This window comes from Microbacterium sp. NPDC091676 (genome assembly GCF_044756645.1).
GTDB classification, from domain to species: Bacteria; Actinomycetota; Actinomycetes; order Actinomycetales; family Microbacteriaceae; genus Microbacterium; species Microbacterium paraoxydans_D.
This window is the reverse complement of record NZ_JBIVTI010000002.1, coordinates 165350-276877: the sequence shown is the minus strand read 5'-3', so window position 1 is coordinate 276877 and position 111528 is coordinate 165350. Positions and strand designations below refer to the sequence as shown.

The following is a 111528-nucleotide window of genomic DNA, read 5'->3' as shown; positions in this document are numbered from 1 at the left end:
CCGAGGCCATCGACAAGGTGGGCAAGGAGGGCGTCGTCACCGTCGAGGAGTCGCAGACCTTCGGCACCGAGCTCGAGCTCACCGAGGGCATGCGCTTCGACAAGGGCTACCTGAACCCGTACTTCGTCACGGACCCGGAGCGCCAGGAAGCCGTCTTCGAGGACCCGTACATCCTCATCGCGAACCAGAAGGTCTCCAACATCAAGGACCTGCTGCCGATCGTCGACAAGGTGATCCAGGACGGCAAGGAGCTCGTCATCATCGCCGAGGACGTCGAGGGTGAGGCCCTTGCGACCCTCGTGCTGAACAAGCTCAAGGGCATCTTCAAGTCGGTCGCCGTCAAGGCTCCCGGCTTCGGCGACCGCCGCAAGGCGCAGCTGCAGGACATCGCGATCCTCACGGGTGGCCAGGTCATCACCGAAGAGGTGGGCCTGAAGCTCGAGAACGCCACGCTCGACCTGCTGGGTCGTGCGCGCAAGGTCATCGTCACCAAGGACGAGACCACGATCGTCGAGGGTGCCGGTGAGGCCGACCAGATCGAGGGTCGCGTCACGCAGATCCGTCGCGAGATCGAGAACACCGACAGCGACTACGACCGCGAGAAGCTCCAGGAGCGCCTGGCGAAGCTCGCCGGCGGCGTGGCGGTCATCAAGGCCGGTGCGGCGACCGAGGTCGAGCTCAAGGAGCGCAAGCACCGCATCGAGGACGCCGTCCGCAACGCGAAGGCAGCGGTCGAGGAGGGCATCGTCCCCGGTGGTGGCGTCGCGCTCATCCAGTCGGGCACGAAGGCGCTCGACGCCCTGTCGCTCGAGGGCGACGAGGCGACCGGTGCGAACATCGTGCGCGTCGCGATCGAGGCTCCGCTGAAGCAGATCGCGCTGAACGCCGGTCTGGAGCCGGGCGTCGTGGCCAACAAGGTGTCCGAGCTCCCCGCGGGCCAGGGCCTGAACGCGGCCAGCGGCGAGTACGGCGACATGTTCGCACAGGGCATCATCGACCCGGCGAAGGTCACGCGCTCCGCGCTGCAGAACGCCGCGTCGATCGCCGGGCTGTTCCTCACGACGGAGGCCGTCGTCGCGGACAAGCCCGAGAAGGCCGCTGCTCCCGCCGGTGACCCCACGGGTGGCATGGACTTCTGACCCTTCGACAGGTTCAGGGACCCAGGTCTCACACAGAAAGCCCCCGGCTTCGGCCGGGGGCTTTCTGCGTGCGATCAGCGGAACAGGCTCGCGGAGTACTGGTCCGCCTCGGCATGCTGCGTGGCCACGGTGCCGAGCGAGGTGCCGATCCCGTCCAGGACGAGCTCGACGTGCTGCTGGGCGCCCTGCCATTCCTCGGCGCAGCCCTGGAAGGCGGCGGAGGCCGTACCCACCCAGACGGTCTGCAGCTGCCGGAGCTGGGACATGAGGGTGGCGGATTCGGCGCGCAGGCGCTCGATGGTGGCGCGGGTCGCGGCTTCCGCCGCGTGGACGGCGTCGGTGTCGACGGTGAAGACGGTCATGGGATCTCCCTTCGAGGATGCTCCGACGCTACGGGGGCTGCGGTGCCCCCGAAAAGGCGAGCCCGCGTCCGGTCCGGAACCCGGGAGAAGAACGCTCCGCGAGAGGTCTGTGCAGGAGAGAGAACCTAGGGGAGGTCGTCGAGCCGATCCAGCGGCTGCGTGTCCTCGAGGAGATGCTCCGGCGTCGACCGTGCGGGTGCGAGCGGGAGCGTGACCGTGAACGTGGCGCCGCCTCCCGGGCTCTCGGACACCGCGATGTCGCCGTTGAGCGCCTTGAGGATGGAGGCGACGATCGCCAGTCCCAGGCCGGATCCGCCGGTCTCCCGCGCCCGGGACGTGTCCGCGCGCCAGAACCGCTCGAAGATCTGCTCCCGGATCTGCGGTGGCACACCCTCGCCGTGGTCGACGATCGAGATGCTCGCGGTGCCCGCCACCCGGTCGGAGTCCACGACGATCTCGATCGGGCTGTCCGCGGGGGAGAAGCGGCGGGCGTTGCCCAGGAGGTTCGTGACGACCTGACGGACCTTGTTCTCCTCGCCGAGCACGATCGGCGGGGTCCGCACCGGGATGTCGGCCACCTCGGTGAAGTCGATGGCGGGCGGCTGCTCCTGCGGTCGCGCACGGCGACGCAGGCGCGAGAGGGTGGCGCGGGGGCGCGTCTTCGGAGCGGGCTCCGGGGCGATGGGCACGACCGGTGTGCGGATGGGAGCGGTGGGGACGTTCTCGAGCGTGCGGTCGATCACGGAGATGACCCGGCCCGGGGCTGCGGCCCGGACGTCGAGGGCGGCATCGCGAGCGATGGGGCGCAGGTCGAGCGGGACGATCTGCGGCTCGCGCTCCTCGTCGAGCCGTGCGAGCGCGAGCAGGTCCTCCACGAGGACGCCCATGCGGATCGCCTCCTTCTCGATGCGCTCCATCGCGCGGGCGGTGTCCTCCTCGCCCTTGATCGCACCCATGCGATACAGCTCGGCATAGCCGCGGACGCTGACGAGCGGCGTGCGCAACTCGTGGCTGGCGTCGCCGATGAACCGTCGCATGTGCTGCACGGTGCGGTCACGCTGGGCCAGCGAACGGTCCACCCGGTCGAGCATCGTGTTGATGGCCGCATTCAGGCGCCCGACCTCGGTGGTCGGCTCGAGATCCGTGAGCCGCTGCCGGAAGTCGCCGGCGGCGATCGACATGGCGGTCTGCTCGACCTGCCCGAGGCGGCGGAACGTCAGCGTCACCAGGCCCCGGGTGAGTAGAGCCGCGACGAGGATCGTGATGAGGGCGATGGTGATGTAGATGCCGAAGTACTGGCTGATGATGCGGTCGGCCTCGGCGAGGGGGAGAGCCACCATCTGGATGCTCAGGGGGTCGCCCTCCTGCTGCACCACGGCGGCGGCGGCGTGGTAGACGCGGCCGTCCGCGTCCTCCAGCGCGAGCACCTGATCCTCGTTCGCCTGGGCGTCCGACAGGGAGTACTCCGCGGGGAACACCGGTGCGCGACCGGAGGCGCTGGGGGCCGTCGCGCGCAGGGCGCCCTCCGCGTCGTAGACCGCGAAGGAGAAGTCCCGGGGCTTTTCATCCCGCGGCGTGTAGGTGGTGACGCCGTCGATGGTCGTCGTGTCGAAGTAGCGGTCGACGAGGTCGCTGGTCACCAGCGCGGGAAGCTGCGCGTTGATGTTCTCCACGAGGGCGTTCCGCAGCAGCGGCACGGTGCCGATTCCGGCGACGAGGAGACCCAGCGCCAGCACGGCGACCGTGACGCCGGTGACCTTCGCGCGGAGGCTGATGCGCCGCCACCATGCGGTGACCGCATCGGGCTTGTGCGCCATGCGGTCCTCCCTGGTGCGGCGGCGGTGCCGTCGGCCGACGGCGGATGGTGGGGTGGCGTCAGACCGTCTTGCCCACCTTGAGCATGTATCCGAAGCCCCGCTTGGTCTGGATGAGCGACTCCTCGGTGTGCGGGTCGATCTTGCGCCGCAGGTACGAGATGTAGCTCTCGACGATGCCGGCATCGCCGTTGAAGTCGTACTCCCAGACGTGGTCGAGGATCTGCGCCTTCGACAGCACGCGGTTGGGGTTGAGCATGAGGTAGCGGAGGAGCTTGAACTCCGTCGGGCTCAGGTCGATCGGCTCCTTGCCGACGTGCACGTCGTGCGTGTCCTGGTCCATCGAGAGCTCGCCGGCGCGGATGATCGACTCCTCGTCGGCCTGCATCGTGCGGCGGAGGATGGCCTGGGCCCTGGCGACGATCTCGTCCAGGCTGAACGGCTTGGTGACGTAGTCGTCGCCGCCGGCGTTGAGCCCTTCGATCTTGTCCTCCGTGCCGTCCTTCGCCGTGAGGAAGAGGATTGGAGCCGTGAAACCGGCGCCGCGGAGACGCTTGGTCACGCTGAACCCGTTCATGTCGGGGAGCATGACGTCGAGGATGATGAGGTCCGGCTCCTCCTCGAGGACGGCGGAGATCGTGGCGGCGCCGTTGGCCACCGTCTTCACCTGGAACCCGGCGAAGCTGAGACCCGTGGAGAGCAGGTCGCGGATGTTGGGCTCGTCGTCGACGACCAGGATGCGCGCAGCAGTCATGACCCCATTATGGTGACTTCGGCCATGCGCGGGCTGATTATCCTGCGGAACGGCGTGGATGCGGTCGATCCGCCGGCCGATGGATGCGCCGCACAGGCGGCCGGGGGAGGATCGAGGCATGAGCTCGATCGAGGACGCCTCCGCCGCCCCCGTCTCCCCGTCCGCCCCCTCGTCCGAGGTGTCCGAAGACGGGGTCGAGTACCACCGTCTGGCACTCCTCCGCCCGCGTCCTCGCTGGTGGAAGCCGCTGCTCACCGGCCTCCTCGGCATCGCCTTCTACCTCGCGATCCTCGTGCTCGTGATCGTGCCGCTCGTGATCGTCGCGTCTTTGGTGCCCGGGTGGGGCGCCGAGCTGCAGATGCTGTTCCGGACCACCGCGTACTTCCAGCTCGATCGTCCGTGGCTCCTGGTCGCACTCGTGCTCCCGCTCATCCTCATGATCCCGGCTCTGCTCCTCGCCTCGCGGGTCGTCCAGGGGCGGGGCGTCGGCCTGCTGTCCTCGGTCACCGGACGGCTGCGGATGGGCTGGCTCGGCCGGACCCTCGTGCTGGCGCTCGCGGTGTTCGTCGTCTACTTCGCCGTGGTGCTCGGCTGGTCGGCGGCCGCGGGCGACGCCGTGACGCCGGACTTCTCCCACCCGGGGCTCCTGCTCATGGTGGTGCTCCTGCTCGTGCTCATCCCGTTCCAGGCGGCGGCCGAGGAGTACGTCTTCCGCGGCTATCTGATGCAGCTCGTCGGAAGCTGGCTGCGCCACCCCGCCTTCGCGATCCTGCTGCCGGTACCGCTCTTCGTGCTGGGGCACGGCTACGACGTCTGGGGCGCGGCGAGCGTGGGGTTGTTCGCCGTCGTCGCCGCGTGGCTGACGTGGCGCACCGGTGGGCTGGAAGCGGCCATCGCACTGCACATCGTCAACAATCTGCTGATCTTCCTGCTCGGCTCCGTCGCCGTCGTCGACGCGAACGCCACCTCGGGGACGCCGGTGGATCTGCTGGGCTCCGCGCTGGCGATGCTCGTCTTCGCCGTCGTCGCGGACCGCTGGGCGCGCCGACGAGGGATCACTCGGACCGCGGGGATGACCGACGGCTCCGCGGGGACGCACCAGCTCCCGCGGATGCTGCGCGGCTGAGCGGCCGCACGCCGGTCAGGCGGCGATCGCCTCGGCGTCCATGATCGTGTAGCTGTAGCCCTGCTCGGCGAGGAACCGCTGTCGATTCTGCGCGTAGTCCTGATCGATCGTGTCGCGGGCCACGAGCGTGTAGAAGCTCGCGGTGTGGCCGGACTGCTTGGGGCGGAGGAGCCGTCCGAGACGCTGGGCCTCCTCCTGCCGCGAACCGAACGAGCCGGAAACCTGGATGGCCACCGATGCCTCAGGGAGGTCGATGGAGAAGTTCGCGACCTTCGACACCACGAGCAGCGATATGTCGCCCTCGCGGAACGCCCGGTAGAGCTCCTCGCGCTCCTCGACCGGGGTGGACCCGGTGATCTGCGGAGCGTCGAGCGCCTGCGAGAGCGCATCGAGCTGGTCGAGGTACTGCCCGATGACGAGGATCTGCTCGCCCTGGTGCGCCGCGATCAGCTCGCGCACCGCGTCGATCTTCGCCGGAGCGGAGGCGGCGAGCCGGTAGCGCTCGTCGTCGGTCGCCGCGGCGTACTCCAGGCGGTCCGCCGGCGGCAGGTCGACCCGCACCTCGAAGCAGGCGGCGGGGGAGATGAACCCCTGCGCCTCGATCTGCTTCCACGGGGCGTCGAAGCGCTTCGGGCCGATGAGGCTGAAGACGTCGCCCTCGCGGCCGTCCTCGCGGACCAGGGTCGCCGTGAGGCCGATCCGGCGCCGCGCCTGCAGGTCGGCGGTGAGCTTGAACACCGGCGCCGGGAGCAGGTGCACCTCGTCGTACACGATGAGGCCCCAGTCCAGTGCGTCGAGGAGGGCGAGGTGCGCGTACTCGCCCTTCCGCTTCGCCGTGAGGATCTGGTAGGTCGCGATCGTGACGGGCTTGACCTCCTTGGCCTGCCCGGAGTACTCGCCGATCTCCTCGGGGGTGAGGCTCGTGCGCTTGAGCAGCTCGTCGCGCCACTGCCGCGCGGAGACCGTGTTCGTCACGAGGATGAGCGTCGTGGTCTTGGTGGCCGCCATGGCCCCCGCGCCGACGATGGTCTTCCCTGCACCGCAGGGGAGCACGACCACACCGGAGCCGTCCTTCGAGAAGGCGTCGACGGCGTCCTGCTGGTACGGGCGGATGGCCCAGCCGTCCTCCGCGAGCTCGATCTCGTGCGGGGTCCCCGGCGTGTAGCCGGCGAGGTCCTCGGCCGGCCAGCCGATCTTCAGCAGCTCCTGCTTGATCTGACCGCGCGCCCAGGCGTCGACGACGAAGGTCTCCGGCGTCGGATGCCCGATGAGCAGCGGCTGGATGCGCTTGTTGTTCGCGACCTGCGCCAGCACGGCGGGATCGGACGAGCGGAGGATCAGCACGCCCTCGTCGTCGCGTTCGATGACCAGGCGCCCGTACCGGTTGACCGTCTCGCGCAGGTCGACCGCGACGGAGGGCGGCACCGGGAAGCGCGACCAGCGGTCGAGCGTCTCCAGCATGTCCTCGGCGGTGTGCCCCGCCGCGCGGGCGTTCCACAGGCCGAGCCGTGTGATCCGATAGGTGTGGATGTGCTCGGGCGCGCGCTCCAGCTCGGCGAAGATCGCGAGCTCGTGGCGGGCGCTCTCGGCGTCGGCGTGGGCGACCTCGAGGAGCACGGTGCGGTCGCTCTGGACGATCAGGGGGCCATCAGACATAGCTGCCCAGTCTACCGGCCTCTGGCTGCACGAGGCCTAGGTCGGGACGACGGTCGCGGCGCGGATGCTCGACACCGGCAGGGTGCGCTCGACGTCGGCCGCCCTGTCCCTGCCGCGCAGCCGTCCGCCGCCGATCCCGGTGGCTTCGAGCAGGAGATCCCTGGTGGATCCGTCCGGCATGCCGACCGTCACCTGCAGCACGGCCTTCGCACGCACCGCCGCCTCGAGCTCGCGGTCCAGCCAGGCGGCATCCGCGTCGGGACCCTGACGTTCGCGCAGCCGGGCGATCAGCGGTCCGTAGTCGGGGGCGGGATCCGGATCCGTCACGGCGGCCGGGTGGCGGGTGCGCACGGTGACGGTCCCGTCGCGATCGACGAGGGTCGCCGGATACCGGGCGTCGGTCAGCGCCCAGTAGACCGTGTCCTGCCCGACCTTGGTCGTCAGCGATCCTTCGTGCACGGCGAGCCCGAGGGGGCGGAGCGTCTGGTCGACCGCCATGGCCTCGAGGAGATGGGCGTCCGCGCTCTCCACGCGCGTGCGCCCGGTCTCGTCATCCACGGCGACCCGCACGAGCCCATGGCGCTGGCCGGTCTGCGCGACGAGGTAGCCCAGGGGCTGCGGGATGCCCGTGAGCGAGAGGCCGCCCAGGAACTCCAGGATCGAGGACTCGTCTTCTCCGGCCGCGAAGGCGTGCGCCACCGACTCCGCGGTGAAGCGGTACGACGAGGCCTGGGAGGCCGACTCCCGGCGGGCCATGGTGCGCAGGCGCACGTCGAGCGCGGGCTGCAACGGGCCGGGGGCTATCGCGGTGAGATCGTTCTGGAGGAAGATGCGGTCCACCTCCGTCGGCAGGAGCGTCGAGAGGGCCGCCGCGTCGGCCGCCTCGCCGCGACGCAGCGCCTCGGACCACGGGGGTGCCGAGCCGTCCTCCGCGACCAGGCCGAGGAGTCGGGCGGCTTCCCGCTGGCGCTCGGCTTCCTCCGGCCAGGACGGATCCCACGGGTGGGCGAGGGGCCACTGCGCGGGCGGGAGCCAGCCGCCCGCTCCCGAGCGCACGCCGCGGGGCAGGGCGTCGCGGAAGGCTGTGGCCAGCACGCTCCAGCGCGTGGTCGCGGGGGAGCGCAGCCACTCCTCCGCCGCGGGCGTCGTCCGGAGCAGCCGGTCGATCGGTGCCGCCAGTCCGGCCCGGACGGCGAGGGCCACCAGCGGATCGATGCTCTCGACGGCGAGGCCGGCTTCGGCGAGCTGGCGTTTCTGCCCCGCGCTCACAGCACCGCCCATGAGCAGCGCGAAGGGCTGCTCCCTGGCGAGGAGGAGGATGTCGGCCAGCGCGCCGACGGTGGTGAAGGCGCGTTCGGCGGCGTGCGCCGCCACCGACGCGGTCGACGCCGGCGCGGGCGTGTCGTCCAACACGGCGGGGCGTGCCTTCCCTGCGACGGCGTCCGCCACCGGCGGGTGCGGGGTGCCGTCGGGGCGGAGGAGGGCGAGGGCGGTCAGGCGCTCCCGCTCGGCGCCGACGGCGCCTCCGGCGGCGGCGTCGATGAGCGCTGCGGCCTCGGCCGCGGTCAGGGTGGGCAGCGCGCGGGCGATCGAGGACGGCTCCAGGAGGGCCTCCGCCCCGTCGAAGAAGTCCTGCCATCCGGCATCCGGACGGATGCCTCGCGCGCTCAGCAGCGCAGCCAGCTCGTCATCGCTCGCCGCGGCCAGGTGATCGGCCAGCGGGCGTGCGTGCGTGCTCATCGGTGCGACCTCAGCGACGCGACTCTGCGCGGCCCTTCCGCACGAAGCTCATCACCAGCAGCACGATGATCATGACGAACGCGAGCGGCAGCCCCCAGTAGGGGATCGCGGCGATCACGGGCCACAGCCCCTCACCGAAGGCGGCCCGATCCATGCCCAGCGCCGTGCCGATGATGATGATGAAGAAGCAGATCACCGCCGCCGCGGCGATGCCGAGCGCGGTGAACGCCAGGACGCGGTCGATCCGACGGATGGGGACCTCCGGTCCCCCGCTCTGCGTACTCATCCGCCCCAGCCTACTCGCACGCGAGGAAGCCGATCCGATCTGCCCGTGACCGGTAGGCTGGGGGCACGCGCACGAGCGCGTCCCGTTCTGCATTCGATCCCAGCGAGGTTCTCCCATGCCCACCGGCAAGGTCAGGTTCTACGACGAAGACAAGGGTTTCGGCTTCATCGCCAGCGATGACGGCCAGGACGTCTTCCTGCACGCCTCCGCGCTGCCCGCCGGCACCGCGATGAAGGCGGGTACGCGCGTGGAGTTCGGCGTGGCCGACGGCAAGCGCGGACTCCAGGCGCTGTCGGTCCGGGTGCTCGAAGCGCCGCCCAGCCTCGCGAAGGCGAAGCGCAAGCCCGCCGACGACATGGCGATCATCATCGAGGACCTCGTGAAGCTCCTCGACGGCATCGGCGGCGATCTGCGCCGCGGCCGCTACCCCTCTTCGAGCCACGGTCGCAAGATCGCGGCCGTCCTGCGCAAGGTCGCCGATGACCTCGAAGCCTGACGCCGACGCGCGTCTCGTCGAGGCGCACGACCTCGCGCTCTCCGCGCTGCGCGAGATCACCCCCGCGGCCACGATCGGACCGGCCGCCGGGTTCACGCCGGAAGAGGACGGATCCGTCTCCCTCCGCTTCGAGAACCGCCTCCCCGGCTACCCCGGCTGGTACTGGACGGTGACGGTCGCCCGTGTCGACGACGAGGAGCCCACCGTCCTCGAGGTCGAGCTGCTCCCCGGCGACGGCGCGCTGCTCGCCCCGGAATGGGTGCCGTGGGCCGAGCGCCTTGCCGAGTACCGCGCGCACCAGGCCGAGCTCGCCGAGGCCGCTGCGGCCGGCGGCGAGGACGGCGAGGTCGACGAGGAGGCCGACGGCGAGCTCGATGACGACGGCATCGACGATGACGAGCTCGACGAGGACGGTTCCGACATCCTGCACGCCGGCGACCTCGACGGCGTGGACATCGACGAGCTCGACGACTCCGACGACGTCGATGCGTCCGAGGCGGAAGACATCGACGACGACGCCGATGAAGACGACGCCGACGCCCACGACGAGGCAGAAGACGACGCCGAGGACGACGAGGCAGAGGGCTCCGAGGACGACGACGCCGACGCCCGCGATGCGGACGCCGGCGACGAAGAGGAGTGAGGGGGGGCGGTCAGCCGCCCAGGTTCTCCTGCACGAAGTCGATGGCCCGGATGAGCTGACGCACGTCGTCCGGCTCGATCGAGACGAAGGTCGCCACCCGCAGCTGGTTGCGGCCGAGCTTGCGGTACGGCTCGGTGTCGACGATGCCGTTGGCGCGCAGCGCCTTCGCGATCGCCGCGGCGTCGACGCTCTCGTCGAAGTCGATGGTCGCGACCACGGGCGAGCGGTGCGACGGGTCGCTGACGAAGGGCGTCGCCACGGCGGACGCCTCCGCCCAGTCGTACAGCGCCGAGGAGGACTCGGCCGTGCGCGCCGCGGCCCAGGCGAGCCCGCCGTTGTCGAGGATCCAGCGCAGCTGGTCGTCCAGGAGGAGCAGCGTCGTCAGGGCGGGGGTGTTCAGCGTCTGGTTGAGCCGCGAGTTGTCCACCGCGTGCTTCAGGCTCAGGAATTCCGGGATGTACCGGCCGGAGGCGGCGATCCGCTCGATGCGATCGATTGCGGCGGGGGAGACCGCGGCGAACCAGAGCCCCCCGTCCGACCCGAGGTTCTTCTGCGGGGCGAAGTAGTAGACGTCGGCCTGCGCCATGTCGACGTCGATGCCGCCGGCGGCGCTCGTCGCGTCGATCACCGTGAGGGCGCCCTCCGCGCGGACGCGCTCGATCGGCGCCGACACTCCGGTCGAGGTCTCGTTGTGGGGCCAGGCGTACACGTCGACGCCCTCGACGATCTCCGCGGCGGTCCGCGACCCGGGCTCGGCGGAGCGGACGTCGGGAGCCTCCAGCCACGGGGCCGCAGCGGCCTTGGCGAACTTGCCCCCGAACTCGCCGAACACGAGGTTCTGGCTGCGACGCTCGATGAGGCCGAAGGCCGCGGCGTCCCAGAAGGCGGTCGACCCGCCGTTGCCCAGGATGATCTCGTACCCCTCGGGCAGGCGGAAGAGGGCGGCGAGCTGCTCGCGGACGCTGCCGACGAGGTTCTTCACGGGCGCCTGGCGATGCGAGGTCCCGAGGATCGAGGCGCCCGTCGTGACGAGCGACTCGAGCTGCGCGCCGCGCACCTTCGAGGGGCCGCAGCCGAAGCGGCCGTCAGTGGGCAGGAGGTCACGGGGAATCTCGATCGCCATGGCTAGATTCTAGGGGGATCGCGCCGCCGTTCCTCCCGCCTGCGCCCCGTCCGATGTCGCCGGGGGAATGTAGGCTTGCCTAAGAACTTTCGGAGGGCCCACATGACGGATCTGATCGACACCACGGAGATGTATCTCCGCACCATCCTCGAACTCGAGGAGGAGAACATCGTGCCGCTGCGGGCGCGCATCTCGGAGCGCCTCGGCCACTCCGGTCCCACCGTCTCGCAGACCGTGGGGCGCATGGAGCGCGACGGTCTCGTCGTGGTGTCCGAGGACCGCACGCTCGAACTCACCGACGCCGGGCGCCGCAAGGCCGTCGACGTGATGCGCAAGCACCGGCTCGCCGAGCGCCTGCTGTCCGATGTCATCGGGCTGGACTGGGCGTTCGTGCACGAGGAGGCCTGTCGCTGGGAGCACGTCATGAGCGAGCAGGTCGAGCGTCGTCTCGTCGAGCTGCTCGGGCACCCCACCGAATCGCCGTACGGCAACCCGATCCCCGGTCTCGACCAGCTCGGCGACCTTCCCGCCCGTACCTTCGACGAGGGCGTGATCGGTCTCGTGCAGAGGCTGAACGCCGCCGGTGAGCCCGTCGAGGGGACCGTCCGCCGCCTCGCGGAGCCGGCGCAGGTCGACCCCGAGCTCCTGGAGCAGCTGCGCGATGCGGGCGTCGTCCCCGGTGCGCGCGGAGACTTCCGTTTCAACGAGGGCTACGTGCTCATCCAGATGGACGGCAAGGAGGAGGGCTTGGAGCTCCCCGTCGAGCTCGCCTCGCACATCTTCCTCGTCGGCGAGCCCGCCTGATCGGCTCACCGAGGATTGTCAGTTTCCCAGGGTGACATGATCGTTATCTTCCGGTAACCTCGGTCAGGTCCTCAGCGAAGAAGCCCGCTGGGGGCGAACCGCGAAGATCCGCCTTCCGGCTCGTCGTCTTCCCGAGAGGGATGCGCTCGAACCCGAGCAGTGCATCCCTGCCCTGGGGCAGAGAGTGTCGACGAGCCAGCGCCACCCGAGGTGCGAGGGCTCAGGAGGACCACGTTTTGGCCGCAGACATCGAACCGACCGCGAAGACATCTGAAGACCGAGTACCCGCCCGACGCTCCGGCGCCCGGGTCGGTGTTCGGAAGATCGCAGCCCCTCTCCGGTCGGTGGCGATCTTCGGTGCCGTCGGCGCCCTCGTCGCCGCCGTCGCGCTCCCCGCCTACGCCGCGTCGAAGCCGACGGATGCCACTGCGCAGACCGTCCAGCAGCTCGCCGCCGTGGATGCGCAGTCGCTCGTCGTCGCCTCGGAGGCCACCGCCGCCCCGCTCGTGCGCGGTGCCTTCAGCGCCACCACGCCCGAGGAGATCGAGAAGAAGAAGGCCGAAGAGGCTGCTGCCGCCGCCGCTCGTGCCGCGGCCGCCGCCGCATCCGCCTCCACGCCCTCGTCCGGAACCTTCAACACCGCCGGTTACGCTCTCGTCGCCCCCGGCTCGGGCGAGGTCCGCTATCCGCTGCCCATCGGCTCCTGGAACGTCAGCCGCACGGTCGGTGGCGGGCACAACGGTGCGGACATGCTCGCTCCCGCCGGCACGCCGATCTACGCCGCCGCCTCCGGCGTCGTGCGCGCCTCCGCCGAGAGCATCGGCGGCTACGGCGTCGCGGTCATGCTCGACAGCGTCGTGGGTGGCCAGCGCGTGCAGACCACGTACGGGCACATGCTCTACGGCTCCCGCCAGGTGCAGGCCGGGCAGACGGTCGCAGCCGGCCAGCTCATCGGCTACGTGGGCAGCACCGGACGGTCGACGGCGAACCACCTCCACTTCGAGGTCTGGATCAACGGCGGTCTCGTCGAGCCGATGTCCTGGCTCTCCGTCAACGCCGGCTGACCGGGACACGTTCCCGGTCATTCATCTCCCGTTCCGCCGCGGCTCGCGCGGGATGGGTTAGCCTGAACCCGTCGTCATACAGGCGGGAGAGGCTGATGGAGCGAACACCGAGCATCCGAACCATGGACGCTCTCGGTCGTCACGTCCTTCGGCATTGCCCGCAGGGATGCCGCGGTGCTGCCGCGCGCGAAAGGCGCCGTCTCTAGACGGCGCCTTTTCTCGTCCCTGCGAACACTCTTCCTCCTGCACGACGTCGTGTGAGTCGAGAGTGCCGGGAAGCCGTCCCGGCGGATCGAGAGGATGACGAATGCGCACACTGGTCCTGAATGCCGGATACGAGCCGCTGGCGATCGTGTCCTTCAAGAGAGCCCTCGTCCTGGTCATGAACGACAAGGCGACGGTCATCGAACGCGTCGAGGACGACCCCGTCTGGGGGACCCACGGCGTCTACGACCGCCCGGCGGTGATCATCCTCTCCCGCTACGTGCGCGTCCCCACGAGTCGGCGCGTCCCCGTGACGCGGCGCGGCGTGCTGCGACGCGATGGTCATCGCTGCGGGTACTGCGGCAAGGCCGCCGCGACGATCGACCACGTCCTCCCTCGCTCGCGCGGCGGCGCGGACTCCTGGGAGAACCTCGTCGCGTGCTGCCTGCGCTGCAACAACCTCAAGAGCAACCGCACCCCGCAGGAGATGCGGTGGCAGCTGCGGTTCACGCCGCGCCCCCCGCACGGGACGGCGTGGACGGTGCGCGGGGTGGAGCGCAGCGATCCCCGCTGGGAGCCCTACCTCGCCCTCGCCGCATGACGGACAGCGCGAGGGCGCGCAACCCTGGTCCCGTAGACTGGGTTGCGCGCCCTCGTAGCTCAGCAGGATAGAGCAGCCCTCTCCTAAAGGGCAGGTCGCAGGTTCGAATCCTGTCGAGGGCACTCCCGCTTCCGCACGCGTCAGGGCTGTCCGCGCCGCCACAGCTTCGACGGCCACCAGATGGCCTTGCCGATGTCGTAGGCGAGCGCCGGGACGAGCAGCGAGCGCACCACGAAGGTGTCCAGCAGCACTCCGAACGCGACGATGAACGCGAGCTGCACGAGGAAGAGGATCGGGATCACCGACAGCGCCGCGAAGGTCGCCGCCAGCACCAGGCCGGCGGAGGTGATGACGCCGCCGGTGATCGAGAGCCCGCGGAGGATGCCCTCCCTCGTCCCGTGCTGCTTCGACTCCTCGCGCACCCGCGTCATGAGGAAGATGTTGTAGTCGATGCCCAGGGCGACGAGGAAGACGAAGCCGTACAGCGGGACGGCGGGGTCTGCTCCGGGGAAGTCGAAGATGCCGTTGAACACGAGCGCCGAGACGCCCATGGCCGTGCCGAAGGACAGCACCGTCGTGAGGATCAGCAGTACCGGTGCGAGGATCGAGCGCAGCAGCAGCATGAGGATGATCATGATCACGACGAGGATGACCGGGATGATGAGGTTGCGGTCGTGGATGGACGCGTCGTTCGTATCGATCGAGGTCGCCGTCACCCCGCCCACCACGGCTCCGAGGTCGTCGAGCTCTCCGCGCAGCTCGCGCACGGTGGAGGCAGCCGCAGCGGAGTCGGCGGCGTCCGTCAGGGTCCCCTGCAGGAGCACCTGACCGTCGACCGTCGTGGGCTCCGGAGCGGGGGTCCCGGGAGGGCCGACGGCCGTGATCCCGTCGGCCGTCACCGGGGCGGACCCGCTCGGGGAATCGGCCGCGGTGACGGTCACCCCGTCGATCCCGTCGTTCGCGAGGAGCACGTCGGCGGCATCCTGCAGGCGGTCCTCGTCCACGATCACCGAGACCGGGCTCCCGGAGCCGCCGGGGAAGTGCTCGCCGAGCGCGACCTGGCCATCCCGCGCCTCCGAGGCCCCGAGCACGAGGTCGGACTGCGGCACCCCCTGAGCGTCCAGCTGGGTGACCCCGGCCGCGCCCGCGAGGAGGACGAGGGTGGTCGCGATCCAGATCACGCGGGGACGCTTCTTGATGAGGCCGGACAGCCGCGCCCACAGACCGGTGGTGCGCATGCCGTGCTCCTCGGCCACGACCTCGGGCTCGAACCGCGGGCGACGGGGCCAGAAGACCGCGCGCCCGAACAGCAGCAGCAGTGCGGGCAGGAGCGTGAGGGCCGAGAGCATCGCGAACACGATGCCGATCGCCGCGACCGGGCCGAGCGTGCTGTTCGACTTCAGGTCGCTGAGCAGCAGACACAGGAGTCCCGCGATCACGGTGCCCCCGGAGGCGACGATCGGCTCGACGGACCCCTTCCACGCGGCGAGGAGCGCGACGCCCTTGTCCTGCGAGACCCGCAGCTCCTCCCGGAACCGCGCGACGAAGAGCAACGCGTAGTCGGTGGCGGCGCCGATCACGAGGATGAAGAGGATGCCCTGGGTCTGCCCGCTGAGCAGCAGGATCTCCCACTTGGCCAGCCACCAGACGACGAGGAGCGCGACGCACAGGGCGAACAGGCTCGTGGAGAGCACCACGAGCGGCAGCAGGAACGAGCGGTAGACGAGGACGAGGATCACGAGCACGGCGAGCAGGGCGACGCCGAGGAGGAGGCCGTCGATGCCCGCGAAGCCGGCGGCGAGGTCGGCCGTGAAGCCCGCAGGTCCGGTGATGTAGACCGTGATGCCGTCCGGCACCGCGGCGCGCAGCTCGTCACCGAGAGCGGTGGTGGCGTCGCTGAGCTCGGCGTCGCCGTCGATCGGGATGAAGGCTTGCACGGCTCGGCCGTCCTCGGACGGAAGCGCCGGGGAGACGTCGTCCGCGACGCCCTCCACGTCCGGCGCGTCGGCCACCGCGTCGGAGATCGCCTCGAGCTCGGACGGCGTCAGCTCCTCTTCCGAGGTGAACACCGCGATCGCCGGGATCGCGTCGCTGTCGGTGAACTCGCCGAGGAGCTGCTGGACCGTCGTGGCGTCCGCGGACTCCGGGAGGTAGGTCGTCTGGTCGTTCGACGACACCTCGTCGACCTTCCCGAAGAGCGGACCGCCGAGGGATGCTCCCACCAGCCACACGAGGATGAGGGCGACGGGCAGGAACACCCGCAGCCAGGAGTGGCGTCGGGTGCGCGCGCGGGTCGGCGGCGTCGGTGCGGGGGCGGGGCGGGACATCGGGGTCCTTTCGGGAGCGGTGGCGGGGCGAGGCGGCGCGGGGGTCAGGAGACCCAGGCGAGGATGAGGATCATCGTGGCGAGGAAGCCGGCGATGTAGTTCAGTGCGATGAACCGGCGCCAGGCGCGGTTCGTGCCGGCCGAGGTCTCGTCGGTGACGTTCCACCACGGCGCGGCGTTGACGATGTAGGGCAGGGCGAGAACGGCGGCGAGCGGGCCGGGCCAGGGGGTCAGCAGCATCGCACCACCGGCGATCGCCCACAGCACGAGGGCGAGCCGGACGGTGGCCCTGGCGCCGATCACCGTCGCGATGGACGAGATCCCGCCCTCGCGGTCGGGCCCGATGTCCTGCACGGCGCCGAAGGCGTGGGCGGCCATGCCCCAGAGGAAGAAGGCGACGAGGACGAGGACGGCGGTCGTGGTGACGGGGGCTCCGGCGAGCGAGAGTCCGACGAGGGCGGGGCTGACGAAGTGGGTGCTCGAGGTCACGGAGTCCAGGAAGGGACGCTCCTTGAACCGCAGCACCGGCGCGGAGTAGGCGAGGACGGCGAACACGCTGACCGCGAGCCACAGCCACGACGCCGGGGTGCCGACCGCGAACAGATAGACGAGGAACGGCACGTTCGTCGCCGCCGCCGCCCACAGCGTCGCACGATGGATGCGCGGGGACAGCAGCGCGCCCTCGATCCCGCCCTTGCGCGGATTGGCCAGATCGGAGGCGTAGTCGAAGACGTCGTTGATGCCGTACATGGCGAGGTTGTACGGCACGAGGAAGTACAGGGTGCCGATCACGAACGTCGCGTCGATCTCCCTGGTGCTCAGCAGGTAGGCGGCGGCGAAGGGGAAAGCCGTGTTGATCCAGCTGATCGGTCGGGAGGAGAGCACGATCTGGGCGATATCGCGTCCGATGCCGCCCGCGCGGGACGCCTGATCGGTCATGCCCGGTCCTCCTGTCGGGCGGCGGCGCGCGTCCGGGATCGGCGCGCGCGGAGGACGGTCCACAGGGCGGGGAGCAGCAGCACCCCGGCCAGCGGGTACGCGAAGTCCTCGATCGGGGCGAGTCCGATGTGCACGCCGGCGAGCGGGCCGGGGGCGTAGTGGAAGAGCCCGGTGGCGATCATGACGGTGTCGAACACGGCGGTCAGCACGAGGAGGGCGAGGGCCGTGAGCGTGAGGGCGCCGAGGTGCGGGGTGCGCCGCGCGCCGACGCAGAGCGCGACCGCGGCCACGGCGGCGACGGCGAGGAAGACCGCCGACAGCTGGAGGTAGCTCATGCCGACGCTCCTTCCGCGTCAGCACGGCCACGGCGGCTGTCCAGGAGGCGCACGGCACCGCCGTAGAGCACCATGGTGCAGACGACGAGGAAGACCAGGAAGATCGGCTCTTCGAGGGGGAGCTCGGGGGCCAGGACGATGCCCGTGGCGATCGCCGCCTCGCCGCGGAAGAAGATCCCCGCCGCGATGCCGGCCACATCCCAGACGAGGAAGAAGGCGAGGCCGACGACGGTGACGACGGCGGCCGCCACGGCGTCGCGCCAGAAGAAGAGGCGGAACCTCCAGTCCAGCAGCAGCATGCAGCCGAGGGACACGAGGAGCGCGGTCAGGTAGATCGCGCCCATCATGCCCGCTCCGCGCTCGCCGGTCGTGGGGCCGGCTCCGGCAGCGGACCGGGGGAGTGGTCGCCCCGGATGCGCTTGAGCACGATCTCGGCGCTGATGAGGCACATCGGCACCCCGACGCCCGGTGCGGTGGTCGCCCCGGCGTAGTACAGCCCCTGCACACGGCGGGAGGCGTTCTGCGCGCGGAACATGGCGCTCTGCGAGAGGATGTGCGCGGGTCCGAGCATGCCGCCCCGCCAGGAGTGGTAGTCGTCGCGGAAGTCGGCCGGCCCCACGGTCTCACGGACGACGATCCGCTCCCGCAGATCGGGGATCCCCGCCCACGTCGCGATCATCTCGATCGCGGCGTCCGCGGCCTCCTCGACGGCCGGGGAGCCGGCGCCGTCGCTTCCCCCGTGTCCGAGATCGACATCCGCCGGCACCGGGACGAGCACGAAGAGGTTCTCGTGCCCGTCCGGCGCGACCTCGGCGTCGGTGGCGCTGGGCCGGCAGACATAGGTGGACGCCGGGGTCGGGACGGCAGGGGTGCGACCGAAGATCGCGTCGAAGTTCGCATCCCAGTCGTCGGTGAAGAAGAGCGAGTGGTGCGGGAGCTGGGGCAGCGTGCCGCGGACGCCGAGCATCACGAGCACGCCGCCGGGGCCGCTCGTGCGCCGCGCCCACCAGGACTCGGGGTAGGACTGCAGGGTGGGCGGCAGGAGCGCCGTCTCGGTGTGGTGCAGATCGGCGCCGGAGACGACGATGTCCGCGTCCTCCACGTGCTGGTGGCCGTCGCGGTCCGTCCAGCCGACGCCGGTCGCGTACGTCGCGCCGTCCGCGTCCTGGGTGCGGATCCCGGTGACCTCCGCCCCGGTGACGATCCGCGCGCCGGCATCCTGGGCCAGCGCCGCCAACCGCTCGACGACACGCCAGAAGCCGCCCTGCGGATACAGAACGCCCTGGTCGAGGTCGAGCGCGCTCATCAGGTGGTACATCGCCGGCGCCGTCCGCGGGTCGGTGCCCAGGAAGACGGCGGGGTAGCCGAGGATCTGCCGCAGCACCGGGTGCCGGAAGCGCCGGGCGGCGAAGGCCTGGAGGCGCGTGCCGAGCAGCGAGAACAGTCGCGGCAGCGCGCGCACCACCTCGGGCGCGGCGAGCGTCCTGGTCCGGGTGAACGGGTTGTAGAGGAAGTAGCTCCTCGCCATGGCGCCGGCGTCGTGGGCGGAGGTGAGGTAGGTGTCGAGGGCGGCGGCGGACCCCGGTTCCATCGACTCGAACAGCTCCGCGACGGCGTCCCGTCCGGCGGGGACCGTCACCGGATCGTCGCCGGACTCGGGGGAGCGGAAGACGCGATAGCCCGGATCGAGCAGCGTCAGGTCGAGCTGCTCCGCGGTGCTGGTCCCCATCATCGCGAAGTAGTGGTCGAAGACCTCGGGCATGAGGTACCACGACGGGCCGGAGTCGAACCGGAAGCCGTCGCGCTCGATGGTGCCCGCCCGTCCGCCGACGCGGTCGTTCTTCTCCAGCACCACGACGTCGTGCCCGTCGCGCGCGAGCAGCCCGGCCGTGGCCAGGCCGGCCACACCGGCGCCGATGATGACGATGCGGCTCATCGATCCCGCTCCAGGCTCGTGACGACGACGGCGCGCGCGGCGAGCAGCGCCTTGATCGGATCCGGCACGCGGACCCGGCGGTGGTACAGCTCGGCTGCAGGGGTCCGCGCGACGCGGTGCGTCAGGGCGGCGAAGAGGGCGAGGGCGCTCCGGACGGCGGCACGGGCGTCCTTCGGGAGCAGCGGGATCGCGGCTCTCGCGTCGGCGAGCTGACGGTGGACGGTGTCGACCCAGGCGTCGCGATCGGCGTCGGTGAGCCGTTCCGTGCCGCCGAGGTAGCCGCGCTGCAGGCGGTCGGTGTCGTCGGCGAGGTCGCGGAGGAAGTTCACGTTCTGGAACGCGGCTCCCAGCCGTCGCGCCCCGCGGTCGAGGATCTCGAGTTCGGCCGGCGTGCGCGTGGCGTCGCGGAGGAAGACCCGCAGGCACATGAGGCCGACGACCTCCGCCGACCCGTAGACGTAGGCGGCGTGCGCGTCGGCGTCGTAGGCCGTGAACCCGGACGGGCCGGCGATGTCGGCACGCATCGAGTCGAAGAACGGCTGCGTGAGCTCTTCGCCGATCCCGCACTCGCGCGCTGTCCGCGCGAACGCGTGCAGGATGAGGTCGCTGCTGTAGCCGGTCCGCATCGACCGATGGGTCTCCGCGATGTACGAGTCCAGGGCGGCGGCCTGGGCGCTCGCGTCGAGTCCCGCCTCGGCGGCGACGCCGTCGACGATCTCGTCCGCGATGCGCACCATGGCGTAGATGTTGCGGACGTGCTGACGGTGGCGTCGCCCGAGGAGGCGAGTGGCCAGGCCGAACGACGTCGAGTAGGTGCGGATCACGTCGGAGGTCGCGATCTCGGCGGTGCGGCTGAAGCGGCGCAGCGCCGCGTCGTCGCGGTGCTCGGCGGGGGTCGCGGTCATCGGGCGCGGCCCTCGATCCGGTCGGCGAGCGCGAGGATCACGCGTCCGGCGTCGGCGGAGAGCGTGCCCGCCTCCTCGGCTTCCGCGAGGACGGTCGAGACGGCGGCGAGCTGCTCCTCCACGAGCCCGCGGACGAAGCCCTCGGCGCCGCACTCGCGGAGGCGGTCGCGCATCTCCGCCGCGTCGTCGATGCTGAGGTCGACCTCGCCGAACCGCAGTTCGATGGCGGGCCAGTGGCTGGTCATCCGCGCGTAGGCGATGATCGCGGTCTCCTTGCCCTCGCGGAGGTCGGAGTAGGGGTCCTTGCCGTGGATGTCCGGGTCTCCGAACACGGACAGCAGGTCGTCCTGGAGCTGGTAGGCGAGGCCGAGGTGACCGCCGATCTCGGTCAGCTGCTCCTCGGCCGCCGTCGGCGCCCCGGACAGGATCGCCGCCGCGCGGAGCGGGAGGACGAAGGAATAGGCGGCGGTCTTGGACGCGCTCGTGGCGAGGATGGTGCGCAGATCGGCGGCGATGACGCCGTCGCTCAGTGCGACGTCGGAGTGCTCTCCGGCGACGGTCTCGAACACGGTCGTCTCGAGGAGCGCGAGGAGCCGCTCCCGTCGCGGCGCGGGGAGGTCGGCACGCGCGAAGCCGAGCACGGCGCTGGACAGCAGGAGGTCTCCGAGGAGGATGGCGCTCGAGCGGCCCCAGTGCAGGGCCGCGTCGCCGGACTCGTCAGGGCGACGGGAGACGAGGGAGCCGATGAGATTGGGACGACGGCGGCGCGTGAGGTCGCCGTCGATGACGTCGTCGTGCAGGAGGAACGCGAAGTGCAGGAGCTCGACATGAGCGGCCACATCGATCGCCCGTGCGGTGTCCTTCTCCGTGAGGGGAGCCGCGGTGAGGGCGGAGAGCAGGTCCATGAGCATGCGCGGACGCAGGAGCTTCCCCCCGAGGGCGTGCCCTGCGGCGGTGTGCCACAGCGCGGCGAACTCCGACCCGTAGTGCTCGGCGGCGGCGGTGCGCTCGGTGAACCGCTGCCGCAGCACCGCCTCGATGCGGGTGCCGAGGTCTTCCTCTGTCACCGTGACGACCATGGCTCAGACCACTCCGTGACGTCGGAGGAGCGGGAGCTGCTCCGCGAGCCAGGGGCTGAAGGCGAAGGGGGCGCGGGTCACCGCGGCGAGCATGTCGTCCACATCGACCCACTCCCACTCCGCCACCTCGTCGGGGTTCGCGGCGGGCTGCCCGTCGACCACCGCGATGTGCACCGGGCAGATCTCGTTCTCGACGATGCCGCTCGCGTCGACGGCGCGGTAGCGATAGTCGGGGAGCGCGAGCCGGACGTCGGCGACCTGGATCCCCAGTTCCTCGGAGCCGCGTCGGCGCACCGCCTCGATCATGTCCTCGCCGGGCTGCGGGTGACCGCAGAAGCTGTTGGTCCAGACGCCCGGCCACGTGCGCTTGCCGAGGGCACGACGCGTGACGAGAAGGCGTCCCTCTCGGTCCTGCACGTAGCAGGAGAAGGCGAGGTGGAGGGGGGTGTCGGTCGTGTGGACCTCGCTCTTGGGCAGGATGCCGACGGCGGTCCCGTCTTCGGCGAGGAGTGTGACGTTGTCCATGGCTCCCTCTCGTCGTTTAGCTAACCTGGCGAAATATCAACTTAGCATGAAGCTGTTGGTGTGTAACATGATCGCATGCCCTCCGAGCCCCGCACCACCCCGGTCGCCGAGGCCTCGGCGACCGCGGGGGCCGACGAGCTCGCCCAGGGCTCCATCTACGACGTCGACGCCAGCGACCCCCGCAGCACGCTCGTCGATCGCTCCGGTGTCGCTCCGGAGGACCTGCGTCAGATCGGGCGCCTCATGGAGGCGCTGGGCGGGTTGCGCGAGGCCGAGCAGCGTCTCTCGCAGGCGTCGCGGAGATACATGCAGCTGAACGAGACCGACATGCGGGCGCTGCACTATCTGATCGTGTGCGACAACCGCTCGGTCGTGGCGACCCCCAGCGGGATCGCCCACCACCTCGGCGTCTCGACCGCGGCGACCACGAAGCTCCTCGACCGGCTGGAGAAGGGCGGGCACATCCGTCGCGCACCGCATCCCACCGATCGACGCGCCCTCGCGATCACCATCACCCCGGAGACGAGGCACGCCGCGATGGAGACGGTCGGGCGTCAGCAGGCCAAGCGCTTCTACGCGGCCGCGCGGCTGTCGGCGGCGGAGCGCGACGTGGTCATCCGCTTCCTGCAGGACATGACGGAGGAGATCACCCTCCGGGACGAGGCCTGGGCGCTCGAGGGTGCGAAAGAAGATCCCGCCCGACCGTGAGGTGGGGCGGGACCGGATCAATGAGCGGCGCGGTACGCGTCGAGGATGGGGGCCGGAACGCGGCCCCGCTCCGAGAGCGTGTACCCGTTCTCCTTCGCCCAGGCGCGGATCGCCGCGACCTCGGGATTGCGCGAAGGCCGCTTCCGCGATGACGACGAGGACGAGGAGCGCCCTCCGCCGGTGGACGCTCCGGACCCCGCCCGGCGCCCGGCCGTGATGTACGGCTCGAGGGCCTGCCGCAATTCCTCGGCGTGCTCAGGATTCAGATCGATCTCGTAGGAGGTGCCGTTCAGCGAGAAATGCACGGTCTCGCCTTCTCCGACCTCCAGGACGGTGCCGTCGATGTCGTCGACCAGCTGATGCACAATTCGTCTCGCCATATCGGCGACTTTATCCCGGGGGCGGGAATGCGCACAACAAAGGCGCCTCATTCATGGCGCCGTGTGACGTGGTCGCGGAGAATGCCGATTCAGGGGAGAAGGCCCGCGCGACGCGCTTTGGTCACAGCGGCATGCCGTGTCGATGCATCCAGTTTGGACATCGCGGTGCCGAGATAGGCCTTGACGGTGCCTTCGCGGAGACCGAGGTGGGCGGCGATCTCGGCATTCGTCGATCCGAGGGCGGCGCACGCGAGCACATCCGTCTCGCGCGGGGAGAGGTGGATGACGGGGACCGGCCCGGTCGTGGTCGGGAGGTCGTCTCCGGCGAGGGTCAGCAGTCGGCGCTCGACCTGCGCCAGTCGTGCGCGGATGTCGGCGTCGTCGACGGTGGCGGCGATGCTGCGGAGCTCGGCGAAGCTCTCCCGCAGCTCCTCGCGCTGTGCCGGCGCGACCGCGGCGGGCGACGGCGACGCGGAGCGCAGGCGGCGCTGCACCTCGTCCCGGATGCGCAGCTCATCGGCGACGGACTGCGCGACCTGCATGGCCGGGGCCGTCGTCACGCCGCCGATCCTCTCCTCTGCCCAGGCCCCGGCATAGAGCACGCCGCGGGGGCGGCCCTGGACGACGATCGGCAGGGCGAGCAGCGTCCGCAGGCCCTCGCCGAGCACGAAGACGTCGTAGTCGTGGGTGATCTGGCGGGACGACCCGTAGTCGCTCGTCATCCGCGGACGCAGCTCCATCATCGCCCGCCCGCCGAGGCCGCGCTCGGGGCGCACGCGGAGCCCGTCGAGCGCACGCGTGCGGGCCCCGACGATGCTCGTGACGCTCACGACGCCCTCGTCGATCAGCCCGCCGAACGCGACCGGGAAGCGGGTGCGCCGCGCCAGCTCGCGCACCGCGTTGGCGACGAGCTCCGCCTCGGATTCGACGGTGATCGGAGAGCTCACGAATACCTACTTTCGGGGGTGACGGCACCGTTCCCCGTTTCGTAGCGTCGACCCTACCACTCGGGCGGCGACGGCCGCGCGTGCAGCGGACATGTGGCAAGGAGGCCCCATGAGCGAACCAATTCCGACCCCTCAGAACGGCGCGATCGATTACGTCGCCGTCGAACGATCCCCTCGATTCCTGCGGTTGAAACGGACGCAGCGGTCCTTCATCTTCCCCCTCGCCGCGTTCTTCCTCGTGTGGTATTTCGTCTACGTGCTGCTGGCGGCATTCGCCCGCGATTTCATGGCGCAGCGCGTCTGGGGGGATATCACCGTCGGGCTGCTCTTCGGGCTCGGCCAGTTCGTGACGACATTCGCCATCACGATGGCGTATGTCGCATTCGCGAATAGGAAGCTCGATCCGCTGGCGTCGGAGATCCGCGAAGAACTCGAGAAGGCGCAGGCGGACGCATGACCATCATCCGCACGGCCGCCGAGGATGTCGCACTCGACATCAACCCGGTGTTCAACATCTCGATCTTCCTGGCCTTCGTCGCGGTGACGCTGTTCATCGTCATCCGCGCCAGCCGGAACAACAAGACGGCTGCCGACTACTACGCGGCCGGACGCTCCTTCACGGGACCCCAGAACGGTTTCGCGATCGCGGGCGACTACCTGTCCGCGGCATCGTTCCTCGGCATCTGCGGTGCCATCGCGATCAACGGGTACGACGGATTCCTCTACTCCATCGGATTCCTCGTCGCCTGGCTGGTCGCGCTGCTGCTCGTGGCAGAGCTCATGCGCAACACGGGCAAGTTCACGATGGCGGACGTGCTCTCGTTCCGCTTGAAGCAGCGCCCGGTGCGGATGGCGGCGGCGATCACCACGCTCGCGGTCTGCTTCTTCTACCTCCTCGCGCAGATGGCGGGCGCGGGCGGCCTCGTGTCCCTGCTGCTCGGGATCGACGGGCGCGTCGGGCAGTCGGTCGTCATCGCCGTCGTCGGCATCCTCATGATCGTCTACGTGCTGATCGGCGGGATGAAGGGCACCACCTGGGTGCAGATCGTCAAGGCGGTGCTGCTCATCGGCGGCGCGCTGGCGATGACGATCTGGGTCCTCGCGATCAACGGCTTCAGCCTGAACGCGCTCCTGGAGGCCGCGGTGGCCAACTCCGACAAGGGCGAGGCGGTGCTGGCGCCGGGCCTGCAGTACGGCGCCAACCCGTGGGACTTCCTGTCCTTGGGCCTGGCCCTGGTGCTCGGCACCGCGGGGCTGCCGCACGTGCTCATGCGCTTCTACACCGTGCCGACCGCCAAGGAGGCGCGTCGTTCGGTGGTCTGGGCGATCTGGCTGATCGGCGGGTTCTACCTGCTGACCCTCGTGCTCGGATACGGCGCGGGCGCCCTCGTCGGCGCCGACGTGATCGCCGCGGCACCCGGGGGAGTGAACTCCGCCGCGCCGCTGCTGGCGTTGAAGCTCGGCGGTCCCGTGCTTCTCGGGTTCATCTCCGCGGTGGCGTTCGCCACGATCCTGGCGGTCGTCGCCGGACTCACCATCACCGCGGCGGCGTCGTTCGCGCACGACATCTACGCCAACGTCATCCAGAAGGGGCGCAAGGACGCCTCGGGGAAGCCGGTCGAGCCCGATCCCAACGGCGAGGTCCGGGTGGCCCGACGCACCGTGATCGTCATCGGCATCCTGGCGATCGTCGGCGGCATCGGGGCGCAGGGGCAGAACATCGCCTTCCTCGTGGCCCTCGCCTTCGCGGTGGCGGCCTCCGCCAACCTCCCGACGATCCTCTACTCGCTGTTCTGGCGCCGGTTCACGACGCGGGGCGCGGTGTGGAGCATGTACGGCGGGCTCGGCTCGGCGATCATCCTCATCGTCCTGTCGCCGGTGTTCTCCGGTACGCCGACGTCGATGATCCCCGGGATCGACATCGCCATCTGGCCGTTGAACAACCCGGGCATCGTGTCCATACCGCTCGGGTTCGCACTCGGCTGGCTCGGAACCGTCACCAGCACCCGGCGCGAGTCTCCCGAGCTGGCGGCCGAGATGGAGGTGCGGTCGCTCACCGGCTTCGGCGCGGAGAAGGCCGTGGACCACTGACGCGACCTCCTCGGGTGCGGGCCCGGCGGCCTACTCGCCGGGCCCGCACCCCAGGAGCGGGCTCACCGCGACTCGAGGTCCAGCAGGAAGCGCTTCCGCTCCGGGTGGCCGCCGTAGTGCCCCGCCGAACCGTCGGATCGCACGACACGGTGCACGGGCACGATGATCGAGAACGGCGTGAGGCGGCACGCCGTCCCGACGGCGCGGGCCGCTCCCGGATGCCCGGCGAGCACGGCGACCTCTCCGTAGCTCAGGGTCTGACCCCAGGGGATGTCGCTCACGGTGTGCAGCGCCGTCCGGTGGAAACCGTCCACGAGGCGCCAGTCGAGGCGGACGTGCTCGTCGAAGCGCACGGGCTCGCCGTCGAAGTACGCGTCGAGGAGCGGGACGAGCTCGTCGGCGGCGCCGGGGTCGGGCTCCGGGATCGCACCGAGCTGCCGCGACACGCTCTCGAGCAGCCACGGCACCTGCGGGTCTGCGGACTCGGAGAGATCGAAGCGCACGATGCCGTCGTCGGAGAAGACCGCGAGGGCGTCGCCGAAGGGCGTCGGAGCGAAGTCGTAGCGGAAAGTCATGTCCCCATCCTGACCGGCCCGCTCGACACGAGAGAACCGATCACGGGCCCGGTCACGCGTTCCGTGGACAACGTGAGCGCACGACCGTGCGGGGAGGAGCAGTCCGAGCGGGCGTGGTGCCGGCTGTTTTTCACCGGAAACCCGCCGTGGATACCGATCTCCGGCGGTGTCGCGCCTAGGGTGTGAGTGTGTGGCGACGGGAAAGCAGGTCTGCGAACAACACAGCGGTGGACAGCGCTGTGTCCCTCGGTGACCTGCACGACTCGTCCACCGGAGTCGGCATCGCGCACGCCGCCGAGGCCGAGCGCACGCGCCTGCGGGCCGAAGCCGCCGATCTGGGCGGTCCGTCCCCGCTGAGCAGCTTCCGCGACGGGCCGGAATCCGGGATCGACATCTCCAAGGCGCACCCGGGCAGCCTTCCGCAGTTCATCACCGGCAAGTCGACGCTCCTGTCCAACCTCTTCCGCGACGAGGTGGGCCTGCGCACCGCGCGACTGGCCGCCGAGCGGATCACGGCCAAGAACACCGAGTTGCGCACGGTTCGCGGCATCGAGGCGGTCCACCTCGCCGTCGGCGTCGCCCGGTGGCGCATCGGCGGGGCGACGTTCGCCGCGCCGGTCCTGCTGCGCCCGCTCGCGATCCGCCGCCACCACACCGACTTCGAGCTCAAGCTGCAGGGGGCGTTCGAGGTGAATCCGGAGCTCGTCCGGGTCGCCCGCGAGCACTTCGGGCTGTCCCTCGACGCCGCGGCCCTGGCTGCTCTCGCCTACGACGGCGGCATCTTCAAGCCGCAGCCGGTGATCGACAGCCTGCGCGGCCTGACCCGATCGATCGAGACGTTCTCCGTCGAGCCGCGACTCGTCGTCTCCACCTTCGCCGACGTCGCGGGCGCCATGGCCCAGGACGGCGGCACCCTCGACCACCCGGTCCTCAACGCCCTCGGCGGCCACGTCGGCGATCGCGAGCAGGTCACGGCACCGCGCGCCGTCCCGCACCACGTCGGCCCGGACGACCGCGCGCCCGCCTCGGACACGCTGCTCCTCGACGCGGATGCCGAGCAGGAGGCAGTGTTGGCCCGCATCACCGCCGGTCACTCTCTCACCGTGGCGACGCTGCCGGGCACCGGCGGCACGCAGACCGTCATCAACGCGCTGGGCGAGCTCGTCCGCGCCGGCAAGAAGGTGCTCGTCGTCTCGGCCCGCCGGTCGACGCTCGACGGCGTGCGCCACCGCCTCGCCGGCATCGGCCTCGACAGCCTCGCGGTGTCCCCGGCGAGCCTGCGCCGCGACCTCGTCCGTGCGATCGGCCGGAACGAGAAGGCCACCGCGCCCAAGGTGAGCGACGTCGACGACGCGCTCGTGCGGCTGCGCACGGTGCTCCGCGACTACCGCGACGCCCTGACCGTCCCGATCCCCGGCCTCGATGCCTCCGTCCTGGACGCGACCCGGCACCTCACCCGCCTCGCGTCGCTGCCGGTCCCGCCGTCGACCACGGCCCGACTGAGCGTGGACGCCCTGCGCAGGCTCGCGAAGGACCGCAGCGACGCGGCCGCCGCACTGGCGCACGCTGCGCGGCTCGGCGAGTTCCGCGTCGGCCCGAACGACTCGCCCTGGTACGGCGTGACCTTCGGCAGCACCGAGGCCGCCCGCGCCGCCCATGAACTCGCCGGGCGCCTGCACGCCGTCAGCGTGCCGGCCCTGCTGGAGCGCGGCTACGAACTGATCGCGCAGACCCACATGCGGCCGTTCTCCACGATCGACGAGCTCGGCGATTACCTCGAGCTGCTGCAGGGGATCCGCGACACCCTGGATCGGTTCAGCCCGACGGTGTTCGAGCGGCCGCTCGGCGAGCTCATCCAGGCGCACGGCTCTCGACGGGACGCGCCCGGCATGTCCGGGGCCAACCGCCGTCGGCTCCGCCGGCTCGCCAAGGAGTATGTCCGCCCCGGCGTGCACGTGACGGAGATGCACGAGGCGCTGCTGCGCATCCAGACCCAGCGCACCCAGTGGCAGCGCTACGTCGACGCGGGCGTCGCCCCGGAGATCCCGCTCGGTCTCGCCGACGTGTTCGCCGCCTGGCAGCGGGTGGAGGCCGAGCTGGCCGAGCTGGACGCGGCACTCGGCCGCCGCGAACCGCTGTCCTCGCTGCCGGTCGCGCGACTCGTGCGCATGCTCGCGGGTCTCGCCGCGAAGTCCGACGTCTTCGAGAACCTCGTCGAGCGCGCGCAGCTGCGCGACAAGCTCGCCCTCCTCGGCCTGGAGCCCCTGCTGACCGAGCTCTCGGTGCGCCACGTCTCCGAAGCCCGGGTGGGGGACGAGCTCGAGTTCGCCTGGTGGCAGTCCCTCCTCGAGCGGGCCCTGCAGGACAACCGCGCGCTGCTCGGAGCGAACACGGCCGTGGTCGACCGCCTCGAGCGCGACTTCCGGCTGGTCGACGAGGCCCACGCGGCCATGGCCGGACCGCTGCTCGCCTGGCAGCTCGCGAACCAGTGGCGCATCGCCATCGTCGACGAGCCCGAGCAGTCGCAGAACCTGCGCCGCGCCCTGACCCAGTCCGCGACCACGGCGGCCGAGGTCGTCAGCGCCGCACCGACCCTCGTCGACGTCCTCGCTCCGGTCTGGATCTCGTCGCCCTACCTCGTCCCGGAGATCCCGGACGCGGTGGAGTTCGACACCGTGCTCCTCGTCGACGCGGCGGCCATCAACCTCGCCGAGGCGGCACCGGCGATCCGCCGTGCCCGGCAGGTCGTCGCCTTCGGAGACCCCGTCACGCAGCGGCCCTCTCCGTTCCGCATCGCGGTCGACCCCGCGGAGGACTGGGAGGAGGAGCTCCCGTTCGACGAGGTCTCCGTCTTCGAGCGCCTGTCCGAGCTGTTCCCCGTGATGACGCTGACCCGCAGCTACCGAGCCGGTGGCGAGGACCTCGCGGAGCTCATCAACGATGCGTTCTACGGCGGCGAGATCGTCTCCCTTCCGTGGGCCGGTTCGTACCTGGGCCGCGGCAGCCTCACGGTCGACTACGTCGAAGGGGGCACCGGGACGCCCGACCCCGTCTCCGGCGCCGTCGAGAGCCCGGACGCCGAGGTCGCCCGCGTCGTCACACTGGTCGTCGAGCACGCGGTGCATCGCCCGACGGAGTCGCTCATGGTGGTGACCGCCAGCACCCGTCATGCAGAGCGTGTGCGCGCCGCCGTGACCGCCGCCTTCGCCGGCCGCTCCGACGTCGCCGACTTCGTCGCCCGCGACACCGCGGAGCCGTTCGCCGTGCTCACGCTCGAGGAGTCCGTCGCGGAGAGCCGCGACCGCGTCATCTTCTCCCTCGGCTTCGGGCTCACCAAGCACGGCCGGGTCCTCAGCGACTTCGGCGACCTGTCGACGCCGGACGGCGAGCGGCTGCTGACGGTCGGGATGACCCGGGCGCGGCGCTCGATGGTGATCGTGTCGTCGATCCGCCCGTCGGCGTTCGACGACGGGCGTCTCGAGCACGGCGCCGCCACGCTCATGTCGATCCTCGGGGGCCTCGCCGGGCGCGCGCGGGACGCGCGACTGGAGGATCTCGCCGACCCGCTCACGCTCGCGCTGGCCCGGGAGTTGCGGCGTCTCGGCGCCTCGGTCGACGTCGACTACCGGGGGCTCCTGCCGCTCGTGGCGCAGCACAACGGCAAGGCCGTCGTGATCGAGTCCGACCCGGAGTCCCGGGGGGAGTCCCTGCGCGAGACGCTCCGGCTGCGCCCTCACGTGCTCCGCCGCCTCGGCTGGCACTACGTCCGCGTGCACGCGTTCGACCTCTACAGCGACCCGCGCACCGTGGCGTCCCGGATCGCGACGGTGCTCGGCATCTCGGAGACGGCCCCGCGCGCGGAGAACGACACGCAGCCCCTCGATCTCGGCGACCACCGGAATGACTGACGACCGGGACGAGCCGCGTCAGCGGGTCGTCCGGGTGCCGGGTTCCCGACGGGCGCGGCTGACGCCGGTCGAAGGCAGCGACCCGGCACCGGAGGTCCCGGAGGGCCAAGCGCCGCGCCGGTCCGCCCCGGGCGACCGGAAGGGGCCCAACGACGACCAGCTCCTCCGCGACGTGCCCCCGCACTACTGACGCGGCCGCCCCCGGAAAGAGGAAGACCCACGGCCCTCCGAGGAGAGCCGTGGGTCGTGAGGGCGGTGCGGTCAGACGCCGCGCGGGCCCTGCTGGGTCTTGAGCAGATCGCGGATCTCGACGAGCAGCTCCGCCTCGGTCGCGGCGGCCGGCTCCTCCTCCGGCTCCTCGGCCGGCGTGCCCTTGCGCGCCTCGACGTGGGCCTTGAACGTGTTCATCGGCAGGACGAAGACGAAGTAGACCACGACCGCGACGGCGAGGAAGCTGATGATCGCCGAGATGAGGTCGCCGATCGGGAAGGTGACCTTCTCGCCGTAGATGTTCGTGATCTGGATGCCGAACTTGCCGGCTGCATCGGCCTTGAGGAAGAGCGCGATGAGCGGGTTGATGACGCTGTTCACCACGGCCGTCACGACGGCCGTGAAGGCGGTGCCGATGACGACCGCGACGGCCAGATCGATGACGTTCCCGCGGAGCAGGAAGTCCTTGAATCCTTTGAGCATGGATACCCCCAAGTCGACTGGGCCTCAGTTCGAGGCGGGAGTCGACGCAGCAGCCGGTTTGGCGCTCGTCGTCGAATCCGACTTCGATGATGCCGAAGCATCCTTCGAACCCCCGGATTTGGCGCGCGAGTCCGTGCGATAGAAGCCGGAGCCGTTGAAGGTCACGCCGATCGAGCCGTACTGCTTGCGCAGTGCGCCGCCGCACTCGGGGCAGACCGTGAGCGCATCGTCGGAGAAGCTCTGGACGGCGTCGAACTGGTGCCCGCACGCGGTGCAGGCATAGGCGTAGGTGGGCATGGCGGTCCTTGCGGGTCAGCGTCGCCGAGGCGACAGATGCAGCGTCTGCGACGGGGTCACGATGCCGTCGACCGGCTGATCGTGCACCTCGCGCGGCAGTTCGTCGAGTACCTCGGAATCATAGATCACCGCGTACACCGGAGGGCATTTCTCCATGGAGCCGATGGTCTTGTCGAAGTAGCCGCGGCCCCACCCCATGCGCATCCCCGAGCGGTCGACGGCGGCGGCGGGCACGATCATGAGGTCGACGTCGTTCACCGCGATCGGCCCCAGCACTTCACCGGTGGGCTCCGGCAGCCCGTACAGGCCTTCCGCGATCTCGTCGGTGTCGTCGGCGACGGCCCAGTCGAGCAATCCGTCGGAGCGGGTGACCGGAAGGAGCACCCTGATCCCGCGGCGGACCGCGCGCGTGACGAACTCCCTGGTGCCCGGTTCCGTGGTGGTGGAGAGGAAGCAGGAGACGGAGCGGGCGCCGAGCTCGTCGACGAGGGCGTCGAGCCGTTCGCCGATCGCTGCCGCGGCGGCTTCGCGCTGGGGATCGGACAGCAGCTGACGCCGCTCCCGCAGCTCTGCGCGGAGGGCTCGCTTGGCGTGCTCGACGTCGTTAGCCATGGTCCGAGTCTAGGGCGGCCCCCACCGGTAGGCTGTGGGAATGGCTCACGAGAAGATCAAGGCTGTCATTCCCGCCGCCGGACTGGGGACACGATTCCTGCCCGCGACGAAGGCGATGCCGAAGGAGATGCTGCCCGTCGTCGACAAGCCGGCGATCCAGTACGTCGTCGAGGAGGCGGCGAACGCCGGGATCGAGGACATCCTCGTGATCATCGGACGCAACAAGAACGCCATCTCCAACCACTTCGACTCCGTGCCGGAGCTCGAGGTGAAGCTCATGGAGAAGGGCGACACCGGTCGCCTGGAGCGCGTGATGAAGTCGAGCGACCTCGCCGACATCCACTTCGTCCGCCAGGGTGAGCCCAAGGGCCTCGGCCATGCCGTGCTCCGCGCCAGGACGCACGTCGGCGACAGCTCGTTCGCGGTGCTGCTCGGCGACGACCTCATCGACGAGCGCGACCCGCTGCTCACGGAGATGATCGCGGAGCACGAGCGCACGGGCGCCGCCGTCATCGCCCTCATGGAGGTCGACCCGGACAGCATCCACATGTACGGTGCCGCCGCCGTCGAGGCGATCGAGGGATCCGACGCCGTGCGCGTCACGGGCCTGGTCGAGAAGCCCGCGAAGGAGGACGCCCCGTCCAACCTCGCGATCATCGGACGCTACGTGCTCCCCGCGTCGGTCTTCGAGATCCTCGAGCGCACCGAGCCCGGCAAGGGCGGAGAGATTCAGCTCACCGATGCGCTGCAGGAGCTCGCGACGGCGGACGGCGGACCCGGCGTGGTCGGCGTCGTCTTCGGAGGCCGCCGCTACGACACCGGCGACCGTGTGGACTACATCAAGGCGATCGTGCAGCTCGCGGCCGACCGCGACGACCTGGGCTCGGAGCTGCGCCCCTGGCTCAAGGACTTCGCGGAGCGCCTCTAGGCGCCTCGCGGTCGTCGGAGGTGCGGCGTGGAGCTGTCGACGGGGATGCGGCACGGACCGGTCGAGCTGCGTCTGATCCGGACGAAGGACGCGCGGCCTCTGCAGCAGGAGCTGCTCGCGAACCGCGCGTGGCTGCAGCCGTGGGAGGCGACGATCCCGCACGGGGCGGTGTCCTTCGACATGCGGGTCAGCATCCGCCGGCTGCTCCAGCAGTACCGGGACGGCGGCGGCTACCCGTTCGTCATGGAGTACGACGGTGAGGTCGCCGGACAGTTGAACGTCTGGGGCGTCGCCCGGGGCTCGCTGTGCTCGGCGACGATCGGCTACTGGGTGAGCGAGCGCTTCGCGGGGCGGGGGATCACCCCGACCGCGGTCGCGCTCGCGACCGACGCCTGCTTCACGGAGTACGGGCTGCATCGGATGGAGATCTGCATCCGGCCCGAGAACGCCGCGAGCCTGCGGGTCGTGCAGAAGCTCGGCTTCCGGTACGAGGGGCTGCGCCGCCGGTACATCCACATCGACGGCGACTGGCGGGACCACTACGCCTTCGCCCTCACGCAGGAGGAGGTCCCTCAGGGCGTGCTCGCCCGATGGATCCACGGACAGGTGCCGCCGCACGCGGCGACGATCCCGCCGGCGGACCGCATCAGCCTCTGATCTCCCCCTCCGGGGAGGACTCGCCGCGACACGCGCCCCGACTGCACGGCGCGGCCGGTCCGCCGCCGTTACCGTTGACCTATGGACGGGCCGGTGCTGAGCGGGGGAGTGATCGTGCTCGTCGCCGTGCTCCTGTGGATGCTGTACCTGCTGCCCTCGTGGCGCGGACGCTTCCAGTACAACGCGGCCGAGCGGAACGCCGTGCGGCTCAATCAGGCGCTGCGGATCCTCGCCGAGACGAGCGAGACGCCCAGCGAGGTGCACATGGAGCTCAACGCGCGTACTGTCGTCGCCCAGCAGAAGCTCGCGAAGCGGTTGCAGGCCCAGCGCGAAGCCGCCGAACTCGAGGCGCTCCGCCAGGAACTCGCCGCCACCCGCGCCGATCCCGTGATCCGTCGGGCCCGCGCCCGCCGACGGGTGCGGCTGTCGGCGACCGTCGCGCTCGTTCTCGGCCTCGCGGCCGTCGGGTTCGGCATCTGGCAGCTCGTCGCCACCGGGGGAGCGGTGCTCCTCTGGAGCGGCGGGGCGGCGGCGCTCGTCGCGACGATCGTCCTGCAGCGGATGGCCGCGGTCGCTGTGCGCGCCGCCCGTCGTCCGCAGCCCGCGGTCGTCGAGACCGTCGAGGAGAGAGTGGCCCCCGCCCTGCACGACCAGGGCCCCGCCACCTGGACCCCGCGTCCGCTCCCGGAGCCGATGGTGTCGGTCACGGGATCGCGTGCGCAGGCGGCTCGCGCCGAGATCGACGCGCAGGAGGAGCGGCGCAAGGCCGCTCGGGTCGCCGCGCTCCGTGCCCGCGCCGAGGAGATGGCGCCGGCAGCGCCCGTCAGCCTCCCCGCAGCGCCGGCGGCAGCGGCGGAATCCCCGTACGCCCGCATGGGCTTCGTCGACGACGCCGAGATCGAGGCGCACGTGCGCCAGCTTCTCCAGCGTCGGGCCGCCGGATGACCGTCGCGGTGAGCGCGGGTCTGCAACGCTGACGCCTCGGTGCTGCTCCCCGAGAGCGGTGCCGGCCCCCTCGTCCGCACCGGCACACCGGAGACGCGCGAGAGTGTCGCTGCTCGCGTCGGCGCCGTTCCCACCCGTAGAGTCGGGGGATGGGAACCATGCAGTACGGCTCCGGCAGCGAGATCCAGATCGAGGACCGCGCCCTGGCCCATCTGAAGGTCGCGATCGCGACCAAGCTCCGCCGGAACGAGAGCTTCACGCTGTCCTGGAGGCACCCCGACGGCGACGTCCCCGGGCGCTCGACGATCTGGCTGCATCCGTCGATCCCGCTGCGCTTCACCTTCGCGGAGCCGGAGACGCCGGAGCTGAACGTGAAATGGATCCAGGCCCTCATGGTCGAGGCGAGCTCGTCGGGAGGCATCAGCCTCGTGGACGAGGTCGTCGACGGTCCCGCCGACTGAGCGCCTCCGCTACTCGGCGGGGTACGCCTGCGCGGCGAGCTGCCGGGCGAGGTGCGCGGCGTTGCGGGACGCCGTCGTGATCGCGGAGCTCACGGCCTCCGGGGTCTCGTCGAGGTCTTTGTAGTCCACGGTCTGCATGGCCTCGCCGTTCCAGTACACCGATGTCTGCGCCGGGATCGTGTAGCCGATGTCGTTCAGCGCCTGGAAGAGGATCGCGGAGATGTGGTGCGCGCCGTCCTCGTTCCCGAGCACGCCGGCGATGGCGACCTTGTCGAACAGGATCGGGCGGCCCTGCTCGTCGGTCTCGCCGAGCTCGGCGTCGAGGCGCTCCAGCACGCGCTGGGCGACGCTGGAGTGCTGTCCCATCCACGTCGGCGTGACGAAGACGAGGATGTCGGCGTCGAGCACGCGCTGACGCAGGGTCGGCCACTGGTCGCCGTCGCCCATGTCCTTCTCGACGCCGGGGCGGACGTCGAGGTCGACGGCACGGACGAGGTCACCCGTCACCCCGTGCTCGGCGAGGGCATCGAGCAGCTGACGCGCGAGCAGATCGGAACTCGACGCTGCGGGGGACGGCTTGAGGGTGCAGGAGATCGCGAGGGCGGTGAGCGGTGTGTCCATGCTCCGACCCCACCAGACATCCGGGCGGCGGCACAGGGCCTTTCCGGGTCCGGGCTATCCTGGTAGAGCACCGACGACAGGAGATCCCGTGATCCTCAGCTTCCTCTTCTTCATGATCATGTTCCTCGGAGGCTTCTGGCTGCTGGGGATCGCCCACGAGATGCCCGACACGCTCGCCGCGCTCACCTTCGTCGGCGGCATCCTGCTCGTCTCGCTGGCCCTCGGGTTCGCGATGCGTCAGCGCGGTTCCGCCACGCGTCGCTCCAAGAACTGGACCGGCAGCCCGACCGAGTGACCGGCGCGGGGCAGCGCCCCGCGCTCACCGTCGCCGGGCGAGCCTCGCTTCGAGGTTCGCCCGCACGGCCGGCCACTCCGGCTCGATGATGGAGTACTCCACGCTGTCCCGGAGTGCGCCGTTGCGGTAGCGGCTCATGGCCCGCATCACGCCGTCCTGCTTCGCGCCCAGTCGCTCGATCGCGGCGCGCGACTGGAAGTTCACCCACTGGGTCGTCAGCCCGACCCGGAACACCCCCAGCGTCTCGAAGGCGTGGCGGAGGAGCAGCAGCTTCGATTCCGCGTTGGTACCCGTGCCATGGGCGGACGGGCGGTTCCAGGTGTACCCGATGTGCAGCCGGGGGACGTCGGCGACGATGTCGTAGTACGACGTGAGGCCCAGCACGCGGCCGGCGCTGTCGAAGGCCGTGAAGGGCACCATCTCGCCGGTGTCGACGAGGGCCAGGCGGCGGTCGACCTCGGCCGCGACGCCGTCGGGTGCCGGCACCGAGGTGTACCAGGCCGTCCGCCACAGGTCTCCCTCGGTGACCGCTTCGACGAGACCGTCGACGTGCGACCGGTCGAGAGGCCGGAGCTCGACGAGCTCACCGGAGAGGGTGACGGGGGCGGGGGCGACGAGGAAGGCCATGGAGCCATTCAACCAGCGTCGCCCGCCGTGCCCGGTGGTCAGGCGGCGGGGACGGGCAGGTGCTCCCGGTGCAGCACGCGCTGGAACGCGAGGACGATCTCGATCGTCACATCGAGCTCGAACGCCAGGCTGGCCAGGTGGGCGCCGCGGAGGTGCTCCGCGGCGGCGTAGGCCGCCGGGGTGATCAGCCGTCGCGCGGCCCACTCGTCGGCCTGTCGCTCCTGTCGCGCGCGAAGGGCGGGTTGCCGCGTGGGCAGGTGACCGAGGTGGGCGTGGCCGAGCTCGTGGGCGAGGACACTGCGTGCCGTGCGCCGGCTCATCCCGGGAGCGAGCCGGATCGTCCGGGTGACGGGTTGGAAACCGCCAGGGGTGGGACCCGGGCGTTCGACCACGCGGAGCCCGAGGTCGTCGGCCAGGCGGAGGAGCTGCTGCATGGGCCTCCGTCCGGTCGCTGTCGGCTACTCGTAGAGGTCGTCGGTGTCCGTCGCGCGGGTGGATCCGGATTCGAAGGCGACCTCGCGGGTATTGTCGCGCGGGGTGGCGACATCGGTGCGGCGCCGGAAGGGGGTGATGATCGCCGACATGCCGTCGGCGGCCAGGCGCTCCTCGGCGCGGGCGACGAGGACGTGCGGCTCGACCCCGAGCGTGGCGCACACCGCGTAGACCACGGGCACGGGGATGGCGCGCTTGCCGGTCACGTAGTTGTCGAGGGCGCTCCGGGCGATGCCCACGTCGCGCGCCATGGCGGCGATGCTGCTGCGCGCTGCCGCGATCTCCGCCCGCATCTGACGACCGATCGCCTCGTTGAACTGCTCGGCTGGTGTCTTCATCCGGCTCACCTTAGCAGCGCACCGAGAGCAGGATGCCGTCATATTGGCCCCGTGTGAGGCGGCGGGTGTCCGTGCGTGGCGGTACCGTAGGCGCATGGGGACAGAATTGCGTCATCTGATGGCATCGGCCGTGGAGGCTGCACGCCTGCACGCCGGAGTGTCGTTCATCGAGCTCTCGGCGCAGACCGGGATCGAGCCCGCGGGGCTGGCCGACCTCCTGGAGGAGCGCGCGGACTTCACGATGGAGGATGTGGCGGGGATCGCGGCGGCCCTCGGTGTCCCCGTCACCCGACTGCTTCCGTGCGCACCCTGAGGCGGTGCCCGCTCGGGCCGCGGACGGGGGTGACGTCATGAAGTAGCGTGGGCGCATGAAGACCGTTTCCTTCGGATCGACGACCGCTCCGGCCCTGATCGCCGGGATGATGCGCATCGACAGCCTCGACGACGAGCAGATCCGCGAGCTGTACACGACCGCACGCGACGCCGGGATCGACTTCTTCGACCACGCGGACATCTACGGCGGGCAGATGCACCACTGCGAGGCGCGCTTCGCGGACGCTCTCCGGCTCAGCGCCACGGAGCGGGACGGGATCGTGCTGCAGACCAAGTGCGGCATCGTCCCGGCGCAGGGCATGTTCGACTTCTCCTACGACCACATCGTCGGACAGGTGGAAGGCTCACTCGCGGCCCTCCGCACCGACCGCATCGACGTCCTCCTGCTGCACCGGCCGGACGCCCTCGTCGAGCCGGACGAGGTGGCTCGCGCCTTCGACCACCTCGAGTCGTCGGGCAAGGTCCGGGCGTTCGGGGTGTCCAACCACACGCCCTCGCAGATCGAGCTGCTGAAGACCGCGGTGCGGCAGCCGCTGGTCGCGAACCAGTTGCAGCTCTCCCTCACGCATGCGCCGATCATCGCGCAGCCGGTGGCCGCGAACATGGCCGGGCACGATCAGAGCATCGGGCGCGACGGCGGTGGCATCGTGGACTACTGCCGGATCCACGGCATCACCGTGCAGGCCTGGTCGCCCTACCAGAGCGGCTTCGGCGGCGGCGTCTTCCTCGGACACCCGGACTACCCCGAGCTCAACGCGGTGATCGAGCGCCTGGCGGGAGTCCATGGAGTGACACCGACCGCGATCGCCACCGCCTGGATCACCCGCCACCCCGCCGGGATGCAGGTCGTGCTCGGCACCACGACGCCGCACCGCGTGCAGGAGGCGGCGGCCGGGGTGGACGTCGTCCTCACCCGCCCGGAGTGGTACGAGCTCTTCCGCGCCGCCGGACACCTGCTGCCGTGAACCTTCGGCTCCGGCCCGTGCGTCGTCTACCCTGAACCCATGCCGTTCCTGTTCTCGCTCCTGGTCATCGCGCTGATGATCGGTGCGCTGATCGACATCATCACGCGCGACGACTCGCAGGTGAAGTACCTGCCGAAGATGGTCTGGATCATCATCGTGATCCTCCTGCCGTTGATCGGCAGTGCGCTGTGGTTCGCGATCGGCCGCGAGTACGGGGAGGCCGGGGTCCCGCTCCCGCGGATGCGACGCGCGGAGCGGCCGACCGCCCCGACGACCACGGTCGCACGCCCCGCGCCGCCGGTCGACGTCCGCTCCACCGAGCAGCAGATCGCGGACCTCGACCGCGAGATCGAGGAGTGGCGGCTCCGCGAGGAGATCGAGAAGCGGCGCCGGGAACGGGGAGACGACGCTCTTCCTTCGTCCTAGCCGCCGAGCGGTCCGGCCTGCCAGGATGCCGTCATGAGCATCCTCGTGAACGTCGACAACTTCGCCCTCGCCGAGACCCACCGCATGATGCGCGACCTCCAGAAGGAGGCCGGGGGTGTGGATCGGTTCCTGCACAACAGGGCTCCGGCCGCGATCGACCGGCAGACCGTGATCCGGTTGAACCGGGACACCCTGTACAGCTTCGCGGTCCTCGACATCAGCGAGGGCGCGACGTTCACCATCCCGGAGCACGGCGACCGCTACCTCTCGGCGATGGTCGTCAACGAGCACCACTATGTCGATGCGATCATCCACGAGGCGGGCGAGCACACGCTGACGGTGGCGCAGTTCGGGACCCCGTACGTCGTGCTGGCCGTGCGCATCCTCGTGGATCCCGTGGACCCGGCGGACGTGGCGGAGGTGGGGGCCCTGCAGGACCGCATCGCGCTGCGCAGCGGGTCGGCCACGCCGTTCGCGATGCCGGACTACGACACCGTCAGCCTCGACGAGACCCGCCAGGCGCTGCTCGCGCTGGCGCGGAACCTGCGCGGCTTCGACCGCATGTTCGGCAGCGAGGACGAGGTCGATCCGGTGCGGCACCTCATCGGCACGGCGGCGGGCTGGGGCGGGCTCCCGTCATCCGAGGCGAGCTACATCGGCGTCGATCCGCGTCTGCCGGTGGGCCGGTACGAGCTCACGGTCGGCGAGGTGCCGGTCGACGGCTTCTGGTCGATCTCGGTGTACAACGCGGACGGCTTCTTCGAGCCGAACGATCGCGACGCCTACACGATCAACGACATCACCGGCGTCCGCAACGACGACGGCACGATCACCGTCCGCTTCGGCGACCATCCGGAGGGCGTGCCGAACGTGCTGCCGATCACGGAGGGCTGGAACTACCTCGTCCGGCTCTACCGCCCCCGCCCCGAGGTCTTCGACGGGACCTGGACGTTCCCGGCGCTCCCGGAATCGGCTTGACCCTGACGCGGCGTGAGGTCTCATCGTGGAGTCATGACTGATCACTATGACGCTTTCGAGATGAGCCCGGTGCCGACGCCCGGGCCCGACACGGTCGCACCGGAGCTGTTCCGGGGCATCTACGGGATGCCCGCTTTCATCACCGTCCCCACGACGGATCTCGCCGCCTCGGTCGAGTTCTGGACGCGGGGTCTGGGGTTCTTCGAGCTCTTCGGGGTGCCGGGGCGGATCGTCCACCTCCGGCGGTGGGCCTTCCAGGATGTGCTGCTCGTGCCCGGAGGGACAGCACAGGAGAGCCTGCCGAGCCTGCGTGTGAGCTTCGCGTGCGTGCTCGGCCAGATCGACGCCCTCGTCGAGGCATGCCGGGCGTGGGATCCCGGCGCCGTCGGGGAGCCGATCGACACGCCCTGGAACACCAGGGACGTGGAGATCGTGACCCCCGAGAAGGTGCGCGTCGTCTTCACGGCGGCGAAGCCCTACGAGCCGGGGAGTGTCGAGGCGGCCACCCTCGCGGAGATGGGCATCCGTCCGCCCGCGGACCCGGCGGAGGCCGGAGCGGAGATCGGAGGAGGAGTGGATGCCGGATGACAGCGGCGCCGCGGACCTGACCGTCGGTCGGGCCGCGGCGCTCGCCGGGGTGACGGTGCGGACCCTGCATCACTGGGACGACATCGGACTGGCCCGTCCGTCCGCGCGTTCGGCGGCGGGATACCGGGTGTACACGGAGGGCGATCAGGAGCGTCTCCGGCGCATCGTCGTCTACCGCGAACTCGGTCTCGGCCTCGAGGCGGTCCGCCGGCTCCTGGACGATCCGGACACCGACATCCTCACCGCGCTGCGCAGGCAGCAGGAGCAGCTCGCGACCCGGATCGCACGCCTGACCGAATTGCAGGCCGAACTGGAGCGGATGGTCACCGCTCACGAGCGCGGCCTGATGCTGAGTGCGGGCGAGCAGCGCGCGGTGTTCGGGCCCGACTGGGACCCGTCCTGGCCTCTCGACGCGCGCCGCCGCTGGGGCGACACGGTGCAGTGGCAGCAGTACGCGGAGCGATCCGCCGCTCGCGATGCGGGAGCATGGCAGGTGGTCGCGGACGCGATGCGGGAGTTCGAGTCCGCCCTCGCGACGGCCATGGATGCCGGTGTGGCTCCCGGCACGGCGGATGCCGATGCGCTCGTCGAGCGACACCGTGCGGTGTTCTCGGCCTACTTCCCGCTGACCAGGGAGATGCAGGTCGTCCTCGGCCGGCTCTTCACCACGGACCCCGGCTACGCGGCGCACTACGACGGCATCCGCCCGGGGCTGGCGGAGTGGTTCCGGCGCAGCATCGAGGCCGAGGCCCGGCGTCACGGCGTCGATCCGGAGTCCGCGACCTGGCGATGATCCCCTCGCGCGACCCGGTCAGACCGCGTGCGTCCGGGCGCTCGCGTCCGTGACGCCGAAGGAGGCGCGGACGGCCTCCTCGAGGTCCGGGTGGCGGAAGGTGAAGCCGGCGGCGGTGAGCTTCTCGGGGAGGACCCAACGGCTCTTGAGGACGAGCTCGGTCTCGGTGCGGATGCCGATGGCGCCGAGCTCGAGCATCCAGCGCGGCATCGGCGGGCCGATCTTCGTCCCCAGCACGCGGCGCACGGTGGCCATGAAGGTGACGTTGTCGACGGGGTGCGGTGAGGCGGCGTTGACCGGCCCGTCCAGGGCCGGGGTCTGCTCGAGGAACTCGATGATGCGCGCCACATCCTCGATGTGGATCCAGCTGAAGCGCTGTCGCCCACGACGGGCGCCGGGAAGGTGCGCGGTGCCGGCGGCGCGGCGCGCGGGACCGACCGGCCAGAACCCGTCGTACTGCGGGCCGCCGAGCCCCCGCCGCGCGAGCGTGCGCAGCGGTTCCAGCACACCGCCGTCGCCGAGGACGATGGCGGTGCGGAGGGCCACGCGGCGGGTGCCGGGGAGCGCGTCGGCGAAGAGGGCACGCTCCCACGCCTTGGCGACCTCGACCGAGAAGCCCGTACCGATCTCGCCGGAGGACTCCGTCATCGGCCGGTCTTCGGCGTGCCGGTAGATCGTGGCCGTCGAGGAGTTGATCCACAGCGGCGGCGGGGTGGCCGCCCGGGAGATGGCGCGGCTCAGGGCAGCGGTCGTGTCCAGGCGGGAGCGGACGATCTCGGCACGGTTGCGCGGCGTGTAGCGGCAGTTCACGCTCTTGCCCGCGAGGCCGATCACGAGCGAGGCCCCGTCGACGGCGGCGTCGATGCCGTCCTGATCGCTCCAGGTGAGGTCGCTTCCCGAGCGGGAGATCGTGACGACCTCGCGCCCGGCATCCCGGAGTCGTGCCGTGAGGAATCGCCCCATGAACCCCGTGGCCCCGCCGATGACCGCCCGGTCCGTGCTCATGCGCTGTCGTCCTTCCGATCGGGTTCGAGGGCGTAGTCGAAGTCGCCCCGGTACTCGTAGAGGCGGCCGAGGAGCGGTGCGTCGACCGTCAGGCGCACCCGCTGACGACCGGCCTCGTCGTCCCACCGCTCGACGAGCCGGACCACGGGAGCCACGATCCGCGGGATGCGGAGCCGGAAGCGCCCGAGGCGGATGCCCACCGCGCGACTGGTCAGGTGCAGGGCGCCCGCGCGGGGCTCCACGGCGAAGCAGGCCACGACCAGCCCGGGCTCGCCGAGCTCGTCGACGATGCGGCCGTGCCGCGTCGGTGCCACGGCGTCGCGCATCACCCACGGCCCGCTCGCGAACCGGAACGTGCGCTCGGCGATCGCGCGGGAGGCGATGGTGCGGTTCTCGATGCGGAAGGGCACGTCGCGTTCCCAGCGGGCGGCGATCACCCCGCGCCGCTCGAGGCGGCGGAGGAGCGGCCAGAGCGCGCGGCGGGGCGTGCCGACGCGCTGGAACGTGCCTTCGCCGACGCCGACCATCCCCTCCGGGACCGCCTGGAAGTAGGTCCGCAGCCGGGGGTGCAGCTCGGTCAGGCGCTCGCCGAGCGCCCTCGCATACGGGGACTGCGGCACGGGCGTCACGGTTCGAGCCTAGCCCGCGGAAGTGCCGTCCCGGCCCGGGGCGTCCGTCGGTCGGAGCAGGCGGTCGAGGAGGGCGAGGGCCTCGTGCTGCGGGGCCGCGTCGTCCAGCAGCCACTGCGTCTGCAGGCCGTCGGAGGCCGCGACGACGAGTGCGGCGACCGCGGAGGGATCGGCGTCGGAGCGGAGGTGCCCCTCGCGCTGCTGCTCCCGGACGGTCTCGGCGATGTCGGCCCGGAGGCGGGCGAAGCGCTCGGTCGCGAAGGTGCGGGCGGCGGGATGCCCCTCCTCGAGAGCGCTGGCCACGAGGGTGGAGTACAGCTGCACGAGGCCCGGCACCTCGCGGTTGGCTCTGGCCGACCGGATCATCCCCTCGACGGGGTTGACCGGTTCCGGGTCGGTCTTCCGTCCCGGGGCGTTGCTCTCCACGTAGACCGCGACGAGCAGCTCCTCGAGCGACCCGAAGTAATGGGAGAGGGCGGCGTGCGTCACGCCCACCTCGCGCGCGATCGCCCGCAGGCTCGTGCGGTCGGCGCCGCGGGCGGCGAAGACCTCGATCGCGCGATCCAGGATCTCCTGCCGTCGTGCGATCCCCTTCGCATAGGCGCCACGGGGGCGCGGGCGCTCGGAGTCCTCGGCGGCTGCGGGTGCGGTGGGCATGCTCGGAGTCTATCGAGAAGAAACTTCCACCTGGAGGTATTCGGTGCTAGCGTGCCGGCAGGGCGCGCGACGCCCTCCTGTCACCGACGACCGAGGAGCACGACCGATGACGATCCAGACCTCTCTGCAACTGTTCACGATCCGCGAGCAGCTGGAGGCCGACCTCGAGGGCACGCTCGCCGCGGTGGCGGCGCGCGGATTCACCGCGGTCGAGCCCTACGACTTCGTGCGCCGGGCGGAGGCCATGGCCGCCGCGGTGTCGGCTGCCGGGCTGACCGCCCCCTCCGGGCACGCTTTCCTGGCCACTCCGACCTTCGTGCGCCCTGACGGTTCCGGCACCACGGCTCCCGTCCCGCCGCCCGCCGAGGTCTTCGCCGCCGCGCGCACGCTCGGCATGGACACGGTGATCGATCCCTACACCGAGCCGGCGCGCTGGGAATCGATCGACCAGATCGTCGAGACCGCCCGGCTGCTCAACGAGGCGGCGGAGATCGGCACCGAGGCGGGTGTGCGGGTCGGCTATCACAACCACGCGCACGAGCTGGAGGCCGTGTTCGACGGGGTGACCGGGCTGGAGATCCTCGCGGAGCACCTCGACGAGCGTGTCGTGCTGGAGGTCGACCTGTACTGGGTCGCCCGCGGCGGCGTCGACCCGGTGGCGCTCGTGGAGCGCCTGGGCGCGCGCGTGATCGCCGTGCACGCGAAGGACGGCACGCTCGACCCCGCGCTGCTGGACGCCTACCCGCCGGCGGATCAGGTGCCCGCGGGCGATGGGACGGTGCCGCTGCGGGAGGCCATCGCCGCCGCGCCCGCGCTCGAGCTCGCCATCGTGGAGTTCGACCACTACGACGGCGATCTGTTCGACGCCATCGAGCGCAGCCGGGTCTTCCTCGACGCCGGGACGGCGCGCTGATGGTGCGGGGCGGCGGAGCCGTCGGCGTCGGCCTCATCGGCGCGGGCAACATCAGCGACCAGTACCTGCAGAACCTCACGCGCTTCCCGGACGTGGAGGTGCGCGCGATCGGCGACCTCGTCGAGGAGCGGGCACGCGCGCAGGCCGCGGCCTACGGCGTACCGCGGGCCGGGGGTGTCGAGGTCGTGCTCGACGATCCCGACATCGACATCGTCGTGAACCTCACGATCCCGGCCGCCCACGTCGCCGTCTCGGAGGCGATCGTCGCCGCCGGGAAGCACGTGTGGACGGAGAAGCCGCTCGGCGTGGACCGCGAGGAGGCGCGACGCCTGCTGGAGGCGGCCGCGTCGGCCGGGCTCCGCGTCGGCGTCGCTCCCGACACCGTCCTCGGTCCCGGCGTGCAGACCGCGAAGCGCGCCATCGCCCGCGGCGACATCGGCCGTCCGCTGTTCGGCCAGACGACGTTCCAGTGGCAGGGGCCGGAGATCTTCCACCCGAACCCCGCGTTCCTCTACGCGAAGGGGGCGGGGCCGCTCCTCGACATGGGGCCGTACTACGTCTCGACCCTGGTCCACGTCTTCGGGCCGGTGGCCGCCGTGGCCGCCCTCGGGCTGCAGGGGTCGCCGACCCGCCGCGTGCAGGTCGGCGACCGTGCCGGGGAGGAGTTCCCGGTCGAGATCCCGTCCACGCTCAGCGTCCTGATGGACTTCGAAGGCGGAGGGCAGGCGCAGAGCCTTTACAGCACGGACTCGCCGCTGGTGCGGCAGGGCATCGTGGAGATCACGGGAACCGAAGGCACCCTCGTCATCCCCGACCCGAACACGTTCGGGGGACCCATCACGATCACCCGGCCGCTGTCCCGGCACTTCGTGCCCCCGGAGCCGGTGGTGCAGGAGGTCGTCGATGTCGTGCCGGAGGGGGTGCTCGCGGGGCGCGGGCTCGGGCTGCTCGACATGGTGCGCGCGATCGCGGAGGACCGACCCCACGTCGCCACCGGCGACTTCGGGTACCACGTGCTCGACACGCTCCTCTCGATCGAGGAGGCCGCAGTGCGGCGCACGTTCGTGGAGGTCGCGAGCACGCTGGATCAGGTGGGCGCGCTGCCCGCCGACTTCGATCCCTTCGCGGCGACGTAGCGGTCCACGTTCGCGGGGGAGAGCACCTCGCGGGCTACCATGATCGCCGCCCCCAGCACCGCCGCGCGGTCGCCCGCCTGCGACTGCACGATCGCGAGGTGCTGGGTGGCGAGCGGGATCGAACGCCGGTAGACGACCTCGCGGACGCCGGCGAGCAGGTGCTCGCCCGCGCGGGCGATGCTGCCGCCGAGCACGATGATCGACGGGTTGAGCAGGTTCACGACCGTCGCGAGCACCTCGCCGACATCGCGTCCGGCCTGACGGGTGGCCTCGATGGCCGCGGTGTTGCCGGCGCGGACGAGGTCGACGACGTCGGAGGCGCTGTGCACGTCGTGCCCTTCGGCGCGCAGGGCGTCGGCGAGAGCCGATCCGCTCGCGAGGGCCTCGAGATCCCGTTCGTCGCCCGGCTCCCGTGCGGATCCCGCACTCATCGGCACCTGGACGTGCCCCATGTCGCCCGCCGATCCCTGGGCGCCCCGCTGGAGCTGACCGCCGGCGATGATGCCGGCGCCGATGCCCGTCGACACCTTCACGAACACGAGGTCGTCCACCCGGGGCCAGCTCGTGGCCTGCTCGCCGAGGGCGAGGATGTTCACGTCGTTGTCGACGAGGACCGGGACGTCGAAGGTGCGCTGCACGTAGCCGGGCACGTCGAAGCGGTCCCAGCCCGGCATGATCGGCGGGTTCGTCGGGCGCCCCGTGGAGTGCTCGACCGGGCCGGGCACGCCGATGCCCACGCCCACGAGGGGAAGGCCCTCGGCGGCCGCGGCGAGCAGGGCGGTCCCCTCCGCGAGGATCGCATCGAGCAGGGCCTCGGGGCCGTCGCCGATGTCGATGGTGCGGGTGCGCGCGTCCAGGATCACGCCCGCGAGGTCGGCCACGGCCACGGTCGCGTGCGTGGCTCCGAGGTCGACGGCGAGGACGAGTCCGGCGCGGGGATTGAAGGCGACGCGGGCCGGAGGGCGGCCGCCCGTCGACACCGCTTCCCCCGCGGGTCGGAGGAGGTCGGCGGCCAGCAGTGCGTCGACCCGGGAGGCGACGGTGGAGCGGGCGAGGCCGGTGAGGGCGGCGAGCTCCGCCTTGGTGCGCGCGTGTCCGTCGCGGAGGATCTGGAAGATCTCGCCGGTCCCGGGGGAGGGCGCTGCGAGCGGTCTCAGCACGTCAACCATGGCGTCAGTAAAGCACAGCACTTCTCGCAGTCGGCTGTGCGACTTCGGATTCGTTACAAACAACTTTTGACGAGGGGCTAGCAAAAGTAGTCGCGGCTGTGTCAGACTCACCGGCATGACAACGGATGTCACTGACACCGGTCTCGGGACGATCCGAACCGGGATCCTCGGCGGGGGCTTCATGGCCCGCGTGCACCGCACGGCCGCCCGAGACGCGGGCGGCGCACTGCGCGCCGTCGCCACCCGGTCCGCCGAGGGCGCCAGGGACGCCGCGCAGCTGCTCGGCGCCGCGCGCGCCGAGCACGATGCCGAGGCGCTGCTCGACGCCGACGACATCGACGTCGTCCACATCTGTACCCCGAACGCGACGCATGCCGACCTCGCCCTGCGTGCGCTGCGGGCCGGCAAGCACGTCGTGTGCGAGAAGCCGCTCGCTACGACCGCCGCCGATGCGGCCGCCCTCGCCGAGGCCGCCGCCGAGGCGGGGCTCGTCGCCGCCGTCCCCTTCGTGTACCGCTACCACCCCATGGTGCGCGAGGCCAGGGCGCGCATCGCCCGCGGCGAGGCCGGGGAGCTGCTCACGCTGGACTGCTCGTACCTGCAGGACTGGATGCTGCGGTCCACCGACGACGATTGGCGGGTGCACTCCTCGTCCGGCGGGGCCTCCCGCGCCTTCGCCGACATCGGGTCGCATCTGTGCGACCTCCTCGAGTTCGTCACGGGCGATCGGATCCGGGCCCTGAGCGCCCGCACCCGTCGGGTGTTCACCGAGCGGGCGGGGCGGGCCGTCGACACGGAGGACATCGTCGCCGTGCTCGTCGAGACCTCGGCGGGGGCGCTCGGCACGCTGCTCATCTCGCAGATGGCGGCGGGCCGCAAGAACGCCCTCACCCTGGAGCTGCACGGGACGCGGCAGAGTCTGCGGTTCGAGCAGGAACGGCCGGAGGAGCTCTGGGTCGGCATGCGCGAGGAGTCGCGGCTGCTGCTGCGCGACCCCGCCACGGCCGACCCGGAGTCCGCCCGGCTGCAGCGCGTCCCGGCCGGGCACGCCATGGGATACCAGGACGCCTTCAACGGCTTCGTCGCCGACGTCTACGCGGCGATCGCCGGCGATGTCCGCGACGGACTGCCGACGTTCGCCGACGGCCACCGCGCGGCCGTGCTGACCGAGGCCGTGCTCGATTCCGCCGCCCACGAGGGACGCTGGACGGAGGTGCCGGCATGACCGCGACGACGACGCAGCCCGTGCTGCAGGTGGCCGGGATCCGCAAGGCGTTCTTCGGCGTGGAGGTGCTGAAGGGCATCGACTTCGATGTGCGGCCAGGAGAGGTGCACGGCCTCGTCGGCGAGAACGGCGCGGGCAAGTCCACCCTCATGAAGATCATCGCCGGTGTGCAGCCGGCCGACGAGGGGACGATCACGTACCGGGGCGCGGAGGTCCGCCACGCCCACCCGCGGCAGGCCATGGACGCCGGCATCGTCACGGTGTTCCAGGAGTTCACCCTGCTGCCCGAGCGCACGGTCGCGCAGAACGTCTACCTCGGCCGGGAACCGCGGCGCGCGGGGCTCATCGACGTCCGGGCGATGAACGTGCGGACCGGGGAGCTGCTGAGCGATCTCGGCGTGTCCTTCATCGACCCGCAGTCCCGCGTGGGCTCGCTGACGGTGGCGGAGCAGCAGATCGTCGAGATCGTGAAGGCGCTGTCGTTCGACGCGCAGGTGATCTCGATGGACGAGCCGACCGCGGCGCTCAGCGACCGCGAGGTGGAGCTGCTGTACGCGATCATCCGCCGGCTCACCTCGCGCGGGGTCGCCGTCATCTACATCTCGCACCGGCTGAAGGAGATCTTCGACCTCTGCGACCGCATCACGATCCTCAAGGACGGCGCCCTCGTCTCCACGGACGAGACGGCGGCGCTGACCACCGACGAGCTCGTGCGCCGGATGGTGGGGCGGTCGATCCAGTCCTACTTCCCTGACCCGGTGGCCGGGACCGCGGTCGGCGCGCCCCGGCTCGAACTCGACGGCTGCGGGAACGCCTATGTGGACTCGGTGTCGCTGACGCTCCGTGCCGGGGAGATCGTCGGGGTGGCCGGGCTCCAGGGCTCCGGACGCACCGAGCTCGTGGAGGGTGTGTTCGGCATCCAGGCCTTCACCCGCGGGGCCGTGCGGATCGACGGGAAGCCGGTGCGGATCGGCGGACCGCGCGCAGCCGTGCGCGCCGGACTCGCGCTCGTCTCGGAGGACCGCAAGGCCCAGGGACTCGCGCTGGGGCAGTCGATCCTCGACAACGCCCTGCTCGTGGTGCGGAACGTGTTCGCCGGACGCACCGCGGCATCGCGCCGGGAGGTGCCGGGAGTGCTCCGCACGCTGGAGGTGTCCTCGCGCGGTCTCGACCAGGAGGTGCGCTTCCTGTCCGGCGGCAACCAGCAGAAGGTGGTGCTGGCGAAGTGGCTGCTCACCCAGCCGCAGATCGTGCTCTTCGACGAGCCGACCCGGGGCATCGACGTGGGGGCCAAGTACGCCGTCTACCAGCTCATGCGCGAGCTGGCGGCACAGGGGAAGGCGGTGCTCATGGTCTCGAGCGAGCTGCCGGAGGTCATCGGCATGAGCGACCGCATCCTCGTCATGCACGACGGCGAACTCGTCGCCGAGCTGCCGGCCGGTGCGGCCGAGCACGAGATCCTCGCGGCGGCCACCGGCGCCGACCGCGGTCCTTCGACGAACGGGGGTGCGCGATGAGCCGCCGCACCGGAGCCCGTCTCCGCATCGACGCGACCGTCATCGTGCTCGGCATCCTGCTGCTCGCCCTCGTCGTCGGCGCGATCCTCGTCGCCACCGTCGGTCGCAACTTCCTCAGCCCGGGGAACATCCGCGACATCCTGACCGGGATGAGCGTGCTCGGCCTCGTGGCCATCGGGCAGACGCTCGTGGTGCTCGGCGCCTCGCTCGACCTGTCGGTCACCTACGTCATCAGCCTGTCGAGCCTGCTCGCGGCGACGATGATGGCCGGGAACGCCGGCAACATCCCGCTCGCGGTGATCGTGACGCTCCTCGTGTGCGCGGGGATCGGGCTCGTGAACGGGCTCATCGTGACGGTGCTCAAGGTCAACGGCTTCATCGCGACGCTCGGCGTCGGGCTGATCCTCCAGGGCATCCTCAACACGAACTTCGAAGGCTCGGCGGGCGAGGTCCCGTGGGCGTTCCAGCTGATCGGCGCGACCGGGGTCGGACCGATCCCGGTGTCCACGCTCATCATGATCGCGCTCGCCGTGCTGGTCTGGGTGCTGCTGAACCGCACCCGCACCGGCGCCCATCTCTACGCCGTCGGCGGGGACCCCGAGATCGCCCGGCTCAGCGGTGTGCGCACCCGCCTGCCGCTGATCTGGGCGCACGTGCTGTGCTCCGTGTTTGCGGGCCTCGCCGGACTCCTGCTCGCCAGCCGCCTCGGCGTCGGCAGCCCGACGGTCGGGCAGCAGGGCGGCTACGCGCTGCTCTCCATCGCCGCTGTCGTGCTCGGCGGCACGCTGCTCCTCGGCGGGCGCGGCTCGATCTGGGGCACCATCGGCGGCGTCGCCATCCTCGCCGTCGTCGACAACGTCATGAGCGTGCTGCAGGTGAACCCGTTCCTCAAGGACGTGGTGCGCGGCATCGTCATCGTCGCCGCCGTGGCCGTCTACAGCCGCCGGGCCATCGTGCGCCGCCGTCCCCGCTTCGGCGCGGGCGGCACGCGCACCGGGGGAGACGACGCGGCGAAGGCGGCCGAGGGCGACATGGCGGTCGCGGCTGCCGAGCTCGCCGACCCGACCGCCGAGGTCGCCGCCGTCGACAGCGCCGGGGATACCGCCTCCGTGCGGGAAGGAGGGCGCTCATGAACGCGCTGCGCACACTCGTCAGCCCCCGCGGGGCGGTCTTCCTGCTGCTGGTGATCCTGCTCGTCGCGGTCGCCGTGCTCAACCCGAGCTTCGCGGAGCCCGGCCAGTTCATGCGGTACCTGCAGCGCGTCGCCCCCATCGCGATCGTCGCGATCGGGCAGTACTTCGTGATCATCGCGGGGGAGTTCGACCTCTCCCAGGGATCGCTCATCACGGCGCAGGTCATCATCGCCGGCAACCTCGTCGGCCAGGACGACGCGCGCACGCTCCCGGTGCTGCTGCTCATGGTGGTGTTCGGCGTGCTCGTCGGGCTCGTGAACGGCGTCCTCACGACGCTGCTCAAGGTGCCGTCGTTCATCGTGACGCTGGGCATGATGCTCGCCCTGCTCGGCGGCGTCATGTGGTGGACGGGCGGCGCCGCCACCGGCAACCCCGCCGACAGCTTCCGGGAGATCGGACGCGGCGGGATCCGCGACCTCCCCGTGCTGGAGTTCCTGCCCTGGGCCGTCCTGCTGCTCGCCGCCTGGCTCGCCCTCGGCATCGTCATCACCAAGCGCCCGCTGGGCAAGACCCTCATCGCGATCGGCGACAACGCCCGCGCGGTGGACTACGCCGGTGCCCGTCGGGCCGGGGTCACGACCCGTGCCTTCGTGCTGTCCTCCCTCTCCGCCACGCTCTCCGCCGTCCTGCTGGTCGGGTACGCGGGAGTGCACCCGTCCGTCGGCCGCGGCTACGAGTTCACCGCGATCACCGCGGTGGTGCTCGGCGGCGTCGTGCTCGGCGGAGGTCGGGGGTGGATCGTCGGCGCCGTGGCCGGAGCGTTCGCGCTGGAGGCGCTGTTCCTGCTCCTCAACATCGCGGGCGTGCCCTCCACCCTCCGCGACGCCGTGCAGGGCGTCATCATCATCGCGGCCGTCGCCTACGCGGGGGTCGCCTTCCGAGCCCGCCGCCGGCGCGGTCCCCAGCCGACGGACGTCCATACCGCGGGGACCGAGAACGCCGAGAACCGCAGCACCGCATCAAGCCCTACAACCAGAGGAGATTAGCAATGCGACGATCGATGAAGATCGCCACCGCAGGGGTGGCCCTCTTCGGCCTCATCGCGCTCGCCGGGTGCACGACCGACCCGTCCGTGGCGCCGGCGGAGTCGGAGAATCCCGAGGAGGCGGCCGAGACCACCGAGTGGTTCGACCAGGAGCTCTTCGACAAGCAGGACGAGGAGCGCGGCGTCGACCCCCAGGGCCCCGCCGACCAGCCCTACCTGCAGCACATCAACGCCGAGATGGTCGACACCGCGGAGTTCGCCAGCACCGGGGCCAAGAAGGCCTGCTTCGCGAACGCCTCGATCTCCAACCCGTGGCGCCAGACGGGCTGGATCACGATGAACGAGCAGCTGAAGGTGCTGCAGGAGTCGGGCGCGATCAGCGAGATGGAGACCCGCGACGCGCAGGACTCCGACGACACCCAGATCGCCGACATCGACTACTTCATCTCCGAGGGCGAGTGCGACGTCTTCCTCATCTCGCCGAACAGCACGGCCGCGATGACCCCCGCGGTCGAGCGGGCGTGCGAGACGGGCAAGCCGGTGGTCGTGTTCGACCGCGGCGTGAACACCGACTGCCCCGTCACGTTCATCCACCCGATCGGCGGCTTCGCCTGGGGCATCGACACCGCGGAGTTCCTCATCGACAACCTGGAGGAGGGCGACAAGGTCGTGGCTCTCCGGATCCTCCCCGGCGTCGACGTGCTGGAGCACCGCTGGGCCGGCGCCGAGAAGCTGTTCGAGGAGGCCGGGATCGAGGCCGTCGACCACTTCACCGGTGCCGACCCCGCCGAGATCAAGAGCATCATCAGCGACGAGCTCGCCAAGGGCGACGTGCAGGGCATCTGGATGGACGCCGGTGACGGTGCCGTCGCCGCCATCGAGGCCTTCGAGGATGCCGGAGCCGACTACCCGGTGATGACCGGCGAGGACGAGATGAGCTTCCTGCGCAAGTGGAAGGACACGGGTCTCACCGGCCTCGCTCCGGTGTACTCGAACTTCCAGTGGCGCACCCCGCTGCTCGCGGCGCAGATGATCTTCGCGGGCGAGGAGGTGCCGAAGGAGTGGGTGCTCCCGCAGAAGCCGATCACCGAGGCCGAGCTGGACGACTACCTCGCAGCGAACGACGGCATGCCCGACGGCCACTACGCCAAGTTCGGCGGAGAGGACCTTCCCGGCTACCCGACGGTCTGGCAGGAGCGCCAGATCCCGTAACCCCGTGTGCTCCCGCCCTTCCGCTCGGCCCGCGCCGAATGGGAGGGTGGGAGCACCCGTACGATCACAAGGACAACGATGCCCCGCACGATCGCCGTCAACACCTGGGTCTGGACGTCTCCGCTGACGGACGACACCCTGGAGCCGCTCGCCCGCACGGCGGCGCGGATGGGCTACGACGCCCTGGAGCTGCCGCTGGAGAGCATCGGCGACTGGGACCCGCTCCGGGCCCGCGCCGTGCTGGACGGCCTCGGCATCGGCGCGATCGTGGTCGGCGCGATGGGGCCCGGCCGCTCGCTGCTCGCGCGCGCCGGAGACGTCGCCGCCACGCAGGACTACCTCCGCGCGTGCCTGGACGCCGCGGCCGTGCTCGGGGCCTCGGTCGTCGCCGGACCCTTCTACGCCCCGACCGGCGTCACCTGGCGCATGGACGAGGCGGAGCGGGCGGAGGCCGTCGGCGAGCTCAGGGACAACCTCGCGCCGCTCGCCCGCGAGGCCGCCGCGATCGGCGTCACGCTGGCTGTGGAGCCGCTCAACCGCTACGAGACCAGCGTGCTGAACACCGTCGCGCAGAGTCTCGACGCGCTGGCGCCGCTGCTCGGCGCCGGGGTGGGACTGGCCCTCGACACCTACCACCTCAACATCGAGGAGAAGCGTCCGGCCGACGCGGTCCGGGCGGCCGGCGCCGCCATCGCGCACGTGCAGGTGTGCGGCAGCGACCGCGGTGCCGTGGGCGACGACCACACCGACTGGCCGGAGATGCTCCGCGCGCTCGACGACGCCGGCTACCGCGGCGCGCTGGGACTGGAGAGCTTCACGGGGGAGAACGCGACGATCGCCGTCGCGGCCTCCGTGTGGAGACCGCTCGCCGCGAGCCAGGACGACCTCGCCGCCCGCAGCATCGCCCACCTGCGCGCCCTCGGCGCCTGAACCCCCGCCCGCGATACGAAGCCCCGCGATACGAAGGAGTATCCATGAGCAGTCACCCGGTCACCCTGTTCACCGGCCAGTGGGCCGACCTCCCGTTCGAGGAGGTGGCCCGCCTCGCCGCGCAGTGGGGCTACGACGGACTGGAGATCGCCGCGTCCGGCGACCATCTCGACCTCCGCCGGGCGGACGAGGACGACGCCTACGTCGCCTCCCGTCGCGAGGTCCTCGACCGGCACGGACTGCGGGTGTTCGCGATCTCCAACCACCTGGCCGGGCAGGCGGTGTGCGACGACCCGATCGACTTCCGGCACCAGGGCATCCTGCGCCCCTACGTCTGGGGCGACGGCGAGGCCGAGGGCGTGCGGCAGCGGGCGGCGGAGGACATGAAGCGGGCGGCCAGGGTGGCCGGGAAGCTCGGCGTCGACACCGTCGTCGGCTTCACCGGTTCGTCGATCTGGCCCTATGTCGCGATGTTCCCGCCGGTGCCGGAGGCGGTGATCGCCCAGGGCTTCCAGGACTTCGCGGACCGGTGGAATCCGATCCTCGACGTGTTCGATGGGGAGGGCGTGCGCTTCGCCCACGAGGTGCATCCGGGGGAGATCGCGTACGACTACTGGTCGAGCGTCCGCACCCTCGACGCGATCGAGCACCGCGACGCGTTCGGCTTCAACTGGGACCCCTCGCACATGATGTGGCAGAACATCGACCCGGTCGGCTTCATCGTCGACTTCGCCGACCGGATCTACCACGTCGACTGCAAGGACACCCGCCTGCGGCCGCGGAACGGCCGTGCGGGAGTGCTCGGCTCGCACCTGCCGTGGGGCGACCCCCGGCGCGGCTGGGACTTCGTCTCCACCGGCCACGGCGACGTGCCGTGGGAGGACGCCTTCCGTGCGCTGGACGCGGTCGGCTACGACGGGCCGATCTCGATCGAGTGGGAGGACGCCGGCATGGACCGCCTGCACGGCGCCCCCGAGGCTCTGGCCTTCGTGCGCTCCCTGCTGTGGCCGCAGCCCGAAGCCGCCTTCGACGCCGCGTTCCGCCACCAGTGACGGCAGGGCGGACGACCGGCCGTGCTCAGGGCTCCCGCAGGCGGACCAGGCGCTCGTGCCCGGTCTCCTCGAGCTCGGCGATGTCGTCGCGCGACTTGAGGAAGTCGGAGAACGACCGGTAGCCGAGGGCCTTCTCGCTGAAGGACGGGTCCATGCGGCGCATATGCGTCTTGACCGCGGAGCTGTGCAGCCATTCGTCGGCGTCCGCCTTGTCGTGGCCGAGGCGCAGCGCCCGCTCCAGGAGCCGTGTGGCTTCGCCCTGATCGTCGATCTTCTCCTCGACCTTGGGCTCCTCGGCGGTGGGCTTGCTCTTGGCCTTCGCACGCGACTTCGACGCGGTCTTGGGCTTCGGGGCTCCCGTGTCCGCGGTGGCCGGGGCGGACGGCTCCGCCGGAACCTCGACCGCGGGGGCGGCGGCCGGTGCCGCCTTGGTCGGACGCGCCACGCCGGGGAGCGAGTCGTAGGACTCGAACTCGTCGCACGCCGCGGCGAGGGACTTCGCCGTGGACCCGGCGACGCCCACCCCGATCACGTAGCGGCCGAGGCGCTTGCAGCGCTGCGCGAGCGGGACGTAGTCGCTGTCGCCCGCGACGATGACGACATGGGTCAGGTCGGGCAGGCGGAACATGTCCTCGACCGCGTCGACCGCCAGCCGGATGTCCGCGCCGTTCTTCGCGTACGCCGCGGCCGGGAAGAGCTGCACGAGATCGACCGCGCGCGCCACGAGCTGCGAGCGGTACTCGGCGTTGACCGGCGATGACCAGTCCGCGTAGGCCCTCGTGAGCACGAGCGTGCCGAAAGAGGCCGCGTAGTCGATGATGGCGCCGACCTCGATCATGGCCCGGTTCAGCCGCTCGGCGACCTCGGGGTCGTTCGGGTGCTCCGTGATGCGCTGCCGGTCCTTGCCGTAGGAGTTGCGGCCGTGGACGCGGTCGTACCAGGAGATGACGATGTTGTCGAAGTCCAGGTACACCGCCACGCGGGCGTCGGTCGTCTCAGCCACGGTCGGCCTCCTCACCGGGGTAGCGCACGCCGATCTGCGCGCGGATCTCGTCGAGGGCCCCCATGATGGCGACGCTCTCCGCGACGGGGAGGACGTCGCCCTGGAGGAGGCCGTCGCGGACGAGGCGCTCGGCCGCGAACGCCTGGTACTGCATGCCGCGGCCCTCGACGGCGGAGACGTACTCCTCCTGGACGGTGCCGTCCGGCCGCACGACACGGAAGGTGGTGGGGGTGTACCAGACCCGGTCGATGTCGATGCGGGCCTCGGTGCCGACGATGCTCGCGGCGTTGGGGCCGGCGCCGCGCGAGGAGGAGAGGGTCGTGGAGATCGCCCCGCTCTCGTGGATCATGACGGTGGCGACCTCGGAATCGGCTCCCGTCTCGACCAGACGCCCCACCGCGCGGATGGTGGTCGGCGCCCCGAGGACGTCCCAGACGAACGAGATCGGGTAGATCCCGAGGTCGAGCAGCGCCCCGCCGCCCAGCTCGAGCGCGTTCAGACGGTGTGCGGGGTCGGTGGGAAGCTGCTGCGTGTGGTCGGCGGTCACCGTGCGGATCTCCCCCAGGGCGCCGTCGGCGAGGAGCTCGCGGATGCGGACCATGTGCGGCAGGTAGCGGGTCCACATCGCCTCCATCACGAGCAGCCCGCGCTCGGCCCCGAGCCGCTGGAGGTCTTCGGCCTGCGTGCGGTTCAGGGTGAACGCCTTCTCCACGAGCACGTGCTTGCCGTGCTCCAGGGCGAGCCGGGCGTTCTCGTGGTGCATCGGGTGCGGCGTGGAGACGTAGACGATGTCGACGTCGGGATCGGAGACCAGCGCCTCGTACGACGGATGCGCATGCGCGATGTCGAAGCGCGCGGCGAAGGCGTCGGCCGACTCCTGCGAGCGCGAGCCCACCGCGACGAGGTCGAGGCCGGCGGTGCGCAGATCGGATGCGAAGGCGCCGGCGATGCCGCCGGTCGCGAGGATTCCCCAACGAAGTCCAGTCATCCTCTCAGCGTAGAGGGTGGCGCGTATGACCGTCTGTGACTTCCGGTGACCCCCGGCTTCCTCCCCGTGGCCCGGGTGGCGGCCGCGCTCCTACCGTGTCGGCATGACGGAACCCCTCGTGATCGGCGCCATGGTGCGCACCCTCGGCGCCTACCCCTCCGGGTGGCGGTACCCCGGAGCCCACCGCGACCCCGCGGGAGACGCCGACATCCTCCGCCGCATCGCGCGGGAGGGGGAGGACGCGGGCCTGGACTACCTCTTCTTCGGCGACTGGCTCGCCACCGGGCCCGACCTGGAGTTCCGCGACCCCTACCTGCTCGCCCGCATCGATCCGCTGAGCGCGGTGCTGTACCTCGCCGGGGTGACCTCGCGGATCGGGCTCATCGCGACGGTCAACACCACCTATGCCGACCCCTACGCCACGGCGCGCGCGCTGGCCTCCCTCGATGTCCTCACCCAGGGCCGGGCGGGGATCAACCTCGTCACCGGCGCCGAGCCGCGCGCCGCCGGGAACCACGGCCGTGAGGCCCACGCCGACACCGAGACCCGCTACGACCGGGCGGAGGAGTTCGTCGTCGCCCTGCGCCGGCTCTGGGACTCCTGGGACGAGGACGCCTGGATCGCCGACGCCGAGCGCGGTGTGCTCATCGACCCCCGTGGTCTGCGCGCCGCCGACGTCGCGGGCGCGCACGTGCGGGTCGCCGGCCCGCTCAACGTCGCCCGTCCGCCGCAGGGGCGCATCCCGATCGTGCACGCCGGCACCTCGCCGCGGTCGCGGGCGCTCGCCGGCGCCGCCGCCGACCTGGCCCTCATCGCCGCCCCCACCCTCGCCGACGCCGTGGCCACGCGGCGCCTGCTACGGGAGATCGCGGCGGAGGCGGGCCGCCCGGCAGACGAGCTCAAGGTCATCGCCCCGGTGCTCCCGGTCGTCGCGGAGTCCGACGCCGCCGCCCACCGGATCGTCCGGCGGCTGCTGGAGCTCGTGCCGCTCGCGGAGGGGCCGCAGCGTGAGCGTGTCGGCTTCCCCGCGAACCGCACGGTGGAGGCGCTGGCCGACGCGCTGGAGGTGGCCGCTGACGACCCGCTGCGGGCCGCGGCCTTCGACGCCGCGGTGACGACCGCGGACGCCGCACGTCTGGGGGAGCGGGGCGCTGCCCTCGTCGAACGGCTCGCGCAGATCGCCGGACTCCGGGTCGGGACGCCGGACGCCCCCACCTGGCGGCACCTCGTCGCCGCGCACGCGGTCCCTGCGGCCTTCGTCGTCGGCGACGCCGGCACGATCGCCGACCACTTCGCGCACTGGCGGGACGAGGGCGCCGCCGACGGCTTCAACGTCCTCTCGGCGTTCCAGCCCGGGCAGTTCGAGGCCTTCACCCGTCTCGCGGTCCCCGAACTCCGTCGTCGCGGCCTCCTCCGGACACCGGAGGAGAACGGCGAGGGGGCCCGCGCGGAGACGCTACGCGACCGCCTCCGTGTGACGTCGCGTGTCGGAGCGTGACTCCGGGTGTCGTCTCGCGACACCCGGAGTCCGCCGCCACGCCCCTGCGCCCCGCCGCTTCCTACCGTGAACACCACCTGCACCCCCGCCGCACCCGACACCCTGCCTTCCGAATCCGAGGAGTCCTCCGCATGAACCGCCGCCTCATCCGCACCGCCGCCGTCGCGGTCCCGCTCGTCCTGGCCGGCAGCCTCGCCGCCTGCGCCACCTCGCCCGCCCCGGGGAACACCCCGGCCGCGGCGGGCGACCCCGTCACCGGCGGCACCCTGACGTATCTCGAGCACCAGGCCTACACGAACCTGTACCCGCCGCAGGCCGGCTTCTATCCGAACGGCGGCATCGTCAACAACATCGCCGCCCGGCTCACCTGGCAGAACCCGGAGACGCTCGAGATCGAGCCGTGGATCGCCGCGGAGTGGACCGTGAACGACGACGCCACGGAGTACACCTTCGACCTCAACCCGGATGTGACGTTCTCGGACGGCACGCCCGTGGACGCCGCCGCCGTCGCGAAGAACTTCGACACCTACGGACTGGGCGACGCCGAGCGCGGGCTCACCGTCTCCGAGGCCATCAACAACTACGCCGGCAGCGAGGTGGTGGACGAGGAGACCGTGACGTTCCGCTTCAGCGCGCCGTCGCCCGGCTTCCTGCAGGCGACGTCGACCATCAACTCGGGACTGCTGTCCCCGGAGACCCTGGACGGCACGATCGAGGACTTCGGCGCGGGCAACGCGGAGGAGATCATCGGCTCCGGTCCCTTCACCGTCACCGACGAGAAGCTCGGCACCGAGTACACCCTCACCGCCCGCGACGACTACGCCTGGGGCCCGGACAGCGCCGAGAACGGCGGTCGGCCCTACCTCGACGCCGTGCACGTGCTGGTCACGCCCGAGGACTCCGTCCGCATCGGCTCGCTGCTCGCGGGTCAGGCCGACTACGTCCGCTACGTCCAGGCGTTCGACGAGGACCGCGTCGAGAGCGCCGGATTCACGCTGTACGCCCCGCAGACCCGCGGCGTGAACAACTCGATCGCCCTCCGCCCGGAGAACCCGCTGCTGTCCGACATCCGCGTGCGCCAGGCGATCATCGCCGCGGTCGACGCGCAGGAGGTCGTCGACACCCTGTTCACCGAGAACTATCCGGTGGCCACGTCGGTGCTGTCCTCCCAGGCGGCGGGCTACAAGGACGAGTCCGCGCACTACGCCCACGACCCGGAGAGGGCGGAGGCGCTGCTCGACGAGGCCGGCTGGGAGCCCGGCGCCGACGGCATCAGGGAGAAGGACGGCGAGCGGCTGTCGATCACGGTCTACGAGGCCAAGCCGCAGCCGCTGTCGAAGCAGACCCTGGAGCTCGTGGCGCAGCAGCTCGCGGCGGTCGGCGTGGAGCTCACCGTCAAGCCCGGCGATGCGGGCAGCTACGCGGAGGACACGCGTGATCCGCTGAAGACGGGGTTCTACCACTCGATGGTCGGGCGCGCCGACCTCGACGTGATCAAGAGCCAGTACTTCACGAAGAACCGCGACGTGCTGATCTCGCAGGACGCGACGCTCGACGAGCTGCTGCTGGCCGTCGCCTCCGAGCCGGACGCCGAGAAGCGGGTGGCCGCCTCACAGGCCGTGCAGGACTACATCGCGGAGCAGGCGTACGTGATCCCGCTCTTCGAGGAGCCGCAGGTCTACGGTGCGGCCACGTACGTGCAGGGCGTCGCCTTCGAGTCGGTCGGCCGCCCCACGTTCTCCGGCGTGTGGCTCGCGGAGCACTGAGGACCACGGTGACCCCATGACCTTCGTCCTCCGACGGGCCGGGCAGGCCGCGATCGTGCTGATCGCGGCCTTCACGGCCACGTTCTTCCTGTTGCAGCTGCTGCCGGGAGACGCCATCCTCATCAAGTTCTCCGACCCGAGCCTGGGGCTCTCGCCGGAGCAGCTCGACGACATCCGCGCGACCTACGGCGCCGACGTTCCGTGGGGGGAGCAGTACCTGCACGCGGGTCTCGGCTTCCTGGCGGGCGACTTCGGCTACTCGACCCAGTACGGCACCCCGGTGCGGACGATGCTGGCCGAGGCGCTGCCCGCCACGCTGCTGCTCGCGACGCTCGGACTGGTGGTCGCCACACTCCTCGCGGTCCTGATCGCCGTGCTCTCCTCGCTCGCGCCCTTCGCGTGGCTGCGGGACGGCCTGCGGCAGGTGCCGGGACTGTTCGTCGCGGTCCCGGTGTTCTGGCTCGGGATCCTGCTCATCCAGGTGTTCTCGTTCGGACTCGGATGGGTGCCGATCGTGGGGGCCGATCCCGTCAGCGGGCTGATCCTCCCCGTGCTCACGCTCGCCGTGCCGATCTCGGCGCCCCTCGCCCAGGTCCTGGTCCGCTCCATCGACCGGGTGCAGGCGCAGCCGTTCGTGACCGTGGTGCGGGCGAAGGGCGCGCCGCCCGCGTGGGTGCTCACGCGCGCGGTCGCACGCAACGCCGCCGTCCCGACGCTCACCATCGCGGGGGTGCTGTTCGGAGAACTCGTCGGAGGCGCGGTGGTCACCGAGACCGTCTTCGGCCGCACCGGCATCGGACGCCTCACGGAGCAGGCCGTCGCGAACCAGGACATCCCGGTGCTGCAGGGAGTGGTGCTGCTGTCGGCCCTGGGGTTCGTGGTGATCAGCTTCGCCGTCGACCTCGCCACGCCCCTGATCGACCCCCGGCAGCGGCGGGCGGCCCGCGCCGCCCGGTCGCGCCCCGTCCGTCCCGCCGCCCAGGAGGTGCCCGCATGACCGCTCCCGTGATCGCGGAGACGTCGGTCGAGACGCCCGGTGCCCCGCCTGCGCCGTCCGCCCCGGCCCCCGTCTCCGCATCCCGTCCGCGACGGCGGTCGCGCGCCTGGGGTCTGTACCTCGCGCTGGCGGTCGTCGCCGTGGCGGTGCTGTGGGCCGTGATCCCCGGGGTCTTCGCGCCGGGCGATCCGCTCACCGGCGATCCCGCCGACAAGCTCCTGCCGCCGAGCGCCGCGCACTGGTTCGGGACCGACGCCCTCGGCCGCGACCTCTTCGGCCGGGTCGTGCACGGCGCGGTGCACTCCCTGTCGGGTGCGCTCATCGCCGTGACGGTCGGCCTCGCGCTGGGGACGCTCCTCGGGGCCGTCGCCGGTGCGACCGGCGGCGTCGTGGACGACGTGCTGATGCGGATCGTCGACGTGCTGCTGGCCATCCCCGGGCTGCTGCTGTCGCTGTCCATCATCATCCTGCTCGGCTTCGGAACGGTGAACGCGGCGATCGCCGTGGGACTCGGCAGCGTCGCCGCCTTCGCGCGGCTCATGCGCGCCGAGGTGGCGCGGGTGCGCCGCACCGAGTACGTCGAGGCGGCGTACGGCAGCGGCGGCACCTTCTTCGCCGTGCTGCGCCGGCATGTGCTCCCGAACGCCCTCACCCCGATCATCGCGCTCGCCGCGCTGCAGTTCGGCACGGCCATCCTCGCCATCTCCACCCTCGGCTTCCTCGGCTACGGCGCCCCGCCGCCCACCCCGGAGTGGGGCCTGCTGATCGCCGAGGGACGCAACTACATCGCGACCGCCTGGTGGCTCACGGCGCTCCCCGGCCTCGTCGTGGTCGCCGTCGTGCTCAGCGCCAACCGCATCAGCCATCGGCTCGGAAGGAGCACCCGATGACCGTGCCCGAACGCGCACCCGTGTCGATCCCGATCAGCCCTCGGCTCGGAAGGAGCACCCGATGACCGCGCCACCCCCCGTCCTCACCGCGACGGACCTGCGGGTCTCGTACGCCGGCCGCGAGGTCGTGCACGGCCTCTCCTTCGCCATCGCCGAGGGGGAGACGCTCGCCCTGGTCGGCGAGTCGGGCTCCGGCAAGTCCACCACGGCGCACGCCCTCCTCGGCCTGCTGCCGGAGGGCGGACGGGTCGAGGGTGGGCGCGTCCGCCTCGGCGACCTCGACATCTCCGGATGGTCGGATCGGGCGTTCCGCGGCATCCGCGGGTCGGAGATCGGGCTGGTGCCGCAGGATCCGACGACGTCGCTCGACCCGGTGCGCCCCGTCGGCGTGCAGGTCGCCGAGGTGCTGCGCCTGCACGGGCATCGCGACCGTCGTTCCCGCAACGCCCGCGTGCTCGAGCTGCTCGACCGCGTCGGGCTGGACGACCCCGATCTGCGCGCCCGACAGTATCCGCACGAGCTCTCCGGCGGGATGCGGCAGCGGGTCCTCATCGCGGCCGCGATCGCCCTCCGCCCTCGGCTGCTCATCGCGGACGAGCCCACCAGCGCCCTCGACGCCACGGTGCAACGCCGCGTGCTGGACCTCCTGGACGAGCTGCAGCGCGAGGACGGCACGAGCATCCTGCTCGTGACGCACGACCTCGGCGTCGCCGCGGACCGGGCGGCGCGGATCGCGGTGCTGAAGGACGGCCGGATCGTGGAGCAGGGGCCGAGTGCGCAGGTGCTCGCGGAGCCGGAAGACCCGTACACGAGGCAGCTGCTCGCCGACGCGCCCGCCTTCACGACCGGCTTCCGACGTCCGGACGCGCCGCCGTTCCTCCGGGATGCCGCGGCGGTGGCCGCCGAGAAGCCGTGGGAGATCGTGGCCGCCGGCCTCGTGAAGGAGTTCCGGGTCGCGGGTCGTGAGCGCTTCCGGGCGGTCGACGACGTCTCGTTCCGGGTGCGCCGCGGCACGACCCATGCGCTGGTCGGCGAGTCCGGATCGGGCAAGTCCACGACCGCGCGCCTGGTCACGCGCTTCCTCCGTCCGGACGCCGGGACCGTGGAGCTCGCAGGGGAGGACGCGACGACCGTCGAGGGGGCGCGACTGCGTGCGCTGCGCCGGCGGATCCAGCTCGTGTACCAGAACCCCTTCGCCTCGCTGGATCCGCGGCAGCAGATCGCCGACATCGTGGCCGAGCCGCTGCACAACTTCCGCCTCGGTGGCCGGTCCGAGCGTCGGGATCGTGCGGTCGCCCTGCTCGAGCGCGTGGCGCTGCCGGCGGATGCGGCCCGTCGCACGCCGAGCGAGCTCTCCGGCGGGCAACGGCAGCGGGTCGCGATCGCACGGGCGCTCGCCGTCGACCCCGAGATCCTCGTGCTCGACGAGGCGGTGTCGGCGCTCGACGTGACGGTGCAGGCGCGCATCCTCGAACTGCTCTCCGCGCTCCAGGCCGAGCTCGGACTCACCTACCTCTTCATCTCGCACGACCTCGCGGTGGTGCGCCGCATCAGCCACACCGTCTCCGTCATGCACCGCGGGCGCGTGGTGGAGGACGGACCGACCGAAGAGCTGTTCCACGACCCGCAGCACGAGAACACCCGGGAGCTGCTGGCCGCGGTCCCCGGCCGAACGGAGATCCTCGCATGAGCGCCCCCACCCCTCGTCCCACCGTCGCGTTCTTCACTCGGCTCCTCGACGACGCGGCCCCCGCCGACCGCTACCGCCTCGCCCTGGCGCAGATCCAGCACGCCGAGAAGCACGGGGTGGGGCGCGCGTGGGTGGCGCAGCACCATTTCCGGGCGGCCGAGGGCGGGCTGCCCTCGCCGCTCGTCTTCCTCGCGCATGCGGCGGCGCGCACCTCCCGGATCCGGCTCGGCACCGGGGTCATCACCCTGCCCCTCGAAGACCCGGTGCGGGTGGCCGAGGACGCCGTGGTGGCCGACCTGCTCGCGGACGGGCGGATCGACCTCGGGCTCGGCAGCGGCGGCACCCCGTCGTCCTTCGCGCCCTTCGGGGAGGACGTGCGCGACAAGGGGCCCACCTACGACCGCAAGCTGGGCGTGCTGCTCGACGCTCTCCAGGGCCGCGACGTGGGGGCGGGGAACACGCTGTATCCGGACGCGGGGTCTCTGGCCGCGCGGATCTGGCAGGCGACGTTCTCGGCACCCGGCGGTCATCGAGCAGGCGTCCACGGTCACGGACTGCTGCTGTCCCGCACGCAGCCCCGCCCCGGCGATCGCCTGCACGCCCCGCTGTCCGCCCTGCAGGACCCGATCATCGACGCGTACCTCGACGCGCTGCCCGCCGGCGCGACGCCGCGGATCACCGCCTCCCGCACCGTGTTCGTGGCGGACGACCGCGCCGAGGCGCTCCGGTTCGCCGAGGTCGGTCTGCGGCGGGCCGCCGAGGGCTTCCGTCGGCAGGGCCAGACGATCCCCGGAGACGACCTCGACGACCTGATCGCCGCACTCGACACGCATCTCGGCACGCCCGAGGAGGTCGCCGCCTCGCTCGCCGCCGACACCACGCTGCACCGCGCGACCGAGGTGGCGTTCCAGGTGCACTCGGTCGACGCGCCGCACGCCCACGTCCTGCGCTCGATCGAGCTGTTCGCGACGGAGGTCGCCCCGGCCCTCGGCTACGCGCTGACCCCGCCGGATCCCGAGAGCACCCGCACTGCCGAGAACACCCCCACCGTGAAGGAGAACGCATGACCGCCGACATCGTCGACCAGCTGACGGGGGTGACGCCGGAGCTCGATGCGCTGCGGCGCCGTCGCCCCTTGACCAGAGACCAGCTCCAGGCGAGCTTCGACGCGCTCTTCCACCCGGTCTCCGCGGAGCACGTGTCGCTCGCCGAGCGCGCGCTCATCGCGGCGTTCGCGACCGCGCTCGCCGGTGCCGACGACCCCACGGCGGAGTTCTACGCCGGGAGGGCCCGCGAGATCGACCCTGCGCGCGCTGCGATCGTCGCCCGAGAGGCCGAAGCCGCCGCGACCACGGGACCGTTCGGCGCCTACACCGAACGCGGGCTGGAGGCCGAGAGCACCGACGGCGTCCGGTACCTGCCGGACGCGGCGGCATCGGCGGCCCTGGGGGAGCGCCTCGCGGCCGCTCTCGCGCACACGCACCTGCTGGTGTTCCGCCCCCGCGAGGCATCAGGCACCGACCTCGGCCGCCTGCACGACGCCGGCTGGTCGACGGACGGCATCGTGACGCTGTCGCAGCTCGTGTCGTTCCTCGCCTTCCAGCAGCGGGTGGTCACCGGCCTCCGCGTGCTCCAGGAGGCCGGACTGACCGCCACCCCCACCGCCACCGACACCGACACCGCCACCGACACCGCCACCGACGAGGAGGCCGCATGACCGCCGCCGACACCGTGCTCCGCCACGACGACGCCCCGTATCCGGAGGCCTTCACCCGCGCCGAGGTCGGCTGGACGCCCCACCTCGCGCCGCTGGCGGAGGAGGATCTCACCCCGCGGCACCTCGACGGCCTCGTCGACGCCGCCCGCGCGAAGAACGAGTACTTCCGGCTGCTCGCGCGCGACCCCGAGGTGCTCCGCGCGCGCACCCTCGTCGACAAGGACATCTTCTACAACACCGCGGAGGGGCTTCCCCGCGCCGAGCGGGAGCTCGCCGCGACGGCCGCCTCCCGTCGGAACGGCTGCGTGTTCTGCGCCTCCGTGCACTCCCGCTTCGCGGCGCATCACGGCAAGCGGCCGGAGGACGTCGACGCGCTCCTCGCCGAGGGCGTGGACGCGGATCTCGGGGAGCGCTGGAACGCGATCGTCGCCGCCGCGGTCGCGCTGACCGACACGCCCCGCGCGTTCGGTCCCGCGCACATCGCGCGCCTCCGTGCGGCCGGACTGGACGACCTCGAGATCGCGGACGTCGTGCACGGCGCGGCGTTCTTCAACTGGGCGAACCGGCTGATGCTCTCGCTCGGTCGCCCCGTCGCTCCCGCCTGACCGCGGGTCAGGGGACGAGGATGATCTTCCCCGAGGCGGCGCCGGTCTCCATGAGCTCATGGGCCCGGGCCGCCTCGGCGAGGGGCAGCTCCGGTCCCAGCTCGATGGTGAAGTCGCCGGCGGCCAGCAGGTCGACCGTCTTCTGCAGCGCCTCGGCGCGCCACTCCAGCTCCTGCGGCGTGAGCGGCTCGGGGGAGCCGCCGGAGAACGCCCGGATGCCGAAGTCGGCCGCGTCGGGACCGCGGACGATGGTCGCGATGCGGTCGCGGTCGGCGACCAGGGCGAGGGACGTCTCGATCGCCTCGTCGGTGCCCGCACCGTCCAGGACGACGGTCACGGGGGAGGGGGCTGCGGCGCGGACGCGGTCGAGCAGGCCGTCGCCGTAGGCCACGGGGATCGCGCCGAGCTCGCGGAGCTGGTCGTGCCGGGAAGGGCTCGCGGTGGCGATCACCGTCGCGCCCCAGGCGACCGCGAACTGCACGGCGGCCTGACCGACCGCGCCCGAGCCCGCGTGCACGAGGAGCACGTCGTCGGCCGTCACGGCGAGCGAGCGGAGGGACTGATACGCCGTACCGGCCGGGATGCCGATCGCCGCCCCCTCGGCGGCGGTGACGGCGTCCGGGAGCTTCACGAGCTTGTCGGCCTCGACCGCGAGGGCGGAGGCGTAGGTCCCGAGGGTGTCGCGGATCGCGACGCGGTCGCCGACCTCGAACCCGTCCACGCCCTCGCCCAGCACCTCGATCACCCCGGCGCCGTCGAACCCGACCGGACGCGGCTCGGTGATCGGCGCGGAGGGGCGCTTGCCGCCGCGGAGCTTGGCGTCGATGGGGTTGGCGCCGGCCGCCTCGATGCGCACCAGCGCCTCGCCGCGGACGGGCACGGGGTCAGGCACCTCCATCAGGTGGAGGACAGCGGGGGATCCGAACTCGGTGTAGACGATCGCGCGGGCCATGCCCTCAGGCTACCCGGCGGGGGTCACTTCCCCGCGAGCGCCTTGGTGATCCGCTCCGGCGACACCGGCTGCGCGGTGCCGAGACGCTGGGCGAAGACGCTGACCCGGTATTCCTCCAGCAGCCAGCGCACCTCGACGATCGCGGGCGGAGCGTCGGGCGCGAGGGGGATGGTGCCCCCGGCGTCCGCGAACAGCACCGCCATCCGCTCGAACTCCGTCATCCGTGCGCGGTCCTTGCCCGGCTCGTTCGCGAGGGTCTTCAGCCGGTCGATCATGCCGTCGAGGTACCGGGGGAAGTGGGCGAGCCGGTCGACTCCCGCCGCCGCGACGAAGCCGGGATGCAGCAGTCCGGAGAGCTGGGTGCGGATGTCGTTCAGCGGGCCGAGCAGCGCCAGCGAGTTCTGGGACTTGATGCCGCGCTCCACCTCCCGCGCCTTCGTGAGGATGCGGGCGACGAGGGAGACGCAGGCGAAGAGCTCGTCGACGAGCACGGCGGACACGGCGTCGCGCACCCGGGCGAACTCGGCCTCGGTGCGCACGACGCCACGGTCCCGGCCGTCGGCGTCACCGGTCGACGCGTCGATCACACGACGGGCGACCGCGGCCCGGCAGTCCTCGATGAGCGCGGCCGCCGACGGGTAGGGCGAGGCGGCGAGCGCGAGCTTCTCCGCGCTGGTGAGGTGCTGCTGCACGTACGAGGACGGCGAGGGCACCGCCAGCAGGACGAGACGGAGCACGCCGTCGCGCGTGGCGGCGGCTGCGGCGTCGGGCGTCGCCTCGACCCGCACCGACACGCTCTTGCCGGCATCGACGATCGCCGGATACCCGCGGACGACGCCGCCCGCGACCTTCGTGTCGATGACCGCCGGGAGGTCGCCGAACGTCCACGCCGTCAGCCCGGTCTGCTCGACGGGAGCGGCGGCCACGCGCTCCGCCCCGCGCGGTCCCGGTGCCTCCGCACGCCCGGGGCGGGCGATGGAGCGGGCGACGCTGCTGCGCGCGCGGTCGGAGAGCTCGGCCTGCAGCGCCCGGAGATCGCGCCCGGACCCGACCACCCGTCCCCGCTCGTCCACGGCGCGGAAGTTCATGCGCAGATGCGCCGGCACCCGTTCGTCGTCGAAGTCGGCGGCCGTGACCACCTGGTTCGCGAGCGGCTGCACGAGCCGCGCGAGCGCCTCCTTGAGAGTGCGCGGGGGGAGACCGCCGTGCACCTCCGGACCCTCGTCGGCCAGCGCCGCCCCGAACTTCTCCGCCCAGTCGGCGGCGGGGACGACGTGGCGCCGGATGGCCTTGGGCAGCGCACGCAGCAGCCCGGTGACGAGCTCCGCGCGCAGCCCCGGAACCTGCCAGTCGAAGCCGCGGTCCTCGATCTGGGCGAGCAGCGGCAGAGGCAGCACGACGCTCACGCCGTCGTCGGGTGCGCCCGGCTCGAACCGGTACGCGAGGCCGAGCACCTGGTCGCCCTGGGTCCACCGGGTCGGGAACTCGCGCTGGTCGGCGCGGTCCTCGTCGTCGATGAGGTCGCTCTCGCGCATCACGAGCAGCTTCGGTGTCGTCGTCAGCGCCTCGCGCCACCACTTCTCGAACGACCGCACGTCGAACACGTCGGCGGGGATGCGCTCGTCGTAGAAGCGGAAGACGGCCTCGTCGCCGGCGAGGATGTCGCGGCGCCGCTCGCGCTCCTCGAGCTTCTCGAGGCGGCGGCGGAGCTCGGCGTTGCTGCGCCAGAACGCGCTGACCCGCTTGTCGATGCGGGACGGGTCCCATTCGCCCTCGACGAGCGCATGACGGACGAAGAGCTCGCGCGAGGCGGCCCGGTCGATGCGGGCGAACTGCACCCGCCGGCGCGGGATGATCTCGACCCCGAACAGGGTGACCTTCTCGAACGCCACGGCGGCTCCTGCGTCCTTGGACCAGTGCGGCTCGGTGACCTGGCGCTTGGCGAGGTCGCCGGCGAGGGGCTCGGCCCAGGCGGGGTCGATGGCGGCGACGGTGCGGGCGAAGGTGCGGGAAGTCTCCACGATCTCGGCCGCCATGACCGCCCGGGGGCTCTTCTTGCGCAGCCCCGAGCCCGGGAAGATCGAGAACCGGATGCCCCGCGCGCCGCGGTACTCCGTGATCCGGCGGCGGGCGTCCTTCGCGGGAGAGTGGGCCTTCCCCGCGGGGGCGGTGCGCTCGTCGAGGACGCCGATCTGCGACAGCAGGCCGGACAGCAGTGCGCGGTGGATGGCATCCGGATCGGACGCGCCGCCCGGCTCCGCCCCGCGGTCGGGGTTCTTCACGAGCGTCCGGAGCTGGCGGTGCACGTCGAACCACTCGCGGACGCGCACGTAGTTGAGGTGCTCGCTGCGGCACAGCCGGCGGAACGCGCTGGAGCCGAGCTCGCGCTGCTGCTCGCGCAGGTGGTTCCAGAGGTTCAGGAGGGTGAGGAAGTCGCTCGTCGGGTCCACGAAGCGCGCGTGCAGCCGGTCCGCCTCCTCGCGGCGCTCCTCCGGTCGTTCCCGGACGTCCTGGATGGACAGCCCCGCCACGATCGCGAGCACGTCCCGCAGCACCGCCCCCTGGGTCCCCGAGCCTGTCGAAGGGCCTGAGTCCCTCTGGGTCCCTGAGCCTGTCGAAGGGCCCGCCTCGATGAGCATGCGCGCGAACCGCGGGTCCATCGGCATCCGGGCGATGTCGCGTCCGATCCGGGTGAGCCGGGGGCCGTCGTCCGGCCCCTGCGCCGGTCGGAGGGCGCCGAGCTCGGTGAGCAGGTCGAACGCCGCCTTCACGCCTCGGGAGTCGGGCGGGGTGAGGAAGGGGAACGCCGCGATGTCGCCGAAGCCGAGCGCGAGCATCTGCAGGATGACGGAGGCGAGCGAGGTGCGCAGGATCTCGGGTTCGGTGAACTCGGGACGCCGCGCGTAGTCCTCCTCGGAGTACAGGCGGATGGCGATGCCGTCGCTCGTGCGGCCGGCGCGACCGGAGCGCTGGTTCGCCGAGGCCTGGGAGATGGCCTCGATGGGCAGTCGCTGCACCTTCGAGCGGTTGCTGTAGCGGGAGATGCGGGCCGTGCCGGTGTCGATGACGTACTTGATGCCGGGCACCGTGAGGCTCGTCTCGGCGACGTTCGTCGCGAGCACGACCCGGCGACGGACGCCGGCCACGGTGCTGCGCTCGAACACCCGGTGCTGCTCCGCGGCGGAGAGCCGGCCGAACAGGGGGAGGACCTCGGTGGGCGAACGATCCTTCGCGTAGGCGGCGCGCACGGCGTCGGCCGCATCGCGGATCTCCGCCTCGCCGGGCAGGAACACGAGCACGTCGCCGGGCGCCTCCCGGTCGAGCTCGCGGAGCGCCGCGACGATCGCGCTTACCTCGTCCTCCGGCTCGCCGGCGGTGTCCTGCTCCGCATCCTCGTCGACGAGCGGGCGATAGCGGATCTCGACGGGATAGGTGCGCCCCGACACCTCGATGACGGGCGCGGGAGTCCCGTCGGCGGCGGCGAAGTGCCGGGCGAAGCTCTCCGGGTCGATCGTGGCGGAGGTGATGACCACCTTCAGGTCCGGGCGCTCCGGGAGGATGCGGGCGAGGTAGCCCAGCAGGAAGTCGACGTTGAGGGACCGCTCGTGGGCCTCGTCGATGATGATCGTGTCGTAGCGCGTCAGCAGCCGGTCCCGGTGGATCTCGTTGAGGAGGATCCCGTCGGTCATCAGCGCGATCCGGGTCTCGTCGGAGACCTTGTCGGTGAAGCGCACCTTGTAGCCGACGAGGGTGCCGAGCTCGACCCGCAGCTCCTCGGCCACGCGCTCCGCGATCGTGCGGGCGGCCAGCCGTCGGGGCTGGGTGTGGGCGATGCGCTCCCGGCCCAGTTCCAGCGCGATCTTCGGGAGCTGGGTGGTCTTCCCCGATCCGGTCGCGCCGGCGACGATGACGACCTGGTGGTCGCGGATGGCGTCGGCGATCTCGTCCCTGGCCGCGCTGACGGGCAGCTCCGGAGGGTAGGAGATCACGGGGGAGGACATAGCCCTCCATCGTATGCCGGGATGCGCGCCGGGGTCGCCGCGATCGCCGCATACGATCATCGGGTGATGACTGCTCTCCGCCCCGTGCGCTGGTTCCGCGATTTCGGGCGGCCGCCGCGCATCCTCGGTCTCGACGTAGCGCGGGGTCTGGCGATCCTCGGCATGGCTGGTGCCCACGTCGGCGTGACGGAGGCGTTCGAGTGGGGCGACCCGACCACGTGGACGGACCTCGTGCACGGTCGCTCGTCGATCCTCTTCGCGCTGCTCGCCGGCGTTTCCATCGCCCTCATGACCGGGCGCGACGTGCTGCCGGAGCGGGAGCGCCTCCCGGGCATCCGCCTCAACCTCGTCGGCCGCGGCGCGGTGATCTTCGTGATCGGTCTCGCCCTGGAGCTCCTCAACACGCCGATCGCCGTGATCCTCACCCTCTACGGCCTGCTCTACGTCGCCGTCATCCCCGTGCTGCGGTGGCGGCCCCGGCAGCTGCTCGTCGGCGCCGCCGTCCTCGCCCTCGCCGGTCCGGCGCTGCTCGCTCTGCTCAGCGCGGTGGCGCTGCAGCCGTTCGGCGCGGGCATCGGCTTCGTGCTCTACGGCACCTATCCGATCACCGTGTGGCTGGCGCTCGTGCTCGGCGGCATGGCTTTGGGGCGGCTCCGCGTGCAGGAGGTGCGCACGGCCGTCGTCGCCCTCGTCGTCGGGGTGGTCCTCGCCGCAGTCGGCTACGGTCTGGGTGCCCTCGGAGCGGGCGCGGGCCTGGGCGGGACCGGATCGCTCAGCTCCTCGACGAGCGGGTACTCCGGGAGCGAGAGCCTCGAGATCCTTCCCGACGAGAGCCTGGACAGCCTCCCTGCCGAGAGCCTGTCGTCGTCGTCGTTCATCCCGGACGACGTGATGCCGACGTCGGGCTGGGAGAGCTACCCCGAGGCTCTCGCCGCGACCGATCCGCTCGGCTCCATGGTCCGCGCGGTCTTCGCCGTCGACCCGCACAGCGGCGGCACCGCCGAGATCCTGGGCTCCGGCGGCTTCGCCCTCTCGGTGGTCGCCCTGTGCCTGCTGCTGAGCCGTCCGCTGCGCTGGCCGCTGCTGCCCCTCGGTGCGCTGGGGTCCATGCCGCTCACGGCATACAGCCTGCACGTCGTCTCCGTCGTCCTCGTCGCGGGTCCGGGCGGCTTCATCGCGGACAACTCCTTCTGGGGGCTCACCGTCGTGGCGCTCCTGCTGGTCACGACGCTCTGGGCGATGTTCGTCGGACGTGGTCCCCTGGAGCGCCTCGTCGGGAAGGGTGCCGCCGCGATGGCCGCGGTCCCGCGCCGCTGACGCTTTTCGTCATCCGGGCGGGTCCGCCTGTCATCACAGGTCCTAGGCTGGGGGGATGACCATTCCTGCACTCGAACTGAACGACGGCAACTCCATCCCCCAGCTGGGCTACGGCGTCTTCAAGGTGCCGCCGGCAGAGACCGAGAAGGCGGTGAGCGAGGCCCTCGAGATCGGGTACCGCCACATCGACACCGCCGCGATCTACGGCAACGAGGAGGGCGTCGGCGCGGCCATCGCGTCCTCCGGCATCCCCCGCGAGGAGCTCTTCGTCACCACGAAGCTGTGGAACGACCGCCACCACGACGACGAGCCCCGCGCCGCCATCGGCGAGAGCCTCGAGAAGCTCGGCCTGGAGCAGGTCGACCTCTACCTCGTGCACTGGCCCACCCCCGCGAAGGACGACTACGTCCACGCGTTCGCGAAGCTCGTCGAGCTGCGCGACGCGGGCCTGACCCGCAGCATCGGCGTCTCGAACTTCCTCGTGCCGCATCTGGAGCGCACGGTGAAGGAGACCGGCGTGGTCCCCGCCGTGAACCAGATCGAGCTGCACCCGGCGTACCAGCGCCGCGAGGAGGTCGCCTGGGCCGAGGCCAACGGCGTCCGCATCGAGGCCTGGGGTCCGCTCGGCCAGGGCAAGTACGACCTCTTCGGCACCCCCGCGATCGCGGAGGCCGCCGCCGCCCACGGCGTGACGCCCGCACAGGCCGTCCTGCGCTGGCACCTGCAGAAGGGCATCATCGTCTTCCCGAAGTCGGTGCGCCCCGAGCGCCTGCGCGAGAACCTCGACGTGTTCGGCTTCGAGCTGACCGACGCCGAGATCGCCGCGATCGACGCGCTCGACCCGCTCGACGGTTCCGGCCGCGTGGGCTCGCACCCGGACGAGGTCAACTGACCGGAGCCTTGCTCCCGAGCCCGCGGCTCGTCTCCGTTCCACATGACGCCCCGTGTCGCTTCGCGCGACACGGGGCGTCCGCGTGGGTACCGTCGAGCCCATGACAGCTCCGCTCCGCGTCGTCGCCGTCTCGGGCTCCCTGCACGAGCCGAGCAAGACCACCGCCCTCCTCCGTGCGATCACCGCCGCGGTCGCCGAGCGTGCCCCCGTCGAGGCGCAGCTGATCGAGCTCACGCAGATCGGCCCCTCGCTCGCGGGTGCTCTCACCCGTGACCAGCTCCCGCCGGAGGTGGAGGCGCACCTGCAGGCGATCGAGACCGCCGACCTCCTCATCGTGGGCAGCCCGGTGTATCGCGCCTCGTTCACGGGGCTGTTCAAGCACCTGTTCGATTTCGTCGACCAGTACGCCCTGGTCGGCACGCCGGTGCTCCTCGCGGCGACCGGAGGCGGCGAGCGGCACGCCCTCATGATCGAGCACCAGCTGCGCCCGCTGTTCGCGTTCTTCCAGGCCCTGACGCTGCCGCTCGGCGTGTACGCGAGCACGACCGACTTCGACGGGTACGAGGTGGCGACGGACGTGCTGCGTGCGCGGATCGCGCTCGCGGCCGAGCGGGCCCTCCCGCTCGTCGGCTACACCGCGTCGCGTCCCACGGAGCTGCTCGTCGGCTGATGCGGGTCCGAGGCCGGTGTCTCCGGCGTAGCGTGGGAGCATGACGAACCGTCTCGCCGACACCCTCAGCCCCTATCTGCGGGCGCACGCGGCCAACCCCGTCGACTGGTACCCCTGGGGCGAGGAGGCCTTCGCCGAGGCCCGCCGCCGGGACGTGCCGATGCTGATCTCGATCGGCTACTCCACCTGTCACTGGTGCCATGTGATGGCGCGCGAGTCGTTCGCCGACCCGGAGACCGCCGCCCGCATCAACGAGGGGTTCGTCGCGGTGAAGGTCGATCGCGAGGAGCATCCGCACGTCGACGGGGCCTACATGGCCGCCGCGTCCGCGTTCACCCAGAACCTCGGCTGGCCGCTCACGGTGTTCACCACGCCGGCCGGACGCGCCTTCTACGCGGGGACGTACTGGCCGCCGGAGGCGCGACCGCCGATGCCCGCGTTCCGCGATGTGCTGGCCGCGGTCCGCGAGGCGTGGACGACGCGACGGGCGCAGGCCGAGGAGTCCGCGGACGCGGTGACCGCGGCGCTCGCCGAGGCGGCGGAGACCACGGCAGCGAGCCTCCCGGATGCCGCAGCCCTCGCGGAGGCCGCCGACGGCCTCGCCGCCAGGGAGGACGCGGAGTTCGGCGGCTTCGGCGGAGCTCCGAAGTTCCCGGTGGCCACGACCCTGCGGTTCCTGCAGCAACCCCTCGTCCGCGCGTCCGCGCCGGAGGCGGCCGCTGTCGCTGAACGCGCGCTCGCGGCGATGGCCGCGTCTGCCCTGCGTGACGCCGACGGCGGGTTCTTCCGCTATGCGACCCGGCGTGACTGGACGGTGCCGCACTACGAGCGCATGCTGACCGACAACGCCCAGCTGCTCGACGTCGCGCTCGACGCCGGCGACGAGGAGACCGCGCGCGGGATCGCCCGCTTCCTGCTCGGCACCCTGCGGCGCGAGGACGGCGGCTTCGGTGCCGCGCAGGACTCCGAGTCGTGGATCAACGGGGCGCGCAGCGAGGGCGGCTACTACCTCCGCCCCGTCGCGGAGCGCGCGGCGCTGGAGCCGCCCGCCGTGGACGGCAAGGTCATCACGGGATGGAACGGCCTCGTGATCGCGGCACTCGCCCGGGCGGGGGCGGCGCTCGGCGAGGACGTGTGGATCGCCGCCGCCGCGGAGGCGGCCGCGGCCGTGCTCGGCACCAACCGCCGGGCCGACGGCGCCCTCGTGCGGGCCTCCCTGGACGGCCGGGCCTCCGCGGCGGTCGCCACCGCCGCGGACCTCGCCCTCCTCGCCGACGGCCTGTTCGCCCTCGCGGCGGCGACGGGTGACGTGGCTCCGGCGGTCACGGGGCGCGACCTCCTCGACGAGGTGCTGGACGGCGCTGCGGGGGACGACCCGCTGCTCCGTGCGCAGGGCATCGCGGCCTCGCCCGACCACACCGACGGCGACCTCCCCTCGGACACGGCGGCGGTGGCGCAGGCCGCGCTCAGCGCCTGGCGGCTCGGAGCGGGGGACCGCTACCGCGCGGCCGCGGCCGCGCGGGTGGAGGCCCTCGCCTCTCGGGCCCTCGCCCAGCCGTTCGCCCACGGCAGCCTGCTCCGGGTCGCCGGCGGACTCGCCGCGGCGCCGCGGCAGCTCGTCGTGGTGACGGAGGACGCCGGTGGCGCGCTCGCCGCCGCGGCCCGCGGAGCCGATGCCGATGTCGTCGCCGTCGTCACGCCGGCGCAGGCCGCGGCGTTCGCCGCCTCGGGGTTCGAGCTGTTCGAGGGCAAGGAGGCGACCGCGGAGCGCGCCTACGACTGCCGCGCCTTCGTGTGCCGCCTGCCGGTGAGCGATCCGGCCGCGGTCTCGCGCGCACGGTGAGCGCTCTTCCCCGGCACAGCGCTGTGCATTCTGCCTACCGTACGGCGGCGCTCTGCCGGTCGAGTGCGCGGGATGCGCAGCTTCGAGTGCACGGTTTGCCCAGCGCCCGCCATCCGTTCTAGGGTGGCGCGACCCCTCTCGGATCACAGCAAGGATGCTCTGACGATGACTCTCTCCGCCCGCGCCGGTCTCGACGCCGTGCCCGCCTACCGGCAGGGGCGCTCCGCCCCGGCCGGTGCCTCCAAGCTCTCCTCGAACGAGTCGCCGCACCCGCCGCTGCCCTCCGTCGTGCGCGCCGTGCAGGACCGGGTCGCCGGCATCCACCGGTACCCCGACATGAGCGCCGCCGCGGTCCGGGAGGCGCTCGCCGCCCGGTACGCCGTCGACCCGGCCCAGGTCACCGTCGGGGCCGGATCGGTGGAGATCGCCGCCCAGCTCCTCCACGCGGTCGCCGGCGAGGGCGACGAGGTCGTGTTCGCGTGGCGGTCCTTCGAGGCGTACCCCTCGCTCGTCCGGATCGCCGGGGCGACGCCCGTCGCCGTGCCGCTGGACGCCGACCACGGGCACGACCTCGACGCGATGCTCGCCGCGATCACCCCGCGCACGCGCCTCGTCTTCGTGTGCAACCCCAACAACCCGACCGGTACCGTCGTCGACGCCGGGGCCCTGGAGCGCTTCGTCGCCGCGGTGCCGCACGACGTCCTCGTCGTCATCGACGAGGCCTACGTGCACTTCGACCGCACGGACAGCCGTGGTGCCGGCATCGAACTGTTCCGTCGCCACCCGCACGTCGCGGTGCTGCACACGTTCTCCAAGGCCTATGGCCTGGCCGGGCTCCGTATCGGCTACGCGATCGCCCCCACCGCGATCGCCGAGGCGCAGCGCAAGGTGGCCGTGCCGTTCGGGGTCACCGACCTCGCCCAGGCCGCGGCCCTCGCCTCGCTCGCCGCGGAGGACGAGCTCGCCGTCCGCATCGACGAGGTCGTGGCGCAGCGCGATCGGCTGTACACCGTGCTCACCGCGGCAGGCTGGCCCGCCGTCCGTTCGCAGGCCAACTTCGTCTGGGTCCCGGCGGGGGAGCGCACCGGCGAGCTCGACGCCCTCCTGCACGCCGGGGGCGTGGTCGCCCGCGCCTTCCCCGGCGAGGGCGTGCGCATCTCGTCCGGATCCGCCGCTGACATCGACCGGGTGGAAGCCGCCCTCGAGACCGAGCTCGCCGAGGTGAACGCATGACCGATGGACGCATGACCAACGATCCCGTGACCGAGGTCCCCGTCACCACGACGACCACGAAGGGGCTGCACCCGGGCCTCACCCGCCGCCAGATCTCCATGATGGGGCTCGGCGGCGCGATCGGCGCGGGGCTGTTCGTCGGCTCCGGGCAGGCGATCAGCATCGCCGGACCCGCGGTCCTCATCTCGTACCTCGTCGCGGGCGGCATCGTCGTGCTCGTGATGGCGATGCTCGCCGAGATGGTCGCGGCGCGGCCGAGCTCCGGTGCCTTCAGCTCCTACGCCCAGAAGGCCATGGGGCGCAGCGCCGGGAGCGCGGTGGGCTGGCTGTACTGGATCCAGCTCGTCGTCGTGATCGCCGCCGAGGCGACCGGCGCGGCCGGGATCGTGGCCAACTGGGTCCCGGGGATCCCGGCGTGGGTCTGGGTGCTGGTCTTCGTCGTGGCCCTCACCGCGGTGAACCTCTTCGGCGTGCGCAACTACGGCCGCTTCGAGTTCTGGTTCGCGGCGATCAAGGTCGTCGCGATCATCGCCTTCCTCGTCGTCGGCGTGTGCGCGATCGTCGGACTCATCCCCGGTGTGCCGGCGACCGGCATCTCGAACCTGGTGGATGAGGGCGGCTTCGCCCCGCACGGCATCACCGGCATCGCAGCGGCCCTCCTCATCGTCGTCTTCGCGTTCGGCGGCACCGAGGTCGTGGCGATCGCGGCGGCCGAATCCGACGACCCCGCGCGCAACATCCGCCGGATCGTGCGCGAGGTGCTCGTGCGCATCCTCGTCTTCTACGTCGGGTCGATCTTCGTCATCGTCGCCGTGCTCCCGTGGGACGACCCCGCGGTGCAGGCCGGTCCGTTCTCGGCCGTGCTGGACACGCTGAACATCCCGGGCGTCGGCCTCGTCATGGACCTCATCGTGGTGATCGCGCTGCTCTCGGCCATGAACGCCAACATCTACGGGGCGTCGCGGATGGCGTACTCGCTGGGGGAGCGGGGGCTGGCGCCGCTGCCCGTCACCCGGACGAGCCTCAAGGGCGTGCCGTTCGTCGCCGTCCTCGCCTCGGTCGCCTTCGGCTTCGTCACCGTCGGGCTGAACTGGGCGTTCCCCGATGTCGTGCTCCCGGCGCTGCTGAACGTCGTGGGGTCGACCCTGCTGGTGATCTGGACGGCGACGGCGATCTCGCAGATCGTGCTGCGCCGGCGGGCCGACCGCGCCGGCGAGGCGATGCCGATGCGGCTCTGGGGCTTCCCCTGGGTCTCGGGGCTCTGCCTGGTGCTGCTCGCGGCCGTGATCGCGCTGGCGATGATCGACCCGGCCGCGCGCATCCAGCTGCTGCTCACGCTCGGGCTCACCGCCGTGCTGCTCGTCGTCGCCCGCCTGACGCGGGGTGTGGCCCGCCCCGGGATCGTCAAGGAGTGACGTGCGGATCGATCGCCTCGACGCCGCGTTGATCCGGCTGCTGACGGAGTCGCCGCAGCTGCCCCTGCTCGAGTGCGCACGCCGGCTGGGCATCGCGCGGGGGACGGCGACCAGCCGTCTCGCGCGCCTGCACGAGGGCGGCGTGATCGAGGCGATCGTGCCGCGCATCGATCCCGCCGGTTTCGGGTACGGCGTCGTGGCGTTCTGCCTCGTCGAGATCGATCAGAAGGTCGGACACGACGACGTCGCCACCGCCCTCGCGGACGCGGTGCCGGAGATCGTCGACATGCACACCGTCACGGGCGCGAGCGACATGCAGCTCCGGCTCGTCGCCCGCGATGCGACGCGGCTCCAGGAGGTGCTGGACCGGGTGGCCCTCGTGCCGGGCGTCGCGCGGACCGCGTCCTCCATCGCCATGCGCACGCACCTCTCCGGTCGCGTGCTCCCGCTCGTGGAGCACGTGGCCGACGAGACCCCCTGACCGGGCCCCGGGCTCGGGGCCCGGCCGGCCAGCCCGTCGGTCAGACCCAGCCGGGCAGCCAGTTGTGCAGGCGCCAGAAGTCGTACGGCACGCTCATCCCCGTCCACAGCGGCAGGAAGAACGCCGAGACGAGGACGACGATACCGAGGAAGATCAGGACGGTCCGCTCTCCCGACTGGCGGCGCGGGAGCGGATCCTCCCGGCGCCCGGCGATGATCCGCAGCGTGACGGTGAGCGCGAGCACGAGGAACGGCATCATCACGACCGTGTAGAACTGGAAGATCGTCCGGTCGGGGAACAGCAGCCAGGGCAGGTAGGTCACCGCGAGCCCCACGAGCGGCAGGCTCAGCGCGGGGCCGACCGGCTGCCGCGTGATCCAGCCGCGGACGAGGCGGTAGAGCAGGTACACGCTGGCCGCGACGCCGCCGTACCAGATGAGCGGGTTGGGGATCGCCGAGATCACGCCGATGCAGTGGTCGACACCGCATCCGGTGGGGTCGCCGTCCACCCACACGGCGGTCGGGCGGAGCAGGAAGGGCCACTCCCATGCCGGGCTCGCGTACGGGTGCCCGCGGGTGAGACCCACGTGGAAGCCGAGCATCGCCTGGTGGTAGTTCCACAGGGCGATGAGCGGGTTCGGGTCGCTGCCGCGGTCGTAGCCGTTCGCCGTCACCAGCCATCCTGTCCAGCTCGCGAGGTAGACCGCGAGGGCGGGCACGACGAGGAGGACGAACGACACCGGCCCCTGCCGGAAGACCGCGGACGCCGGCCACACGACGACCCCGCCGCGGCGCCGGGCGAGGGCGTCGGTGATGACGACGTAGAGTCCGAAGCCCGCGAGCACGTACAGCCCCGACCACTTCACCGCCGAGGCGGCGCCGAGTGCGAGCCCCGCGGCGACGAGCCAGGGGCGGCGCCAGAGGATCGGTCCCCACAGCGGGTGCTCGTCGTCGGGGTCCCGGCGTTCGAGCAGGGGGATCGTGCGCTGGCGGTCGATGAGAACGAACAGCACCCCCAGGAGCACGAAGAAGGTGAGGATGCCGTCGAGCAGCGCGATCCGGCTCATCACGATGCTGAGGCCGTCGATCGCGAGGAGCGTGCCGGCCACCGTCGCCGCCACGACCGAGCCGGTCAGGCGCCGGGCGATGAGGAAGACCAGCAGCACCGATCCCGCACCGAGCAGGGCGGTCGCCAGACGCCAGCCGGCGCTGTTGTCCGGGCCGCCGATGGCCATGCCGAGCGCGATGAGCCACTTCCCGAGCGGCGGGTGCACGATGAACGCGCCCTTGTTCGTCAGCGGGAGCTCCTGCAGGGTGACGAAGGCGTCGTTCGCGTTCTCGCCCCACACCCCCTCGTAGCCGAGGCTCCACAGCGACCAGGCGTCTTTGACGTAGTAGGTCTCGTCGAAGGCGAGCTGGTGCGGGTGGCCGACGTTCGCCAGACGCAGCACCGCCGCGAGTGCGGTGACCAGCAGCGGGGCCAGCCAGCCGATCGCCCGGCCCCAGTCCGGCGCGTGCAGCACGCGGTCGCGGAGCCGCTCGTAACGCGTGAGGCGCTCCTCGGGGAGAGGCAGGAGGGGCTCGGGCGCGGTCACCGGTCCAGCCTAGACACACTCCGCCCTGTGCTCCCGGTATGCCGGCCCCGGAGCCGCCTCGACGGTCCGCCGCGGGCCCGCGCCTAAGCTGGGCGGGTGATCATCCTCGCCGCGACCCCGATCGGAAACCTGGGCGATGCGTCGCGGCGCCTCGTGGAGGTGCTGGAGAACGCCGAGATCGTCGTCGCGGAGGACACCCGCACGACGCAGCGCCTCCTGCAGGCCCTCAAGATCGACAACCGGCCCCGCCTGATCGCGCTGCACGACCACAACGAGAAGCAGAAGGCCGCGGAACTGGCCGCGCTCGCCGCGGAGACCGACCTCGTGGTGCTGAGCGATGCGGGCATGCCGACCGTGAGCGATCCGGGGTACGGCCTCGTCGCCGAGGCGGTGGCGCAGGGGGTCACGGTGACCGCGATCCCGGGGCCCAGCGCGGTGCTCATGGCCCTGGCGATCTCGGGGCTGCCGACGGACCGCTTCACCTTCGAGGGGTTCCTGCCGCGGAAGCCGGGGGAGCGCCGGGCGACCCTCTCCGCCCTCGCTGCCGAGCCGCGCACGATGGTGTTCTTCGAGTCGCCCTCGCGCCTGGCGACGACCCTCATCGACATGGGGGCCGCCTTCGGCGCGGACCGCCGGATCGCCGTGTGCCGGGAGCTGACGAAGCTGTACGAGGAGGTCCGTCGTGGCACCGCGTCCGAGCTCGCCGCCTGGGCCGCCGACGGCGTGAAGGGCGAGATCGTGGTGGTCGTCGAGGGGGCGCCGCGGCGGGAGGCCTCCCCGGAGGACGCCCTCGCCCAGGTGCAGGCCCTGGTCGCGGACGGCACCCGCTTGAAGGAGGCGGCCTCCGAGGTCGCGGCCCTGACGGGCTTGTCCTCCCGGGATCTGTATCAGGCGGCCCTCGCGGCGCGGTCACGGTGACTCCCGTCGCAGATCCGCACCGGGGTCGCAGGGATGCGGGGGTCGGGGGCGACACGAGCCCGGATCTGCGACCTCCCGCGGGAGAGGACTCGGTCGCGCGTGCCTACGACGCGAGGGCCGTGGAGTACCGGGAGGTCGCGGGAGACCTGGGGCTGATGGATCCGCGCGACCGCGAGCTCATCCGGAAGTGGCGCGATGAGACTCCGGGACGGCTGCTCGACGCGGGCTGCGGCCCCGGGCACTGGACGGCCTTCCTGCACGGGGACGAGGGCGCAGAGCCCGGAACCGGGCGGGACGTCGAGGGGCTCGACCTCTCTGCGGCCTTCGTCCACGGGGCGCGGGCGCGGTATCCGCACCTCTCGTTCCATCACGGGTCGTTCCGGACGCTGCCGCAGGCATCGGGCACGGTCGGCGGCGTCCTCGCATGGTACTCCGTGATCCACACGCCTCCGGCCGAGCTGCCGGAGGTGTTCGCCGAGTTCGCCCGGGTGCTCGCCCCCGGCGGGAGCCTGCTCCTCGGCTTCTTCATCGGCGAACCCCGGGTGATCTTCCCGCATGCCGTCGCACCCGCGTTCTTCTGGACCACCGACGCCCTGTCCCCGTTGCTCGTCACGGCCGGTCTCGAGCTGCAGTGGTCCGAGACCCGCGAGCGCGAGCCCGGCGAGATCAGCTCCCGCCCCCACGGCGCGCTCCGCGCCCTCCGCCCCTGACCTGCCCCGTCCAGGCACGCCCTCGCAGATCTGCGCCGTGTCGCAGGTCTGCACCGTGTCGGACATATGCACCGTGTCGGACATATGCACCGTGTCGCAGAGACCGACTCGATCCCTGCGACACCGACGCGAATCTGCGCCGGCGCGCGGGAGGGGCAAGGGGAGGGGGGCAAGGGGAGGGGGAGACTGTCCTACGCTGACAGGAACAGGACCAGGACCTGGACCAGAACCGCGACCGAGAGGAGATCCGCGTGAGCAAGGCCGCGACGGTGTACGACGTCGCCGATCGCGCCGGAGTGTCGATCGCGACCGTGTCGCGGGTGCTGCGTTCGCCGGAGGCCGTCCGTCCGGTGACCCGCGAGCGGGTGCTCGACGCGGTCTCCGCGCTGGGGTACGTCCCCAGTGGGAGCGCGCGGGGTCTCGCGGAACGCCGGACCGGGGTGCTGGGGCTGTACTTCCCCGGATTCGACGCCGCCGAGGACGCTCCGCCTCTCGACGTGCTGTCCGCCGCCGCCCGCCCGCCGTTCACGGTCGTGACGGACGAACAGGACGCGCCGCACTCCACGATGCTGTTCCTCGACGAGGTCCTCCGCGGCGCCGAGCTGGAGGCGTGGAAGCAGGGGTTCGTGCTCATGGTGGGCGTCGGCCGCGACGATCCCGACCGCTCCACCGTCCGCGACATGGCCGGCCGTGTGGACGGGCTCATGGTGCTCGCCCGCAGCGTGCCGGACGACGTGCTCGCCCGGCTGGCCCGCCGCATCCCGGTGGTCGTGCTGTCCGGACCGCCGCGGGGCGATGCCTACGACCACGTCACGGTGAGCAACGTCGAGGCGATGGGGGAGCTGACCCGCCACGTGCTGTCCCAGGTCGGGGAGGGGGAGATCGCCTTCCTCGCCGGCCCGGCCGACTCGCCCGACGCCGAGCAGCGGTGGGAGGGCGTGTCGACCGCGCTCGCCGCCGCGGGCCGCGATCCGGCGGCGGTACGCATGCTCCGGGGTGACTTCACCCGCGCCTCCGGGCGTCGGGCGGGGGCGGAGCTCGCGCACGACGGCGTGCCCGCGGCTCTCATCTCCGCCAACGATCAGATGGCCCTCGGCGCCATGGACGTGTTCCGGGGCGCGGGCGTGCGGGTGCCGGACGACGTCCTCGTCACGGGGTTCGACGGCATCGAGGCGGCGACCCTGGTGTCGCCCCCGCTGACCACGATCCGGCAGCCGATGATCGAGCTCGGGCGCGCGGCGGTGCAGGTGCTCGCGCGACGGCTCGAGCAGCCGGACGCCCCGCCGCTCACCACGCGTCTGCCGCTCCAGATCCTCCTCCGCGAGAGCTCCACGCGCCCCTCCTGAGCCGACGCGACAGCGCCGCCTCGGAGGTACCCCCGGCTCACCACGGGGTTGCCGATTCAAAATGTATGCGCTTACAATCTGGTGTACGGCTTCGGCCGGCAGGACTCCCCACCCCCCGGGGCGCCCTTCATGACAGAGACGACATGAGGTCATCCAGTGGCAGAGACGCACACCTTCCGACGCTGGCGCCGCGCCGCCGTCGTGGGGCTCGCGGCCGCAGCGGTCGCGCTCAGCGGCTGCAGCATCCAGATCAGCTCGCAGCCCGACCCCTCGATCGGCGACGACACGATGCTCATCAACGCCGACAAGGGCAACCCGTTCTTCACGCAGAACTTCAACCCCTACCTCACGAACACCCGGACGGCCTCACGGTGGATCTACGAGCCGCTCATCCTGGTGAACCCGCTCGACGGCGAGCTCACCCCGTGGCTCGCGTCCGAGTGGACCCAGCCCGACGCCCGCACGATCGTGATGACGGTCCGCGACGGCGTGGAGTGGAGCGACGGCGAGGCGCTCACCCCGGAGGACGTGGCGTTCACGTTCCAGCTCATCAAGGACGAGCCTTCGCTCGACATCAAGGGCGCGTGGCAGCACATCGACCGCATCGAGGTCGACGGCGACGACGTGGTGTTCCACCTGCAGAGCGACGACGCGCCCTCGCTGTCGATCCTCGGGCAGACCATGATCGTGCCCGAGCACCTGTGGGCCGATGTGAAGGACCCGGCCACCTGGCGCAACGAGGACCCGGTCGGGACGGGGCCGTTCGTGCTCGGCAACTACAACGACCAGCAGTACTCGATGGACCGCAACCCGGACTACTGGCAGGCAGACAAGATCGAGATCGAGCACATCATCCTGCCGGCCACGAACACCCAGCTCGACACCGTGACCCGCGGCTACGACTGGGCCTACTCCTTCATCTCCGACGTCGAGGGCACCTGGGGGGCGGCGAGTCCCGACAACACCTGGTGGTTCCCGCCGGGCGGCGTCATCTCCCTCGTGCCCAACCTCGAGGTCGCCCCCTTCGACGACGTCAACGTCCGTCGCGGCATCGCGCTCGCGCTCGACAGGGAGGAGATCGCGGAGACCGCCTCCGAGGGCTACATGCAGCCCGCAGGGCAGACCGGCCTCATCCTGCCCAACCAGGAGAAGTACCTCGACCCGGAGATCCCGGACCAGGGCATGCTCGCCCAGGACCACGACGCCGCGCTGGCGGCGTTCGCCGAGTCCGGGTACACCCTGCAGGGTGACCAGCTCGTCGGACCGGACGGGGAGCAGCTCGCCTTCTCGCTGACCACGGCCAACGGCTACTCCGACTGGACGCGCGCCGCCCAGACGGTGCAGCGCCAGCTCGCGGACGTCAGCGTCAAGGTGTCGCTCAAGCTCCCGCAGCCCGCCGGGTATCAGAGCGCGATCGGCACCGGCGACTTCGAGATGGCGATCGGCGGCATGGGCAACGGCGACGTGTACCAGGCCTACAACAGCCTGCTCTCCAGCGACTTCTACGTGCCGGCCGGCGAGGTCACGACCAACAACTTTGAGCGCTACCGCTCCCCGGAGGCCGACGCCCTGCTGGAGGAGTTCCGCGCGACGATCGATCCCGACCGCCAGACCGAGATCGTGCACGAGCTGCAGAGCATCGTGTACGAGGAGGTCCCCGTGATCGGCCTCTACTACGGCGGCATCTGGGGCCTGTTCAACGACGCGAAGTTCACCGGCTGGCCCTCCGCGGAAGACCCGTACATGATCCCGCAGAACTACGACTCGGCGCCGCTGGGGATCTTCACCCACCTGAAGCGCACGGACGGAGGGGACCAGTGAAGTACGTCCTCCAGAAGATCGGCCTGTTCGTGCTCACCCTGTGGGCCGCGATCACCCTGAACTTCTTCCTCCCGCGACTCATGCCCGGCTCTCCGGCCGACGCCGCGATCGCGAAGCTCTCCCAGAACGGTCCGGTCTCGGACGCCACGCGCGCCGCGATCGAGGCGCAGCTCGGGGTGCCGACCGGTTCGATGTGGGACCAGTACGTGGCCTACCTGGGCCAGGTCGTGCGACTCGACTTCGGCGTCTCTTACACGTTCTACCCGCAGACCGTGTCGAGCATGGTCTCCACCGCGCTGCCCTACACGCTCGGCCTCGTCGGCATCGTCACGATCCTCGCCTTCGTGATCGGCACCCTCATCGGCGTGATGGCCGCCTGGCGGCGCGGCACCTGGCTGGATTCGCTGCCCACGCTGACCGGGTCGTTCCTCAGCACGTTCCCGTACTTCTGGACGGCGCTGCTGCTGCTGTTCTTCCTCGGCTACGTGCTGCACTGGTTCCCGACCACCGGCGCCTACTCGGCGACGACCACTCCGGGGTTCACCTGGGACTTCATCGTCGACCTCGTCCGGCACGCGTTCCTGCCCGCCCTGACGATCCTGCTCACCTCCCTCGGTGGCTGGATCATCGGCATGCGCAACGCGATGATCAACACGCTCGGCGAGGACTACATCACCTTCGGCGAGGCGAACGGCCTCCGCGGTCGCACGATCGCCCTCCGCTACGCGGCCCGCAACGCGATCCTGCCGAACCTCACCGGCTTCGGGCTCACGCTCGGCGGCGTGGTGGGCGGCTCGATCCTCGTCGAGCAGGTGTTCGGATACCCGGGCATCGGCTACCTGCTCTTCAACGCCGTGATCGGGCAGGACTACCCGCTCATGCAGGCGCTCTTCCTGATGATCACCGTGAGCGTGCTCATCGCCAACTTCCTCGTGGACATCCTCTACGGGGTTCTCGACCCGAGGACTCGCCGATGACGACCCCGAACCCCACCCCCAGCACCGTGACCGTCAAGGTCCCCACCGCCCGCATCGCTGCGCCCAGCCCCTGGCGCGCCTTCGGCCGCATGGTCGGCACCCTGTGGTCCAACGGCAAGGCCCGCATCGGCCTCTGCCTCCTCGCGTTCTTCGTGCTCGTCGCCGTGTTCGCCCCGCTCCTGGCGCCCTACGGGCCGAAGGAGAACGGGTTCCCGCGCAACGCCGACGCCTCGTGGGAGCACTGGCTCGGCACGACCGCCGCGGGGGAGGACGTGCTCAGCCAGCTCATCTACGGCGCCCAGGTCAGTCTCCTCGTGGGCTTTGCGGCCGGGTTGCTCTCCACGATCGTGGCCGTGCTGATCGGTCTGAGCTGGGGCTACATGCGCGGGTTCGCGGGCGAGGTCGTCGGGTTCATCGTGAACCTGTTCCTCGTGATCCCCGGCCTGCCGCTGATGATCGTGATCGCGGCCTACCTGCAGAACGGCGGCATCCTCATGATCATCGCCGTGATCGTCGTGACGGGCTGGGCGTGGGGTGCGCGCGTGCTGCGCAGCCAGACCCAGTCCCTCCGCGGCAACGACTTCGTCACCTCGGCGCAGTTCTCCGGCGACAGCAGGGCGCGGATCGTCTTCCGCGAGATCCTGCCGAACATGACGTCGATCATCGCCGGCACCCTCTTCGGGGCGGCGACGGCGGCGATCCTCGCCGAGGCGGGCCTGGAGTTCCTCGGCCTCGGCGACTCCAGCATCGTCAGCTGGGGCACGATGCTCTACTGGGCGCAGAACTCCAACTCCCTGCTCACCGGACAGTGGCTGCTGCTGTTCGCGCCCGGTCTGTGCATCGCACTGCTCGCCCTCAGCCTCACACTCATCAACTTCGGCGTGGACGGCATCTCCAATCCGCGCCTGCGCGAAGGGAAGGGCCGATGAGCGCCATGGAGCACGACGACATCCTCCTCGACGTCCAGTCGCTGTCCGTGGAGTACGCCTCCCCGGGCCAGGTGCCGGTGCCGGCGGTGCGCGACGTGTCGTTCGCGCTGCGGCGCGGCGAGTTCGTCGGGCTCGTCGGCGAGTCCGGCTCGGGCAAGTCCACGCTGGGCTTCGCGCTGACGCGGCTGCAGAAGCCACCGGCGCGCATCAGCGGCGGCCGCATCCTCTTCGACGGCCGCGACATCCGCGAGCTCGACGCCGAGGAGCTGCGGCGCCAGCGGCAGGGCGGCTTCGCGATGGTGCTGCAGTCCGGCATGAACGCGCTGAACCCCGTGCGGACCGTGGGCAACCACTTCCGCGACATCTTCGCCGCGCACGGTCATGTGCCCGCCGAGCAGCGCCAGGCCAGGGCGCGGGAGCTCGTCGGCAAGGTGGGGCTGAAGCCGGAGGTGCTCGACCGGTACCCCGGTGAGCTCTCCGGCGGCATGCGGCAGCGCGCCTCGATCGCCCTCGCCCTCTCGCTCGAACCCCAGCTGATGGTGTTCGACGAGCCGACCACGGCGCTCGACGTGCTCGTCCAGCACGCGGTCATGGACACGATCCAGGAGCTGCAGCGGTCCGAGCGCTTCACGGCGATCCTCATCAGCCACGACCTCGGCATCGTCCTCGAGGCGACCGACCGGGTGATGGTCATGCACGAGGGACGCATCGTGGAGGACGCCCCCAGCCAGGACATCCTGCACCGTCCGCAGGACGAGTACACCCGGATGCTGCTGAGCCACTACGCCGACCCGCGCGCCGAGAAGATCGAGATCCCCGGATTCGTCGATCTCGGCACCCGCCGCCGGGAGGGACGCAGCCGCACGGACGTCACCGAGACCCTGCCGACCGTGTCGCCGCGGGACGCCCGCCGAGCGGATGCCGCGATCGTCGTGGACGGCGTGACCAAGCGCTATCCGGCACCGCGCCGCGGGCAGGATCCGGTCGTCGCGGTCGACGACGTGTCCTTCCGCCTGGAGCCGGGGGAGGCGCTGGCACTGGTCGGTGCCTCCGGCTCGGGCAAGTCGACGATCGCGAAGATGCTCACCGGGGTCGAGAAGCCGACCGCGGGCCGCATCCGCTTCGGCGATGTCGATGTGGCGGCCCTGAAGCGCCGAGGACTCCGCGACCTCCGCAAGGACGTGCAGATGGTGTTCCAGGATCCGTACGCGGCCCTGAACCCGCTGCGCACCGTCGAGTACGCCCTGACCCGTCCCGTCGTGAACTACACGAGCCTGCGCGGGGCGGAGGCCAGGGCCCGCGTGCTCGAACTGCTGGAGACGGTGGGCCTGACGCCCGTCGAGCAGTTCGCCGCCAAGCTGCCGCACCAGCTCTCCGGCGGGCAGCGGCAGCGCGTGGTGATCGCCAGGGCGCTCGCGAGCGACCCGCAGGTGCTCATCGCGGACGAGCCGGTGTCGATGCTCGACGTGTCGCTCCGCGCCGGCGTGCTCGCGCTGCTGGAGGACCTCCGCGAACGGTGGGGCATCAGCATGCTCTACATCACCCACGATCTGCTGAGCGCGCGGCTCGTCACCGAGAACATCCTCGTGCTCAACAGCGGCCGCGTCGTCGAGCGGGGCGAGACCTCGCAGGTGCTGCAGCATCCGGAGGACCCGTACACGGTCGAACTGCTCGACGCCGTGCCGAACCCCGCCCGCGCCCGCTGACGCGCGCCGGACGACTGCAAGAAAGAGAGAGGAGCGCATCCGTGCTCGCATTCCCCGACGGCTTCCTCTGGGGCGCCGCGACCGCCGCCCACCAGGTGGAGGGCAACAACACCACGAGCAACTGGTGGGCGATGGAACACGCGCCCGACTCGACCATGGTCGAACCCTCCGGTGACGCCGCCGACCACTTCCACCGCTACCCGGAGGACATGCGGCTGCTCGCCGAGGCCGGGCTGAACTCCTACCGGTTCTCGGTCGAGTGGGCGCGGATCGAGCCGGAGCGCGGGTTCGTCTCGCGGGCGATGCTCGACCACTACCGCCGGATGATCGACACCGCCAGAGAGAACGGGCTGGACCCGACGGTCACCCTCATGCACTTCACGGTGCCGCAGTGGTTCCAGAAGGACGGCTTCTGGCGTGCCGACGACGCGGTGGACCTGTTCTCCCGCTACGTGGAGACCGTGCTGCCGATCCTCGACGGCGTGCGCTACGTGTGCACGATCAACGAACCCAACATCGCGGCGATGCTCGCCGGGGGCGAGGACGCGGCGAACCTCGTCGCCTACGGCCTGCCGAACCCCGACCTCGGCGTCGCGGACACCCTGCTGACGGCCCACCGGCGGGCGTCCGAGATCCTGCACACGGTGCCCGGGGTGCAGGCGGGCTGGACGATCGCCACCCAGGCCTTCCACTCCACCGGCGAGCCCGGCGCGGACGAGATGCTCGCGACGTACGGCGACCCGCGCGACCACTGGTACCTGGAGCAGTCCGCCGGGGACGACTTCGTGGGCGTGCAGGCCTACACCCGCACGTTCATCGGCCCGGAGGGACCGCTGCCGGTGTCGCCCGACGTGGAGACGACGCTGACGGGCTGGGAGTTCTTCCCCGAGGCCCTCGAGCTGGGCGTGCGCAGCGCGTGGGAGCGCAGCGGCGGTGTCCCCGTGCTCGTCACGGAGAACGGCATCGCCACGGCCGACGACACCCGCCGCATCGCCTACACGCAGGGCGCGCTGGAGGGTCTGCACCGCGCCATCAGCGACGGCATCGAGGTCCGCGCCTACCAGCACTGGAGCGCGCTGGACAACTACGAATGGGCGAGTGGATTCCGGCCGACGTTCGGTCTCATCGGCTTCGACCACGAGACCTTCGAGCGGTTCCCGAAGCCCTCGCTGGCCTGGCTCGGCGAGGTCGCCCGCCGCAATGGGCTCTGACGAGCCGCACGGCGTAACCACGGGCATGGGGGCACCTAGAATTGTCCCCATGCCCGCTGGCGACTCCTTCTACATCACCACGCCCATCTACTACCCCTCCGATGTGCCGCACATCGGTCACGGGTACACGACGGTGGCCGTCGACACCCTCGCACGGTGGCACCGCCAGGCGGGCGACGACACCTGGATGCTGACGGGCACCGACGAGCACGGTCAGAAGATGCTGCGGGCCGCGGCCGCCAACGGCGTCACCCCGCAGGAGTGGGTCGACAAGCTCGTCAGCGAGAGCTGGTTCCCGCTGCTGAAGACCCTCGACGTCGCGAACGACGACTTCATCCGCACCACGCAGGAGCGGCACGAGACCAACGTGCAGACGTTCTTCCAGCGTCTGTACGACCGCGGCTACATCTACGCGGGCGAGTACGAGGCGCTCTACTGTGTGGGCTGCGAGGAGTTCAAGCCGGAGTCGGAGATCGTCGACGGCACGGGTCCCTTCGAGGGGCTGAAGGTCTGCGCCATCCACTCGAAGCCGCTGGAGCTGCTGCAGGAGAAGAACTACTTCTTCAAGCTCAGCGAGTTCCAGGACCGCCTGCTCGAGCTCTACAAGACCGAGCCCGACTTCGTGCGTCCCGATTCGGCGCGCAACGAGGTCGTCTCGTTCGTGAGCCAGGGCCTCAAGGACCTCTCGATCTCCCGCTCGACCTTCGACTGGGGCATCCCGCTGCCGTGGGACGAGTCGCACGTCATCTACGTGTGGGTCGACGCGCTGCTCAACTACGCCACGGCCGTCGGCTACGGCTCCGACGAGGAGACCTTCGCGCGCCGCTGGCCCGCCTACCACGTGGTCGGCAAGGACATCCTGCGCTTCCACGCCGTCATCTGGCCCGCGCTGCTGATGGCGGCGGGGCTCGACGTCCCGAAGGGCGTGTTCGCACACGGCTGGCTGCTGGTGGGCGGCGAGAAGATGTCGAAGTCGAAGCTCACCGGCATCGCGCCGACCGAGATCACCGACGTCTTCGGCTCCGACGCGTACCGCTTCTACTTCCTGTCCGCGATCGCGTTCGGTCAGGACGGATCGTTCTCCTGGGAGGACCTGTCCGCGCGGTACCAGGCCGAGCTCGCGAACGGCTTCGGCAACCTCGCCTCGCGCACGACCGCGATGATCGAGAAGTACTTCGAGGGCATCGTGCCGCCGGCGGCCGAGTACACCGCGGCCGACCTCGCGATCCAGAGGATCGTGGCGGACGCCGCGACGAAGGCGGACGCGGCGATCGGCCAGTTCCGCATCGACGAGGCGATCTCCGCGATCTGGACCATCGTCGACGCGCTCAACGGGTACATCACCGAGAACGAGCCGTGGGCGCTCGCCCGCGACGAGGACCAGCGGGAGCGTCTGGGCACCGTGCTCTACACCTGCGCCGAGGGGCTGCGGGCGCTCGCCGTGCTGCTGTCGCCGGTGATGCCGCAGTCGACCGAGAAGCTGTGGATCGCGCTCGGCGCCGCGGAGACCCTGGGTCGGCTGCAGGACCAGCCGATCCGCGAGGCGGGCTCCTGGGGCGTGCTGAAGCCGGGGACGAGCGTCAACGGCCTCGCGCCGCTCTTCCCGCGCGTGGAGTCCACGGCCTGACGACGGGGCAGGACACCATGGCGGAGACCTACGTGCGCGAGCGCTCGGGCGACGGGCGCAAGGACCGGACCTATCCGGCGGCCCCGGAACCCCTCGCGGTGCCCGTCTACGACAACCACGCGCACCTCGAGATCGCCGATGGTGACCAGCCCATGTCTCTCAAGACCCAGCTCGACCGGGCGGAGGCGGTCGGCGTCATCGGCGTCGTGCAGGCCTCCGGAGACATCGAGTCGTCCCGCTGGGCGGTCGAGGCCGCCGCGTCCGACCCCCGGGTCCTCGCCGCGGTCGCCATCCACCCGAACGACGCCCCGACGTACGCGGAGGAGGGTCGCCTCGACGAGGCGCTCGCCGTGATCGACGAGCTCGCCGCGCATCCGCGCACGCGCGCGATCGGCGAGACCGGGCTCGACTTCTTCCGCACCGAACCGGAGCGCCGTGCGCCGCAGTTCGCCTCCTTCGAGGCGCACATCGCGCTCGCGAAGACGCACGGCATCGCGATGCAGATCCACGACCGGGATGCGCACGAGGCCGTGCTGGAGACGCTGGCGCGGGTCGGTGCCCCCGAACGCACGGTGTTCCACTGCTTCTCGGGGGACGAGGCGATGGCCCGGGTGTGCGCCGACGCGGGCTACTACCTGTCGTTCGCCGGCAACGTGACGTTCAAGAACGCGCAGAACCTGCGCGACGCGCTGAAAGTCACCCCGCTGGACCGCCTCCTCGTCGAGACGGACGCTCCGTTCCTCACGCCGGTCCCGCTGCGGGGCCGCCCGAACGCGCCGTACCTCGTGCCGCTCACGGTGCGCTTCCTGGCCGCGGAGCTCGACCTGGACGTGGACGAGCTCGCCGCGCAGCTCGCCGAGAACACCCTCCGGGTCTACGGCTCGTTCGCCGACTGACCCTCCGGCTCGACGTCCTCCGGCCCCGTCTCGGCGACCGGCTTCGCACTGACGATGTGCGAGATGGGCTTCCACACCAGCACCAGGGTGATCGCCGCTCCGCCGAAGGCGAACCACCAGGGCGCGGTCAGGCCCCAGGTCTGCGCGATGACGCCGCCGAGGGCCTGGCCGACGATCATGCCGCCGAAGACGCCGACCATGTTGACTGAGGCGACGCGCCCCTGCAGGGACGCGGGGACGAGCCGCTGCCGGACGGTCGTGGAGATCGTGCCCCACACGAAGGCGTACGCCCCGAAGAAGAACATGATGACGAGGGCCACCGCGCCCGTGGTGGTCAGGGCGAACGCGAGGTGCATGAGCACCTCGAGCGACAGGACGATGCGCATCAGGCTCGCGAACGACACGTGCCGCTCCAGCCAGCCGAAGCTCAGCGTCGCGAGGATGCCGCCCGCCGCGGACGCCGTGGTGAGGGCGCCGTAGCCCACGGGCCCCATCTGCAGGTGCTCGGTGGCGTAGAGCACGAGCACGCCCCAGGGCGCGGCCCAGGTCACGTTGAAGACGAGGATGATGAGCACGAGCATCCGCACCGGCGGGTTGTGCCATAGCCAGCGCAGCCCCTCCGCGATGTCGGTGTGCACCGGCGGGTGGGTCTCGGTCTCCCGCGGTGGGACGGGCGTGCGCGCCATGCGGGAGATCAGGACGATCGCAAGCGTCACGCACAGCACCTCGACGAGGAACGGCCACGCGCTCCCGGCGGCGAACAGGAACGCGCCCAGCGGCGGTCCGGCGAACTGGTTGGCGACGAGGTAGCCGGCCTGCAGGCGGGCGTTCCCGATGCCGAGGTCGGCCGGCTTCACGAGCATCGGCAGCAGCGTGCTCCCCGCGGTGTCGACGAAGACCTCCGCGGTGCCGTAGAGGAACGCGACCGCCAGGACGATCCCGATGTTCGCGGTTCCCGTCACGAGGAACACGCAGAGCGCCGCGAGCACGACGGCGCGCACGGCGTTGGCGGTCATCACCAGGCGCCGCCGATCGAAGCGGTCGGCGATGGCCCCCGCGTGCAGGCCGAAGAGCAGCCACGGCAGGAACTGCAGGATGGCGCCGGAGGCCACGAGGATCGGCGACGACGTCATCGACGCGATGAGCAGGGGAGCGGCGGCCAGCGCCACGCCGTCTCCGATGTTGCTCGTCCACGACGACGCGAGCAGCCAGCGGAAGTCCCTGCCCAGGCGCCGCGGAGCGATCAGTTCACCGAGGGAGGGCACCCCCGAAGGATAGCGATGATCACGGACATCACCCAGGAACCCACCCAGGATCCGGGCACGGCTCGTCATCCGGGAGAATGGGTGCATGACCGTCACGTTGCTCGGGGCCACCGAGATCCGCCGTCTGGCCGCCGAGCTCGATGTCACCCCCACCAAGAAGCTCGGACAGAACTTCGTCGTCGACGCCAACACCGTCCGCAAGATCGTCCAGGCCGCCCGCGTGCAGCCGGGGGAGCGAGTGGTCGAGGTCGGACCGGGACTCGGGTCCCTGACCCTCGCGATCCTCGAGGCCGGGGCTGCGGTCACCGCGGTGGAGATCGACCACCGGCTCGCCGCCCGCCTGCCGCAGACCGCCGACGAGCACGGCGTGCCGGAGGGGATGCTGACAGTGGTCGACGCCGATGCGCTCCGCGTCACGGAGCTGCCGGGGGAGCCGACCGTCCTCGTCGCGAACCTGCCGTACAACGTGTCGGTGCCCGTCCTGCTGCACTTCCTGGAGACCTTCCCGTACCTGCAGCGGGGCGTCGTGATGGTGCAGGCGGAGGTGGCCGAGCGCCTCGCCGCGAAACCCGGCTCGAAGATCTACGGCTCGCCCAGCGTCAAGGCCGCCTGGTACGGCGAGTGGAAGCTCACCGGCACCGTCTCCCGCCAGGTCTTCTGGCCGGTGCCGAACGTGGACAGTCTCCTCGTCGGCTTCGACCGCTCCGAGGGCGAGCGCGGCCCGGTGGAGGAGCGCCGGCGCACCTTCGCCATCGTCGACGCGGCTTTCAACCAGCGACGCAAGATGCTGCGGCAGGCCCTCTCCGGCATCTTCGGCAGCTCCGCCGCGGCGACCGAGGTGCTGACCGCGGCCGGCGTCGCGCCGACCGCCCGCGGGGAGGACCTGACGGTCGACGACTACCAGCGGATCGCCCAGCACGCAACGGCGATCGAGGGTTCGGGCGTCAGCGGCTAATCTGGCACCGTGACCGACTCCCCCCGCTTCCGCCCCGACGTCCCCGAACTGCACCGCCCGTACGCTGCCGACGAGGGCCGCTACGGACGGTTCGCCTACCGTCAGGTCGGCGCCTCCGGCCTGTACCTCCCCCCGATCTCGCTCGGGCTCTGGTGGAACTTCGGCGACAACATCCCGCTCGACAACCAGCGGGCGCTCCTGCGCCACGCGTTCGACAACGGGATCACCCACTTCGACCTGGCGAACAACTACGGCCCGCCGTACGGCTCGGCGGAGAAGAACTTCGGCCGCATCTTCGCGGAGGACCTGCGTCCGTACCGCGACGAGCTGATCATCTCGTCGAAGGCCGGCTGGGACATGTGGCCCGGACCGTACGGCGACTACGCGAGCCGGAAGTACATCCTCGCGAGCGCCGAGCAGTCGCTCACCCGCATGGGGCTGGACTACGTCGACATCTTCTACTCGCACCGCGTCGACCCGGTCACCCCGATCGCCGAGACGGTCGGGGCGCTCGACACCCTGGTGCGCCAGGGCAAGGCGCTGTACGTCGGCATCTCCTCGTACAGCGCCGAGCGCACGGCCGAGGCCGTTGCCGTGGCGAAGGAGCTGGGGACGCCGCTCGTCATCCACCAGCCGGCCTACTCGATCCTCAACCGCTGGATCGAGGACGGCCTCACGCAGACCCTGGAGGAGTCGGGCCTCGGCGCCATCGCCTTCACCCCGCTCGCCCAGGGCCTCCTCACCGACAAGTACCTCGGCGACGGCACGGCCGAGCGCGCGCAGCAGCGGGGTTCGCTGCCGAAGGGCAAGCTGACCGACGAGGCCGTCGAGACGCTCCGTGCGCTGAACGAGGTCGCGCAGGGCCGGGGGCAGTCGCTCGCGCAGCTCGCGCTGCAGTGGACGCTGCGCACCCCGGTCGTCGCCTCGGCGCTCATCGGCGCGTCGCGCACAGAGCAGCTCGACGAGAACCTCGCCGCGCTCGACGGTCCCGCGTTCACCGACGAGGAGCTCCGCCGCATCGACGAGCTCGCGGGCGCCATCGACGTCAACCTGTGGGCGACCTCGTCGGACCTGTGATCCGCTCATGAGCCTCGCCGCGTCCTCCGGGTCCGTGCACGTGCGCGCGCCGGGGAAGATCAACGTCTACCTCGGTGTCGGCGGGCGCCATGACGACGGCTATCACGCCCTCGCGACGGTCTTCCAGGCGGTGTCGCTGTATGAGGACGTGATCGCCAGGGACGCCGACGACTTCTCGATCACGGTGACCGGGGTGGAGGATGACGGCTCGGTGCCGCTCGACGACCGGAACCTCGCGATGCGGGCCGCCAAGCTGCTGGCGATGGCGACGGATCACCCGGGCGGCGTGGCGCTGCAGATCCGCAAGAGCGTCCCCGTCGCCGGTGGCATGGGCGGGGGCTCCGCGGACGCCGCGGCCGCCCTGGTCGCCTGCGACGCACTGTGGGGCACGGGACTCTCCGCGGCCCGCTTGCACGATCTCGCGGCCCGGCTCGGTGCGGATGTCCCCTTCGCGCTGCACGGCGGCACCGCCGTGGGCACCGGCCGCGGCGATCAGCTGAACCCGGCTCTCGCCCGTGGCCGCTTCGACTGGCTGCTGGTGACCAGCGAGGAGGGGCTGTCCACGCCCGCCGTGTACACCCGGCTCGACGAGCTGCGCGAGGAGGAGGGGGCGCTCGCCGACGATCCGCCGCTCTCGCTGGACGTGCCGATCCCGGTGCTGCAGGCGCTGCGGACCGGAGACGCCTGGCAGCTCGCCGACGCGCTCCACAACGATCTCCAGGCGGCCGCGCTCGACCTGCGACCGGATCTCGCGCAGACCATCGAACGCGGGGTCGCGGCCGGTGCGCTGCACGGTCTCGTGTCCGGCTCGGGGCCGACCGTGGCCCTCCTCTGCGCGGATCCCGAGTCCGCGCAGGCGGTGCAGACGGCCCTCCGCGAGGGTGGTCTCGATCCGCTGCACGTGCACGGCGCCGTGCCCGGAGCCCGCATCATCGGCTGAGCCCTGGCGCGTTCACGCGCGGGTCCCGTCACACGCGCGGCCCCGCTCACTCCGCCTGCAGGAGCGCACTCACGCGATACGGGATGACCTCACGGAGGAACAGGCTCGTCGACGTGCGCAGGATGCCGGGGCACAGACGCACGACTTCGGCCACGCGGTAGAGGTCGTCGGGGCTGGTCGCGACGACGCGCAGGAGCAGGTCGGTGTCCCCGGCGGGGGCGAAGCACTCCAGCACCTCGGGGATGCGGCTGAGCGCCTCGATGGCGGCGGTGATCTGATGCTGGTCCAGCTCCACGAGGATCGATGCCGCCACGCCGCGGCCGAGTGCCGCGGGGAGGACACGGGCGCTGTGCGGGCGCAGTCGGCCGCTCGACTCCAGGCGTTCGAGGCGCGCATGCACGGTCCCACGGGCGAGACCCAGGTCCTGAGCGATGAGGGCGACCGGACGTCGCGGGTCGGTGTCGAGCACGGCGAGGATACGGCGATCGGTCGCGTCGAGCAGAGTGGCCATATCGTTCACCGTCATCGTCCCCGCCCGTGGTGGATTGGTCAGATCGATCAACCAGGATTCCGGCTCTGGTCTGATCGATCGTCGTCTGTTCAACTGATTGTCACATACGCAGGGTGTCGGTCACGAGCGGACGCCTGCGGCGTTCCCCCATGGGTCACGAGTCGTCGGGAGGGACGAACAGCGGCGGAGCCACGAGCTCCCCGGCCGCCCGCCCTGGTCCGTACCGGGGCGGGCGGAGAGGCCCCGCCGTCGGGCTCAGGACTCCGGGGCGAGCAGGCGCAGCTGCACCATCGCCGAGAAACGCGCGTCCGGGTCGGACAGATCGATCCCGCCGATCTCCGCGAGCCGGCGCAGCCGATAGCGGAACGTGTTCGGATGCGTGTAGACGCGGGCTGAGGCCACGGCGACGTCGCCGAAGGCGTCGAGCCAGGCCCGAAGGGTCTCGACCAGGTGCGTCCCTCGTTCGCGGTCCTGCGCGAGCAGCTTCGCGACCGGACCGGTGGGCTGGTCACCGCGCGCGCGGACGAGGTCGCCGAGCTCGACGAGGAGGGCCTCCATCTGCACGGCCGTGAACAGGGCCACCGGCTCCGCAGAGGAGGCGTGCCGCCCCACCCGCAGCGCCCGGTCGGCGTTGGCCCGGGAGGCGGGGATCCCGGAGGCGTCGGGGGCCACGGTCCCCACGCCGATGCGGATGTCCTCGGCGGCGCCGAGGCGGCCGAGGAAGTCGGTGGCCACGCGGGCGGCTCTGGCGTCCGCATCGCCCACGCCCTCCGCGGTCCCCGTCTCCGGCCGCAGGGCGACGACCGCGTACACGACATCGCCGATGAGCGCCACGGCGGAGCGGAGGTACACGGCGCCGAGATGCACGGCGAACGCGTCGGCGACCCGGTGGCGCTCGGCGATGCGGCGGGCTCCGGCGGACGGATCGTCGTCCGGCTGCTCGACCGCGGACAACGCGAGCACGACGCAGCGGTGGTCGTCGAGTCGCAGCCGCGACACGGCGTCGGCCGCCCCGGGGCCGCCCTCCAGGATCGTGGCGAGGAGGTCGGCACGCAGCCGCCGCTCGACGTCGGCGCCCGCCCGGAGCCGCAGCATGTGCAAGGCGACGAGGCCGGCGGAGTCCTTCAGCGCGCGAACGCGGTCGGGCGCCAGAGGCTCCTGCACCGCCGCCCAGATGGAGCCGAGGATCTCGTCACCGGCGCGGACGGCCAGCGCGACCCGCGGGTAGGACGGGAGCCCCTCGGTGTTGTGGACGGGCCCGACGTGGATGGGATCCTCGCTGCGGTACAGCGCCTGGAAGACGCCTCGCTCCTCGAGCTGGCGGGCGAAGCGCTCGGGGACCTGACGCCCGAGGACCGTCTCGATCCGGGCCGGGTCCGCTTCGTCCTGTCGCCCCGAGAACGCGACGACGCGAGAGCTCCGGTCCTCGATCGTGACGGGGGCGTTGAGCAGCGTCGCGATGGCGTTGGCGAGAGCGAACAGATCGCCGGACGGCATGCCGCCGAGCGTCGTGGCCGCCTGGTCGCCGACATCCCCTTCCGCGATGAGCGACCTCAGCATCGCGGCGAGCTGCGCCCATGAAGCGCCGCGGGTGAGGGCGAGCACGGGGACGCCGGTCACGGTCGCGGCTTCGCGGAGCACGGGCTCGGTCCGGACCGGGGCGCGGAGGACGAGGGCGGCCGCCCCCTGCTGCCCCAGCGTGTCCAGCAGCGTCGCCACCTCCTCGGGCTCGCTGAGGCCGACCCCGAGCACGAGGGCTCCGCGCAGCGGCATCGCGTCGTCGAGGACGTCGTGGATGACGACGGTCTCGATCACGACGTCGTCGTCGACGGCACCGCCGACGACCTCGAGCAGGGTGGTGCCGAGGTCTTCGATCACGCGGCCGAGGCTGGCGCGCGGACGTGTCGTCACGGACATGAGCACGAGGCCCAGGCTAGGGGCCGGGCAACGGCCTCGGATCTGTGGGGCACGACGAAAGAGTAGCGATTCTTCGTCGCCCCGAACAGACCCGGGGGTGTCGCCTCGTCCGCTAGAACGTGATCCACTCCGTGCGTACGGTGACGTCATCGAGGGCGTCCTGGTGCGGGGTCACGCCGATCCCGGGCCCCGTGGGCACCGTGAGCGTGCCGTCCTCGACGACGAACGGGTCGGTGATGTCGCGAGAGTAGTAGCGGCCGGAGCCCGACGTGTCCCCGGGGAGGGTGAAGCCCGGCAGCGCCGCGAGGGCCACGTTCGCCGCTCGTCCGATGCCCGTCTCGAGCATGCCGCCGCACCACACCGGGATGTCGTTGGCCGCGCAGACGTCATGGATGCGGCGGGCCTCCAGGTAGCCCCCGACCCGTCCCGGCTTGATGTTGACGATCGAGCAGGCTCCGAGCGCGATGGCGTCGGCCGCGGCCCGCGCGGACACGATGGACTCGTCGAGACAGATCGGCGTGGTCATGCTCTTCGCCAGCTGGGCGTGGCCGAGCAGGTCCTCCTCGTCCAGGGGCTGTTCGATGAGGAGCAGGTCGAAGGGGTCGAGCCGCGCGAGATGGCGGGCGTCGCCGCGGTGGTACGCGGTGTTCGCGTCGACCTGCAGCAGCACGTCGTCGCCGAAGCGCTCGCGTACCGCACGCACGGGCTCGATGTCCCAGCCCGGTTCGATCTTCAGCTTGATGCGCACGTACCCCTCGTCGAGGTACCCGGCGACCGCGTCGAGCAGTTCCGGGATCGAGTCCATGATGCCGACCGAGACCCCGCAGTCGACACGGTCGCGGACGGCGCCGAGCTCGCGCGACAACGGCACTCCCGTCGCGCGCAGCTCGGCATCGAGCACAGCCAGCTCCACCGCGGCCTTCGACATGCGGTGGCCCTTGAACGGTGCGAGTGCCGGGGCGACCCCGGCCGCATCGAGGTCGCGCACTCCGGCCAGGGCGGGGAGGAGGAAGCGGGTGATGACGTCGACGCTCGCCTCGACGTACTCCGAGGAGTAGAGCGGGTCGTTCATCGCCACGCCCTCGCCCCAGCCCTCCGCCTCGTCGGACACGGCGCGCACGAGCAGCGCCTCCCGCACGGTCTGGACGCCGAACGACGTGCGGAACGGCGACACCAGCGGCATCTCGATCACGCGCAGCTCGAATCCGGTGAGCTTCATCCCTGTTCTCCTCTGTCGATGGTGTAGGCCCCCGATCGGTCGAACGAGAGCACGCGCCCCCGGGCGTCGAGCAGATCGCCGAGCGTGGCACGCAGGGCGAGCCGCCACCGCGTCGCACGATCAGGGTCACGGAGCCGGAGCGCCTCGATGTCGCGGGGGAGGGCGACGCGTACCAGACGGGCGTCGGTGGGGGTGAGCAGCGGGGCGAGGTCGTCGCCGACGGACAGCAGCGGCACCGCGTCCGCCGCAGACGGATCCGGCGCCCCGGGGGCACCCCCGGCCGCGGCCACCACCCGCGGATCGTGCAGGTACCAGGTGACGAGCATGCGATCCGTGTCGTCCGCACCGTTGAGCGCGTCCGCCATGTGCCCGTAGAAGTTGCGATGGTACGAGGTGGGCTCGGCCGCGAGCTTCACGAGGTTGAAGTGCGCGTTGCGGCTGATGAGCGGGTCGAACGTCCAGGAGATCTCCTCGAGCCCCTCGGACAGCGCCCAGGCGCGCTGGTGCACCTTGAGCGCGAAACCCACGCTGCGTCCCCGCATCCGTCCGGACACCCCGGCGATGTGGCTGTGCAGGGCGCGCCGACCGGGCGAGGCGAAGAACCCGAAGCAGGCGCCGACGAGTTCGTGCCCGTCGAACGCGCCGCCGACGTAGCTTCCGGCCTTCGACAGCGCGCGCAGCGTCTCGACGTTGACGGGGGAGGCCTCGCCCTGCTTCGTCCAGATGCTCTGGAAGAGCTCAGAGACGCGGGTGAAGTCCTCGACGTCGTCGAGGAGCCGGATCGAGACTCCCGCCGCGCTCGCGGCGGCAGAGGCACTCGCGGCGGCAGCGGCGATCGCGCCCGTGCCGGTGTCGGTCTCCGCCATGGTCATCGCCCTTCCCCCGGTGTCGACGCCTCGGACCGCTGCTCCTGCAGCAGCCGTTCCAGGAGCAGGAGGCGCTCCGGGATCAGCGCGACGATCACGTGCTCGTCTTCGGCGTGCGCCCCGCCGCCCACGGCGCCGAGCCCGTCGAGCGTCGGGACGCCGATGCCGGCGGTGAAGTTGCCGTCCGAGGCTCCGCCGACCGCCACACCGTCGAACGGCGTCAGCCCGGCGCTCGCCGCGATGGCGGATGCGCGCGCGAACAGCTCGGCGGAGAGCGCCGCCTCCAGCGGCGGGCGGTTCGGGCCGCCCTCGATCCGCACGGTCGCGCCGGCCAGCCGCGGCGTCAGCGCACGCAGCGCGGCGTCCACGCGCTCCTGCTCGGCGACGGTCCAGGCGCGGACGTCCACCGCGAACTCCGCCGTGGCGGGCACGGTGTTCGTCGTGGTCCCCGCCGCCAACAGCGTCGGCGTCACGCTCGTGCCGCGCGCGGGGTCACCGAGCGCCGCGGCCGCGAGGAGCAGATGCGCCGCCGCGATCCCGGCGTTGACGCCGCGTTCCGGCTCCAGCCCCGCATGCGCCGCTCGTCCCGTGACGTGCACCCGGTACAGGGAGACGCCCTTGCGCGCGGTCTTCAGATGGCCGCCCTCCGCGGCGGCCTCCAGCACGAAGGCCGCGCGGCATCCGCGCGCCTCGTCCTCGATGAGCTGCCGGGAACTCGGCGATCCGAGCTCTTCGTCGCCCGTGAGCAGGATGGTCACCCCGGAGCGGTCGTCCAGCGCCGCCACCGCGTGCAGCGCCATCACGACGCCGGTCTTCATGTCGAAGCACCCCGGGCCGCGCAGCACGCTGTCGGCGATCCCGGACGGCAACCGATCGCGGGAGCCGAGCGGCCAGACCGTGTCGTGGTGTCCGAGCACCAGGACCGCGGCCGGTCCTCGGCCGAAGCGCCACCGCAGGTGCGTGCGCCCGTCGATCACGATCCGCTCGGGTGCGACCCCCAGCAGCCGTTCGCCGAGCGCGGCCACGACCTCGGCGCTCCGGGCTACCGCGGCGCGGTCGTCCGACGGCGACTCGCATGCGAGCAGGGTGTCGATGTCGGCCAGGACCACCGCGAGGTCGGCGGCCGCCTGCACCGGCATCACGAGACCTTCGGTGCGGCACGGACGCCGTGGTGCAGGTACTGTTCGCCGGTGGGCAGCGAGTAGAAGACGACGGGATGCCACGCCTGCTCGCCCTCCGCGCGCATCACGAACTCGTTCCTGCGCACGGGCACGAGGGCGTGCTCCTCCACCGGATCGGGCAGCAGCGCGGCCAGCGGGCCGTTCAGCGTGGTGCGCATGCGCAGCCCCTCCTCGTCGCGGAAGATCTCGGTGCGGACGCCGGAGCGGTCGTAGACGCCCTCGAAGGCGGAGAAGTCGTCGACGTACGGTTCTGCGGGCGGGGTGAGACCGGTGGGCAGATGGAGGTCGGCGAGCTCGGCGAAGATCTCGTCGAAGAGCTCGTCGTACAGGTCGCGGGTGTTGCCGCCGTTGGTCAGCAGCGTGACCGCGATCTGCTCGTCCAGGAGGATCCGCAGGAACGACGACTGCCCGATGGTGTTGCCGTCGTGGCCGATGAGCGTGCGCCCGTCCCAGTCGAAGAGGATCCAGCCGAGGCCCCAGCTGTCGCCGAGGGAGTAGGGGTCGGGGACATCGACCTCGTGCTGCTGCATCCGGCGCACGCTCTCCTCGGACAGCACCCGCGTGCCGTCGGCGGCGAGACCGTTCTCCAGGTGCATGCGGGCGAAGGCGAGCACGTCGGCGGTGGTGGAGTTGATCAACCCGGCCGGGCCCATCGACCGCGGCAGCATCCACGCCGGAGCGAGCACGGGGCCGTCGTCGCCGATCTCGGTGTGCCCGGTGGCGGTGCGGAACATGACCGCCTCCTCCGGCAGCGTGCAGGAGTGGGTGAGGCCGAGGGGCTCGTAGAGCAGGTCGCGCATGGCCTGGTCCCACGTCGTGCCGGTGATCTTCTCGATCACGCGTCCGGCGAGGACGAAGCCCGCGTTGCAGTACGACATCGTGGCGCCGAGGGGGTGGTTCTGCGCGACGCCGTCCAGATGCGCGACGTACTTCTCCAGGGTGTCGTCGCCGCGGCCGGTGTCGGTGAACACGTCGCCGTCGATGCCGCTGGTGTGGCTGAGAAGGTGCCGCATGGTGACCGTCCGGGTGACCTCCGGGTCGGAGGAGACGAATTCCGGCACGTACTCCACGACCGGGGTGTCGAGATCGAGTCGGCCCTCGTCGACGAGCCGCATGAGGGCGGACGCCGTCCACACCTTCCCCATCGAGCCGATCTGGAAGAGCGAGTCGTCGGTGGTCTCGATGCCCGTGCGCACGTTCAGGATGCCGTGGTGGGCGTAGACGGGCTCCTCGCCCAGCCGGAGGATGCCGAGGGTGGCGCCGGGGACCTTGTGCGCGGCGGCCAGCGTGCTCAGCCGCTGCTGCCAGTGCCGGGCGTCCAGCCGCGGACGGATGGGCTTCCCCGCCGCAGGGGCGTACTGCTCGACCCAGTCGACGACCCGCTGCGAGTAGTCGGCCCGATGGGAGGGCGGCCCGGACAGGAGGAACAGGTGGGATCCCCCGGGGTACAGCACCAGCCGCGTCGGGACGCCGCGTTCGCGGAGCGCCGTGAACCACTGCTCGGCCTGACCCACCGGGCAGCGGTCGTCGGCGGCACCCTGCAGGATCAGCGTGGGTGTCTGCACCCGGTCCACGTGGGTGTAGGGCGACTGCGCGGCGATCTTCTCGCGGTCGCGCCAGGGCAGGCCGCCGTTCTCCTTGGCGGAGAGATGGTGTCCGAAGTCCGACGTGCCGCCCATCGACAGCAGATCGGTGACGACGCCGCCGGCGACGGCCGCCGCGAAGCGGTCGTCGCGCGAGGTGAGGAAGCAGGTCATGAACCCGCCGTAGCTGTAGCCGGTCACGGCAAGGCGCGCCGGGTCGGCCAGGCCTTCCGCGACGAGCTGGTCGATCGGCTCCAGGAAGTCCTTCGCGTCCTCGACGCCCCAGCCGCCGGAGACCGCCGAGAAGAACGCGTCGCCGTAACCGTCGCTGCCACGGGGATTGATCGTGAGGATCGCCCAGCCGCGCTGCGCGAGGATCTGATGGTACGGGTGGATGAGGTCGGCGGCCCCGTTCCAGGCGTTGTGCGGGCCGCCGTGGACGTCGAGGAGCAGCGGCAGCGGACCCTCGGTCGCAGGGTCGCGGCGCAGCCAGCCGGTGACCACGGTACCGTCCGAGATCGTGAACCGGCGCTCCTCCGCCGGGAGGAGGTCGATGTCAGGGACGCCGTACTCCGCGCGCACGGTGGTCGTGCCGTCGGAGAGGTCGAGCAGGGCGACGTCGCCGAAGGAGTCGGGGGTGGCGAGCACCACCGCCGCCGCCGTGCCGGCGACGGACAGCCCGGAGACGTTCGCGGTCCCGGCGAGCAGCGGCTCCGGCTCTCCGCCCTCGGGGGAGACGGCGTACACGTGCGAGGAGCCGTTGTCGCGGAGGCAGAAGACGAGGCGCCCGTCCGCGGCGAACTGCGGCATGCCCCCGGGGTAGCCGGGGCCGCCGGGCATGACGTTGCGGTCCGCCGACGCGGTGAGGTTCCGCGGCGCGCCGTCGCCGTCCGCAGGGAAGAGCAGGAGGTCGGCGTTGCCGATCTCGGTGTCCAGCCGGCCCGCCGCGACCACGTGTCGTCCGTCGGGCGTCCAGCCGACCGCGGTGGCCTGCACGCCGGGGGCGCTGATGCGCAAGGGTGCCCGGTTCGGATCGGCGGCGGACGTGACGAAGACCGGGATGCGCATCGTGAGGTCGGCGTCCTCCTCGTCCGCCGTCGAGAAGGCGAGGAGCGTGCCGTCCGGCGACCAGAAGGGGTCGGAGGCGTGCGAGCGGCCCCGGGTGACGACCGTGACGGCGCCCGATTCGACGTCGACGACGTGGAGCTGCTGCACGAGCGTCCCGAGCACGCCGGCCCCGTCGGCCTTGTAGCCGAGCCGGTCGGTCGCCGAGGGGGCGGAGCGGCGGGCGAGCAGGGCGTCGCGGTCGTCGCCGGGCAGCGCTGCGGTGTCGACGGGGGCGGTGAAGGCGACGCGGGTCCCGTCAGGACTCCATGCCGGGGCTCCGGCACCCAGCGGCAGGGTCGTGAGCGCCCGGGCCTCGCCGCCCGCGGCGGGCAGGAGCCAGACCTGCGCCGGGCCGTCCTCGGCGCGGAGGAAGGCGAGCTGCGTGCCGTCCGGGCTCCAGACCGGGGTCGAATCGGCCGTGCCACGGGTGAGCGGGACCGGGGTGCCGCCGGTGGCGGCGACCTGCCAGAGCGCGCGGGTCTCGCGGTCGGCATCGCGGTCGATGCCGCGCAGCGCATACACGATGCGGCTGCCGTCGGGGGAGAGCGCCGGCTGCTCCGGGGTGGGGAGGGCGAGCAGGTCGTCGACAGTGACGCGGGTCATGAGGACTCCAATCCGATGGTCAGTTCAGCGTGTCGGCTGCGGTCGCCGGCGGTGTTGTGGCGGTGACCGAAAGCAGGACCGCGCTTTGGGGTGGCGGCACAGATCCGGCGAAATGGCAGGCGGCTCCGACCGGTCCGGTGGGGCGCGTCGGCTCGGAGAGCACGCAGATCTGCCGGTCGGGCCGGGCGACGGGACCGATGGGGCACCGCGGGTGGAAGCGGCAGCCGGAGGGCGGCGCGTGCGGGTCGGCGGGTTCCACGGCGACCGGAGCGACCGGGTCGACCGCCAGCAGGTCGCCGTGGCGGGTGGGTGCCGCCTGCAGGAGCTCCCGCGTGTAGGGATGCTGCGGATCTGCGAGCACCTGCGCGGTGGGGCCGACCTCGACGATCCGCCCGAGGTACATGACCGCGATGTGGTCGCTGAGGTAGCGGACGACGGAGAGGTTGTGCGAGATGAAGAGCATCGTCAGATCGAGCTCGGCCCGCAGCTCCCGGACGAGGTTGAGCACGGAGCCCTGCACGGAGACGTCGAGAGCCGAGGTGATCTCGTCGGCGATGACGACCTCGGGGCGGGCCGCCAGAGCCCTGGCGAGCGCGATCCGCTGCCGCTGCCCGCCGGAGAGGGCGGCGGGGAGGGCCTCGGCCCGGTCGGCGTCGAGGCTCACGAGGTCGAGCAGGCGGGCGACCTCGGCGCGGCGGGCTCGGCCCCCGCGCAGGTCGCGGGGGAGCGCCTCGGCGATCGACTCGCCGATGGTCATCCGCGGGTCGAGCGAGGAGAACGGATCCTGGAACACCATCTGGATGGGGCGACGGCGACGGAAGGAGCGCACGTCCGCGCCGTCGAGCGTGATGGCGCCCTCGCTGATCGGGGCGAGGCCGATGGCGGCGCGCGCGAGGGTCGACTTGCCCGAGCCCGATTCGCCGACCAGGCCCACGACGGAACCGGAGGGCACGGTTAGCGTCGCATCGTCCACGGCCGTCAGCCCGGACCGGTGCGATCCGTACCGCACGCTCACGTGCTCGAAGCGCAGTGCGCTCATCGGACGGCCTCCTCTTCACGGACCGGCGCGGGCGTCGCCGTCACGGGGTGCCAGCAGGCCACGCGGCGCCCGGCGTCGTCGGCGACGAGCGCGGGGTCCTTCTCGCGGCAGACGGCGGTCGCGAGCGGGCAGCGGTCGGCGTAGGCGCAGCCGACGGGGAAGGCGCCCGGCGCCGGTGGGCGTCCGGGGATCGTCCGCAGCGGCAGGGATCGGTCGGTATCGAGCTCGGGGACGACCTCCAGCAGCGCACGTGTGTACGGGTGCCGTGCGGCGCTGTGCAGGTCGGCGGCGGGGAGGTCCTCGACGATGCGGCCGGCGTACATCACGAGCACGCGGTCGCAGGTCTGGGAGACGACGGCGATGTCATGGCTGATGAGGAGGATGGCCGCGTCGGTGTCCCGGCGCACGCGGTCGAGCAGTTGCAGCACCTGCCGCTGCACGGTGACGTCGAGGGCTGTCGTCGGCTCGTCGGCGATGATGAGCTTGGGGTGGTTCATCAGCCCCATCGCGATCATGGCGCGCTGCCGCATCCCGCCGGAGAACTCATGCGGGTACTGGTGGGCGCGGCGGGCCGCAGCAGGCACCCGCACGGACTGCAGGCGCTCGACCGCGCGCTCCCTGGCAGCCAGGCGGGTGATGTCCTGGTGCTCGGACGCGGCTTCGGCGAGCTGCGCGCCGATCCGGCGGGTCGGGTTGAACGACGTCATCGGATCCTGGAACACCATCGCCAGCGAGGTCCCCAGCAACGGTCGCAGCGTCCGTTCCGACGTGGTGAGCACCGGGACGCCGCAGAAGTCGAGGCGGGCGGCGGACACGTGTCCCGGCTGTTCGATGAGCCGAGCCGCAGCGAGCGCCGTGAGGCTCTTCCCGGATCCGGACTCTCCGACCACGCCGATCGCCTCACCCCGGCCGACGGCGAAGGACACCCCGCGGACGGGCGTGACCCAGCCGGCAGGCGTGGGGAAGGAGACGCGCAGGTCGTCGACGAGGAGCACCACGTCGTCGCCGTCGACCTGCGCGGGCACGGTGCCGGCGTCGCGCGGGGCGGGCTGCGCGACGGCGGGAAGCCGGTGGCGGCGGCGTCCGGAGCGTCCGCCCAGCGCCGCGGCGGCGGTCTCGCCCAGGAGGTTGAAGGCGAGTCCGGCGATGATCACGGCCACGGCGGGACCGAGCGCCGCCGCGGGGTTGAGGTAGATGCGGTTCAGGCCCTCGCCGAGCAGGCGGCCCCAGTCGTACTCCGGTACCTGCACGCCGAGCCCGAGGAAGGACAGACCGGCGAACGCGAGCAGCGCGGACCCCGCGGCCACGGTCGCATTGACGATGAGCGGTTCGCCGATGTTCGGCAGGATGTGCCGGAACAGGATGCGGAATCGGGAGACGCCGGCGACCTGGGCCGCCGCGATGAAGTCACGTCCGGCGATCGCCGCGGACAGGGTCTGGGTCAGACGCGCGAACTGCGGTGCCATGGCCAGTCCGATCGCGAGCACGGATCCGGTGGTGCCGACGCCGAAGATCACGGCGAAGAAGAGCGCGAGCAGGAGCCCGGGGAAGGCGACGGCGATGTTCACGAAACCGGCGATCGGGCGTCCGGCCCACCGCGGGAGGACCGAGGGGGCCATGCCGAGCAGCGATCCCGCGATCACGCCGATGAGGACGGCGATGACGGCGAGGACCACGGAGAGGCGGGTGGCCACCAGCACCCGCGCCAGCACGTCGCGACCGAGAGTGTCGGTGCCCAGCAGATGGGCGGCGCTGGGGCCCTGGGTGACGGCGGTCGGGTCGACCTGCTCGGCCTGCGGGCCCCAGATGACGGGCCCGAGGATCGCGGTGAGCGCGACGAGGACCATGAGGGCGAGCGCGGTGGCCCCGAGCGGGGACCGGACGATCGCCGACCAGGCGTTGCGGGTGGGCGCCATCATGCCTCCCTGATGGTGGAGCGCGGATCGAGGAGGGCGAGGACCACGTCGATGACGAGGTTCACCAGGAGCACGCCGATGCCGTAGACGAGCACGATCCCCTGCACGACCGAGTAGTCCTTGGTGAGGATGGACTGCACGATCATGGTGCCGAGCCCCGGCCAGGCGAAGACGTTCTCCACGAGGACGGTGCCGGCGACCATGCCCGTCAGCAGCAGGCCGGTGAGGGTGAGGGTGGCGGTCATGGCGTTGGGGACCGCGTGCCGGGCGTAGATGCGGCGCGGGGCGAGCCGCTTGGCACGGGCGGTGCGGATGAAGTCCTGCCCGAGCACCGAGAGCACCTCGACCCGGATGATGCGGGAGAACACGGCGATCGGCCCGATCGCGAGGGCCAGCACCGGGAGCACGAGGGCGAACGGTGCGGTGTTGCCGGCGACCGGGAACCACCCGAGGGAGACGGCGAAGACGTAGACGAGGCCGACCGCGAGCAGGAACTCGGGGATTGCGGCGAGGATCACCGTGACCGTGGCGAAACCCAGCTCCAGGCCACGGCGCCGGCCGCCGCGGGTGGCCACGGCCATCGTGACCCCGAGCGGCACCGAGATCAGCAGCACCAGGACCACCGCGAGGAGCGCGAGCTGGAGCGTGGCGGGGAGCCGGGTCGCGATGAGCTCGGAGACCGGCTGGCTCGTGATCATCGAGGTGCCCATATCGCCCGTGAACAGTCCGCCGATGTAACGGACGTACTGCACGAGCAGCGGCTGGTCGAGACCGAGGGCCGCCCGGCGGGACTCGACGAGCTCGGCCGGGGCGTTCATCCCCAACGCCGCCCGCACCGGGTCGCCGGGGACGAGATGGATCATCAGGAAGGCCGCCGTGACCAGCACCCACACCGCGAGGACGAACTGCCCTCCGCGCCGGACCAGGAAGGACACCCAGGGGTTGTCCGACCGGGCGGATCTGATCAGGATCGCCTGCGTGGCGGTGGTGCTGGCCATCGGCTGCCTCCGTTACTCGAACATCCGGATCGACGTCGGGTCGATGCCGTCGCCCTCGGTGAACTCCGCCTTGTGGGCGAAGGTCGAGCGCAGGATGTTCGCATAGGGCACCACGCTGGTCGTCTCGAAGAGGGCGACCTCGGCCGCGCTCCAGTCGTCGCAGCCGTCGGTGCCGGCCTTCTCCGACGCGGCGGTGACCGCGGCGGTGTAGTCGGGGTTGTCGATGCCGGCGAAGTTCGTGCCGTTCGGCGGGGTGGGCCCGGAGTAGAACGGCACGAGCATGCTCGGCAGGGACACCGTCAGCGGGGCGGCGGAGATGTCCCAGTCGCCCGTCGAGAACAGCACCTCGCTCAGCGTGGGCGAGTCGACCGCGGTGACGGAGATGTCGACTCCGAGGTCCTTCCAGGCCGACTGGGCGAGCTCCGCCGCCGCGTTGCCGGCGTCGCCCAACTGCGAGGAGTAGATCATCTTCAGCGTGAGCGGCTCGCCGTCCTTGGCGCGGACGCCATCGGAGCCGGCGGTCCACCCTGCCTCGTCCAGAGCCGCGGCCGCGGCGTCGACGTCCGTCTCCGGCAGGTGCCCGGAGACGGTGTCGGCGCGGCACGGGTTGGGCGAGACCGTGACGAGCCCGGTCGGCACGGTGGCCTTGCCGCTGCCGATGACCTGCCGCAGCTGCTCCAGATCGACGGCCTGCATGAGCGCCTCGCGGACGGCCGGGTCGGCGGTCGGTCGGCCGTCGGCCTGGTTGAACGTGAAGGAGCCGCCGGGCGTCTGGACATCGGTGTGGAAGAGTCCGGCCTCCTCCATGCGCGTGCTGTCCGGGCCGATCACCAGGGCCGCGTTGACCTCTCCGGAGAGGAGGAGGTTGGCGGCGGTCGTCTCGTTCGGGATCACCCGGAAGACCACGGTGTCCGGCAGGCCCTTCTGCTCCGGATCCCAGTCTCCGGGGCCCCAGGTGAAGTCGTCGCGACGCGTGAGCGTGTACTGGCTGTTGGGGACGATCTCCGTCATCGTGAACATGCCGGTCGCGCCTTCGCCCTTGGCCAGCGCATCCGGGTCGTCGATCACGGTGCCGCACACGATCGAGATGCTGCCCACGTTCTCCAGAAGGAACGAGTCGGGGCGGCCGCTGGTGACGGTGACCGTGCCGGCGGCGTCGTCTCCGACGGCCGAGGTGCCGGGCTGCACCTGGAGGCCGATGAGGGGAGAGCCGTTCGCGGGGTCGCCGATGTGGGTGATGTTCGCGGCCACGTCGGTCGCGGTGAGCGGCGTGCCGTCCTCGCAGGTGACGCCGTCGCGCAGGGTGAAGGTCGCCGTGGTGGTGTCGGACTCCCAGTCCTCGGCGAGACCCGACACGATGCTGCCGTCCTCGAGGACCTCCACGAGACGGGCGTACAGGAAGCGGTCGACGGAGCGGGCGACGGACATAACGGTCACGAACGGATCCAGGCTTCCGGGATCGGTCGAGATCACCGAGGTGAACGTCTTGCCGTCGGCGAGGACGCCCTCCCCGGCGTCGC

Annotated in this window: 105 protein-coding genes and 1 tRNA gene (2 of these 106 only partly in view); 61 read left to right on the top strand and 45 right to left on the bottom strand. The window is 71.6% G+C overall.

Going from position 1 to position 111528, the window contains the following annotated elements:
- Positions 1–1139 carry the 3' portion of a chaperonin GroEL gene (gene groL / locus ACIQID_RS14430; protein WP_136051540.1) on the top strand. It extends 481 nt beyond the left edge of the window, so 1139 of the gene's 1620 nt are visible here — the last part of the coding sequence; its start codon lies off the left edge, out of view; the stop codon is at positions 1137–1139.
- A 74-nt stretch (positions 1140–1213) separates the two neighbouring features.
- Here the strand turns inward: groL and ACIQID_RS14425 are convergent, their stop codons facing one another.
- From ACIQID_RS14425 to ACIQID_RS14415, 3 genes are all read right to left on the bottom strand, one after another.
- Positions 1214–1501: a WXG100 family type VII secretion target gene (locus ACIQID_RS14425; RefSeq protein ID WP_400286351.1), complete on the bottom strand. Its 288-nt coding sequence runs from the start codon at positions 1499–1501 to the stop codon at positions 1214–1216.
- Between the two features lie 125 nt (positions 1502–1626).
- Positions 1627–3318 (bottom strand): HAMP domain-containing sensor histidine kinase, encoded by a 1692-nt coding sequence (locus tag ACIQID_RS14420; protein ID WP_331201945.1) that lies wholly within the window; start codon positions 3316–3318, stop codon positions 1627–1629.
- 58 nt (positions 3319–3376) lie between these two features.
- Entirely contained in the window at positions 3377–4069 is a 693-nt protein-coding gene (locus tag ACIQID_RS14415) for a response regulator transcription factor (RefSeq protein WP_025105529.1), read from the bottom strand.
- A 118-nt stretch (positions 4070–4187) separates the two neighbouring features.
- Between ACIQID_RS14415 and ACIQID_RS14410 the strand changes: the two genes are divergently transcribed.
- Positions 4188–5195 carry a lysostaphin resistance A-like protein gene (locus ACIQID_RS14410; protein ID WP_400286347.1) on the top strand — a complete coding sequence of 336 codons (1008 nt, stop codon included), beginning with the start codon at positions 4188–4190 and terminating at the stop codon, positions 5193–5195.
- Positions 5196–5210: 15 nt separating this feature from the next.
- Here ACIQID_RS14410 and ACIQID_RS14405 read toward each other — a convergent pair whose 3' ends face one another.
- From ACIQID_RS14405 to ACIQID_RS14395, 3 genes are read right to left on the bottom strand one after another with little or no spacing between them, the layout of a single operon-like run.
- Positions 5211–6851, bottom strand: coding sequence for a DNA repair helicase XPB (locus ACIQID_RS14405; RefSeq protein ID WP_331201943.1), 1641 nt, complete (start codon positions 6849–6851; stop codon positions 5211–5213).
- Positions 6852–6887: 36 nt separating this feature from the next.
- Positions 6888–8591, bottom strand: coding sequence for a helicase-associated domain-containing protein (locus tag ACIQID_RS14400; RefSeq protein ID WP_400286343.1), 1704 nt, complete (start codon positions 8589–8591; stop codon positions 6888–6890).
- A 10-nt stretch (positions 8592–8601) separates the two neighbouring features.
- The gene (locus tag ACIQID_RS14395) at positions 8602–8877 is read right to left on the bottom strand and encodes a multidrug ABC transporter ATPase (protein ID WP_400286340.1); all 276 of its coding nucleotides are present in this window, start codon (positions 8875–8877) and stop codon (positions 8602–8604) included.
- A 115-nt stretch (positions 8878–8992) separates the two neighbouring features.
- On the opposite strand from ACIQID_RS14395, the gene ACIQID_RS14390 reads away from it, so the two are divergent.
- Positions 8993–9373, top strand: a complete 381-nt coding sequence (locus ACIQID_RS14390; RefSeq protein ID WP_312675402.1) for a cold shock domain-containing protein — start codon at positions 8993–8995, stop codon at positions 9371–9373.
- The gene (locus ACIQID_RS14385; protein ID WP_400286337.1) at positions 9357–10016 is read left to right on the top strand and encodes a DUF3027 domain-containing protein; all 660 of its coding nucleotides are present in this window, start codon (positions 9357–9359) and stop codon (positions 10014–10016) included. Before ACIQID_RS14390 ends, ACIQID_RS14385 begins: the two co-directional genes overlap by 17 nt.
- 10 nt (positions 10017–10026) lie before the next feature.
- On the opposite strand, the gene serC is transcribed toward ACIQID_RS14385, so the two are convergent.
- The gene (gene serC, locus ACIQID_RS14380; protein WP_312675400.1) at positions 10027–11139 is read right to left on the bottom strand and encodes a phosphoserine transaminase; all 1113 of its coding nucleotides are present in this window, start codon (positions 11137–11139) and stop codon (positions 10027–10029) included.
- 102 nt (positions 11140–11241) lie between these two features.
- On the opposite strand from serC, the gene ACIQID_RS14375 reads away from it, so the two are divergent.
- The 4 genes from ACIQID_RS14375 (at position 11242) to ACIQID_RS14360 (ending at position 13934) form a co-directional block, all read left to right on the top strand.
- The gene (locus tag ACIQID_RS14375) at positions 11242–11943 is read left to right on the top strand and encodes a metal-dependent transcriptional regulator (protein ID WP_025105536.1); all 702 of its coding nucleotides are present in this window, start codon (positions 11242–11244) and stop codon (positions 11941–11943) included.
- Between the two features lie 344 nt (positions 11944–12287).
- Positions 12288–13007: a M23 family metallopeptidase gene (locus ACIQID_RS14370; protein WP_312675399.1), complete on the top strand. Its 720-nt coding sequence runs from the start codon at positions 12288–12290 to the stop codon at positions 13005–13007.
- 307 nt (positions 13008–13314) lie between these two features.
- A complete protein-coding gene (locus ACIQID_RS14365) occupies positions 13315–13812 on the top strand; it encodes an HNH endonuclease (protein ID WP_025105538.1) in 498 nt (165 codons plus the stop codon).
- A 48-nt stretch (positions 13813–13860) separates the two neighbouring features.
- Positions 13861–13934 (top strand) — tRNA-Arg (locus ACIQID_RS14360).
- 18 nt (positions 13935–13952) lie between these two features.
- Here the strand turns inward: ACIQID_RS14360 and ACIQID_RS14355 are convergent.
- The 8 genes from ACIQID_RS14355 to idi are packed head-to-tail and all read right to left on the bottom strand — an operon-like array spanning position 13953 to position 21857.
- Positions 13953–16139 (bottom strand): MMPL family transporter, encoded by a 2187-nt coding sequence (locus tag ACIQID_RS14355; protein WP_400286330.1) that lies wholly within the window; start codon positions 16137–16139, stop codon positions 13953–13955.
- Between the two features lie 44 nt (positions 16140–16183).
- The gene (locus ACIQID_RS14350) at positions 16184–17077 is read right to left on the bottom strand and encodes a prenyltransferase (RefSeq protein WP_400286327.1); all 894 of its coding nucleotides are present in this window, start codon (positions 17075–17077) and stop codon (positions 16184–16186) included.
- Positions 17074–17412: a lycopene cyclase domain-containing protein gene (locus tag ACIQID_RS14345; protein ID WP_312675396.1), complete on the bottom strand. Its 339-nt coding sequence runs from the start codon at positions 17410–17412 to the stop codon at positions 17074–17076. The genes ACIQID_RS14350 and ACIQID_RS14345 overlap by 4 nt, the downstream gene beginning before the upstream one ends.
- Positions 17409–17756 carry a lycopene cyclase domain-containing protein gene (locus tag ACIQID_RS14340; RefSeq protein ID WP_312675931.1) on the bottom strand — a complete coding sequence of 116 codons (348 nt, stop codon included), beginning with the start codon at positions 17754–17756 and terminating at the stop codon, positions 17409–17411. The genes ACIQID_RS14345 and ACIQID_RS14340 overlap by 4 nt, the downstream gene beginning before the upstream one ends.
- Complete coding sequence (gene crtI / locus ACIQID_RS14335; protein WP_400286323.1) at positions 17756–19348, bottom strand: phytoene desaturase family protein; 1593 nt, start codon at positions 19346–19348, stop codon at positions 17756–17758. Before crtI ends, ACIQID_RS14340 begins: the two co-directional genes overlap by 1 nt.
- The gene (locus ACIQID_RS14330) at positions 19345–20253 is read right to left on the bottom strand and encodes a phytoene/squalene synthase family protein (RefSeq protein WP_400286320.1); all 909 of its coding nucleotides are present in this window, start codon (positions 20251–20253) and stop codon (positions 19345–19347) included. Before ACIQID_RS14330 ends, crtI begins: the two co-directional genes overlap by 4 nt.
- Complete coding sequence (locus ACIQID_RS14325; RefSeq protein WP_400286317.1) at positions 20250–21320, bottom strand: polyprenyl synthetase family protein; 1071 nt, start codon at positions 21318–21320, stop codon at positions 20250–20252. The genes ACIQID_RS14330 and ACIQID_RS14325 overlap by 4 nt, the downstream gene beginning before the upstream one ends.
- Positions 21321–21335: 15 nt before the next feature.
- Positions 21336–21857 (bottom strand): isopentenyl-diphosphate Delta-isomerase, encoded by a 522-nt coding sequence (gene idi, locus ACIQID_RS14320; RefSeq protein WP_312675389.1) that lies wholly within the window; start codon positions 21855–21857, stop codon positions 21336–21338.
- 75 nt (positions 21858–21932) lie between these two features.
- Between idi and ACIQID_RS14315 the strand changes: the two genes are divergently transcribed.
- Entirely contained in the window at positions 21933–22565 is a 633-nt protein-coding gene (locus ACIQID_RS14315) for a MarR family transcriptional regulator (RefSeq protein WP_312675388.1), read from the top strand.
- A gap of 17 nt (positions 22566–22582) precedes the next feature.
- Here ACIQID_RS14315 and ACIQID_RS14310 read toward each other — a convergent pair whose 3' ends face one another.
- Together ACIQID_RS14310 and ACIQID_RS14305 are read right to left on the bottom strand one after the other, a co-directional pair.
- Complete coding sequence (locus ACIQID_RS14310) at positions 22583–22945, bottom strand: Lsr2 family protein (RefSeq protein WP_312675387.1); 363 nt, start codon at positions 22943–22945, stop codon at positions 22583–22585.
- An 89-nt stretch (positions 22946–23034) separates the two neighbouring features.
- A complete protein-coding gene (locus tag ACIQID_RS14305; RefSeq protein ID WP_312675385.1) occupies positions 23035–23892 on the bottom strand; it encodes a LuxR C-terminal-related transcriptional regulator in 858 nt (285 codons plus the stop codon).
- A gap of 109 nt (positions 23893–24001) precedes the next feature.
- On the opposite strand from ACIQID_RS14305, the gene ACIQID_RS14300 reads away from it, so the two are divergent.
- Both ACIQID_RS14300 and ACIQID_RS14295 read left to right on the top strand, forming a co-directional pair.
- On the top strand, positions 24002–24349 hold the full coding sequence (locus ACIQID_RS14300; protein WP_400286310.1) for a DUF485 domain-containing protein: 348 nt from the start codon (positions 24002–24004) through the stop codon (positions 24347–24349).
- A complete protein-coding gene (locus ACIQID_RS14295; RefSeq protein ID WP_400286307.1) occupies positions 24346–25983 on the top strand; it encodes a cation acetate symporter in 1638 nt (545 codons plus the stop codon). Before ACIQID_RS14300 ends, ACIQID_RS14295 begins: the two co-directional genes overlap by 4 nt.
- 62 nt (positions 25984–26045) lie before the next feature.
- Here ACIQID_RS14295 and ACIQID_RS14290 read toward each other — a convergent pair whose 3' ends face one another.
- On the bottom strand, positions 26046–26558 hold the full coding sequence (locus ACIQID_RS14290; RefSeq protein WP_400286304.1) for a methylated-DNA--[protein]-cysteine S-methyltransferase: 513 nt from the start codon (positions 26556–26558) through the stop codon (positions 26046–26048).
- A gap of 227 nt (positions 26559–26785) precedes the next feature.
- On the opposite strand from ACIQID_RS14290, the gene ACIQID_RS14285 reads away from it, so the two are divergent.
- Positions 26786–30466, top strand: coding sequence for an AAA family ATPase (locus ACIQID_RS14285; protein WP_312675380.1), 3681 nt, complete (start codon positions 26786–26788; stop codon positions 30464–30466).
- The gene (locus ACIQID_RS14280; RefSeq protein WP_400286300.1) at positions 30459–30656 is read left to right on the top strand and encodes a hypothetical protein; all 198 of its coding nucleotides are present in this window, start codon (positions 30459–30461) and stop codon (positions 30654–30656) included. The genes ACIQID_RS14285 and ACIQID_RS14280 overlap by 8 nt, the downstream gene beginning before the upstream one ends.
- Positions 30657–30727: 71 nt before the next feature.
- Here the strand turns inward: ACIQID_RS14280 and mscL are convergent, their stop codons facing one another.
- From mscL to ACIQID_RS14265, 3 genes are read right to left on the bottom strand one after another with little or no spacing between them, the layout of a single operon-like run.
- On the bottom strand, positions 30728–31159 hold the full coding sequence (mscL, locus tag ACIQID_RS14275) for a large conductance mechanosensitive channel protein MscL (RefSeq protein ID WP_062636366.1): 432 nt from the start codon (positions 31157–31159) through the stop codon (positions 30728–30730).
- 24 nt (positions 31160–31183) lie between these two features.
- Positions 31184–31456, bottom strand: a complete 273-nt coding sequence (locus tag ACIQID_RS14270) for an FmdB family zinc ribbon protein (protein WP_025105556.1) — start codon at positions 31454–31456, stop codon at positions 31184–31186.
- Positions 31457–31471: 15 nt separating this feature from the next.
- The gene (locus ACIQID_RS14265) at positions 31472–32068 is read right to left on the bottom strand and encodes a 5-formyltetrahydrofolate cyclo-ligase (RefSeq protein WP_071328804.1); all 597 of its coding nucleotides are present in this window, start codon (positions 32066–32068) and stop codon (positions 31472–31474) included.
- Positions 32069–32108: 40 nt separating this feature from the next.
- Here ACIQID_RS14265 and galU point away from each other — a divergent pair, with 40 nt between their 5' ends.
- The 4 genes from galU (at position 32109) to ACIQID_RS14245 (ending at position 35059) form a co-directional block, all read left to right on the top strand.
- The gene (gene galU, locus ACIQID_RS14260; protein ID WP_071328803.1) at positions 32109–32996 is read left to right on the top strand and encodes a UTP--glucose-1-phosphate uridylyltransferase GalU; all 888 of its coding nucleotides are present in this window, start codon (positions 32109–32111) and stop codon (positions 32994–32996) included.
- A gap of 45 nt (positions 32997–33041) precedes the next feature.
- Complete coding sequence (locus ACIQID_RS14255; protein WP_060921801.1) at positions 33042–33653, top strand: GNAT family N-acetyltransferase; 612 nt, start codon at positions 33042–33044, stop codon at positions 33651–33653.
- 81 nt (positions 33654–33734) lie between these two features.
- A complete protein-coding gene (locus ACIQID_RS14250) occupies positions 33735–34598 on the top strand; it encodes a hypothetical protein (protein WP_400286293.1) in 864 nt (287 codons plus the stop codon).
- 149 nt (positions 34599–34747) lie between these two features.
- Positions 34748–35059 (top strand): hypothetical protein, encoded by a 312-nt coding sequence (locus tag ACIQID_RS14245; RefSeq protein ID WP_312675369.1) that lies wholly within the window; start codon positions 34748–34750, stop codon positions 35057–35059.
- A 9-nt stretch (positions 35060–35068) separates the two neighbouring features.
- On the opposite strand, the gene ACIQID_RS14240 is transcribed toward ACIQID_RS14245, so the two are convergent.
- Entirely contained in the window at positions 35069–35680 is a 612-nt protein-coding gene (locus ACIQID_RS14240) for a flavodoxin family protein (protein WP_400286289.1), read from the bottom strand.
- A gap of 88 nt (positions 35681–35768) precedes the next feature.
- On the opposite strand from ACIQID_RS14240, the gene ACIQID_RS14235 reads away from it, so the two are divergent.
- The gene (locus ACIQID_RS14235; protein WP_025105563.1) at positions 35769–35975 is read left to right on the top strand and encodes a hypothetical protein; all 207 of its coding nucleotides are present in this window, start codon (positions 35769–35771) and stop codon (positions 35973–35975) included.
- Between the two features lie 24 nt (positions 35976–35999).
- Here ACIQID_RS14235 and ACIQID_RS14230 read toward each other — a convergent pair whose 3' ends face one another.
- From ACIQID_RS14230 to ACIQID_RS14220, 3 genes are read right to left on the bottom strand one after another with little or no spacing between them, the layout of a single operon-like run.
- Positions 36000–36602: a GNAT family protein gene (locus tag ACIQID_RS14230; RefSeq protein WP_312675367.1), complete on the bottom strand. Its 603-nt coding sequence runs from the start codon at positions 36600–36602 to the stop codon at positions 36000–36002.
- 38 nt (positions 36603–36640) lie between these two features.
- On the bottom strand, positions 36641–37036 hold the full coding sequence (locus ACIQID_RS14225) for an ImmA/IrrE family metallo-endopeptidase (protein ID WP_400286284.1): 396 nt from the start codon (positions 37034–37036) through the stop codon (positions 36641–36643).
- 24 nt (positions 37037–37060) lie between these two features.
- Positions 37061–37432, bottom strand: a complete 372-nt coding sequence (locus ACIQID_RS14220; protein WP_312675365.1) for a helix-turn-helix domain-containing protein — start codon at positions 37430–37432, stop codon at positions 37061–37063.
- A gap of 94 nt (positions 37433–37526) precedes the next feature.
- Between ACIQID_RS14220 and ACIQID_RS14215 the strand changes: the two genes are divergently transcribed.
- Genes ACIQID_RS14215 through ACIQID_RS14190 form a run of 6 tightly spaced genes read left to right on the top strand, consistent with a single transcriptional unit; the run spans position 37527 to position 41515 of the window.
- Entirely contained in the window at positions 37527–37745 is a 219-nt protein-coding gene (locus ACIQID_RS14215; protein WP_400286279.1) for a helix-turn-helix domain-containing protein, read from the top strand.
- Positions 37746–37800: 55 nt separating this feature from the next.
- Complete coding sequence (locus tag ACIQID_RS14210; protein WP_312675363.1) at positions 37801–38730, top strand: aldo/keto reductase; 930 nt, start codon at positions 37801–37803, stop codon at positions 38728–38730.
- 39 nt (positions 38731–38769) lie between these two features.
- A complete protein-coding gene (locus ACIQID_RS14205) occupies positions 38770–39156 on the top strand; it encodes a PLDc N-terminal domain-containing protein (protein WP_136051511.1) in 387 nt (128 codons plus the stop codon).
- Between the two features lie 33 nt (positions 39157–39189).
- Entirely contained in the window at positions 39190–40134 is a 945-nt protein-coding gene (locus ACIQID_RS14200) for a DUF1214 domain-containing protein (RefSeq protein WP_400286274.1), read from the top strand.
- A 33-nt stretch (positions 40135–40167) separates the two neighbouring features.
- On the top strand, positions 40168–40722 hold the full coding sequence (locus ACIQID_RS14195) for a VOC family protein (protein WP_400286271.1): 555 nt from the start codon (positions 40168–40170) through the stop codon (positions 40720–40722).
- A complete protein-coding gene (locus ACIQID_RS14190; protein ID WP_400286268.1) occupies positions 40712–41515 on the top strand; it encodes a MerR family transcriptional regulator in 804 nt (267 codons plus the stop codon). Before ACIQID_RS14195 ends, ACIQID_RS14190 begins: the two co-directional genes overlap by 11 nt.
- 18 nt (positions 41516–41533) lie before the next feature.
- On the opposite strand, the gene ACIQID_RS14185 is transcribed toward ACIQID_RS14190, so the two are convergent.
- Genes ACIQID_RS14185 through ACIQID_RS14175 form a run of 3 tightly spaced genes read right to left on the bottom strand, consistent with a single transcriptional unit; the run spans position 41534 to position 43806 of the window.
- Entirely contained in the window at positions 41534–42520 is a 987-nt protein-coding gene (locus ACIQID_RS14185) for an epimerase (RefSeq protein WP_400286265.1), read from the bottom strand.
- Positions 42517–43149 carry a DUF4166 domain-containing protein gene (locus ACIQID_RS14180; RefSeq protein WP_331201930.1) on the bottom strand — a complete coding sequence of 211 codons (633 nt, stop codon included), beginning with the start codon at positions 43147–43149 and terminating at the stop codon, positions 42517–42519. Before ACIQID_RS14180 ends, ACIQID_RS14185 begins: the two co-directional genes overlap by 4 nt.
- A 9-nt stretch (positions 43150–43158) precedes the next feature.
- On the bottom strand, positions 43159–43806 hold the full coding sequence (locus ACIQID_RS14175) for a helix-turn-helix domain-containing protein (RefSeq protein ID WP_331201929.1): 648 nt from the start codon (positions 43804–43806) through the stop codon (positions 43159–43161).
- Positions 43807–43912: 106 nt separating this feature from the next.
- Here ACIQID_RS14175 and ACIQID_RS14170 point away from each other — a divergent pair, with 106 nt between their 5' ends.
- Both ACIQID_RS14170 and ACIQID_RS14165 read left to right on the top strand, forming a co-directional pair.
- Entirely contained in the window at positions 43913–44719 is an 807-nt protein-coding gene (locus ACIQID_RS14170; RefSeq protein ID WP_331201928.1) for a sugar phosphate isomerase/epimerase, read from the top strand.
- Entirely contained in the window at positions 44719–45855 is a 1137-nt protein-coding gene (locus ACIQID_RS14165) for a Gfo/Idh/MocA family protein (RefSeq protein ID WP_400286260.1), read from the top strand. Before ACIQID_RS14170 ends, ACIQID_RS14165 begins: the two co-directional genes overlap by 1 nt.
- Here ACIQID_RS14165 and ACIQID_RS14160 read toward each other — a convergent pair.
- Complete coding sequence (locus tag ACIQID_RS14160; protein ID WP_312675352.1) at positions 45807–47024, bottom strand: ROK family protein; 1218 nt, start codon at positions 47022–47024, stop codon at positions 45807–45809. The two genes, ACIQID_RS14165 and ACIQID_RS14160, sit on opposite strands and share 49 nt — an antisense overlap.
- Positions 47025–47139: 115 nt before the next feature.
- Between ACIQID_RS14160 and ACIQID_RS14155 the strand changes: the two genes are divergently transcribed.
- The 7 genes from ACIQID_RS14155 (at position 47140) to ACIQID_RS14125 (ending at position 55138) form a co-directional block, all read left to right on the top strand.
- Entirely contained in the window at positions 47140–48249 is a 1110-nt protein-coding gene (locus tag ACIQID_RS14155; protein WP_312675350.1) for a Gfo/Idh/MocA family oxidoreductase, read from the top strand.
- Entirely contained in the window at positions 48246–49766 is a 1521-nt protein-coding gene (locus ACIQID_RS14150; RefSeq protein WP_400286255.1) for a sugar ABC transporter ATP-binding protein, read from the top strand. The genes ACIQID_RS14155 and ACIQID_RS14150 overlap by 4 nt, the downstream gene beginning before the upstream one ends.
- Positions 49763–50899 (top strand): ABC transporter permease, encoded by a 1137-nt coding sequence (locus ACIQID_RS14145; protein ID WP_312675346.1) that lies wholly within the window; start codon positions 49763–49765, stop codon positions 50897–50899. The genes ACIQID_RS14150 and ACIQID_RS14145 overlap by 4 nt, the downstream gene beginning before the upstream one ends.
- Positions 50896–51945 (top strand): ABC transporter permease, encoded by a 1050-nt coding sequence (locus ACIQID_RS14140; RefSeq protein WP_312675344.1) that lies wholly within the window; start codon positions 50896–50898, stop codon positions 51943–51945. The genes ACIQID_RS14145 and ACIQID_RS14140 overlap by 4 nt, the downstream gene beginning before the upstream one ends.
- Positions 51946–51959: 14 nt before the next feature.
- A complete protein-coding gene (locus tag ACIQID_RS14135) occupies positions 51960–53156 on the top strand; it encodes a substrate-binding domain-containing protein (protein WP_396654664.1) in 1197 nt (398 codons plus the stop codon).
- Between the two features lie 78 nt (positions 53157–53234).
- Positions 53235–54086 (top strand): sugar phosphate isomerase/epimerase family protein, encoded by an 852-nt coding sequence (locus ACIQID_RS14130; RefSeq protein WP_400286250.1) that lies wholly within the window; start codon positions 53235–53237, stop codon positions 54084–54086.
- A gap of 44 nt (positions 54087–54130) precedes the next feature.
- Positions 54131–55138, top strand: coding sequence for a sugar phosphate isomerase/epimerase family protein (locus ACIQID_RS14125; RefSeq protein ID WP_400286247.1), 1008 nt, complete (start codon positions 54131–54133; stop codon positions 55136–55138).
- A gap of 25 nt (positions 55139–55163) precedes the next feature.
- On the opposite strand, the gene ACIQID_RS14120 is transcribed toward ACIQID_RS14125, so the two are convergent.
- Together ACIQID_RS14120 and ACIQID_RS14115 are read right to left on the bottom strand one after the other, a co-directional pair.
- Positions 55164–56141 (bottom strand): NYN domain-containing protein, encoded by a 978-nt coding sequence (locus tag ACIQID_RS14120; protein WP_331201920.1) that lies wholly within the window; start codon positions 56139–56141, stop codon positions 55164–55166.
- Positions 56134–57129, bottom strand: coding sequence for a Gfo/Idh/MocA family oxidoreductase (locus ACIQID_RS14115; RefSeq protein ID WP_312675339.1), 996 nt, complete (start codon positions 57127–57129; stop codon positions 56134–56136). Before ACIQID_RS14115 ends, ACIQID_RS14120 begins: the two co-directional genes overlap by 8 nt.
- A gap of 103 nt (positions 57130–57232) precedes the next feature.
- Between ACIQID_RS14115 and ACIQID_RS14110 the strand changes: the two genes are divergently transcribed.
- The 8 genes from ACIQID_RS14110 to ACIQID_RS14075 all read left to right on the top strand — a co-directional run bounded on the left by ACIQID_RS14110 (position 57233) and on the right by ACIQID_RS14075 (position 66292).
- Positions 57233–58627, top strand: coding sequence for an NtaA/DmoA family FMN-dependent monooxygenase (locus ACIQID_RS14110; protein ID WP_400286242.1), 1395 nt, complete (start codon positions 57233–57235; stop codon positions 58625–58627).
- A 131-nt stretch (positions 58628–58758) separates the two neighbouring features.
- Positions 58759–60393 carry a TIGR04028 family ABC transporter substrate-binding protein gene (locus ACIQID_RS14105; RefSeq protein ID WP_400286238.1) on the top strand — a complete coding sequence of 545 codons (1635 nt, stop codon included), beginning with the start codon at positions 58759–58761 and terminating at the stop codon, positions 60391–60393.
- 16 nt (positions 60394–60409) lie between these two features.
- Positions 60410–61390, top strand: coding sequence for an ABC transporter permease (locus tag ACIQID_RS14100; RefSeq protein ID WP_312675333.1), 981 nt, complete (start codon positions 60410–60412; stop codon positions 61388–61390).
- Complete coding sequence (locus ACIQID_RS14095; RefSeq protein WP_400286234.1) at positions 61387–62280, top strand: ABC transporter permease; 894 nt, start codon at positions 61387–61389, stop codon at positions 62278–62280. Before ACIQID_RS14100 ends, ACIQID_RS14095 begins: the two co-directional genes overlap by 4 nt.
- Before the next feature lie 61 nt (positions 62281–62341).
- On the top strand, positions 62342–63970 hold the full coding sequence (locus ACIQID_RS14090; RefSeq protein WP_400286231.1) for a dipeptide ABC transporter ATP-binding protein: 1629 nt from the start codon (positions 62342–62344) through the stop codon (positions 63968–63970).
- Positions 63967–65037 (top strand): putative FMN-dependent luciferase-like monooxygenase, encoded by a 1071-nt coding sequence (locus ACIQID_RS14085; protein ID WP_400286228.1) that lies wholly within the window; start codon positions 63967–63969, stop codon positions 65035–65037. Before ACIQID_RS14090 ends, ACIQID_RS14085 begins: the two co-directional genes overlap by 4 nt.
- Positions 65034–65687, top strand: a complete 654-nt coding sequence (locus tag ACIQID_RS14080) for a CMD domain protein (RefSeq protein ID WP_400286225.1) — start codon at positions 65034–65036, stop codon at positions 65685–65687. The genes ACIQID_RS14085 and ACIQID_RS14080 overlap by 4 nt, the downstream gene beginning before the upstream one ends.
- The gene (locus ACIQID_RS14075) at positions 65684–66292 is read left to right on the top strand and encodes an alkylhydroperoxidase domain protein (RefSeq protein ID WP_312675325.1); all 609 of its coding nucleotides are present in this window, start codon (positions 65684–65686) and stop codon (positions 66290–66292) included. Before ACIQID_RS14080 ends, ACIQID_RS14075 begins: the two co-directional genes overlap by 4 nt.
- Before the next feature lie 7 nt (positions 66293–66299).
- Here ACIQID_RS14075 and ACIQID_RS14070 read toward each other — a convergent pair whose 3' ends face one another.
- Positions 66300–67244: a zinc-binding alcohol dehydrogenase family protein gene (locus tag ACIQID_RS14070; RefSeq protein WP_400286222.1), complete on the bottom strand. Its 945-nt coding sequence runs from the start codon at positions 67242–67244 to the stop codon at positions 66300–66302.
- Positions 67245–67267: 23 nt separating this feature from the next.
- A complete protein-coding gene (gene hrpA, locus ACIQID_RS14065) occupies positions 67268–71245 on the bottom strand; it encodes an ATP-dependent RNA helicase HrpA (RefSeq protein ID WP_400286219.1) in 3978 nt (1325 codons plus the stop codon).
- Between the two features lie 66 nt (positions 71246–71311).
- Between hrpA and ACIQID_RS14060 the strand changes: the two genes are divergently transcribed.
- From ACIQID_RS14060 to ACIQID_RS14030, 7 genes are all read left to right on the top strand, one after another.
- Entirely contained in the window at positions 71312–72562 is a 1251-nt protein-coding gene (locus ACIQID_RS14060) for a heparan-alpha-glucosaminide N-acetyltransferase domain-containing protein (protein ID WP_400286216.1), read from the top strand.
- 55 nt (positions 72563–72617) lie between these two features.
- The gene (locus ACIQID_RS14055) at positions 72618–73454 is read left to right on the top strand and encodes an aldo/keto reductase (protein ID WP_060923596.1); all 837 of its coding nucleotides are present in this window, start codon (positions 72618–72620) and stop codon (positions 73452–73454) included.
- Positions 73455–73554: 100 nt separating this feature from the next.
- Positions 73555–74124 carry an FMN reductase gene (msuE, locus tag ACIQID_RS14050; protein WP_312675316.1) on the top strand — a complete coding sequence of 190 codons (570 nt, stop codon included), beginning with the start codon at positions 73555–73557 and terminating at the stop codon, positions 74122–74124.
- Positions 74125–74164: 40 nt separating this feature from the next.
- A complete protein-coding gene (locus ACIQID_RS14045) occupies positions 74165–75967 on the top strand; it encodes a thioredoxin domain-containing protein (protein WP_400286211.1) in 1803 nt (600 codons plus the stop codon).
- A 165-nt stretch (positions 75968–76132) separates the two neighbouring features.
- Positions 76133–77200 (top strand): histidinol-phosphate transaminase, encoded by a 1068-nt coding sequence (hisC, locus tag ACIQID_RS14040; RefSeq protein ID WP_400286208.1) that lies wholly within the window; start codon positions 76133–76135, stop codon positions 77198–77200.
- 11 nt (positions 77201–77211) lie between these two features.
- A complete protein-coding gene (locus tag ACIQID_RS14035) occupies positions 77212–78615 on the top strand; it encodes an amino acid permease (protein WP_400287133.1) in 1404 nt (467 codons plus the stop codon).
- 1 nt (position 78616) lies between these two features.
- A complete protein-coding gene (locus tag ACIQID_RS14030) occupies positions 78617–79096 on the top strand; it encodes an Lrp/AsnC family transcriptional regulator (protein ID WP_105950214.1) in 480 nt (159 codons plus the stop codon).
- A 40-nt stretch (positions 79097–79136) separates the two neighbouring features.
- Here ACIQID_RS14030 and ACIQID_RS14025 read toward each other — a convergent pair whose 3' ends face one another.
- Positions 79137–80690, bottom strand: a complete 1554-nt coding sequence (locus ACIQID_RS14025) for a dolichyl-phosphate-mannose--protein mannosyltransferase (protein WP_400286204.1) — start codon at positions 80688–80690, stop codon at positions 79137–79139.
- Between the two features lie 96 nt (positions 80691–80786).
- Between ACIQID_RS14025 and rsmI the strand changes: the two genes are divergently transcribed.
- From rsmI to ACIQID_RS13975, 10 genes are all read left to right on the top strand, one after another.
- Entirely contained in the window at positions 80787–81608 is an 822-nt protein-coding gene (gene rsmI / locus ACIQID_RS14020) for a 16S rRNA (cytidine(1402)-2'-O)-methyltransferase (protein WP_400286201.1), read from the top strand.
- A gap of 119 nt (positions 81609–81727) precedes the next feature.
- Complete coding sequence (locus ACIQID_RS14015) at positions 81728–82318, top strand: class I SAM-dependent methyltransferase (protein WP_400286198.1); 591 nt, start codon at positions 81728–81730, stop codon at positions 82316–82318.
- A 251-nt stretch (positions 82319–82569) separates the two neighbouring features.
- Positions 82570–83664 carry a LacI family DNA-binding transcriptional regulator gene (locus tag ACIQID_RS14010; RefSeq protein ID WP_400286195.1) on the top strand — a complete coding sequence of 365 codons (1095 nt, stop codon included), beginning with the start codon at positions 82570–82572 and terminating at the stop codon, positions 83662–83664.
- 156 nt (positions 83665–83820) lie between these two features.
- Positions 83821–85485, top strand: coding sequence for an ABC transporter substrate-binding protein (locus tag ACIQID_RS14005; RefSeq protein WP_400286192.1), 1665 nt, complete (start codon positions 83821–83823; stop codon positions 85483–85485).
- Positions 85482–86462: an ABC transporter permease gene (locus ACIQID_RS14000; protein WP_187661998.1), complete on the top strand. Its 981-nt coding sequence runs from the start codon at positions 85482–85484 to the stop codon at positions 86460–86462. Before ACIQID_RS14005 ends, ACIQID_RS14000 begins: the two co-directional genes overlap by 4 nt.
- Entirely contained in the window at positions 86459–87391 is a 933-nt protein-coding gene (locus ACIQID_RS13995) for an ABC transporter permease (RefSeq protein ID WP_025105609.1), read from the top strand. Before ACIQID_RS14000 ends, ACIQID_RS13995 begins: the two co-directional genes overlap by 4 nt.
- Positions 87392–87396: 5 nt before the next feature.
- A complete protein-coding gene (locus tag ACIQID_RS13990; RefSeq protein ID WP_400287131.1) occupies positions 87397–89097 on the top strand; it encodes an ABC transporter ATP-binding protein in 1701 nt (566 codons plus the stop codon).
- A 41-nt stretch (positions 89098–89138) separates the two neighbouring features.
- A complete protein-coding gene (locus ACIQID_RS13985) occupies positions 89139–90308 on the top strand; it encodes a glycoside hydrolase family 1 protein (protein ID WP_136051661.1) in 1170 nt (389 codons plus the stop codon).
- A gap of 49 nt (positions 90309–90357) precedes the next feature.
- Entirely contained in the window at positions 90358–91935 is a 1578-nt protein-coding gene (metG, locus tag ACIQID_RS13980; RefSeq protein ID WP_400286186.1) for a methionine--tRNA ligase, read from the top strand.
- 17 nt (positions 91936–91952) lie between these two features.
- Positions 91953–92831 carry a TatD family hydrolase gene (locus tag ACIQID_RS13975; protein WP_400286183.1) on the top strand — a complete coding sequence of 293 codons (879 nt, stop codon included), beginning with the start codon at positions 91953–91955 and terminating at the stop codon, positions 92829–92831.
- Here the strand turns inward: ACIQID_RS13975 and ACIQID_RS13970 are convergent.
- A complete protein-coding gene (locus ACIQID_RS13970) occupies positions 92810–94096 on the bottom strand; it encodes an MFS transporter (protein WP_331201896.1) in 1287 nt (428 codons plus the stop codon). The two genes, ACIQID_RS13975 and ACIQID_RS13970, sit on opposite strands and share 22 nt — an antisense overlap.
- 85 nt (positions 94097–94181) lie before the next feature.
- On the opposite strand from ACIQID_RS13970, the gene rsmA reads away from it, so the two are divergent.
- Genes rsmA through ACIQID_RS13955 form a run of 3 tightly spaced genes read left to right on the top strand, consistent with a single transcriptional unit; the run spans position 94182 to position 97068 of the window.
- Complete coding sequence (gene rsmA / locus ACIQID_RS13965; RefSeq protein ID WP_400286178.1) at positions 94182–95051, top strand: 16S rRNA (adenine(1518)-N(6)/adenine(1519)-N(6))-dimethyltransferase RsmA; 870 nt, start codon at positions 94182–94184, stop codon at positions 95049–95051.
- 9 nt (positions 95052–95060) lie between these two features.
- The gene (gene mgrA, locus ACIQID_RS13960; RefSeq protein ID WP_060922917.1) at positions 95061–96128 is read left to right on the top strand and encodes an L-glyceraldehyde 3-phosphate reductase; all 1068 of its coding nucleotides are present in this window, start codon (positions 95061–95063) and stop codon (positions 96126–96128) included.
- A gap of 7 nt (positions 96129–96135) precedes the next feature.
- On the top strand, positions 96136–97068 hold the full coding sequence (locus ACIQID_RS13955; RefSeq protein ID WP_312675293.1) for a 4-(cytidine 5'-diphospho)-2-C-methyl-D-erythritol kinase: 933 nt from the start codon (positions 96136–96138) through the stop codon (positions 97066–97068).
- Positions 97069–97114: 46 nt separating this feature from the next.
- Here the strand turns inward: ACIQID_RS13955 and ACIQID_RS13950 are convergent, their stop codons facing one another.
- The 10 genes from ACIQID_RS13950 to ACIQID_RS13905 form a co-directional block, all read right to left on the bottom strand.
- The gene (locus tag ACIQID_RS13950; protein ID WP_136051667.1) at positions 97115–97579 is read right to left on the bottom strand and encodes an Lrp/AsnC family transcriptional regulator; all 465 of its coding nucleotides are present in this window, start codon (positions 97577–97579) and stop codon (positions 97115–97117) included.
- Between the two features lie 255 nt (positions 97580–97834).
- Entirely contained in the window at positions 97835–99496 is a 1662-nt protein-coding gene (locus tag ACIQID_RS13945) for a PucR family transcriptional regulator (RefSeq protein WP_400287129.1), read from the bottom strand.
- A gap of 112 nt (positions 99497–99608) precedes the next feature.
- Entirely contained in the window at positions 99609–100715 is a 1107-nt protein-coding gene (gene menC / locus ACIQID_RS13940; RefSeq protein ID WP_187661990.1) for an o-succinylbenzoate synthase, read from the bottom strand.
- Entirely contained in the window at positions 100712–101581 is an 870-nt protein-coding gene (locus ACIQID_RS13935; protein WP_187661989.1) for a GNAT family N-acetyltransferase, read from the bottom strand. The genes menC and ACIQID_RS13935 overlap by 4 nt, the downstream gene beginning before the upstream one ends.
- 2 nt (positions 101582–101583) lie before the next feature.
- Entirely contained in the window at positions 101584–102720 is a 1137-nt protein-coding gene (locus ACIQID_RS13930) for a M20/M25/M40 family metallo-hydrolase (RefSeq protein WP_400286171.1), read from the bottom strand.
- On the bottom strand, positions 102720–106055 hold the full coding sequence (locus ACIQID_RS13925; RefSeq protein ID WP_400286168.1) for a serine hydrolase: 3336 nt from the start codon (positions 106053–106055) through the stop codon (positions 102720–102722). Before ACIQID_RS13925 ends, ACIQID_RS13930 begins: the two co-directional genes overlap by 1 nt.
- Before the next feature lie 19 nt (positions 106056–106074).
- Positions 106075–107094: an ABC transporter ATP-binding protein gene (locus ACIQID_RS13920; protein ID WP_400286165.1), complete on the bottom strand. Its 1020-nt coding sequence runs from the start codon at positions 107092–107094 to the stop codon at positions 106075–106077.
- The gene (locus ACIQID_RS13915; RefSeq protein ID WP_400286162.1) at positions 107091–109013 is read right to left on the bottom strand and encodes a dipeptide/oligopeptide/nickel ABC transporter permease/ATP-binding protein; all 1923 of its coding nucleotides are present in this window, start codon (positions 109011–109013) and stop codon (positions 107091–107093) included. The genes ACIQID_RS13920 and ACIQID_RS13915 overlap by 4 nt, the downstream gene beginning before the upstream one ends.
- The gene (locus tag ACIQID_RS13910; RefSeq protein ID WP_400286159.1) at positions 109010–110008 is read right to left on the bottom strand and encodes an ABC transporter permease; all 999 of its coding nucleotides are present in this window, start codon (positions 110006–110008) and stop codon (positions 109010–109012) included. Before ACIQID_RS13910 ends, ACIQID_RS13915 begins: the two co-directional genes overlap by 4 nt.
- Before the next feature lie 12 nt (positions 110009–110020).
- Positions 110021–111528 carry the 3' portion of an ABC transporter substrate-binding protein gene (locus ACIQID_RS13905; RefSeq protein ID WP_312675283.1) on the bottom strand. The gene runs 85 nt beyond the window's last position, so only the last 1508 of its 1593 coding nucleotides appear in the window; its start codon lies beyond the right edge, outside the window; it ends in the stop codon at positions 110021–110023.

Excerpts from the sequence above, each read along its gene's own strand:
- ACIQID_RS14425 (WP_400286351.1), bottom strand. The coding sequence starts at position 1,501 with ATGACCGTCTTCACCGTCGACACCGACGCCGTCCACGCGGCGGAAGCC.
- ACIQID_RS14420 (WP_331201945.1), bottom strand. The coding sequence starts at position 3,318 with ATGGCGCACAAGCCCGATGCGGTCACCGCATGGTGGCGGCGCATCAGC.
- ACIQID_RS14415 (WP_025105529.1), bottom strand. The coding sequence starts at position 4,069 with ATGACTGCTGCGCGCATCCTGGTCGTCGACGACGAGCCCAACATCCGC.
- ACIQID_RS14410 (WP_400286347.1), top strand. The coding sequence starts at position 4,188 with ATGAGCTCGATCGAGGACGCCTCCGCCGCCCCCGTCTCCCCGTCCGCC.
- ACIQID_RS14405 (WP_331201943.1), bottom strand. The coding sequence starts at position 6,851 with ATGTCTGATGGCCCCCTGATCGTCCAGAGCGACCGCACCGTGCTCCTC.
- ACIQID_RS14400 (WP_400286343.1), bottom strand. The coding sequence starts at position 8,591 with ATGAGCACGCACGCACGCCCGCTGGCCGATCACCTGGCCGCGGCGAGC.
- ACIQID_RS14395 (WP_400286340.1), bottom strand. The coding sequence starts at position 8,877 with ATGAGTACGCAGAGCGGGGGACCGGAGGTCCCCATCCGTCGGATCGAC.
- ACIQID_RS14390 (WP_312675402.1), top strand. The coding sequence starts at position 8,993 with ATGCCCACCGGCAAGGTCAGGTTCTACGACGAAGACAAGGGTTTCGGC.
- ACIQID_RS14385 (WP_400286337.1), top strand. The coding sequence starts at position 9,357 with ATGACCTCGAAGCCTGACGCCGACGCGCGTCTCGTCGAGGCGCACGAC.
- serC (WP_312675400.1), bottom strand. The coding sequence starts at position 11,139 with ATGGCGATCGAGATTCCCCGTGACCTCCTGCCCACTGACGGCCGCTTC.
- ACIQID_RS14375 (WP_025105536.1), top strand. The coding sequence starts at position 11,242 with ATGACGGATCTGATCGACACCACGGAGATGTATCTCCGCACCATCCTC.
- ACIQID_RS14365 (WP_025105538.1), top strand. The coding sequence starts at position 13,315 with ATGCGCACACTGGTCCTGAATGCCGGATACGAGCCGCTGGCGATCGTG.
- ACIQID_RS14355 (WP_400286330.1), bottom strand. The coding sequence starts at position 16,139 with ATGTCCCGCCCCGCCCCCGCACCGACGCCGCCGACCCGCGCGCGCACC.
- ACIQID_RS14350 (WP_400286327.1), bottom strand. The coding sequence starts at position 17,077 with ATGACCGATCAGGCGTCCCGCGCGGGCGGCATCGGACGCGATATCGCC.
- ACIQID_RS14345 (WP_312675396.1), bottom strand. The coding sequence starts at position 17,412 with ATGAGCTACCTCCAGCTGTCGGCGGTCTTCCTCGCCGTCGCCGCCGTG.
- ACIQID_RS14340 (WP_312675931.1), bottom strand. The coding sequence starts at position 17,756 with ATGGGCGCGATCTACCTGACCGCGCTCCTCGTGTCCCTCGGCTGCATG.
- crtI (WP_400286323.1), bottom strand. The coding sequence starts at position 19,348 with ATGAGCCGCATCGTCATCATCGGCGCCGGTGTGGCCGGCCTGGCCACG.
- ACIQID_RS14330 (WP_400286320.1), bottom strand. The coding sequence starts at position 20,253 with ATGACCGCGACCCCCGCCGAGCACCGCGACGACGCGGCGCTGCGCCGC.
- idi (WP_312675389.1), bottom strand. The coding sequence starts at position 21,857 with ATGGACAACGTCACACTCCTCGCCGAAGACGGGACCGCCGTCGGCATC.
- ACIQID_RS14315 (WP_312675388.1), top strand. The coding sequence starts at position 21,933 with ATGCCCTCCGAGCCCCGCACCACCCCGGTCGCCGAGGCCTCGGCGACC.
- ACIQID_RS14310 (WP_312675387.1), bottom strand. The coding sequence starts at position 22,945 with ATGGCGAGACGAATTGTGCATCAGCTGGTCGACGACATCGACGGCACC.
- ACIQID_RS14300 (WP_400286310.1), top strand. The coding sequence starts at position 24,002 with ATGAGCGAACCAATTCCGACCCCTCAGAACGGCGCGATCGATTACGTC.
- ACIQID_RS14295 (WP_400286307.1), top strand. The coding sequence starts at position 24,346 with ATGACCATCATCCGCACGGCCGCCGAGGATGTCGCACTCGACATCAAC.
- ACIQID_RS14290 (WP_400286304.1), bottom strand. The coding sequence starts at position 26,558 with ATGACTTTCCGCTACGACTTCGCTCCGACGCCCTTCGGCGACGCCCTC.
- ACIQID_RS14280 (WP_400286300.1), top strand. The coding sequence starts at position 30,459 with ATGACTGACGACCGGGACGAGCCGCGTCAGCGGGTCGTCCGGGTGCCG.
- mscL (WP_062636366.1), bottom strand. The coding sequence starts at position 31,159 with ATGCTCAAAGGATTCAAGGACTTCCTGCTCCGCGGGAACGTCATCGAT.
- ACIQID_RS14270 (WP_025105556.1), bottom strand. The coding sequence starts at position 31,456 with ATGCCCACCTACGCCTATGCCTGCACCGCGTGCGGGCACCAGTTCGAC.
- ACIQID_RS14265 (WP_071328804.1), bottom strand. The coding sequence starts at position 32,068 with ATGGCTAACGACGTCGAGCACGCCAAGCGAGCCCTCCGCGCAGAGCTG.
- galU (WP_071328803.1), top strand. The coding sequence starts at position 32,109 with ATGGCTCACGAGAAGATCAAGGCTGTCATTCCCGCCGCCGGACTGGGG.
- ACIQID_RS14255 (WP_060921801.1), top strand. The coding sequence starts at position 33,042 with ATGCGGCACGGACCGGTCGAGCTGCGTCTGATCCGGACGAAGGACGCG.
- ACIQID_RS14250 (WP_400286293.1), top strand. The coding sequence starts at position 33,735 with ATGGACGGGCCGGTGCTGAGCGGGGGAGTGATCGTGCTCGTCGCCGTG.
- ACIQID_RS14245 (WP_312675369.1), top strand. The coding sequence starts at position 34,748 with ATGGGAACCATGCAGTACGGCTCCGGCAGCGAGATCCAGATCGAGGAC.
- ACIQID_RS14240 (WP_400286289.1), bottom strand. The coding sequence starts at position 35,680 with ATGGACACACCGCTCACCGCCCTCGCGATCTCCTGCACCCTCAAGCCG.
- ACIQID_RS14230 (WP_312675367.1), bottom strand. The coding sequence starts at position 36,602 with ATGGCCTTCCTCGTCGCCCCCGCCCCCGTCACCCTCTCCGGTGAGCTC.
- ACIQID_RS14225 (WP_400286284.1), bottom strand. The coding sequence starts at position 37,036 with ATGCAGCAGCTCCTCCGCCTGGCCGACGACCTCGGGCTCCGCGTGGTC.
- ACIQID_RS14220 (WP_312675365.1), bottom strand. The coding sequence starts at position 37,432 with ATGAAGACACCAGCCGAGCAGTTCAACGAGGCGATCGGTCGTCAGATG.
- ACIQID_RS14215 (WP_400286279.1), top strand. The coding sequence starts at position 37,527 with ATGGGGACAGAATTGCGTCATCTGATGGCATCGGCCGTGGAGGCTGCA.
- ACIQID_RS14210 (WP_312675363.1), top strand. The coding sequence starts at position 37,801 with ATGAAGACCGTTTCCTTCGGATCGACGACCGCTCCGGCCCTGATCGCC.
- ACIQID_RS14205 (WP_136051511.1), top strand. The coding sequence starts at position 38,770 with ATGCCGTTCCTGTTCTCGCTCCTGGTCATCGCGCTGATGATCGGTGCG.
- ACIQID_RS14200 (WP_400286274.1), top strand. The coding sequence starts at position 39,190 with ATGAGCATCCTCGTGAACGTCGACAACTTCGCCCTCGCCGAGACCCAC.
- ACIQID_RS14195 (WP_400286271.1), top strand. The coding sequence starts at position 40,168 with ATGACTGATCACTATGACGCTTTCGAGATGAGCCCGGTGCCGACGCCC.
- ACIQID_RS14190 (WP_400286268.1), top strand. The coding sequence starts at position 40,712 with ATGCCGGATGACAGCGGCGCCGCGGACCTGACCGTCGGTCGGGCCGCG.
- ACIQID_RS14185 (WP_400286265.1), bottom strand. The coding sequence starts at position 42,520 with ATGAGCACGGACCGGGCGGTCATCGGCGGGGCCACGGGGTTCATGGGG.
- ACIQID_RS14175 (WP_331201929.1), bottom strand. The coding sequence starts at position 43,806 with ATGCCCACCGCACCCGCAGCCGCCGAGGACTCCGAGCGCCCGCGCCCC.
- ACIQID_RS14170 (WP_331201928.1), top strand. The coding sequence starts at position 43,913 with ATGACGATCCAGACCTCTCTGCAACTGTTCACGATCCGCGAGCAGCTG.
- ACIQID_RS14165 (WP_400286260.1), top strand. The coding sequence starts at position 44,719 with ATGGTGCGGGGCGGCGGAGCCGTCGGCGTCGGCCTCATCGGCGCGGGC.
- ACIQID_RS14160 (WP_312675352.1), bottom strand. The coding sequence starts at position 47,024 with ATGGTTGACGTGCTGAGACCGCTCGCAGCGCCCTCCCCCGGGACCGGC.
- ACIQID_RS14155 (WP_312675350.1), top strand. The coding sequence starts at position 47,140 with ATGACAACGGATGTCACTGACACCGGTCTCGGGACGATCCGAACCGGG.
- ACIQID_RS14150 (WP_400286255.1), top strand. The coding sequence starts at position 48,246 with ATGACCGCGACGACGACGCAGCCCGTGCTGCAGGTGGCCGGGATCCGC.
- ACIQID_RS14145 (WP_312675346.1), top strand. The coding sequence starts at position 49,763 with ATGAGCCGCCGCACCGGAGCCCGTCTCCGCATCGACGCGACCGTCATC.
- ACIQID_RS14140 (WP_312675344.1), top strand. The coding sequence starts at position 50,896 with ATGAACGCGCTGCGCACACTCGTCAGCCCCCGCGGGGCGGTCTTCCTG.
- ACIQID_RS14135 (WP_396654664.1), top strand. The coding sequence starts at position 51,960 with ATGAAGATCGCCACCGCAGGGGTGGCCCTCTTCGGCCTCATCGCGCTC.
- ACIQID_RS14130 (WP_400286250.1), top strand. The coding sequence starts at position 53,235 with ATGCCCCGCACGATCGCCGTCAACACCTGGGTCTGGACGTCTCCGCTG.
- ACIQID_RS14125 (WP_400286247.1), top strand. The coding sequence starts at position 54,131 with ATGAGCAGTCACCCGGTCACCCTGTTCACCGGCCAGTGGGCCGACCTC.
- ACIQID_RS14115 (WP_312675339.1), bottom strand. The coding sequence starts at position 57,129 with ATGACTGGACTTCGTTGGGGAATCCTCGCGACCGGCGGCATCGCCGGC.
- ACIQID_RS14110 (WP_400286242.1), top strand. The coding sequence starts at position 57,233 with ATGACGGAACCCCTCGTGATCGGCGCCATGGTGCGCACCCTCGGCGCC.
- ACIQID_RS14105 (WP_400286238.1), top strand. The coding sequence starts at position 58,759 with ATGAACCGCCGCCTCATCCGCACCGCCGCCGTCGCGGTCCCGCTCGTC.
- ACIQID_RS14100 (WP_312675333.1), top strand. The coding sequence starts at position 60,410 with ATGACCTTCGTCCTCCGACGGGCCGGGCAGGCCGCGATCGTGCTGATC.
- ACIQID_RS14095 (WP_400286234.1), top strand. The coding sequence starts at position 61,387 with ATGACCGCTCCCGTGATCGCGGAGACGTCGGTCGAGACGCCCGGTGCC.
- ACIQID_RS14090 (WP_400286231.1), top strand. The coding sequence starts at position 62,342 with ATGACCGCGCCACCCCCCGTCCTCACCGCGACGGACCTGCGGGTCTCG.
- ACIQID_RS14085 (WP_400286228.1), top strand. The coding sequence starts at position 63,967 with ATGAGCGCCCCCACCCCTCGTCCCACCGTCGCGTTCTTCACTCGGCTC.
- ACIQID_RS14080 (WP_400286225.1), top strand. The coding sequence starts at position 65,034 with ATGACCGCCGACATCGTCGACCAGCTGACGGGGGTGACGCCGGAGCTC.
- ACIQID_RS14075 (WP_312675325.1), top strand. The coding sequence starts at position 65,684 with ATGACCGCCGCCGACACCGTGCTCCGCCACGACGACGCCCCGTATCCG.
- ACIQID_RS14070 (WP_400286222.1), bottom strand. The coding sequence starts at position 67,244 with ATGGCCCGCGCGATCGTCTACACCGAGTTCGGATCCCCCGCTGTCCTC.
- hrpA (WP_400286219.1), bottom strand. The coding sequence starts at position 71,245 with ATGTCCTCCCCCGTGATCTCCTACCCTCCGGAGCTGCCCGTCAGCGCG.
- ACIQID_RS14060 (WP_400286216.1), top strand. The coding sequence starts at position 71,312 with ATGACTGCTCTCCGCCCCGTGCGCTGGTTCCGCGATTTCGGGCGGCCG.
- ACIQID_RS14055 (WP_060923596.1), top strand. The coding sequence starts at position 72,618 with ATGACCATTCCTGCACTCGAACTGAACGACGGCAACTCCATCCCCCAG.
- msuE (WP_312675316.1), top strand. The coding sequence starts at position 73,555 with ATGACAGCTCCGCTCCGCGTCGTCGCCGTCTCGGGCTCCCTGCACGAG.
- ACIQID_RS14045 (WP_400286211.1), top strand. The coding sequence starts at position 74,165 with ATGACGAACCGTCTCGCCGACACCCTCAGCCCCTATCTGCGGGCGCAC.
- hisC (WP_400286208.1), top strand. The coding sequence starts at position 76,133 with ATGACTCTCTCCGCCCGCGCCGGTCTCGACGCCGTGCCCGCCTACCGG.
- ACIQID_RS14035 (WP_400287133.1), top strand. The coding sequence starts at position 77,212 with ATGACCAACGATCCCGTGACCGAGGTCCCCGTCACCACGACGACCACG.
- ACIQID_RS13995 (WP_025105609.1), top strand. The coding sequence starts at position 86,459 with ATGACGACCCCGAACCCCACCCCCAGCACCGTGACCGTCAAGGTCCCC.
- ACIQID_RS13990 (WP_400287131.1), top strand. The coding sequence starts at position 87,397 with ATGGAGCACGACGACATCCTCCTCGACGTCCAGTCGCTGTCCGTGGAG.
- metG (WP_400286186.1), top strand. The coding sequence starts at position 90,358 with ATGCCCGCTGGCGACTCCTTCTACATCACCACGCCCATCTACTACCCC.
- ACIQID_RS13975 (WP_400286183.1), top strand. The coding sequence starts at position 91,953 with ATGGCGGAGACCTACGTGCGCGAGCGCTCGGGCGACGGGCGCAAGGAC.
- rsmA (WP_400286178.1), top strand. The coding sequence starts at position 94,182 with ATGACCGTCACGTTGCTCGGGGCCACCGAGATCCGCCGTCTGGCCGCC.
- ACIQID_RS13955 (WP_312675293.1), top strand. The coding sequence starts at position 96,136 with ATGAGCCTCGCCGCGTCCTCCGGGTCCGTGCACGTGCGCGCGCCGGGG.
- ACIQID_RS13950 (WP_136051667.1), bottom strand. The coding sequence starts at position 97,579 with ATGGCCACTCTGCTCGACGCGACCGATCGCCGTATCCTCGCCGTGCTC.
- ACIQID_RS13945 (WP_400287129.1), bottom strand. The coding sequence starts at position 99,496 with ATGTCCGTGACGACACGTCCGCGCGCCAGCCTCGGCCGCGTGATCGAA.
- menC (WP_187661990.1), bottom strand. The coding sequence starts at position 100,715 with ATGAAGCTCACCGGATTCGAGCTGCGCGTGATCGAGATGCCGCTGGTG.
- ACIQID_RS13935 (WP_187661989.1), bottom strand. The coding sequence starts at position 101,581 with ATGGCGGAGACCGACACCGGCACGGGCGCGATCGCCGCTGCCGCCGCG.
- ACIQID_RS13930 (WP_400286171.1), bottom strand. The coding sequence starts at position 102,720 with ATGCCGGTGCAGGCGGCCGCCGACCTCGCGGTGGTCCTGGCCGACATC.
- ACIQID_RS13925 (WP_400286168.1), bottom strand. The coding sequence starts at position 106,055 with ATGACCCGCGTCACTGTCGACGACCTGCTCGCCCTCCCCACCCCGGAG.
- ACIQID_RS13920 (WP_400286165.1), bottom strand. The coding sequence starts at position 107,094 with ATGAGCGCACTGCGCTTCGAGCACGTGAGCGTGCGGTACGGATCGCAC.
- ACIQID_RS13915 (WP_400286162.1), bottom strand. The coding sequence starts at position 109,013 with ATGATGGCGCCCACCCGCAACGCCTGGTCGGCGATCGTCCGGTCCCCG.
- ACIQID_RS13910 (WP_400286159.1), bottom strand. The coding sequence starts at position 110,008 with ATGGCCAGCACCACCGCCACGCAGGCGATCCTGATCAGATCCGCCCGG.